General features: G+C 63.9%; 105 protein-coding genes, 2 tRNA genes, 1 CRISPR repeat array and 1 other annotated feature (1 of these 109 only partly in view). Of the genes, 64 read left to right on the forward strand and 43 right to left on the reverse strand.

Features of this window, described 5'->3' with window-relative positions; genetic code table 11:
• Positions 1 to 198: 198 nt before the first annotated feature.
• Entirely contained in the window at positions 199 to 1,314 is a 1,116-nt protein-coding gene (ald, locus tag Q8Q53_RS14690; protein ID WP_305702535.1) for an alanine dehydrogenase, read from the reverse strand.
• An 89-nt stretch (positions 1,315 to 1,403) separates the two neighbouring features.
• Here ald and Q8Q53_RS14695 point away from each other — a divergent pair, with 89 nt between their 5' ends.
• Genes Q8Q53_RS14695 through Q8Q53_RS14705 form a run of 3 tightly spaced genes read left to right on the forward strand, consistent with a single transcriptional unit; the run spans position 1,404 to position 3,927 of the window.
• Entirely contained in the window at positions 1,404 to 2,546 is a 1,143-nt protein-coding gene (locus Q8Q53_RS14695) for a DUF2157 domain-containing protein (protein WP_305702536.1), read from the forward strand.
• Positions 2,543 to 3,097, forward strand: coding sequence for a GDYXXLXY domain-containing protein (locus tag Q8Q53_RS14700; RefSeq protein ID WP_305702537.1), 555 nt, complete (start codon positions 2,543 to 2,545; stop codon positions 3,095 to 3,097). The genes Q8Q53_RS14695 and Q8Q53_RS14700 overlap by 4 nt, the downstream gene beginning before the upstream one ends.
• Positions 3,098 to 3,102: 5 nt before the next feature.
• Entirely contained in the window at positions 3,103 to 3,927 is an 825-nt protein-coding gene (locus Q8Q53_RS14705) for a kinase (RefSeq protein WP_305702538.1), read from the forward strand.
• 9 nt (positions 3,928 to 3,936) lie between these two features.
• Here the strand turns inward: Q8Q53_RS14705 and Q8Q53_RS14710 are convergent, their stop codons facing one another.
• Positions 3,937 to 6,294, reverse strand: a complete 2,358-nt coding sequence (locus Q8Q53_RS14710) for a DNA translocase FtsK 4TM domain-containing protein (RefSeq protein WP_305702539.1) — start codon at positions 6,292 to 6,294, stop codon at positions 3,937 to 3,939.
• A gap of 81 nt (positions 6,295 to 6,375) precedes the next feature.
• A complete protein-coding gene (locus Q8Q53_RS14715; protein WP_305702540.1) occupies positions 6,376 to 6,948 on the reverse strand; it encodes a thiamine phosphate synthase in 573 nt (190 codons plus the stop codon).
• On the opposite strand from Q8Q53_RS14715, the gene Q8Q53_RS14720 reads away from it, so the two are divergent.
• Positions 6,947 to 7,600: a YggS family pyridoxal phosphate-dependent enzyme gene (locus tag Q8Q53_RS14720; RefSeq protein WP_305702541.1), complete on the forward strand. Its 654-nt coding sequence runs from the start codon at positions 6,947 to 6,949 to the stop codon at positions 7,598 to 7,600. The two genes, Q8Q53_RS14715 and Q8Q53_RS14720, sit on opposite strands and share 2 nt — an antisense overlap.
• An 82-nt stretch (positions 7,601 to 7,682) precedes the next feature.
• On the opposite strand, the gene Q8Q53_RS14725 is transcribed toward Q8Q53_RS14720, so the two are convergent.
• The gene (locus Q8Q53_RS14725) at positions 7,683 to 9,980 is read right to left on the reverse strand and encodes a TonB-dependent receptor (RefSeq protein ID WP_305702542.1); all 2,298 of its coding nucleotides are present in this window, start codon (positions 9,978 to 9,980) and stop codon (positions 7,683 to 7,685) included.
• 459 nt (positions 9,981 to 10,439) lie between these two features.
• On the opposite strand from Q8Q53_RS14725, the gene Q8Q53_RS14730 reads away from it, so the two are divergent.
• Positions 10,440 to 10,952 (forward strand): nuclear transport factor 2 family protein, encoded by a 513-nt coding sequence (locus Q8Q53_RS14730; RefSeq protein WP_305702543.1) that lies wholly within the window; start codon positions 10,440 to 10,442, stop codon positions 10,950 to 10,952.
• A gap of 10 nt (positions 10,953 to 10,962) precedes the next feature.
• Here Q8Q53_RS14730 and pyk read toward each other — a convergent pair whose 3' ends face one another.
• A complete protein-coding gene (gene pyk / locus Q8Q53_RS14735; protein ID WP_305702787.1) occupies positions 10,963 to 12,426 on the reverse strand; it encodes a pyruvate kinase in 1,464 nt (487 codons plus the stop codon).
• 95 nt (positions 12,427 to 12,521) lie between these two features.
• Between pyk and Q8Q53_RS14740 the strand changes: the two genes are divergently transcribed.
• The 6 genes from Q8Q53_RS14740 (at position 12,522) to ruvC (ending at position 15,209) form a co-directional block, all read left to right on the forward strand.
• Positions 12,522 to 12,851 (forward strand): DUF1244 domain-containing protein, encoded by a 330-nt coding sequence (locus tag Q8Q53_RS14740; RefSeq protein ID WP_305702544.1) that lies wholly within the window; start codon positions 12,522 to 12,524, stop codon positions 12,849 to 12,851.
• 112 nt (positions 12,852 to 12,963) lie between these two features.
• Entirely contained in the window at positions 12,964 to 13,200 is a 237-nt protein-coding gene (locus Q8Q53_RS14745; protein ID WP_305702545.1) for a DUF2312 domain-containing protein, read from the forward strand.
• Positions 13,201 to 13,271: 71 nt separating this feature from the next.
• Entirely contained in the window at positions 13,272 to 13,589 is a 318-nt protein-coding gene (locus Q8Q53_RS14750) for a heavy metal-binding domain-containing protein (protein ID WP_305702546.1), read from the forward strand.
• A gap of 55 nt (positions 13,590 to 13,644) precedes the next feature.
• On the forward strand, positions 13,645 to 14,388 hold the full coding sequence (locus Q8Q53_RS14755) for a YebC/PmpR family DNA-binding transcriptional regulator (RefSeq protein ID WP_305702547.1): 744 nt from the start codon (positions 13,645 to 13,647) through the stop codon (positions 14,386 to 14,388).
• Between the two features lies 1 nt (position 14,389).
• Positions 14,390 to 14,740, forward strand: a complete 351-nt coding sequence (locus Q8Q53_RS14760; protein ID WP_305702548.1) for a DUF3147 family protein — start codon at positions 14,390 to 14,392, stop codon at positions 14,738 to 14,740.
• 1 nt (position 14,741) lies between these two features.
• Positions 14,742 to 15,209, forward strand: coding sequence for a crossover junction endodeoxyribonuclease RuvC (ruvC, locus tag Q8Q53_RS14765; protein ID WP_305702549.1), 468 nt, complete (start codon positions 14,742 to 14,744; stop codon positions 15,207 to 15,209).
• Here the strand turns inward: ruvC and Q8Q53_RS14770 are convergent.
• Positions 15,206 to 16,720 (reverse strand): AMP-binding protein, encoded by a 1,515-nt coding sequence (locus tag Q8Q53_RS14770; protein ID WP_305702550.1) that lies wholly within the window; start codon positions 16,718 to 16,720, stop codon positions 15,206 to 15,208. The two genes, ruvC and Q8Q53_RS14770, sit on opposite strands and share 4 nt — an antisense overlap.
• A gap of 129 nt (positions 16,721 to 16,849) precedes the next feature.
• Positions 16,850 to 16,903 (forward strand) — a sequence feature (sul1 is cis-regulatory element that is thought to sense ions involved in sulfur or methionine metabolism; They are found in Alphaproteobacteria).
• A gap of 91 nt (positions 16,904 to 16,994) precedes the next feature.
• Here Q8Q53_RS14770 and Q8Q53_RS14775 point away from each other — a divergent pair.
• From Q8Q53_RS14775 to Q8Q53_RS14785, 3 genes are read left to right on the forward strand one after another with little or no spacing between them, the layout of a single operon-like run.
• The gene (locus Q8Q53_RS14775; protein WP_305702551.1) at positions 16,995 to 18,479 is read left to right on the forward strand and encodes a SulP family inorganic anion transporter; all 1,485 of its coding nucleotides are present in this window, start codon (positions 16,995 to 16,997) and stop codon (positions 18,477 to 18,479) included.
• Positions 18,466 to 19,344 (forward strand): universal stress protein, encoded by an 879-nt coding sequence (locus Q8Q53_RS14780; RefSeq protein ID WP_305702552.1) that lies wholly within the window; start codon positions 18,466 to 18,468, stop codon positions 19,342 to 19,344. The genes Q8Q53_RS14775 and Q8Q53_RS14780 overlap by 14 nt, the downstream gene beginning before the upstream one ends.
• Before the next feature lies 1 nt (position 19,345).
• Entirely contained in the window at positions 19,346 to 19,684 is a 339-nt protein-coding gene (locus tag Q8Q53_RS14785) for a TraR/DksA C4-type zinc finger protein (protein ID WP_305702553.1), read from the forward strand.
• A gap of 49 nt (positions 19,685 to 19,733) precedes the next feature.
• Here Q8Q53_RS14785 and Q8Q53_RS14790 read toward each other — a convergent pair whose 3' ends face one another.
• Positions 19,734 to 20,849 (reverse strand): hypothetical protein, encoded by a 1,116-nt coding sequence (locus Q8Q53_RS14790; protein ID WP_305702554.1) that lies wholly within the window; start codon positions 20,847 to 20,849, stop codon positions 19,734 to 19,736.
• Positions 20,850 to 20,930: 81 nt separating this feature from the next.
• Positions 20,931 to 21,329, reverse strand: coding sequence for a hypothetical protein (locus Q8Q53_RS14795; protein WP_305702555.1), 399 nt, complete (start codon positions 21,327 to 21,329; stop codon positions 20,931 to 20,933).
• A gap of 179 nt (positions 21,330 to 21,508) precedes the next feature.
• On the opposite strand from Q8Q53_RS14795, the gene Q8Q53_RS14800 reads away from it, so the two are divergent.
• The 4 genes from Q8Q53_RS14800 (at position 21,509) to Q8Q53_RS14815 (ending at position 25,324) form a co-directional block, all read left to right on the forward strand.
• Positions 21,509 to 22,414 (forward strand): RHS repeat-associated core domain-containing protein, encoded by a 906-nt coding sequence (locus Q8Q53_RS14800; protein ID WP_305702556.1) that lies wholly within the window; start codon positions 21,509 to 21,511, stop codon positions 22,412 to 22,414.
• Between the two features lie 869 nt (positions 22,415 to 23,283).
• Positions 23,284 to 23,622, forward strand: coding sequence for a transposase (locus Q8Q53_RS14805; RefSeq protein ID WP_305702557.1), 339 nt, complete (start codon positions 23,284 to 23,286; stop codon positions 23,620 to 23,622).
• Positions 23,604 to 24,932 carry an RHS repeat-associated core domain-containing protein gene (locus tag Q8Q53_RS14810; RefSeq protein ID WP_305702558.1) on the forward strand — a complete coding sequence of 443 codons (1,329 nt, stop codon included), beginning with the start codon at positions 23,604 to 23,606 and terminating at the stop codon, positions 24,930 to 24,932. Before Q8Q53_RS14805 ends, Q8Q53_RS14810 begins: the two co-directional genes overlap by 19 nt.
• Positions 24,929 to 25,324 carry a hypothetical protein gene (locus tag Q8Q53_RS14815; protein WP_305702559.1) on the forward strand — a complete coding sequence of 132 codons (396 nt, stop codon included), beginning with the start codon at positions 24,929 to 24,931 and terminating at the stop codon, positions 25,322 to 25,324. The genes Q8Q53_RS14810 and Q8Q53_RS14815 overlap by 4 nt, the downstream gene beginning before the upstream one ends.
• A 281-nt stretch (positions 25,325 to 25,605) precedes the next feature.
• Here the strand turns inward: Q8Q53_RS14815 and Q8Q53_RS14820 are convergent.
• Positions 25,606 to 25,692 (reverse strand) — tRNA-Leu (locus tag Q8Q53_RS14820).
• A gap of 187 nt (positions 25,693 to 25,879) precedes the next feature.
• On the opposite strand from Q8Q53_RS14820, the gene Q8Q53_RS14825 reads away from it, so the two are divergent.
• Positions 25,880 to 26,104: a hypothetical protein gene (locus tag Q8Q53_RS14825; RefSeq protein ID WP_305702560.1), complete on the forward strand. Its 225-nt coding sequence runs from the start codon at positions 25,880 to 25,882 to the stop codon at positions 26,102 to 26,104.
• Between the two features lie 9 nt (positions 26,105 to 26,113).
• On the opposite strand, the gene Q8Q53_RS14830 is transcribed toward Q8Q53_RS14825, so the two are convergent.
• Positions 26,114 to 26,965, reverse strand: a complete 852-nt coding sequence (locus Q8Q53_RS14830) for a zinc-ribbon domain-containing protein (RefSeq protein ID WP_305702561.1) — start codon at positions 26,963 to 26,965, stop codon at positions 26,114 to 26,116.
• A 158-nt stretch (positions 26,966 to 27,123) separates the two neighbouring features.
• Here Q8Q53_RS14830 and ftsE point away from each other — a divergent pair, with 158 nt between their 5' ends.
• From ftsE to Q8Q53_RS14855, 5 genes are read left to right on the forward strand one after another with little or no spacing between them, the layout of a single operon-like run.
• Positions 27,124 to 27,864: a cell division ATP-binding protein FtsE gene (gene ftsE, locus Q8Q53_RS14835; RefSeq protein WP_305702562.1), complete on the forward strand. Its 741-nt coding sequence runs from the start codon at positions 27,124 to 27,126 to the stop codon at positions 27,862 to 27,864.
• Between the two features lie 4 nt (positions 27,865 to 27,868).
• Positions 27,869 to 28,810, forward strand: a complete 942-nt coding sequence (locus Q8Q53_RS14840) for an ABC transporter permease (RefSeq protein ID WP_305702563.1) — start codon at positions 27,869 to 27,871, stop codon at positions 28,808 to 28,810.
• Positions 28,810 to 29,340, forward strand: coding sequence for a YdcF family protein (locus tag Q8Q53_RS14845; protein WP_305702564.1), 531 nt, complete (start codon positions 28,810 to 28,812; stop codon positions 29,338 to 29,340). Before Q8Q53_RS14840 ends, Q8Q53_RS14845 begins: the two co-directional genes overlap by 1 nt.
• Positions 29,341 to 29,343: 3 nt before the next feature.
• Positions 29,344 to 30,048 (forward strand): 1-acyl-sn-glycerol-3-phosphate acyltransferase, encoded by a 705-nt coding sequence (locus tag Q8Q53_RS14850; RefSeq protein WP_305702565.1) that lies wholly within the window; start codon positions 29,344 to 29,346, stop codon positions 30,046 to 30,048.
• Positions 30,045 to 31,304, forward strand: coding sequence for an NRAMP family divalent metal transporter (locus Q8Q53_RS14855; protein ID WP_305702566.1), 1,260 nt, complete (start codon positions 30,045 to 30,047; stop codon positions 31,302 to 31,304). The genes Q8Q53_RS14850 and Q8Q53_RS14855 overlap by 4 nt, the downstream gene beginning before the upstream one ends.
• Here Q8Q53_RS14855 and Q8Q53_RS14860 read toward each other — a convergent pair.
• Positions 31,301 to 32,215: a prephenate/arogenate dehydrogenase family protein gene (locus Q8Q53_RS14860; protein ID WP_305702567.1), complete on the reverse strand. Its 915-nt coding sequence runs from the start codon at positions 32,213 to 32,215 to the stop codon at positions 31,301 to 31,303. The two genes, Q8Q53_RS14855 and Q8Q53_RS14860, sit on opposite strands and share 4 nt — an antisense overlap.
• Positions 32,212 to 33,306, reverse strand: coding sequence for a histidinol-phosphate transaminase (gene hisC / locus Q8Q53_RS14865; RefSeq protein WP_305702568.1), 1,095 nt, complete (start codon positions 33,304 to 33,306; stop codon positions 32,212 to 32,214). Before hisC ends, Q8Q53_RS14860 begins: the two co-directional genes overlap by 4 nt.
• Positions 33,307 to 33,373: 67 nt before the next feature.
• Between hisC and Q8Q53_RS14870 the strand changes: the two genes are divergently transcribed.
• On the forward strand, positions 33,374 to 34,483 hold the full coding sequence (locus Q8Q53_RS14870) for a homoserine O-acetyltransferase (RefSeq protein ID WP_305702569.1): 1,110 nt from the start codon (positions 33,374 to 33,376) through the stop codon (positions 34,481 to 34,483).
• Positions 34,480 to 35,070 (forward strand): methionine biosynthesis protein MetW, encoded by a 591-nt coding sequence (gene metW / locus Q8Q53_RS14875; protein ID WP_305702570.1) that lies wholly within the window; start codon positions 34,480 to 34,482, stop codon positions 35,068 to 35,070. The genes Q8Q53_RS14870 and metW overlap by 4 nt, the downstream gene beginning before the upstream one ends.
• On the opposite strand, the gene fdhD is transcribed toward metW, so the two are convergent.
• The 4 genes from fdhD to Q8Q53_RS14895 all read right to left on the reverse strand — a co-directional run bounded on the left by fdhD (position 35,062) and on the right by Q8Q53_RS14895 (position 38,060).
• Positions 35,062 to 35,775: a formate dehydrogenase accessory sulfurtransferase FdhD gene (gene fdhD / locus Q8Q53_RS14880; protein ID WP_305702571.1), complete on the reverse strand. Its 714-nt coding sequence runs from the start codon at positions 35,773 to 35,775 to the stop codon at positions 35,062 to 35,064. The two genes, metW and fdhD, sit on opposite strands and share 9 nt — an antisense overlap.
• 50 nt (positions 35,776 to 35,825) lie before the next feature.
• Positions 35,826 to 36,203, reverse strand: a complete 378-nt coding sequence (locus Q8Q53_RS14885) for a VOC family protein (protein ID WP_305702572.1) — start codon at positions 36,201 to 36,203, stop codon at positions 35,826 to 35,828.
• Positions 36,204 to 36,264: 61 nt separating this feature from the next.
• Positions 36,265 to 37,566: an MFS transporter gene (locus Q8Q53_RS14890; RefSeq protein WP_305702573.1), complete on the reverse strand. Its 1,302-nt coding sequence runs from the start codon at positions 37,564 to 37,566 to the stop codon at positions 36,265 to 36,267.
• Positions 37,567 to 37,616: 50 nt separating this feature from the next.
• Positions 37,617 to 38,060, reverse strand: coding sequence for a MarR family winged helix-turn-helix transcriptional regulator (locus Q8Q53_RS14895; RefSeq protein ID WP_305702788.1), 444 nt, complete (start codon positions 38,058 to 38,060; stop codon positions 37,617 to 37,619).
• Positions 38,061 to 38,144: 84 nt separating this feature from the next.
• On the opposite strand from Q8Q53_RS14895, the gene Q8Q53_RS14900 reads away from it, so the two are divergent.
• Positions 38,145 to 39,614 (forward strand): carotenoid oxygenase family protein, encoded by a 1,470-nt coding sequence (locus Q8Q53_RS14900; protein ID WP_305702574.1) that lies wholly within the window; start codon positions 38,145 to 38,147, stop codon positions 39,612 to 39,614.
• Positions 39,611 to 40,072, forward strand: coding sequence for a DUF3237 domain-containing protein (locus tag Q8Q53_RS14905; RefSeq protein WP_305702575.1), 462 nt, complete (start codon positions 39,611 to 39,613; stop codon positions 40,070 to 40,072). The genes Q8Q53_RS14900 and Q8Q53_RS14905 overlap by 4 nt, the downstream gene beginning before the upstream one ends.
• Here the strand turns inward: Q8Q53_RS14905 and mdlC are convergent, their stop codons facing one another.
• The 6 genes from mdlC to Q8Q53_RS14935 all read right to left on the reverse strand — a co-directional run bounded on the left by mdlC (position 40,073) and on the right by Q8Q53_RS14935 (position 48,310).
• Complete coding sequence (mdlC, locus tag Q8Q53_RS14910) at positions 40,073 to 41,620, reverse strand: benzoylformate decarboxylase (RefSeq protein ID WP_305702576.1); 1,548 nt, start codon at positions 41,618 to 41,620, stop codon at positions 40,073 to 40,075.
• Positions 41,620 to 43,215 carry an MFS transporter gene (locus tag Q8Q53_RS14915; protein WP_305702577.1) on the reverse strand — a complete coding sequence of 532 codons (1,596 nt, stop codon included), beginning with the start codon at positions 43,213 to 43,215 and terminating at the stop codon, positions 41,620 to 41,622. The genes mdlC and Q8Q53_RS14915 overlap by 1 nt, the downstream gene beginning before the upstream one ends.
• A gap of 138 nt (positions 43,216 to 43,353) precedes the next feature.
• Complete coding sequence (locus Q8Q53_RS14920; protein ID WP_305702578.1) at positions 43,354 to 44,409, reverse strand: amidohydrolase family protein; 1,056 nt, start codon at positions 44,407 to 44,409, stop codon at positions 43,354 to 43,356.
• A 138-nt stretch (positions 44,410 to 44,547) separates the two neighbouring features.
• Positions 44,548 to 45,993, reverse strand: a complete 1,446-nt coding sequence (locus tag Q8Q53_RS14925) for an NAD-dependent succinate-semialdehyde dehydrogenase (RefSeq protein ID WP_305702579.1) — start codon at positions 45,991 to 45,993, stop codon at positions 44,548 to 44,550.
• Positions 45,994 to 46,105: 112 nt separating this feature from the next.
• Entirely contained in the window at positions 46,106 to 46,846 is a 741-nt protein-coding gene (locus Q8Q53_RS14930; protein ID WP_305702580.1) for a nuclear transport factor 2 family protein, read from the reverse strand.
• A gap of 57 nt (positions 46,847 to 46,903) precedes the next feature.
• Positions 46,904 to 48,310 (reverse strand): MFS transporter, encoded by a 1,407-nt coding sequence (locus Q8Q53_RS14935; RefSeq protein ID WP_305702581.1) that lies wholly within the window; start codon positions 48,308 to 48,310, stop codon positions 46,904 to 46,906.
• Positions 48,311 to 48,437: 127 nt separating this feature from the next.
• On the opposite strand from Q8Q53_RS14935, the gene Q8Q53_RS14940 reads away from it, so the two are divergent.
• From Q8Q53_RS14940 to Q8Q53_RS14960, 5 genes are all read left to right on the forward strand, one after another.
• A complete protein-coding gene (locus Q8Q53_RS14940) occupies positions 48,438 to 49,355 on the forward strand; it encodes an SDR family NAD(P)-dependent oxidoreductase (RefSeq protein ID WP_305702582.1) in 918 nt (305 codons plus the stop codon).
• 161 nt (positions 49,356 to 49,516) lie between these two features.
• Complete coding sequence (locus Q8Q53_RS14945; protein WP_305702583.1) at positions 49,517 to 50,434, forward strand: SDR family NAD(P)-dependent oxidoreductase; 918 nt, start codon at positions 49,517 to 49,519, stop codon at positions 50,432 to 50,434.
• A gap of 44 nt (positions 50,435 to 50,478) precedes the next feature.
• Entirely contained in the window at positions 50,479 to 50,895 is a 417-nt protein-coding gene (locus Q8Q53_RS14950) for a hypothetical protein (protein ID WP_305702584.1), read from the forward strand.
• Between the two features lie 112 nt (positions 50,896 to 51,007).
• Positions 51,008 to 51,748, forward strand: a complete 741-nt coding sequence (locus Q8Q53_RS14955) for a ParA family protein (protein ID WP_305702585.1) — start codon at positions 51,008 to 51,010, stop codon at positions 51,746 to 51,748.
• An 80-nt stretch (positions 51,749 to 51,828) separates the two neighbouring features.
• A complete protein-coding gene (locus tag Q8Q53_RS14960; protein WP_305702586.1) occupies positions 51,829 to 52,500 on the forward strand; it encodes a glutathione S-transferase family protein in 672 nt (223 codons plus the stop codon).
• A gap of 9 nt (positions 52,501 to 52,509) precedes the next feature.
• Here Q8Q53_RS14960 and Q8Q53_RS14965 read toward each other — a convergent pair whose 3' ends face one another.
• The gene (locus Q8Q53_RS14965) at positions 52,510 to 53,463 is read right to left on the reverse strand and encodes a complex I NDUFA9 subunit family protein (RefSeq protein WP_305702587.1); all 954 of its coding nucleotides are present in this window, start codon (positions 53,461 to 53,463) and stop codon (positions 52,510 to 52,512) included.
• A gap of 190 nt (positions 53,464 to 53,653) precedes the next feature.
• On the opposite strand from Q8Q53_RS14965, the gene Q8Q53_RS14970 reads away from it, so the two are divergent.
• Positions 53,654 to 53,740, forward strand: a tRNA-Leu gene (locus Q8Q53_RS14970).
• Positions 53,741 to 53,890: 150 nt separating this feature from the next.
• On the opposite strand, the gene Q8Q53_RS14975 is transcribed toward Q8Q53_RS14970, so the two are convergent.
• Together Q8Q53_RS14975 and traA are read right to left on the reverse strand one after the other, a co-directional pair.
• Complete coding sequence (locus Q8Q53_RS14975) at positions 53,891 to 54,658, reverse strand: DUF6118 family protein (RefSeq protein ID WP_305702588.1); 768 nt, start codon at positions 54,656 to 54,658, stop codon at positions 53,891 to 53,893.
• 10 nt (positions 54,659 to 54,668) lie between these two features.
• A complete protein-coding gene (gene traA, locus Q8Q53_RS14980; protein ID WP_305702589.1) occupies positions 54,669 to 57,554 on the reverse strand; it encodes a Ti-type conjugative transfer relaxase TraA in 2,886 nt (961 codons plus the stop codon).
• Between the two features lie 172 nt (positions 57,555 to 57,726).
• On the opposite strand from traA, the gene Q8Q53_RS14985 reads away from it, so the two are divergent.
• The 10 genes from Q8Q53_RS14985 (at position 57,727) to Q8Q53_RS15030 (ending at position 68,552) form a co-directional block, all read left to right on the forward strand.
• Positions 57,727 to 58,032 carry a conjugal transfer protein TraD gene (locus Q8Q53_RS14985; protein ID WP_305702590.1) on the forward strand — a complete coding sequence of 102 codons (306 nt, stop codon included), beginning with the start codon at positions 57,727 to 57,729 and terminating at the stop codon, positions 58,030 to 58,032.
• Positions 58,033 to 58,054: 22 nt separating this feature from the next.
• Positions 58,055 to 58,321: a conjugal transfer protein TraD gene (locus Q8Q53_RS14990; protein WP_305702789.1), complete on the forward strand. Its 267-nt coding sequence runs from the start codon at positions 58,055 to 58,057 to the stop codon at positions 58,319 to 58,321.
• A gap of 202 nt (positions 58,322 to 58,523) precedes the next feature.
• Positions 58,524 to 59,753 carry a DNA (cytosine-5-)-methyltransferase gene (dcm, locus tag Q8Q53_RS14995; protein WP_305702591.1) on the forward strand — a complete coding sequence of 410 codons (1,230 nt, stop codon included), beginning with the start codon at positions 58,524 to 58,526 and terminating at the stop codon, positions 59,751 to 59,753.
• Between the two features lie 41 nt (positions 59,754 to 59,794).
• Positions 59,795 to 60,208, forward strand: a complete 414-nt coding sequence (locus Q8Q53_RS15000; protein WP_305702592.1) for a very short patch repair endonuclease — start codon at positions 59,795 to 59,797, stop codon at positions 60,206 to 60,208.
• A gap of 1 nt (position 60,209) precedes the next feature.
• The gene (locus Q8Q53_RS15005; RefSeq protein ID WP_305702593.1) at positions 60,210 to 61,529 is read left to right on the forward strand and encodes an MvaI/BcnI family restriction endonuclease; all 1,320 of its coding nucleotides are present in this window, start codon (positions 60,210 to 60,212) and stop codon (positions 61,527 to 61,529) included.
• A gap of 210 nt (positions 61,530 to 61,739) precedes the next feature.
• Positions 61,740 to 65,021: a type II CRISPR RNA-guided endonuclease Cas9 gene (gene cas9, locus Q8Q53_RS15010; protein WP_305702594.1), complete on the forward strand. Its 3,282-nt coding sequence runs from the start codon at positions 61,740 to 61,742 to the stop codon at positions 65,019 to 65,021.
• 48 nt (positions 65,022 to 65,069) lie between these two features.
• Positions 65,070 to 66,002: a type II CRISPR-associated endonuclease Cas1 gene (cas1, locus tag Q8Q53_RS15015; RefSeq protein ID WP_305702595.1), complete on the forward strand. Its 933-nt coding sequence runs from the start codon at positions 65,070 to 65,072 to the stop codon at positions 66,000 to 66,002.
• Positions 65,999 to 66,328 (forward strand): CRISPR-associated endonuclease Cas2, encoded by a 330-nt coding sequence (gene cas2, locus Q8Q53_RS15020; RefSeq protein WP_212742192.1) that lies wholly within the window; start codon positions 65,999 to 66,001, stop codon positions 66,326 to 66,328. Before cas1 ends, cas2 begins: the two co-directional genes overlap by 4 nt.
• Positions 66,329 to 66,400: 72 nt before the next feature.
• A CRISPR array of direct repeats spans positions 66,401 to 67,824; the repeat unit is 36 nt; unit sequence GTCATAGCATTTCAGAAATCGCGGTCCAGCTGCAAC.
• A gap of 330 nt (positions 67,825 to 68,154) precedes the next feature.
• The gene (locus tag Q8Q53_RS15025) at positions 68,155 to 68,361 is read left to right on the forward strand and encodes an AlpA family transcriptional regulator (RefSeq protein WP_305702790.1); all 207 of its coding nucleotides are present in this window, start codon (positions 68,155 to 68,157) and stop codon (positions 68,359 to 68,361) included.
• A complete protein-coding gene (locus tag Q8Q53_RS15030) occupies positions 68,358 to 68,552 on the forward strand; it encodes a helix-turn-helix domain-containing protein (protein WP_371136573.1) in 195 nt (64 codons plus the stop codon). The genes Q8Q53_RS15025 and Q8Q53_RS15030 overlap by 4 nt, the downstream gene beginning before the upstream one ends.
• On the opposite strand, the gene Q8Q53_RS15035 is transcribed toward Q8Q53_RS15030, so the two are convergent.
• From Q8Q53_RS15035 to Q8Q53_RS15050, 4 genes are all read right to left on the reverse strand, one after another.
• On the reverse strand, positions 68,527 to 69,723 hold the full coding sequence (locus Q8Q53_RS15035; protein ID WP_305702596.1) for a site-specific integrase: 1,197 nt from the start codon (positions 69,721 to 69,723) through the stop codon (positions 68,527 to 68,529). The genes Q8Q53_RS15030 and Q8Q53_RS15035 overlap by 26 nt on opposite strands.
• Positions 69,724 to 70,229: 506 nt before the next feature.
• Positions 70,230 to 71,270, reverse strand: coding sequence for a 4-hydroxy-2-oxovalerate aldolase (dmpG, locus tag Q8Q53_RS15040; protein WP_305702597.1), 1,041 nt, complete (start codon positions 71,268 to 71,270; stop codon positions 70,230 to 70,232).
• Positions 71,267 to 72,208, reverse strand: coding sequence for an acetaldehyde dehydrogenase (acetylating) (locus Q8Q53_RS15045; RefSeq protein WP_305702598.1), 942 nt, complete (start codon positions 72,206 to 72,208; stop codon positions 71,267 to 71,269). The genes dmpG and Q8Q53_RS15045 overlap by 4 nt, the downstream gene beginning before the upstream one ends.
• 1 nt (position 72,209) lies before the next feature.
• Positions 72,210 to 72,992, reverse strand: a complete 783-nt coding sequence (locus Q8Q53_RS15050; protein WP_305702599.1) for a 2-keto-4-pentenoate hydratase — start codon at positions 72,990 to 72,992, stop codon at positions 72,210 to 72,212.
• Between the two features lie 81 nt (positions 72,993 to 73,073).
• Here Q8Q53_RS15050 and Q8Q53_RS15055 point away from each other — a divergent pair, with 81 nt between their 5' ends.
• From Q8Q53_RS15055 to Q8Q53_RS15075, 5 genes are all read left to right on the forward strand, one after another.
• Entirely contained in the window at positions 73,074 to 73,838 is a 765-nt protein-coding gene (locus Q8Q53_RS15055) for an IclR family transcriptional regulator (RefSeq protein ID WP_305702600.1), read from the forward strand.
• 365 nt (positions 73,839 to 74,203) lie between these two features.
• Complete coding sequence (locus Q8Q53_RS15060; protein WP_305702601.1) at positions 74,204 to 75,217, forward strand: AraC family transcriptional regulator; 1,014 nt, start codon at positions 74,204 to 74,206, stop codon at positions 75,215 to 75,217.
• Between the two features lie 118 nt (positions 75,218 to 75,335).
• Complete coding sequence (locus tag Q8Q53_RS15065) at positions 75,336 to 76,583, forward strand: styrene monooxygenase/indole monooxygenase family protein (protein WP_305702602.1); 1,248 nt, start codon at positions 75,336 to 75,338, stop codon at positions 76,581 to 76,583.
• A gap of 83 nt (positions 76,584 to 76,666) precedes the next feature.
• Positions 76,667 to 79,045, forward strand: a complete 2,379-nt coding sequence (locus Q8Q53_RS15070) for a TonB-dependent receptor (protein ID WP_305702603.1) — start codon at positions 76,667 to 76,669, stop codon at positions 79,043 to 79,045.
• 167 nt (positions 79,046 to 79,212) lie between these two features.
• The gene (locus tag Q8Q53_RS15075; protein WP_305702604.1) at positions 79,213 to 80,718 is read left to right on the forward strand and encodes an AMP-binding protein; all 1,506 of its coding nucleotides are present in this window, start codon (positions 79,213 to 79,215) and stop codon (positions 80,716 to 80,718) included.
• Between the two features lie 37 nt (positions 80,719 to 80,755).
• On the opposite strand, the gene Q8Q53_RS15080 is transcribed toward Q8Q53_RS15075, so the two are convergent.
• Entirely contained in the window at positions 80,756 to 81,520 is a 765-nt protein-coding gene (locus Q8Q53_RS15080; protein WP_305702605.1) for an aspartate/glutamate racemase family protein, read from the reverse strand.
• Between the two features lie 30 nt (positions 81,521 to 81,550).
• Positions 81,551 to 82,333: an IclR family transcriptional regulator gene (locus Q8Q53_RS15085; protein ID WP_305702606.1), complete on the reverse strand. Its 783-nt coding sequence runs from the start codon at positions 82,331 to 82,333 to the stop codon at positions 81,551 to 81,553.
• Positions 82,334 to 82,637: 304 nt separating this feature from the next.
• On the opposite strand from Q8Q53_RS15085, the gene Q8Q53_RS15090 reads away from it, so the two are divergent.
• The 7 genes from Q8Q53_RS15090 to Q8Q53_RS15120 all read left to right on the forward strand — a co-directional run bounded on the left by Q8Q53_RS15090 (position 82,638) and on the right by Q8Q53_RS15120 (position 91,865).
• A complete protein-coding gene (locus Q8Q53_RS15090) occupies positions 82,638 to 85,034 on the forward strand; it encodes a TonB-dependent receptor (RefSeq protein WP_305702607.1) in 2,397 nt (798 codons plus the stop codon).
• Positions 85,035 to 85,160: 126 nt separating this feature from the next.
• Positions 85,161 to 86,513, forward strand: a complete 1,353-nt coding sequence (locus Q8Q53_RS15095; RefSeq protein ID WP_305702608.1) for a Rieske 2Fe-2S domain-containing protein — start codon at positions 85,161 to 85,163, stop codon at positions 86,511 to 86,513.
• On the forward strand, positions 86,497 to 87,522 hold the full coding sequence (locus tag Q8Q53_RS15100) for a 2Fe-2S iron-sulfur cluster binding domain-containing protein (protein ID WP_305702609.1): 1,026 nt from the start codon (positions 86,497 to 86,499) through the stop codon (positions 87,520 to 87,522). The genes Q8Q53_RS15095 and Q8Q53_RS15100 overlap by 17 nt, the downstream gene beginning before the upstream one ends.
• Before the next feature lie 55 nt (positions 87,523 to 87,577).
• On the forward strand, positions 87,578 to 88,450 hold the full coding sequence (locus Q8Q53_RS15105; RefSeq protein ID WP_305702610.1) for a VOC family protein: 873 nt from the start codon (positions 87,578 to 87,580) through the stop codon (positions 88,448 to 88,450).
• A 4-nt stretch (positions 88,451 to 88,454) separates the two neighbouring features.
• Positions 88,455 to 89,636: an amidase gene (locus Q8Q53_RS15110; RefSeq protein WP_305702611.1), complete on the forward strand. Its 1,182-nt coding sequence runs from the start codon at positions 88,455 to 88,457 to the stop codon at positions 89,634 to 89,636.
• A gap of 2 nt (positions 89,637 to 89,638) precedes the next feature.
• Positions 89,639 to 90,976 (forward strand): M20 family metallopeptidase, encoded by a 1,338-nt coding sequence (locus tag Q8Q53_RS15115; protein ID WP_305702612.1) that lies wholly within the window; start codon positions 89,639 to 89,641, stop codon positions 90,974 to 90,976.
• 55 nt (positions 90,977 to 91,031) lie between these two features.
• Positions 91,032 to 91,865, forward strand: coding sequence for an alpha/beta fold hydrolase (locus tag Q8Q53_RS15120; RefSeq protein WP_305702613.1), 834 nt, complete (start codon positions 91,032 to 91,034; stop codon positions 91,863 to 91,865).
• 216 nt (positions 91,866 to 92,081) lie between these two features.
• Here Q8Q53_RS15120 and Q8Q53_RS15125 read toward each other — a convergent pair whose 3' ends face one another.
• Both Q8Q53_RS15125 and Q8Q53_RS15130 read right to left on the reverse strand, forming a co-directional pair.
• The gene (locus Q8Q53_RS15125; RefSeq protein WP_305702614.1) at positions 92,082 to 92,666 is read right to left on the reverse strand and encodes a winged helix DNA-binding protein; all 585 of its coding nucleotides are present in this window, start codon (positions 92,664 to 92,666) and stop codon (positions 92,082 to 92,084) included.
• A 125-nt stretch (positions 92,667 to 92,791) separates the two neighbouring features.
• Positions 92,792 to 93,583 (reverse strand): Asp/Glu racemase, encoded by a 792-nt coding sequence (locus Q8Q53_RS15130; RefSeq protein WP_305702615.1) that lies wholly within the window; start codon positions 93,581 to 93,583, stop codon positions 92,792 to 92,794.
• Between the two features lie 182 nt (positions 93,584 to 93,765).
• Between Q8Q53_RS15130 and Q8Q53_RS15135 the strand changes: the two genes are divergently transcribed.
• Positions 93,766 to 94,038, forward strand: a complete 273-nt coding sequence (locus Q8Q53_RS15135) for a hypothetical protein (RefSeq protein WP_305702616.1) — start codon at positions 93,766 to 93,768, stop codon at positions 94,036 to 94,038.
• Between the two features lie 70 nt (positions 94,039 to 94,108).
• On the opposite strand, the gene Q8Q53_RS15140 is transcribed toward Q8Q53_RS15135, so the two are convergent.
• Positions 94,109 to 95,134 (reverse strand): peptidylprolyl isomerase, encoded by a 1,026-nt coding sequence (locus Q8Q53_RS15140; protein WP_305702617.1) that lies wholly within the window; start codon positions 95,132 to 95,134, stop codon positions 94,109 to 94,111.
• A gap of 168 nt (positions 95,135 to 95,302) precedes the next feature.
• A complete protein-coding gene (locus tag Q8Q53_RS15145; RefSeq protein ID WP_305702618.1) occupies positions 95,303 to 95,896 on the reverse strand; it encodes an amidohydrolase family protein in 594 nt (197 codons plus the stop codon).
• On the opposite strand from Q8Q53_RS15145, the gene Q8Q53_RS15150 reads away from it, so the two are divergent.
• Both Q8Q53_RS15150 and Q8Q53_RS15155 read left to right on the forward strand, forming a co-directional pair.
• Positions 95,877 to 96,911: a 4-hydroxyphenylacetate 3-hydroxylase C-terminal domain-containing protein gene (locus Q8Q53_RS15150; protein ID WP_305702619.1), complete on the forward strand. Its 1,035-nt coding sequence runs from the start codon at positions 95,877 to 95,879 to the stop codon at positions 96,909 to 96,911. The genes Q8Q53_RS15145 and Q8Q53_RS15150 overlap by 20 nt on opposite strands.
• 18 nt (positions 96,912 to 96,929) lie before the next feature.
• Positions 96,930 to 98,312: an MFS transporter gene (locus Q8Q53_RS15155; protein ID WP_305702620.1), complete on the forward strand. Its 1,383-nt coding sequence runs from the start codon at positions 96,930 to 96,932 to the stop codon at positions 98,310 to 98,312.
• Positions 98,313 to 98,701: 389 nt separating this feature from the next.
• Here Q8Q53_RS15155 and Q8Q53_RS15160 read toward each other — a convergent pair whose 3' ends face one another.
• Positions 98,702 to 99,031 carry a hypothetical protein gene (locus tag Q8Q53_RS15160; protein WP_305702621.1) on the reverse strand — a complete coding sequence of 110 codons (330 nt, stop codon included), beginning with the start codon at positions 99,029 to 99,031 and terminating at the stop codon, positions 98,702 to 98,704.
• Positions 99,032 to 99,242: 211 nt separating this feature from the next.
• On the opposite strand from Q8Q53_RS15160, the gene Q8Q53_RS15165 reads away from it, so the two are divergent.
• From Q8Q53_RS15165 to ppsA, 4 genes are read left to right on the forward strand one after another with little or no spacing between them, the layout of a single operon-like run.
• Positions 99,243 to 100,529 carry a nodulation protein NfeD gene (locus tag Q8Q53_RS15165; RefSeq protein WP_305702622.1) on the forward strand — a complete coding sequence of 429 codons (1,287 nt, stop codon included), beginning with the start codon at positions 99,243 to 99,245 and terminating at the stop codon, positions 100,527 to 100,529.
• Between the two features lie 4 nt (positions 100,530 to 100,533).
• On the forward strand, positions 100,534 to 101,301 hold the full coding sequence (locus tag Q8Q53_RS15170; RefSeq protein WP_305702623.1) for a slipin family protein: 768 nt from the start codon (positions 100,534 to 100,536) through the stop codon (positions 101,299 to 101,301).
• A gap of 7 nt (positions 101,302 to 101,308) precedes the next feature.
• Positions 101,309 to 101,863 (forward strand): hypothetical protein, encoded by a 555-nt coding sequence (locus Q8Q53_RS15175; RefSeq protein WP_305702624.1) that lies wholly within the window; start codon positions 101,309 to 101,311, stop codon positions 101,861 to 101,863.
• A 60-nt stretch (positions 101,864 to 101,923) separates the two neighbouring features.
• Positions 101,924 to 104,320, forward strand: a complete 2,397-nt coding sequence (gene ppsA / locus Q8Q53_RS15180) for a phosphoenolpyruvate synthase (RefSeq protein WP_305702625.1) — start codon at positions 101,924 to 101,926, stop codon at positions 104,318 to 104,320.
• A 1-nt stretch (position 104,321) separates the two neighbouring features.
• Here the strand turns inward: ppsA and Q8Q53_RS15185 are convergent, their stop codons facing one another.
• The 3 genes from Q8Q53_RS15185 to Q8Q53_RS15195 are packed head-to-tail and all read right to left on the reverse strand — an operon-like array spanning position 104,322 to position 107,773.
• Positions 104,322 to 105,806, reverse strand: coding sequence for an L-lactate permease (locus Q8Q53_RS15185; protein WP_305702626.1), 1,485 nt, complete (start codon positions 105,804 to 105,806; stop codon positions 104,322 to 104,324).
• Positions 105,807 to 105,809: 3 nt separating this feature from the next.
• The gene (locus Q8Q53_RS15190) at positions 105,810 to 106,820 is read right to left on the reverse strand and encodes a 2-hydroxyacid dehydrogenase (RefSeq protein WP_305702627.1); all 1,011 of its coding nucleotides are present in this window, start codon (positions 106,818 to 106,820) and stop codon (positions 105,810 to 105,812) included.
• Entirely contained in the window at positions 106,817 to 107,773 is a 957-nt protein-coding gene (locus tag Q8Q53_RS15195; protein WP_305702628.1) for a 1-phosphofructokinase family hexose kinase, read from the reverse strand. The genes Q8Q53_RS15190 and Q8Q53_RS15195 overlap by 4 nt, the downstream gene beginning before the upstream one ends.
• Positions 107,774 to 107,984: 211 nt before the next feature.
• Here Q8Q53_RS15195 and Q8Q53_RS15200 point away from each other — a divergent pair, with 211 nt between their 5' ends.
• Entirely contained in the window at positions 107,985 to 109,028 is a 1,044-nt protein-coding gene (locus Q8Q53_RS15200; protein WP_305702629.1) for a calcium/sodium antiporter, read from the forward strand.
• A 190-nt stretch (positions 109,029 to 109,218) separates the two neighbouring features.
• Here the strand turns inward: Q8Q53_RS15200 and Q8Q53_RS15205 are convergent, their stop codons facing one another.
• The 4 genes in view from Q8Q53_RS15205 to Q8Q53_RS15220 are tightly spaced (at most 12 nt apart) and all read right to left on the reverse strand, a layout consistent with a single transcriptional unit that may run on beyond the window.
• Positions 109,219 to 109,908, reverse strand: coding sequence for an SDR family NAD(P)-dependent oxidoreductase (locus tag Q8Q53_RS15205; protein WP_305702630.1), 690 nt, complete (start codon positions 109,906 to 109,908; stop codon positions 109,219 to 109,221).
• Positions 109,905 to 111,509 carry a GMC family oxidoreductase gene (locus tag Q8Q53_RS15210; RefSeq protein WP_305702631.1) on the reverse strand — a complete coding sequence of 535 codons (1,605 nt, stop codon included), beginning with the start codon at positions 111,507 to 111,509 and terminating at the stop codon, positions 109,905 to 109,907. Before Q8Q53_RS15210 ends, Q8Q53_RS15205 begins: the two co-directional genes overlap by 4 nt.
• Positions 111,510 to 111,521: 12 nt before the next feature.
• The gene (locus tag Q8Q53_RS15215) at positions 111,522 to 113,015 is read right to left on the reverse strand and encodes an aldehyde dehydrogenase (RefSeq protein WP_305702632.1); all 1,494 of its coding nucleotides are present in this window, start codon (positions 113,013 to 113,015) and stop codon (positions 111,522 to 111,524) included.
• Positions 112,975 to 113,160, reverse strand: partial view of an SDR family NAD(P)-dependent oxidoreductase gene (locus tag Q8Q53_RS15220; RefSeq protein ID WP_305702633.1) — the final stretch only. 657 nt of this gene lie beyond the right edge of the window; the window shows 186 of its 843 coding nt (coding positions 658-843); its start codon lies off the right edge, out of view; its stop codon occupies positions 112,975 to 112,977. Before Q8Q53_RS15220 ends, Q8Q53_RS15215 begins: the two co-directional genes overlap by 41 nt.

Consider the following 113,160-nt stretch of genomic DNA (forward strand, 5'->3'; position numbering starts at 1 on the left):
TAAAGTCTAAACCGTCATGCTGAACTTGTTTCAGCATCCATTTCTCGGCCCGCACTGTCCGTGCAGGAGGAGAGATGGACCCTGAAACAAGTTCAGGGTGACGCATGTGGTGGGAACGTATGTAAACGGGATAAACACCAAACAAGTTCAGGGTGACGGTTTTTTGGGGGGCTGAGGCAGGGGCCGCGCGAAAACCGCTTACCCCAACACCTCAGCTACCGGCACGTAAGCATAGCCCAGCTCGCGCGCCACGGCCTCATACGTGACCTTCCCCGCATGGACGTTCAGCCCGTTCGCCAGATGCGGGTTGGCCTTCAGCGCGGCCTTCCAGCCGAGGTCCGCGATGCGCAGCGCGTGGGGCAGGGTGACGTTGTTGAGCGCATACGTGCTGGTCCGCGCGACGCCGCCGGGCATGTTGGCGACGCAGTAATGCACCACGCCGTCCACCACGTAAGTCGGGTCGGCATGGGTGGTGGCGTGGCTGGTTTCAAAGCAGCCGCCCTGATCAATCGCGACATCGACCAGCACCGCGCCCGGCTTCATGCATTTCAGCATGTCGCGCGTGACCAGCTTGGGCGCGGCGGCGCCGGGGATCAGCACTGCGCCGATCACCAGTTCGGCCTCGCAGATCATCTGTTCGATGTTGGCGCGGTTGGAGAAGCGGGTCTTGGCGCGGCTTTCGAAATGGGTGCCCAGCCGCTCCAGCACTTCGGGATCGCGGTCCAGAATGGTGACGTCCGCGCCCAGGCCGACGGCCATCTGCGCCGCGTTGAAGCCCACCACACCGCCGCCGATAACCAGCACCCGGCCCGGCAGCACGCCCGGCACGCCGCCCAGCAGCACACCGCGCCCGCCATGCGCCTTTTCCAGCGCGGTCGCCCCGGCCTGAATGCTCATCCGGCCGGCCACCTGGCTCATCGGCTTGAGCAGGGGCAGAGTGTTGCCGGGTCCGGTGACGGTTTCATAGGCGATGGCGGTGACGCCCGACTTCACCAGATCGGCGGTCTGCTCCGGATCGGGGGCAAGGTGGAGGTAGGTGTAAAGGATCTGCCCTTCGCGCAGCATCGCCCGCTCGGCGGCTTGCGGTTCCTTGACCTTCACGATCATTTCGCAGCCCGCGAAGACATCGGCCGCCGCGCCCTTGATCACGGCACCTGCGGTTTCGTAATCCCGGTCGGTCGCGCCGATGCCCAGACCGGCCCCGGTTTCGACCCAGACTTCATGCCCGCTGGCCACCAGTTCGCGCGCGCTTTCCGGCGTCAGGCCGACGCGGTATTCGTGGTTCTTCACTTCCCTGACGGTGCCGACGCGCATGAAACGATCTCCTTTGGAGAATATCGTTACAACTGCAACCGGTTGGATGCAAGGTTGCTGGACACGGCTTACGGCGATAGGCTGACGCCATGAGCGAGCGCAAGCTGACCGCCTGGCAGGCCGCCGGGCTGATCGATGCCGATACGGCAGCGCGCATCCGCGCCTATGAAGCGCAACACAGCCGCCCGCTGGCGCTGTGGGCGGTGATCGGCATCGCGGCGCTGGCAATCGGGCTGGGCGTGGTGCTGGTGGTCGCGGCCAACTGGGATGCAATTCCGGGGCTGGTCCGGCTGGGCATTCACTTTGCGCTGATGGCCGCGCTGGCCGGGTATCTGTGGCGCGCGGGCGATGAGCTGGCGGGCCGGCAGCCGTGGCTGCACGAAGGCGCGCTGTTCGTGCTGGCGCTGCTGGGCATGGCGTTTCTGGGTCATCTGGGCCAGGTTTATCAGACCAGTTCGCCGCTGTGGCAGCCGCTCGCGCTGTGGCTGGTGCTGTTCGCGCCCGTGCTGCTGGCGCGCGGGCAAAGCTGGCTGATCGCCGCGCTGGTGTTCGTGGTGGCCACATATACCGCGTGGGATTTCGCGCGGACTTTCTGGGACGACGTTTCGACTGCGGACGCTTTGCTCATCGCGCTGGTCACCGCGCTGACAGTGCTGTTCGCGCCGCTGGGCGCGTGGCAGCGCGGACGCTCGGCCCGCCCGGATTTCTGGCGACGGCTGGAGCAGCTGGCAGTCGTCTATGCGCTGGGCGGGGCCAGTTACGCGGCGATCTATGCCGGGGTTGAGTCGTTCCGGGGATCGGGCAACGAGCTGGTCGCCATCGCCCCGCAAGCGGTGCGCGCCGCAGTGGCGATTGGGGCGGGCGTGGTGGTCGCGCTGGTCCGCCCAACCGCATCGGGCCGCGCGGCGGGCGCCATGCTGGGCGGAACCGGGCTGCTCATGCTGCTGGCCTATCCGCTGTCGGGTAACCAGGTGGTCGGCGCGCTGCTGTTCATGGCGCTGTGGACCGGGGTGGCTGCCGCCAGCCTGCAAGGCGGCTGGCGCGGGGCGTTCCAGTTCGCCGTTGCGGTGATCGCGCTGCGGCTGATCGTGCTGAGTTTCGAGCTGGAGGATGATCTGCTGACCAGCGGCGCGGGCCTGATTTTCAGCGGCGTGCTGATCCTGGGCGTGGCGTGGATCGCCTTGCGCGTGGCCCGCCGGTTTGCGCCGCCCAGGGAAGGAGCATCAGCATGACCCGGACCGGCTTGCTGCGTTCGCTGCTGCTGGCCCTGCCGCTGGCGGGCCTGGCCGGGCTGTGGGGGTGGAGCGACCACCAGAGCAGGCAGGGCACCGATTGGGACATCCCGGTGCAGGGCTATGATCCGCGCGATCTGCTGCGCGGGCATTATGTGCAGTTCCGCTATGACTGGCCGGGGATCGAAACCGTAGCTGATGAAGATCCGATGGCGTGGAATGGCGGGCGAGGCGTGTGTCTTGAAGGGCGCGCGCCCGTGCTGACCCGTGCGTCGATCTATCCGCCGCCAGTGGAAGCCGCAGCCTTGCCGTCTGATTTGCCGCTGCCTGAATGCCCGCAGCTGGCCCGCGCCGAAGCGCCGCTGCCGGGCCAGCCGACCGGCACCGAAGGCGGGCGGCTCTATATCCCGCAAGCCGCTGCCGACCGGCTGAATGCCCAGTTGGCCGATCCAAAGCTGCAAGGGATCGTCCGGGTGCGGCTGCGGCCGGATGGTCACCTTACCCCGCTCGGGCTGACGTTCCGCCCACGTCCGGTTCAGCCTGCCGAATAGGGGCGATGCTGGCCGCTCCCGATCCGCGATTGCTGGCGGCGCTGCTGGCGCTGGTTCGGCAGCAGGCCGGGGCCGGGCTGACGGTGATCGGCCTGTGCGGCGCGCAAGGGGCGGGTAAATCGACGCTGGTTGCGGCGCTGGCCGGGGCGCTGGAGGATGGCGGTCTGCCCACGGCGGTGTTGTCGCTCGACGATCTTTACCGGACCCGCCGCGAACGGCAGCGGCTGGCGGCGCAGGTTCATCCGCTGCTTTTGACGCGCGGCGTGCCGGGCACGCACGATATCGCGCTGGGGCTGGCAGTGGTCGCGGCGCTGGAGCGGGGGGAAGCGGCCGCGCTCCCCCGGTTCGACAAGGCCGCTGACGATCGCGCGGCCGAGCGCGACTGGCCCGCTGCCGCCGCGGACACGCGGGTGCTGCTGCTGGAAGGCTGGTGCCTGGGCGCGCGCCCGCAAGCCGCAGCGGCGCTGGTCGATCCGGTCAACCCGCTTGAAGCGCAGGAGGATCCCGGCGGGATCTGGCGCGGTTATGCCAACGCTGCGCTCGCCGGGGAATACCAGCTGTTGTTTGCCCGGCTGGACGCGCTGGTGCTGCTCGCCGCGCCGGGGTGGGACGTGGTGGCCCGCTGGCGCGAACAGCAGGAGGCCGAACTGCGCGCGCGATCAGGCCCGGCTGCGGCGGGCGTGATGACGCCCGATCAGGTCACCCGGTTCATTGCCCACTATGAACGGCTGACCCGCCACATCCTGGCCGAAATGCCGCCCCGCGCCGATCTGCTGGTGCGGCTGGGCGCCGCGCGTGAGGTGCTGGCGCTGACCCGCCGGAACGGTTGACGCAGCGGTCTACAGCGGGTTGCCATCACGGTCGCGGTAGATGTCGCGGCGGCCGACATGGTTGGCCGGGCCGACAAAGCCGTCCGCTTCCATCCGTTCCACCCATTTCGCCGCCGTGTTATAGCCCACGCCCAGTTGCCGCTGCAGCCAGCTGGCCGAGGCTTTCTGGCTTTCGAACACGATCTGGCAGGCCTGCCGATACTTGCGCTCATCCGGGTTGTCGGATGCGGTCGCATCCAGATCATCGAAGCCAAAGCTGCCATCCTCCGGCTCTTCGGTGACGCTGTCGACGTATTCCGGGCTGCCCTGACCGCGCCAGTAATCGGCGATCCGTTCCACTTCCTCGTCCGATACGAACGGCCCGTGGACGCGGCGGACGGGATCGGTGTTGGGTTTGTAAAGCATGTCGCCCTTGCCCAGCAGCTGTTCGGCACCCTGCTCACCCAGAATGGTGCGGCTGTCGATCCGGCTGGTGACGGCAAAGCTGATCCGGGTCGGCAGGTTGGCCTTGATCACGCCGGTGATGACATCGACCGAGGGGCGCTGGGTCGCCATGATCAGGTGGATGCCCGCCGCCCGGCTTTTCTGGCTGAGCCGCTGGATCAGGACTTCGATTTCCTTGCCGACCGTGACCATCAGGTCGGCCAGTTCGTCGACGATCACCACGATCTGCGGCAGCGGCTGGTAATCGAGCTGCTGTTCCTCGAACAGTTCCTCGCCGGTATCGGGGTCGAACCCGATCTGGATGCGGCGGCCCAGCGGCTTGCCCTTGGCGGCGGCACTGCGGACCTTTTCGTTGAAACCGGCCAGGTTGCGCACCGACAACTCGCTCATCTGGCGATAGCGGCGTTCCATTTCCTCGACCGCCCATTTCAGCGCGCGCACCGCCTTGGCTGGTTCTGTGACCACGGGGGAAAGCAGATGCGGAATGTTGTCATACGACTTCAGTTCCAGCACTTTGGGATCGACCAGGATCATCCGGCACTGCGCCGGGGTCAGCCGGTAGAGCAGCGACAGCAGGATGCAGTTGAGGCCCACCGATTTGCCCGATCCGGTGGTCCCGGCCACCAGCAGGTGCGGCATCGCGGCAAGATCGGCCACCACCGGCTCCCCGGCGATATCCTTGCCCAGGATGATCGGCAGCATCGCCTTGGACGCGGCGAACTGTTCGCACGCGATCAGCTCCTTGAAGCCCACCATCTGGCGGTCGGCATTGGGCAGTTCGATGCCCATGACGGTGCGGCCGGGGATCGAGGAGACGCGCGCGGAAATCGCGCTCATGTTGCGGGCAATATCGTCGGCCAGCCCAACCACGCGGCTGGCCTTGATGCCAGGAGCCGGTTCCAGTTCATACATGGTCACGACCGGGCCGGTGCGCACGGCGGTAATCTCGCCCTTTACGTTGAAATCGTCGAGCACGGTTTCCAGCAGGCGGGCGTTGCGTTCCAGCGCCAGCTTGTCGATCTTCTGGTGCGAATTGGGCGGGGCATCGTCCAGCAGGTCCAGCCCCGGCAACTCATAGCTGTCGAACAGATCGCCCTGCCGCGCGGATGAACCCAGCTGGGCGGGCTTGATCGGGCGGGTGGGATCGGTGATTTCGGGCGCGCGGCGCGGCGCGGCGGCCAGTTCGGGGCGCGGGGCGGCGCGCTCCTCACGCGGTTGCTTGTCCCGGGCAACCGGGATGGCCGCGCCGCCCGACGCCGGAACGGCCCGGCGGCGCTGGAGTGCGCGCGGCAGGGTGAACAGGCTGCCCCAGTCCACCGCAAACACCCGCCCGGCCAGCACTGCACCGCCGCCCAGACAGGCGATGGCGACCGCCAGGATCGACCAGCCGCGCGCCGCTTCGGGCAGGAATGTGGCCAGCGCGCGGATCGCGCTTGCCCCTAGCAGGCCAGCGATGCCGCCAAGCCCGGCGGGCAGCGAACCGCGCGCCTGATCGAACGCCAGCGTCAGCACGGTGGCCAGCAGGGCCATCGCAAACAGCAGCACGCCAATCGGCCGCCACCACGCATGGTCGGCGTGGGGGACGCCTTCGTCATCTTCTTCGACCAGCCGCCACAGCTTGCGCGAAAAGACATAGAGCAGCGGCAGGAACAACGCGGACACCGGCCCGAACAGGAATAGCGCGCGTTCCGCCGCCCATGCCCCGGCAAGGCCCATCCAGTTGGCCACCCCGCCGCCCGCCGCGGTCGAAGTGCTGGGATCGGTCTGGTGATAGCTGACCAATGCGAGCGCCAGAAACACCATCCCGCCGAGCAGGGCGAGCGAGCCGGCGATTTCCGCACTGCGCCGGACACTGCGCCTGAGCGCCGCGCGCCAATCGACGCGCGCGCCGCGCTGTCCTGCCGAACTGGGCCGTGTTGCCATGATGCTCCCCTGTGCTGGACCGGTGTTATGCGCCTGTGGGTGACTCCGCGTCAAGAATCCACGGGATTCCGGCGAGTCGGTTCACCGCAAATGCCCATCGATCGCGGCCCAGCGCGGCCACCGCAGCCGCCGCGCGGCGTGCGGGTTGAGGCCGCCCAGTGCGATTGCGGGCACGCCTGTGCGGCCGGCCAGCAACCGGAACCGCAGCGGTCCAAGCACTTTTCCGCCGGGGTGCGAGCGGGTCGGGAACACGGGCGACAACAGCACCGCAGCGGCGCGGCGGGCGCGGCGCAGTTCATGCAGCGAATGGACCGTGACCAGCCGCAGCGTGGCAGGGCCGCGTGCCAGCAGGTGCGGCGCACCGTAAGCGCCGTCAGCCCCCCAGCGCCGGGCCTGTGACGCGCTGCCCGACAGGATCATCAAGTGGCCGCGCTGCCCGGCCAGCCGTTTCAACGCATCGAACCGCGCGCGGCGCTCAGGCGCAGGCAGGTGATAGTGCCGGAACACCAGCCCGCTTCCGCGCGGCAGGCGGCGCAGGATGGTTTCCAGCGCGGCATCGTTGCGCGCATCGGTCAGCAGCCAGATGTCAGGGAGGGGGTGGATGATCGGGAAGGGCTGGCGCGGCGGCATCGCCCCGCTATAGCAGCGCGCCATGGAACAGGCACTCGAAGAAGTTCGCACCCGCATCGTCCACGCCGCCCGGATCGCGCGCCGCGAACCCGGCGAAGTCACGCTGATCGCGGTCAGCAAGACCCATCCGGCCGAGGCAATTGCTCCGCTGATCGCGGCGGGCCAGCGTGTGTTCGGCGAAAACCGGGTGCAGGAAACGGCAGAAAAGTGGCCCGCCTTGCGCGCCGCGCATCCGGATATCGAAGTGCATCTGGTCGGCCAGCTGCAATCGAACAAGGCCGATGAAGCGGTTGCGCTGTTCGATTGCATCCACTCGGTCGACCGGCCTTCGCTGGTTACCGCGCTGGGCAAGGCGATGGACAAGGCCGGGCGGCGGGTGCCGTGCTTCGTGCAGGTCAACATCGGCGCGGAAGAGCAGAAGGGTGGCTGTGCCATGGCAGATCTGCCCGCGCTGCTGGATCAGGCCCGCGCGGCGGACCTGCCCGTCATTGGCCTGATGTGCGTGCCGCCTGCGGGGATTGAGGCCGCGCCGTTTTTCGCCCTGCTCGACAAGCTGGCGCGCGACCATGGTCTGGCGGGGCGCAGCATGGGGATGAGCGACGATTTCGAAACGGCGATCATGCTGGGCGCAACCCACGTGCGGGTCGGCTCCGCGCTGTTCGGCGCGCGGGGGTAGCGTTACCGCAGGCAGCATCGGCCCAACGAAAAGGGGCGGCTGGTTGCCCGGCCGCCCCTTTCCTGTTGCGTTACCGCAAGGCTCAGAAATCGTAGCCGATTTCGATGCCCAGCACGCGGCCCTTGTTGAGCGGCGAGAACGAGCCGGTCTTCGGGTTCTGCCCGAACGGCACGTCAACCCCGGTCGACAGCGGTCCGCCGAAGATCGCGGCCTGCGTCGCGGTGCCCAACTGGGTGTCGCCGCCATGCTGCACTTCGTCCAGCAGGTTCTTGGCATAGATCGACACGGTCAGCCCGGTGCCGCTCTTCCACGCCAGGTTGGCTTCCAGGTTGTCGGATGCCGTGATCCAGCCAAAGTTGCTGTCGGTATAGGCGTAGCGATCACGGTGCTGCCACGAAACGCGGCCGGTCAGTGCACTGCCATCGCCCAACGGGAAGTCAGCAATAACACCCGCGCCATAAGTCCACTTGGGCGTGCGCGGCAGTTGCAGGACGAGGTCGGCAGCGTTCACCACGTTGTCGCCGGTCAGGTCGAACTTCACCGTCTTGTAGCGCGCGTTGACGTAGCCAACGTTCCCCGTGAACAGGAAGTTGCTGCTGGCGGCAAAGCGGAGTTCGCCTTCGAAGCCTTCGATCTTGGCATCGGCCGTGTTGTAGATCGACTGCGAAACGCCCGAAGCCGAGGCCTGGTTGATTTCGCGCTGCATGTTGCCGACATCGGTGCGGAAGGCCGCAACGTTGATGGTCAGCTTGCGATCATCGGTCTGATACTTCGCACCGATTTCGTAGCTGTCGACCTGTTCCTCGTCGAACGACAGGCCGCGGGTGGCTGCGACCAGTTCGAACGCGTTGGCGTTGGTCACGCGGAAGTTATAGCCGCCCGAACGGAAGCCGCGGGTCCAGTTGGCATAGACCTGCGCGCGGTTGCTGAACTTGTACTGCGCACCCAGCTTGGGGCTCCAGCTTTCCCAGGTCTTCTTGTCCGAGAAGCCGTTGTTCTCGGTCGGGATCAGCGGGTTCGTGCCGGTCTGCGGGCAGGTGGCAGCAACCATCGAGCACGCCGGGCGCGGACGGATGTAGGTGATGTCCACATCCTTGGTTTCCTTCGACCAGCGCACGCCGGCGGTCAGGGTCAGCGCATCGGTGACGTCGAAATCACCCGAAGCGAACAGGCCCAGCACATCGTGGTCCTGCGCGCCGCCGCCATACTGGCTGGTCGGGCTGATGAAGGTCGGGAAGAAGCGCAGTTCATCATAGCGCAGCTTCTGGGTGAACCAGAACGCACCGGTGGTCAGGTCGAACGCGCCGAACCGCTGGTTGAAGCGCAGTTCGTCAGAGAACTGCTCCTGCTCGAAGCGGGTGTTCGAATGGAAGATGAAGCGCGGCGTGGAATCGATGTCGCCGCCGGTCGATGCACTGTAATTGCGCCAGCCGAAGATGTTGGTCAGCTTGCCGTCACCGATGTCGATTTCGGTCTTGTGGCTGCCGAACAGGGTTTCGTTTTCATAGAAGCCCGGATTGTCGATCGAGAAATCGAACGTGTCGCGCTTGTAGATCCCGTGGTTCTGGGCCGACGGACCATCGCCCTTCGAATGGAAGTATTCCAGCTTGCCGACCATGCGGACGGTTTCGGCCGGCAGGAACTCCAGTGCGCCGCGCACGATTTCCGTGCTGGCCTTGCCGTGGTTCGTGCCGTCGAACAGGTTCTTGAAGTACCCGCCGTCGTTGTTGAAATAGGCGCCGAACTTGAAGTTCAGCTTGTCGGTCACGATCGGGCCGGACACGACGCCCGACACCGAGAAGTTCGGGCCGCCGCGGCCGCCATCAATCGGGCCGTCAACCGACATCTTGACCTTGCCGCGGTAATCCGGGGTCGGATCGCCGGTGTTGATGATCACCGCGCCACCGGTTGTGTTGCGGCCGAACAGGATGCCCTGCGGACCGCGTGCGATTTCGACCGAACCCAGGTCGAACATGTCGAACACCAGGCCGTTGTTGACGCCCATGTAAATGCCGTCGACGAATACGCCGACCGTCGGGTCGATCGACGGGATCGAGCTGTTCACGCCCAGGCCGCGGATCGAGAAGTTGGCGGTCCCGCGCGAAGTGCCGACCTGATCGAGCGACACGTTCGGGGTGCTGTAGGACAGCGATTGCAGGTCGCGGACCTTGATCGCATCCAGAGTGCTCTGGCTGAACGCGGTGACCGCGAGCGGCACGGACTGAACGTTCTCCACGTCCTTCTTCTTGGTCGCGGTGACGACGATGTCGGCGGTCAGCGCGTCGATCGCGCTGCCTTCTTCCTGCGCGAAGGCAGGGGTGGAAATGGCCAGCAGGCTGGCACTGGCGAGCAACAGCTTCGCCGGATTGTTCTTGGTCATATCAACTCCCTGAAAGACCCATGCTTATAAATAGCGAGGCGCCACTTAGGGCGTTGCTGGCCGTTTGCAACGGGGTAGCTGTAACAGTGTTGCGCGGCGGATTATCGGCCGCGCGGCGCTGTCGGGGGTGGAACCCGCGACAAAATCGTTACGGAAACCGGTGCTTTATGACATCATCGTCCGTCGCACGCGCCACGTGCCGCGCGGACAACCGCCGCGCTCGTCCTGCCGCATTTTTGCTGACCGTTGCAGGGATGTCGCACTTTTCAGCGCTTCGAAGCGGGCCTGCTCAATCCGGGGCCTGACTGGAACGGCGGCTGAGCGCATCCCCGCTCAGCATGACGACATGCAGCAGGTTTTGCGACAAAACGCTCAAAGTCAGCACGTTTCCGGTTGTGCGCGGCGGGCAATGTGAGTTAGTGATGTAAATCACCAATCCACTTCACCCGGATGACCGCCATGCCGCTTTTCCCGATCCTGCTGCTTGCCGCGCAGCCCGCCATGCCGACCCCGGCGCCGCCTCCGGTGCAGGCCGAAATGCCCCCTGCCGTCCTGACCGACCAGGTTGCGGCGGCCGATGCGCGCTTCTTTGCGGCCTTTTTCGATGCCAGGTGCAACCCCGCAGAAGTCCGCGCGATGATCGCCGACGATTTCGAGATGTACCACGACAAGGGGGGCGTGATCGCGACCTCGGCCGATCAATTCATGGCGCTTTATGCCAGCCAGTGCGCCGAACGCGCCAAGCCGGATGCCTGGCGCAGTCGGCGCGAACTGGTGCCGGGCAGTCTGCTGGTCGATCCCGTGCCCGGTTTCGGTGCGATCGAGGAAGGCGACCACCGCTTTTACGAACGGCAGGGCGAAGGGGCCGAAACCCTGGCCGGATCGGCCCATTTCGCCCACCTATGGGAAAAGACGCCGCAGGGCTGGAAGCTGAAGCGCGTGCTCAGCTATTCGCACCGCAAGGCGCCCTGACCGCAGACGCCTACCCCTCTTCGCGCGCCAGTTCCCCCTCTTCGCGCGCCAGTTCCTTGCCCGACAGGGTCACCACGTGGAGCAGATTGGTCGATCCGGGCGTGCCGAACGGCACCCCGGCCAGCGCCACCAGCTTGGACCCGGCCACGCCGAACCCGTGGCGCAGGGCCATGCGCTTGCCCTTGGCGATCATTTCTTCAAAGCTGCCGATATCCCTGGTGGTCACCGCGTGCGCGCCCCACAACAGCGCCAGCCGCCGCGCGATCTTTTGCGACGGGGTCAGCACCAGCATCGGCGCGGCGGGGCGTTCACGGGCCACGCGGCGGGCGGTGGAGCCCGATCCGGTGAACACGATCACGCCCGAAATCGCCACCGTCTGGATGATCGAGGCGCAGGCTGCCGCCAGCGCATCGGCGGTGGTCGGATCGGGCAGAACCTGCGCAAAGCTGACCTGCTGGCGATAGCCGGGATCACGCTCCACCTGCCCCGCAATCCGGTCCATGATCGTCACCGCCTCGACCGGCCAGGCACCGCTGGCGGTTTCGGCGGACAGCATCACCGCGTCGGCGCCGTCATAGACCGCGTTGGCCACGTCCGACACTTCGGCGCGGGTCGGGGCGGGGCTTTCGATCATCGATTCCAGCATCTGCGTGGCGACCACCACCGGCTTGCCCGACCGGCGGGTCACGGCGACGATGTGCTTTTGCAGCGGGGGCACTTCCTCGGGGTTCAGTTCCACCCCCAGATCGCCGCGCGCGACCATGATCCCGTCGGCCAGTTCGATGATCTCCTCCAGCCGGTCAATCGCGGCGGGCTTTTCGATCTTGGCCATCAGCGCGCCGTACCCGCCCATCAGGCGGCGGGCTTCGGCCACGTCTTCGGGCCGCTGGACGAACGACAGCGCAATCCAGTCCGCGCCGTGCTGAACGGCAAAGGCCAGATCGCGGCGGTCCTTTTCGGTCATCGCGGGCACCGGCACTACCGCATCGGGCACGTTCACGCCCTTGCGGTCGGAAATCACGCCGCCCACTTCGGCCGAGCACAGGATCGCGTCCTCGCCCGCGCGGATCACGGTCAGCCGCAGCTTGCCGTCGTCGATCAGCAGGCGCTGGCCCTTCTGGAGCACACCGAACAGTTCCGGGTGCGGCAGGCAGACGCGGGTGTCGTCACCCGGTTCGGGGTTGCGGTCCAGTGTGAAGTGGCTGCCGTGGCGGATCACCGCCCGGCCGCCCGCGAACTGGCCGACGCGCAGCTTCGGCCCCTGCAAATCGCACAGGATGCCGATCGGGCGGCCAATTGCCTTTTCCACGACGCGGATCGCGGCGATGGTTTCGGCGTGGGTTTCGTGATCGCCGTGGCTCATGTTCACGCGGAACGCATCGGCTCCGGCGCGCAGCAGTTTCTCGATCATTTCGGGCGAGCGGCTGGCCGGGCCGAGCGTCGCCAGGATCTTGACCTTGCGCCCGCGCGTCATGACCTTTGTCTGATCGTTCCTGGCCACTGTGCTTCCCCCTGTATAGACGCCTGCCCCTATGGCAAAGCGCGGCTGAAAACCCAAGGACCTACCCCATGAGCTGTTCCGAAAATACGAATGCGGCCCCCGCAGATCCCCTGGATGCACTCGATGACGCGGTTGCCGCCGCCGCGTTTCGCCGTCTTGTGCGCCATTTAAGGCAGCGCCATGACGCGCAGAACATCGATCTGATGGGCCTGTCGGGCTTTTGCCGCAACTGTCTGGCCGACTGGATCGTCGATGCCGGCGCGCCGCTGGACAAGGCCGGCGCGCGCGCCGTGATCCACGGCATGGCGTTCGATGAATGGAAGGAACGGTTCCAGACCCAGGCCACGCCGGAGCAACTCGCACGGATGGAAGCCAGCCTGAAACTGAACGATCATTGATTTTGGCACTGATCCCGGATTTCCACAGCCCTCGCTTTGCCCGAATCCCCGCCCCCGGCTAGAGGGCCTGCAACCGATTCATCCTGCTGCTTTTTTCCCGGAGAATTTCCCGATGGCCGAAAACACCGACGACCGCCTGCGCCTGCTGATCGAACGCGTTGAGCGTCTGGAAGAGGAAAAGAAGGGCATTCAGGACGACATCAAGGACGTCTACGGCGAAGCCAAGGCGGTCGGCTATGACGCCAAGATCATGCGCCAGATTGTCCGGCTGCGGAAGATGAAGCCCGACGACCGCCGCGAAATGGACATGATCCTCGACACTTACAAAGCCGCGCTGGGCATCGACTGACAATTACCGCTGGAAATACGCCGGGCGGCTCCTAATCTTGGGGAACTGATCCACCAGAGGAGCCGCCTGCGATGATTTCCACCACCACCAACGCGATCGAGGGCCGCCCGGTCCAGCAGTATTACGGCATCGTCACCGGCGAAGTGATCGTCGGCGCGAACATTTTCCGCGATCTGTTCGCCAGCGTGCGCGACATCGTCGGCGGGCGTTCGGGCAGCTATGAAGACGTGCTGGCCCGCGCCCGCAAGCAGGCGCTCGAAGAAATGGAAGCCCAGGCCACCGCGCTGGGCGGCAATGCCGTGATCGGCGTCGATATCGATTACGAAGTGCTCGGCGCCAACGGCTCGATGCTGATGGTCAGCTGTTCGGGCACTGCCGTGGTTGTCTGATCGCGTCTAACCGGCTAGGGGCGGGCCAAATCCACCCCTAGCTGACGGCGTTTCCATGGCAGGCCATTCCAAATTCAAGAACATCATGCACCGCAAGGGTGCGCAGGATAAGAAGCGCTCGGCGCAGTTTTCCAAGCTCAGCCGCGAAATCACCGTCGCTGCCAAGATGGGCATGCCCGATCCGGACATGAACCCGCGCCTGCGCGCCGCCGTCAACGCGGCCAAGGCGCAGTCGATGCCCAAGGACAACATCCAGCGCGCCATCGACAAGGCGAGCAAGGGCGACGCGGAAAATTACGAAGAAGTGCGCTATGAAGGCTATGGCCCCGGCGGCGTCGCGCTGATCGTCGAGGCGCTGACCGACAACCGCAACCGCACCGCCACCAACGTCCGCACCGCCTTTGCCAAGAACGGCGGGAACCTGGGCGCGTCCGGCGCGGTCAGCCACGGGTTCGACCGGCTGGGCCTGATCGAGTATCCCGGCAAGGCTGGCGACGAGGACAAGGTGCTGGAAGCCGCGATCGAAGCCGGCGCGGACGACGTTGAAAGCGACGATGACAGCCACGCGATCTGGGTCGCGATCGAAAACCTCCACCCCGTCGCGCGCGAACTGGAAAAGGCGCTGGGCGAAGCGGAAGGCGTGAAGCTGGCGTGGAAGCCCGGCCTCAAGGTCGAAGTCGATGAAGACACCGCCCGGACCCTGCTCAAGCTGATCGACGTGCTCGACGATGACGATGACGTTCAGGCCGTGTGGGGGAACTATGAAATCCCCGACGCGGTGATGGAGCAGCTGGGCTGACATGCTCGGCCTGATCGCCAAGGCGCTGCTGTCTGGCGCGCTGATTGTTGCGATCGCCGAAATCGGCAAGCGGCTGCCCACGCTGGGCGCGCTGGTGGCGTCGTTGCCGCTGGTGGCGGTGCTGGGCATGATACTGCTGTGGCAGCAGCGCCCGGATGCCGAAAACATGGCGGCCTATTCCGAAGCGACGTTCTGGTATGTGCTGCCCTCGCTGCCGATGTTCCTGGTGATCCCGGCCCTGCTGCGGGGCGGCGTTTCCTTCTGGATCGCGCTGGCCGCCGGGTGCGCGCTGACCATCGCGCTGTATCTGCTGATGATGCAGGTCGGCCCGCGGCTGGGGCTGCGGCTGTGACATGCTGATCATCGGCCTCGACCCGTCACTGACCTGCACTGGCTGGGGCATCGTGGCGAAAGTGGGCACCCGGCTGAGCCATATTGCCAACGGTCAGGTCAAGACCGACAGCAGCATGTCATTGCCGGACCGGCTGGTCACGCTGGACCGGGAACTGACCGATGTGATCCTGCACTACCGGCCCGATACCAGCGCGGTCGAGGAAGTGTTCATGAACAAGAATCCGCAGTCTACGCTCAAACTTGGGCAGGCGCGCGGGGTGTGCCTGCTCACGCTCGCGCGGGCCGGACTGCCCGTCGCCGAGTATGCCACGCGGCTGATCAAGAAGGCCGTGGTCGGGACCGGCGGGGCCGAAAAGGCGCAAGTTCAGGCGATGCTGAAAGTGCTGCTGCCGGGGGTCAAACTGGCCGGGGCCGACGCGGCGGACGCGCTGGCTGTGGCAATCACCCACGCGCACATGGTGCGCTAGGCGGCGGGGACATATTCCGCGCGTTCGGCCAGGAACCGCTCGCGCAGGGCGGCCTTGCGCAGCTTGCCCGATGCATCGCGCTCCAGCGCCGCAACAATCACGATTTCGCGCGGAACCTTGTATCCGGCAATCCGCTCTTTCAGTTGCTCGCGCAGGGTCCGGGGATCAAGCGCCGTGCCGCTGACCAGCGCGACCAGACGCTCGCCGTACTCGCTATCCGGCACGCCGATGACCGCGCAATCGTCCACGCCTTCCAGTCCGAACAGCGCCCCTTCGACTTCGGCGGGGTAGATGTTGACGCCGCCCGATACGACCATGTCGCGCACCCGGTCGTACAGATACAGGAAGCCGTCGGCATCCTGATAGCCGACGTCGCCCAGCGTCACGAGGTCGCCCAGCGCGACTTCGGCGCGCTTGGCCGGATCGCCGCGATAGATGAAATCGGGGTAGTGGCGCAGGCGGCCAAAGATCTCGCCCGGCGCTCCGCGCGGCACATCCAGCCCGTCCGGGCCGATGATCCGCAGTTCCGCGCCGTCGACCGGCTTGCCGCAGGTGCCCGGATGGGCCAGCCACTGCGCACTGTCGCACAGCGTCAGCGGGCCGGATTCCGTGCCGCCATAGTATTCGGCAATCACCGGCCCCCACCAGTCGATCATCGCGCGCTTGACGTCTGCCGCGCACGGTCCGCCGGCATGGATCGCCCAGCGCAGCGATGACAGGTCATAGGCGCGGCGGGTTGCGGCTGGGAGGCGCAGCAGCCGCACGAACATGATCGGGGCCAGACCGACCGAGGTGATCCGCTCGCGCTCGATCAGCGCCAGGAACGCTTCCGGGTCGAACCGGGGCATGATTTCAACATGCTGCGCGGTCATTGCCGCGTACAGCGCCAGCTGATTGGGGAACGCATGATAGAGCGGGCCGGGGATCGCAACCCGGCTGTCCGGGGTGAGCTGATACATCGCGGCCCGCAGCGCCTGCATCCGGTCCTGCTGGTCGGGTGTGGCGGGAACGCGCTGCACCCCCTTGGGCCGGCCGGTGGTGCCGGACGTATAGACAATGCTGCCCGGCGCGACCTGCCGGGGGAGGGCGCACGGCGCGAAACTGTCACGCCATGTCGCATAATCAGGCAGGGCATGATCAGGTTGGGCCTGCGCCTGCTCCGGCTCCGCAACTGCGAACACCGGCACCCGGCCTTGCCAGCTGCCGGGCAGCGATGTCGCCAGCGTATCGGCCACGAACAGCGCTCGCGGGGTGCTGTCATCCAGCAGGTATTCGATCTCGCCCGGCTTGAAGTGCCAGTTGATCGGCACGACGAACGCGCCGATGCGCCCCGCCGCCAGCGTGATTTCCACAAATGCAAGGCAGTTCGGCAGGATCAGCGCCACCCGCTCGCCCGGCGTTACCCCCACCGCGATCAGCCCTGCCGCAGTGCGCTCAACCCGCGCCAGCAGTTCGGCGCGGGTGATCGGCAATCCGCCCGCGCGGATTGTGTCTGTGTGTGTGTCCGTCATGCCCCAGCCCTGCGCCAGCCCTGCGGCCAGATCAATATTCAATTGAGCCGGAGTCAGGCCGCCGCCGCGCGCAGCCGCGCGGTTCGCGCTTGCTGCCCGCGCGGGTATGATCTACCCGCTGCCCAATTCACCGGACCCGGCCCTGCCGGGTGGCTCGGCCCGGCGCCTATCCCCGGGATAACCTTTCCCTTTCCGCTGCGCACACCGAACCCGTCCTGCTGGCAGGCCCGGCGTTACGGAAGCTGCGTCACAGCGGTATCGCACAAGGTCACTCATGCCCAATTTTGCAACCATCAAGCACGAATGGTCCTCCAATCCGCGCGGGGATATCCTGGCCGGGATCGTCGTTGCGCTGGCGCTTATTCCCGAAGCGATCGGCTTTTCGATCATTGCCGGGGTCGATCCGCGCGTCGGGCTGTATGCCTCGTTCTCGATTGCGGTGATCATCGCGCTGGTCGGCGGACGGCCGGGGATGATCTCGGCGGCCACGGCGGCTGTGGCCGTGCTGGTTGTGCCACTCGTCCGCGACCACGGCATCGATTACCTGTTCGCAGCGACGGTGCTGATGGGGGTGATCCAGGTCATCGCTGGCTTCCTGCGGCTGAACCTGCTGATGCAGTATGTCTCGCGCTCGGTCATCACCGGGTTCGTCAATGCACTGGCCATCCTGATTTTCCTGGCGCAGTTGCCGGAACTGATGAACGTGCCGTTGCTGACGTATGCGCTGGTCGCGGGCGGTCTGGCGATCATCTACCTGTTCCCCTATCTGACCCGCGCCGTGCCATCACCATTGGTGGCCATCGCGGTGCTGACCGGGCTGGTCTATTATACCGGGTTCGATGTCCGCACGGTGGGTGACATGGGCGAATTGCCGTCATCGCTGCCCGTATGGCTGATCCCCAACGTGCCGTTCACGCTGGAAACCTTGCAGATCATCCTGCCGTTTTCGCTGACCATGGCGGCGGTCGGGCTGCTGGAATCGATGATGACCTCCCAGATCGTCGATGATCTGACCGACACCCCGTCGGACAAGCAGCGCGAGATGAAGGGGCAGGGGATTGCCAACTTCTTCACCGGCTTCCTGGGCGGGATGGGCGGCTGCGCGATGATCGGCCAGTCGGTGATCAACGTGAAGTCGGGCGGTCTGACCCGGCTGTCGACCTTCGTGGCCGGATCGTTCCTGCTGTTCCTGATCCTGGTTCTGGGATCGCTGGTGGCGATCATTCCGATGGCGGCGCTGGTGGCCGTGATGATCATGGTGTCGATCGGCACATTCTCATGGCAGTCGATCCGCGACATTCGCCGCCATCCCTGGCAGTCGTCGGTGGTGATGGTGGTGACCGTGGTGATCGTGGTCTGGACGCACGATCTGGCGCAGGGCGTGCTGGCGGGCGTGGTTCTGTCGGGGCTGTTCTTTGCCAGCAAGGTCAAGCGGATCTTCACCGTGGAATCGCAGCTTTCGGCCGATGGCCTGACCCGCCACTATCAGGTGTCGGGCCAGGTCTTCTTCGCCTCGACAGACAGCTTCGTCGAAGCGTTTGACTTCAAGGAAGTGCTGGACCGGGTCGTGATCGACGTGTCACGCGCCCATTTCTGGGATATCTCGGCCGTGGGGACGCTCGACAAGGCGATCCTGAAGTTCCGCCGCGAAGGGACCGAGGTGGACGTTATCGGGCTGAACGCAGCCAGCGCCGCGATGGTCAGTCGCTTTGCAATTCACGACAAGCCGGGTGCCGAAGCCGGGCTTGGCACACACTGAGAGGGTCACGCTCATGGAACACGTCCTCGCCTGTATCGATGCGTCCAGCTATGCCGACAGCGTCTGCGATCTGGCCGCCTGGGCTTCGCAGCGGCTGGCCATGCCGGTTGAACTGCTACACGTGGTGCAGCGCAGCGATGCGGTGACCGCGCGCGGTGATCTGTCCGGGGCGATCGGCCTGGGCGTGAAAACCAGCCTGATGGAAGAACTGGTCAATCTGGAAGCCGCCGATGCCAGGCTCAAGGTCGAACGCGGCCGGGTGCTGCTCGCCGCCGGGGAACAGCGGCTGCGCGCAGGCGGCGCATTCGATGTGCGCACGCTGCATCGCCACGGCGGGATCGTGGAAACCATCCTGGAACGCGAAGAGGGCGCGCGGGTGGTGATTATCGGCAAGCGCGGCGCATCCCACGAATTTGCCAGCGGCCACATCGGGTCCAAGCTGGAACGGGTCGTGCGGGCCAGCACCAAACCCGTGCTGGTCGCCTCACGCACGTATGTCGAGCCGCGCAGCATCGTGTTCGCCTATGACGCCAGCCCGGCGGCCGGGCGCGCGCTGGGGCGTCTGGCCGAATCCACCTTGTTCACGGGGTTGCCGATCAACATCGTGATGGCCGATACCGATAATGACGCGCATCGCCGCGCGCTGAACGATGCTGCGGCGCGGCTGGGCGCGGACCGGGCGATCATGACCACGATCGAGCGCGGCAAGCCCGAAGCCGTGATCGCCGGGGTGGTCGAACAGACACCGGGCGCGATGCTGGTGATGGGCGCCTATGGGCACTCGCCGATCCGCACGCTGATCGTCGGCAGCACCACGACGACGATGATCCGCACTGTTCACGTGCCGGTTTTGTTGGTTCGGTAACATGACCGTCGATCTTGTCCGCTTTCGCCAGACGCTCTCGTCGCGGCGCGACGAACTGCGCGAAGAGGACCGGATTTCAGCGGCTGATCGTGCGCCGGTTACGCTCGATCAGGAGAGTGTCGGGCGGCTGTCGCGGATCGACGCGATGCAGGTTCAGGCGATGGCGCTGGCGCAGGCCCGGCGGCGGCAGTCCGAACAGGCGGCGATCGAAGCCGCGCTGCGCCGGATCGATGCCGATGAGTTCGGCTCTTGCCTGAAATGCGGTGAGCCAATCGCGCGGGCCCGGCTGGAGCATAACCCCTCGGTTGCCACCTGTATCGATTGCGCCAGAGCGGATTGATACTCCCCGCAGGAGGGGCGGCCCCATCGGGCGGGGCCGCATCCGGTAGTCAGAGTTTGTAACGCAGCACAGCCGCAAGCGCCGCACCCGCTGGCAGATCGGTACCGCGCACACCCATGACGCGGGCACCCGTGGCCAGCGCCCGGCCCGCCAGTTCGTCGATCAGGTCATAGCTGGCGGCGCCAGCGTCGGCCACGGTGATGTTGCCATCATCGTCCATGGTGCCGGGCTGGTTGGCGTCGATATCGACCAGCAGCAATTCGATTGCGCCCTGCGCGGCGGCGCGGGCAGCATGGGCCAGATCGGTGGTGGCGCGGCCTTCACCCGCACGCTGGGCGTGCAGATCAAGCGCCGCAGCAATATCGGCGGCATAGTGTGCATCCAGGATCGGGCGGCTGACTTCGGCCAGTTCAGCGTCGGTCAGCCGGTCGGGACTGGCAGAAATGCCCTCCGCGATCAGGCCCGGCGCACTGGCCAGCCCGCGAAAGATCGCGGCCAGCGGATCGGCCGCCGCCAGAATAAGCGGGGTATCACGCCCGGACAGGACGGGTCGCAGGGCGGCGTCCACCTTACGGGCGAACGCGCGCAGGAGGAACGTCTGGCCTTCCGCATTGGCAATCCGGGTGTTCTGGGTAAGGTTGTTGATCGACGCCTTGCCAGCCGCCGCAGCGGCGCTGGTGGGCAGGCCGGCAACCTTGATCACCACCGGCGGCGCATCAGCAAAGATTTCGATCAGGCGCACCGCGTTCTCGGACAGCGCCAGCACATAGGCGTGCTGGGAAAAGGCGACCGCGCGCAGCAGCGGGGTCAGGTGGTAGCGATCCGATACGGCGGCCAGTTCATGCACGCTGGTCGCCAGGCGGAACGTGCGGACCGTGTCGGGCGTCGCCAGGATCGCCAGCGAGTGCGCTTGCATCTGCCAGAAATCGTCGTCCTCGCGCAGCGCCTGGACGTGCTCTTCCAGCGTGGCGCGCCGCCGCTTGTCGAACTCTTCGGCGTCGAGCTGCGCGAGTGCATCTTTCAGCAGGTTGCCCAGCAGGATCCGGCTGGCATCGGAATGCTGGCCGTGCGGGGTGGTCGGAAGATAGATCGAAACCGCAGCATCGGCCCGGACTGCGATCAGGGTGCGCAATTCGCTAAGCGAGGGAACATCGACGTGGAGCATGGTTGGTATCCTGTTGCGCTCTGGCAGAGCGGCGGGAAGGTCTGGTCCGCCACGGTTCGGGTGCGTGGCGGCGGGCAGGCATCAGTTGCGGGGATCGGTGCCCACTGCCGGCGGCCCGACCCGGACCGCGGTGTAGGCGGATTCAGCCTGCTGCATCTGCGCCGTGCCGTCCGCGATCAGGCGTTCGCCCTCGGCTTTTGCCACTTGGGCCTTGCGCAGCTGTTCTTCAGCCTTGATCATGTCGGCGCGCGCCCGGGCCAGTTGTTTCTCGGCATTGATGGAACTGCTGCTGCCCTTGTCGATCAGCCGCTGGCCCTGCTTGACGTCCCGCTGGCCGTCCGACCACGCCGCGCCATAACTGCCGATCGTGCTGCCACGCTCTGAAATGCGCTGACCCACGTCCATCGACGACGACCCGGTGCTGGAACACGCACCAAGCACCAACGGAGCGGCCATCGCCATAATGATGTAATTTTTCATGATAAATTCCTTGAATAGCAGCAGGACCGGCGCATCAGAAGGTGTTCGAGCGCCAAAAAATAAATAATATCAACGGTTTTCATTATTAAAATCGCAGAACGATATTATTTCCCCTACAAATTCAGATATAGGAATTATGTGAATAATTACAATACACGGGCTTGTGATTATCCCGGTACGTGGAAGCTTTAAGTGTCGGAAAGGACGTTGCCGGACTGCGATATGATCCGCTGGAGGGCAGCGCGTTCAGCGACAGTGCCGAGCGGCTGCTGCGCAGCGACTGGCAGGGCAGCACAGTGCTGGCGGTCAACCGCTATGACGAATACGGCATCCCGCAAGGCACCAACGCCGGGCGGTTCCAGTACACCGGCCAGGCCTGGTTGCCAGAGCTGGGCATGTACCACTATAAAGCCCGCATGCACTCGCCCACCCTCGGTCGGTTCATGCAAACCGATCCCATCGGGTACGGGGATGGGATGAACTGGTATAATTATGTACGCGGCGATCCGGTGAATTTTGCCGATCCGACGGGTTTGTGGACCGTTCCGGGCACTTGCAAAAATGGTTCGCAGCCCGTTCCCGACTCACGTCGCCGTGAAGGATATCGCTGCGATCCGCATCCTACGTACATTGCCCCTGATGAGATTACAGAAAACTCAGCTGGTGGAGGTGATGGCGGCGGCCTGCCGGGGGATATATTGGTTGTGGCGCCGCAAAAGGAGCAAACGCCTGAGTGTAAGTATCTATCCGATCGCTCTGCCGCTGCGAAACGCAATTTGCCTTCCTATGTAGGATCGCCTGCAGTTTGGAATGATGCCGCTGCGCTCCAAGGCTACCAGAACATGTACGCCAGCGATGCGCGGTGGTTTGCTGCTACGGGCGATTTGCTGGGCGCCTCAGGTGTCGCTGCTGCTGCAAAGCCTCAAACGCTATTTGGGAGGTTGGTGGGCGGATCCGTTGGTGCAGCTGCATCCCTAGTGGTGGGCAAAGGTGCATCAATCCAGCAGGCCAGATACGAGCAATGGGTTCGAGACATTCAGGTCAGAATCGATGACCTCAGAGTACAATCTCGGGGAGGATGTTGAAATGAGGAATATTGTCTCATCCAAAAAATCAATAGCTTTGATTTATTCATTCATAATTTTGATCACGTTTCTGTATAGGCAAGTCACATATTGTGGATCTTCGTATCCTAATATGAGCATGCCACAGATTGCATGGGGTGCTGCGCACAGCATTCCTGATCTTCTGGCAGTGTCATTCGTCTTATTATGTGCAGACTTGTCCGCTGGCGAATTTTTCCCCCATAATCGCTGGATAAAGCTTACTGCTGTTTTCTTATTTGTTGCATTTTTGGCGTCTTTAATATATTATTTATATAACAATCTCAATCTTCCGGCGTATTGCCATGGAAGTAACTTCCAAAAATAATAAGGTCGCCGCAAAAGGGATTGTCAGAGCGTATTATAGATACTTTTTGCGGGATCGGAAATGTTGGTGCGGGCGTTGGCGGTGATCTCTATCCCGCTGGTGGTGGAGGTTCGCTAAGTGGCCGAATAACTATTGACCCCGCGCGAGGCCGCATTGCGATTGGTGGTACAGGCGGCGTCGACCCGGCGTAGGCGGAGGAGCGGGGCCGCTTATCACGAGATCAACTCCATATTCCTCTGGTGCCGGAGTGCTCCAAGTTAGCGCTGGCGCTTGCGTCGGGGGCGCCTTTGTGGTCGCAGCGGTCTTGTCAGGTTAGTCTCACCGCACGAGATACGCCCCATCAGGCAGGATTTAGGCGCACGCCCCGGACGCAGCGCTCCATTCGGCAAATGCTGCCGCGCGAAAGATGCGCATGGTCTTACGGGAAACGAGGTGACGCTGGATTGCGAAGGTGTTGTAGATTGTAATTCCGGGGACACTATACTAAATTGACGCAACACCTCTCGGCGGGCAATGTATCGGGATGGCCCGGCTTGCCCGCATCGTGATTCCCGGGGTTGCGCACCACGTCACCCAGCGTGGCAACCGCCGGTTGCCAGTGTTCTTCGGTGACGATGATCGGCGGGCCTACCTTGCGCTGATTGCCGAAGCTTGCGCTGGTCAGGGCACGCGCTGCCTGGCCTGGTGCCTGAAGGATAACCATGTTCACCTGATCCTCGTGCCTGCCAGCGCGACGGCCTGCGGGCGACCCTTGCCGAAGCACATCGGCGCTACAGTCGGCGGATCAACTTTCGCGAGGGATGGCGCGGCTATCTGTTCCAGGGGCGCTTTGCCAGCTATCCGATGGACGACGCCCACCTGATGAAGGCGGTGCGCTATGTCGAAAAGGATCTGGCCGGAACAGCCAATGATCTGACGATCAATGGTCCTGCGCCAGGCGCCCAAATCGCCTACATTCCCTCTGGCCAGATCAAGACTCTGACCCGCAGCAACGACAGCTATGCCTGGACAGCGCATTATAACGTCAATCGCAATTATGGCGTCAATGGCCTCAACCAGCTGACCACAGCCGGGGCGACGGCGCTGGGTTATGATTTGCGCGGCAATCTGACCAGTTCCGGCAGTAGCCTCTACGCTTACACCAGCGAGAACCGGCTTGCGACCGCCCCCGGCGGAGTAATGCTGTATTACGATCCGACCGGACGCCTCTCGCGGATAACCCAGGGCGCAAATACCACCAGGTTCGAGCATATCGGACCACGCCTGGTGATCGAGCGCAACGCTGCGGGAACCATCCTGCGCCGCTATGTCCATGGTCCGGGCGATGATGAACCCGTGGTCTGGTACGAGGGCTCAACCCTCACCACCAAACGCTGGCTCCACGCGGACGAGCGGGGCAGTGTGATCGCCCTAAGCGACGCCAGCGGCACCTCAATTGCGACCAACCGTTATGACGAGTATGGAATCCCGCAGAGCGCAAACAGCGGGCGGTTCCAGTACACTGGCCAGGCTTGGATCGCAGAACTCGGGCTCTATTACTACAAGGCCCGGTTCTACTCGCCCACCCTCGGCCGGTTCATGCAAACCGATCCCATCGGATATGACGATGGCATCAACTGGTATGCCTATGTCCGGAATGATCCGGTTAATGGAATCGATCCGACGGGGATGGAGAAAGATCTGTTGGATCGACTCGGAGAGACAGCCGAGAAGGTCCGCGCCTCAATCAGTGACACAAAGGATAAGGTTGTTGGCTCGCTCAGCGATACTAAGGGCAAGTTAGTCGAATCTCTCGGAAACACGAAAGACGCAGTTGTCGATTCCTTGGTCGTCACGGTGAATGAAACGGTGGCCATATTGCCTGGGAGCGGGGTTTCAAATGTGGACGGAAATCCTGGCGTAACTGGGCCAGCTAACGAAACACTCCGAGGTGAAACTTCATCTAAAAGCTACGATGCTAATGGTAATGTGACGAGAGAAACCAATCGAGGTCATGGAGGCGGTCAACCTCGGATCGAGCAGAAAACTCACGGACATGACTGGCAATCGCCCGCGCCAGATCAGAAGCCGACGCATCAGGATCGAGACACTGGACGACGGCCCCAGCTTGACGATCCTCCAAAGCCACGGGGTCCAAGTCTGATATCGAGAATTAGGAGTTGGTTGAATTGAGTTCCGAATTTAACGATCTTCATGATTACACGCTCGCGGCATGGTCAGTCGATCACGCCTCTTGGACTATGGTCTTCGATATCTATCAGCCTGAGCAATCGGTTCATCAGACTTTCGAAGGCGTGCGAAATTGGTATGTAAACGCCGTTCGCAGTCCTGTAGGCGTGTTGGAGTTGAGAGCTTGGGAGATCAATCCCACTCTGCTGGATGACCATATGGCCCTTCAGTCTTGGACCCGGCTGTTCGGCTACGAATGTAGTTCGGATAAGATACGGGCCTACGCCATCCCGATAATTGAAGAAAACCTTGGCAACCAGCTGGTTATGATCGAGACCGTTGACGGAGGCACGGTTGATTTGATTTGCGAACGATTGGGGCAACGTTCGCTTTAAGTCTACGACTCTATTTTCCTCGTCGAATTCCGGGGACACCGAATTCCGGGGACACTATACTAAATTGACGCAACACCTCTCGGCGGGCAATGTGTCGGGATGGTCCGGCTTGCCCGCATCGTGATTCCCGTGCTCGCCGTTATGGCGCACGGGCCGATGAGCCATGGAATCCGTGCGGACCCACCGACAGGCTACCAGGATCGCGCTCGCGCTGACGCAGCCGCAGGTTGCTACCCGCTGCCGCCTGGGCGTCCCTTCAGGGAAAGTCATTCCGGACTGATTGGTGCGGTCGAGAAGACTCGAACTTCCACGGGCTTTCGCCCACAACGACCTCAACGTTGCGCGTCTACCAATTCCGCCACGACCGCTAAATCATCGGAGCGCCAGCGCGGCTCCGGGGGGGGTAGGAGCGCGCCCTTAGCAAAGGGTATGGGGCGCTGCAAGCGCTGTTGCCGGTAAACATGGCGGTAAGCTGTATGCGCGGCACTGTTCCGTGCGGGGACACTGCGGAATCCGGCATTGTGCGGATGGTGAATGCGGCGTTCACCATTGGGCATGTCCTTCGCGCTGCTCCTGTCCGTGCTTGCCGCAAGCGTTTCCGCGCCGGGCGCAATTCCGGGTGCCGTGGGCCGCGCACCGGTCGGCATATCGGCAACCGTGACTGTCAGCGCCGAGATCCTGCGGTTTGAAACCGCCACCCCGCTGACCGGGCCTGAGCGTCAGGTTCGCAAGGTGCGCCCGCGCGCTGATAGCCGGATCATCATGGTGGAGTTCGAATAGCGCGGCGGATCAGCCGGGCTTCCAGCCGAACTGCGCCTTCACGGCCGACTTTTCGACCGGGACCAGCGCTTCGTTGACCGAAACGCTTTCACCCGGCGCCAGGATGCGCTTGGCCGGACGGATTTCGGCGGTGCGGACGATCTGCCCGCGCGGGCCGCGCAGCACCACCAGGATGGTGGGCACACTGCGCGATTTTTCCGAGATGTTGGTCACTTTGCCGTTTACGCCGAAATACCAGGTGCCGTTCGGCAGCTGGCGGCGGTCTTGCTGCTTGGCCGGGAAATCGAGCTTCAGGCCCGGCTGGGCTTCGGCAAAGGTCGGCCGGGCGAACGGCATCCAGTCTGGCAGGCCATACCAGGCGGTGGCCCCCACCGCGCCCAGCGCAACCACGGCGAACAGCGCGGCTGCCAGCGTCCACATCCGGGCCGGATTGCGCCGGGGACGGAACGGCGGTTCGTAATCGAAGCTGGACCGGCTATCGTCAAAGTCCGAGGCATAGGCCGGATCGGCGAAGACCGGCCGGGCGGGCGCATCATCGTCCCGGCGCAGCGGCGGGGGCGGCGGCAGCGGTTCTGCCTCCGGCTCAGGCTCCGGCTCAGCCGGATCGGCAGCGAACGCGGCGGGCATCGCGCGGGCTGGGGCGGGTTCAGGTTCTGCCGCCGGAACTGGCGCAGGCGCAGGCGGAGCGGCCGGGGCAGGCGCTGCCACCGGTTCCGGGCGGGCGACGGGAGGTGTCAGGTCTGGCCCGTCCTGAAACCAGCTGTGGCGGCATTTGGCGCAGCGCACGGTGCGACCTTCCGCGCCCACGGCACTGTCGGGGACGACATAGCGGGTTGAGCAGGCGGGGCAGGAAATAATCATGGCGTCACCGTTAAGCATGTAACGCGGCGCGGCAAGCGCTACGCTGCAAATGTTGCGCGGCTAATCCCTTTTTTCCACATGGATTGGTCGCTATAGCCGCTCAACGCATCGGCGCGCCGACGCGCCCCGCAACTTCGCACCGGACCGGTCCCAGATTGATGAACAGCACCGCCACCGGGGAAATCGTCCAGTTCGACAACGTCGGCTTGCGCTATGGCTCGGACCGCGAGGTGTTGAGCGACGTGTCGTTCACGCTCTATCCCGGCACATTCTATTTCATGACCGGGGCGAGCGGCGCGGGCAAGACGTCGCTGCTGAAGCTGCTGTATCTGGCGCAGCGCCCGTCACGCGGGATGATCCGGCTGTTCGGGACCGATGCGATTACCCTGCCGCGTGAGCGTTTGCCGGGCTTCCGGCGGCGGCTGGGCGTGGTGTTCCAGGATTTCCGGCTGGTTCCGCACTTCTCCGCGTTCGACAACGTCGCGCTGCCGCTGCGCGTGGCCGGGGTGCCGGACCGCGAACTGACCAAGCCGGTTGCCGACATGCTGGAATGGGTTGGCCTCGCCGACCGGATGCACGCCCAGCCCGCGCAGCTGTCCGGCGGGGAGCAACAGCGCGTGGCGATTGCCCGCGCGGTGATCGGGCGGCCGGAACTGCTGGTTGCCGACGAGCCGACCGGCAACGTCGATCCCGACATGGCGATCAAGCTGCTGCGCCTGTTCGAGGCGCTGAACCGGCTGGGGACGACCGTGGTGGTCGCCACCCACGATGTCCACCTGCTGCGCAAGGTCCCGGATTCGCTGATCATGCGGCTGGACAAGGGGCGGCTGTCCGATCCGACCGGCGCGCTGCGCTATCCCCCGCGCCCGCACGCCGCCGCGCGGCCACGGGAGGATTGAGGCGATGGCGCTGCAACTTCCCGCCGGCGTGCACGCGGCAATGGCGCAGGGCTGGCGCTCGGTGTCCGGCACCGGGCAGAGCGAACTGATCCCGCAGACACGGCTGTCCGGGCCGATGCCGTGGGTGATCGCGATCATGGTGGCGCTGACGGTGATCGCGGCGGCAGCGGGGCTGTCGTTCAGCAACACCGCGCGCAATGCGGCGGACGAGCTGTCGGGCGGGGTGACGGTCCAGATCGTCAACGCCAACCCGGTCGAGCGTGACCGGCAGGCGGTGGCGGCGGTCGGGCGGCTGCGCCAGATTCCCGGTGTGGCCGATGCCAACATGGTCTCGCAGGCCGAGGTTGAGCGCCTGATCGAGCCGTGGCTGGGCACCCGCGCGGCCGGGGATGAGGCGATTCCCGTGCCCGCGCTGGTCGATGCGCGGCTGCGCGATCCGCTGACCGCCGAAACGCTGGGCGCGCTGCGCCGCGCGGTCCGCGAGGTCGCGCCCGATGGCCGGGTCGATGGGCAATCGAGCTGGTTGAAGCCGGTGTTCAGTGCAATCGATTCGCTGCAATGGCTGTCACTCGCGCTGGTCGGCCTGCTGGCCTTCGCCACATCGGCGGCGGTGCTGCTGGCGGTGCGCAGCGCGCTGGGATCGAACCGCGAAACGATCGAGATCGTCCACCTGCTGGGCGGCACCGATGCGCAGATCGCGCGCGTGTTCCAGCGCTCGGTCGGGTTCGACGCGGCGGGCGGCGGCGCGGTCGGGCTGGCGCTGGGGCTGGTCGTGGTGCTGTTTCTGGGGCAGCGGTTTGCCGAACTGGGGGCCGGACTGGTCAGCAGCGGCGCACTGGGCTGGCTCGACTGGGTGCTGCTGGCGCTGGTTCCGGCCGGCTTTGTGCTGCTCGCCATGGTCACCGCGCGGATCACCGTGATCCGCACATTGAAGCGGATGCTGTGATGCTGGCCCGCGCACTTTCGCTGGCCCTTATCGGCTGGATCCTGGGGTTCCTGTGGTTCGCGGTGGCGCTGCCGCAACCGGTCGGGGCGGGCCGGGCGGACGGCGTGGTCGTGCTGACCGGCGGCAGCGGGCGCGTGGCGCGCGGGCTGGAAGTGCTGGAACGTGGCTGGGCGGAACGAATGTTTGTGTCCGGCGTTGACCGCGATGTGAAACCGCATGAATTCGCCATCGAATACAAGGTCAACTCGGCCCGGATGGCGTGCTGCGTCACGCTCGGCTTTCAGGCGACCGATACGATGAGCAATGCCGATGAAACGGCAGCCTGGGTCAAGGGCCAGCGAATCCGCACGCTGCGGGTGGTGACCAATGACTGGCACATGCGCCGCGCGCTGCTCGAACTGGGGCAGACGCTGCCCCCGGACGTGGCGCTGATCGCCGATGCCGTGCCGACCCGGCCGTCGCTGCGCACGCTGTTCACCGAATATCACAAGCTGCTGGCGCGGCTGCTGACGCGCGGCTGGAGGGGTTGAGTGATGGCCGTCGTGCGCAGCCTGCTGTTCTATTTCGTGTTCTATCTGGGCAGCATCTATCACGTGGCCGGATCGGCCGCGCTGATCATGCTGGGATCGCGCAACACGTTCCGCCGCGTGGTGGAAGACTGGGCGCGCTGGCACCGCTGGTGCGCGCGGGTGTTGCTGGGGATTCAGCAACGGATCGAGGGGACGATTCCATCGGGCCAGGTGCTGGTCGCGTTGAAGCATGAAAGCTTTTACGAAGCGATCGACCTGCCCGCGATGTTCGAACGTCCGTCGGTGTTCGCCAAGGCGGAACTGATGCGGATCCCGATGTGGGGATTTGCAGCGGATCGCTATGGGCTGGTCGGGGTTGAGCGGGAACACGGGGCGAAGGCCCTGCGCGCGATGCTGACGGCGGCGAAAAAGTATAGCGCCGATGGCCGTCCGCTGCTGATCTTCCCGGAAGGAACCCGCATTCCGCACGGCCAGCGCGCCGAATTGCAATCGGGGTTTGCCGGACTCTACAAGCTGCTGGGCCTGCCGGTGGTGGCCTGCGCGATCGATTCCGGGCCGCTGTATCATCGCCGCTGGAAACGGGCCGGGACGATCACGTTCCGCTTTTCCGATCCGATCCCGGCCGGTCTGCCGCGCGCCGAGATCGAGGCGCGCGTGCAGGATGCGATCAACGCACTCAATCCATCAGACCCGCCAGTTCCGGCATGACCCAGCCGGAACAGCCGCGCTCGGCATTCGAAGTGCTGGGGCCGGGGCTGGTCACGGGTGCGGCGGATGATGATCCCAGCGGGATCGGAACCTACAGCCAGGTCGGTGCGCAGTTCGGTTATGGCATGGCATGGACCATGTTCTTCGGCTTTCCGCTACTCGCCTCGATCCAGGCGATCTGCGCGCGGATCGGCGCGACCACGGGCAAGGGGATCGCCCGGAACCTGCGCCAGCATTATCCGCTTGCGGTGCTGCGGGTGGTGGTCGTGTTGCTGCTGATTGCCAATGTCATCAATCTGGGGGCCGATCTGGGCGCAATGGGGGCGGCGCTGGCGCTACTGCTGCCGGGGCCGGTGCTGGGCTATACCGCTGCCTTCGGGGTGGTCAGCGTGCTGCTGGAAGTGTTCGTCAGCTATAACCGCTATGCCAGCATCCTGAAATGGGCAACGCTCTCACTGTTTGCTTATGTTGGCGTCGTCTTTGTGGCCGATGTGCCGGTGGGTGAGGCGCTGCGCGCGCTGGTGATGCCCAGCTTCACGTTCGACCGCGAACACGCCATGGCGCTGGTTGCGGTGTTCGGCACCACGATCAGCCCCTACCTGTTTTTCTGGCAGGCCGGGCAGGAAGTTGAGGAGCAGCATCGCCGCCATATCAAGCCGTTGCACGTTTCCCCGCGCAGCAAGGCGGTGGCGGAATTGAAGCGGATCCGGACGGATACGCTGGTGGGCATGGGGATTTCGCACCTCGTCGCGTTGTTCATCATCGTGGCCACGGCCGCCACGCTTCACGCGAACGGCGTGCGCGACATCACCAGCGCGGCGCAGGCGGCCGAGGCGCTGCGCCCGATCGCAGGGGATCTGGCGTTCGCGCTGTTCGCCATCGGGATCATCGGCACCGGGCTGCTGGCTGTCCCGATCCTGGCGGGCAGCGCGGCCTATGCAGTCAGCGAGACGTTCGGCTGGGCCGAGGGACTGGACCGCAAACCACGCGAGGCCAAGGCATTTTACGGGGTGATCGCTTTCGCTACGGCGGGCGGGGTGGCGCTGAACTTCATCGGGATCGACCCGATGAAGGCGCTCTACTGGGCTGCGGTGGTCAACGGGTTGCTCGCCCCGCCGCTGATGGTGGTGACGATGCTGATCGCGCAGAACCGCAAGGTCATGGGCAAACTGGTGATCTCCCGCGCGCTCGCCTTCGGTGGCTGGCTTTCGACAGCGGTGATGTGGATCGTCGCGGGCGTGTTCCTGCTGTCCTAATCGCGTCCGTGATCGCTGCGGCCAAAGTCGGGCCGGGCGTCGTCCTGCCCTTCCTCGATGATCGAGCGGCGAATGTCGCGGGTCCGGGCAAACTGGTCGAACAATGCCTGCCCGTCGCCCACCCGGATCGAGCGTTGCAGTGCGGTCAGGTCTTCGGTGAAGCGCTGGAGCATTTCCAGCACGGCGTCCTTGTTCGACAGGAACACATCGCGCCACATCGTCGGGTCGGATGCGGCAATCCGGGTAAAGTCGCGGAAGCCCCCGGCGGAATACTTGATGACTTCGCTTTGGGTCACGCCTTCCAGATCATCGGCGGTGCCGACGATCGTATAGGCGATCAGGTGCGGCAGGTGGCTGGTCACGGCCAGCACCAGATCGTGGTGCTGCGCGTCCATCAGTTCGACCTTGGCGCCCAGTGCTTCCCAGAACCGGCTGAGCGCGGCGACTTGGCGCGTGTCGGCGTCGGCGGGGGGGGTGATGATGCACCAGCGCTGCTGGAACAGGTTGGCAAAGCCCGCGTCCGGCCCGGACCGTTCCGTCCCGGCGACCGGGTGTGCGGGGATCACAGCGACGCCGGGCAGCGCTTCGGCCAGCGCCCTGGCGACGAACTGCTTGGACGATCCGACATCGCTGACCACCACGTCGCCGCGCAGCGCCGGGGCAATCGCGGCGGCGGCTTCGCCCATCGCGCCTACGGGCACGCACAGGATCACCAGATCGGCATCGCGCACTGCGTCCTCAGCCGTTTCGCACACGGTGTGGACCAGCCCGCGCGTCGCGGCGCGGGCGCGGGTGGCGGGGTCGGCGTCCCAGCCGGTGGTCTGCACATCGGGCAGGAAGGCCTGCACCGCCAGCCCGGTCGAGCCGCCCAGCAGGCCAAGGCCGATGATCGCGACGCTGCGGAAACTCACTTCGCGGTCTCCGCCATTTCGCGCAGCGCGGCGGCGATTTCGTCCATCTGCGGCGCGGTGCCGATGGTGATGCGCAGCGCCTGACCGAGGCCCTGACCCGGCAGCCAGCGCACGATATAGCCGCGCTCGGCCAGCCCGTTGTAGGCGGTTTCCGCGCTCAGCGCGCCGCCGAACAGGATCAGCACAAAGTTTGCCTCGCTCGGCAGCGGGCGCAGGCCGTGGTTGCCGAGGGCTTCGAGCGCCGCGACAAAGCGCGCGCGCTCTGCCCGGTTGTGGTCGCGCGCGTGGGTGACGAAGGCCTGATCGGCCACCGCCGCCAGCGCCATCGCCTGCCCGGTGTTGGACACGTTGAACGGTCCGCGGATCCGGTTGAGGGTCGCGATCAGGTCCGGCGCGCCGGTGGCCCAGCCGATCCGCTCGCCCGCCAGCCCGTAAATCTTGGAAAACGTGCGCGTTACCAGCACGTTGCCATGCGCCTCGGCCAGCGCCAGCGCGCCGTCATCATCCGCCGCGGCCAGATATTCGGCATAGGCCTGATCGACCACCAGCAGGACATCGGCGGGCAGCGCGGCGTGGAGCCGGGCGATATCCCCCTTGGGCAGGAAACTGCCGGTGGGGTTGTTGGGATTGGCGATGAACACCACGCGGGTCCGCTCGCTCACCAGCGCCAGCAGTGCATCGACATCGGCGCCGAAATCGGCATCGGGGGCGACCACCGGAACCGCCCCGCAGCGCCGCGCGGCAATGTCGTAGACCGAGAAGCTGAAGCGCGAGAACAGCACCTCATCGCCCACGCCCGCATAGCCCTGCGCGGCCAGGTTGAGCAATTCGTCCGAGCCGGTGCCCATCACCACCCGCGCCGGGTCCAGCCCATGCACGGCGGCGATGGCGGTGCGCAGCGCGGTGCTGTCCGGATCGGGATAGCGCTCCGGTGCGGCCGCGCGGGCGGCCAGCGCGTGCGCGCTGCACCCCAGCGGGTTCTCGTTGGCAGAGAGCTTGATCAGCGGACGACCGTCCGCGCCGGTGCTCTTGCCGGGGACATAGGCATGGATCGCTTCGATCCAGGGCTTCGGAGTGGGTGCTTCAGCCATGATGGCGCGCCTTTAGCAGTCTTCAGCCCGATTGACAGCCCGCTTGGCGTCCCCCAAGTCGGCGATTATGGCGACTGCCGCGATCCTGACTTCCAGCCACGTGCTTGAACTGGCCCATCCGCTGCCCCTTGATGGCGGGCAGAGCCTTGCTGGCGTGCGGATTTCCTATGAAACCTACGGCGAACTCAACGCCGACAAATCCAACGCGATCCTGATCTGCCATGCGCTGACCGGCGATCAGCACGTGGCCAGCCCGCACCCGATTACCGGGAAACCGGGCTGGTGGCTGCGGATGGTCGGACCGGGCAAGCCGATCGACACTGACCGGTTCTTCGTGATCTGTGCCAACGTGCTGGGCAGTTGCATGGGCAGCACCGGCCCGGCCAGCGCGGCGGCGGACGGGCAGCCTTATGCGATGCGCTTTCCGGTGATTACCATCCGAGACATGGTGCGCGGCCATGTCGCGCTGCTCGATGCGCTGGGCATTGTCACGCTGCACGCGGTGGTTGGCGGATCGATGGGTGGGATGCAGGCGCTCAGCCTTGCGGCGAACTGGCCGCAACGCAGCCGCGCGGTGCTGGTGATCGCCTCCACCGCGCGCCATTCGGCCCAGAACATCGCGTTTCACGAAGTTGGGCGGCAGGCGATCATGGCCGATCCAAAATGGCAGGGCGGCGATTATTATCGCACCGGCAAAGGGCCGGAGGCGGGTCTGGCGGTGGCGCGGATGGCGGCGCACATCACCTATCTGTCCGAAGAAGGGATGCACGAAAAGTTCGGGCGGCGGTTGCAGAACCGCACCGCCAAGACGTTCGGGTTCGATGCCGATTTCCAGATCGAAAGCTATCTGCGCCATCAGGGCCTCAGCTTTACCGACCGGTTCGATGCCAACAGCTATCTCTACATCACCCGCGCGATGGATTATTTCGATCTGGCTGAGGAACATGGTGGACGATTGGCCGCTGCGTTCGCGGGCAGCAGCGCGCGGTTCTGTCTGGTCAGCTTCGATACCGACTGGCTCTATCCCACGGCGGAAAGCCGCACGATTGCCCATGCGCTGAACGCAGCCGGTGCGCCGGTCAGCTTTGTCGAACTGTCCGCGCCGTTCGGGCATGACAGCTTCCTGCTGGACGTGCCCGCGCTGGACCGCGTGATTGGCGGGTTCCTGGGGCAATGAACGGTTTGCGCCCTGATCTGGCGGTGATCGCCGCCAATATCGTTCCCGGCAGCCGGGTGCTGGATATCGGCTGCGGCGACGGCGCGCTGATGGCGGCGCTGCGCGATGCCCGCGCGGTCGATGCGCGCGGGATGGAACTGGATTCGCACAACGTGGCCGAATGCGTCGCGCGCGGGCTTTCGGTGATTCAGGGCGATGCCGACGTCGATCTGGAATTCTACACCGATGGCGGGTTCGATTACGCAATCCTCAGCCAGACGCTGCAAACCACCAAGCGGCCCGATCTGGTGCTGGATGAACTGCTGCGGGTCGGGCGCAAGGCGTTCGTCAGCTTTCCCAACTTTGCGCACTGGCGGGTGCGGGCCAGCCTGCTGTGGCATGGCCGGATGCCGGTGACGCGACTGCTGCCGGTGGCGTGGTATGAAACGCCCAACATCCACCACGTGACCGTGCGCGATTTCCGCGAACTGGTATCGGCCAAGGGGCTGACGGTGGAAGGTTCGTGGTTCCTGTCCGGCGATCACGGGATCAGCGATGCGGCGGCCAACTGGCGGGCCGAACACGCGGTGTTCCTGCTGTCACGCTGATCCGTCGTTCACCAGCAGCACGCTGTCAGCGCGGGCCAGCGCCCACAGGCTGAGGCCAGCCGCACGCGCGCGTTCGGCCGCCATGGAGGTCGGCAGGGATACGCAGACCAGCGTGGTCACGCCCCCGCGCACCGCCTTTTCGACGATTTCATAGCTGCACCGCGCGGTCGACAGCACGAAGCCGGGGGAGAGTGGCTGGCCGCTGCGCGCGCAGGCGCCGACCAGTTTGTCGAACGCGCTGTGCCGCCCCACATCTTCGCGCACGCAACCGATTGCGCCATCCGGGCTGACCAGCGCGGCGGCATGGGCGGCCCCGGTCGCGCGGGTCAGCGGCTGGAAATCGCGCAAGCTGCCGAGCGCGCGGAAGATCGCCGCCGGGTCGATCCGGTCATGCGCGGCGACTGGCGGCAGGGCGACATTGATCGCCGCAAGGTTTTCGATCCCGCACAGCCCGCAGCTTGATTCGGCGACACGCGTGCGGACCCGTTCGGTCAGCTTGTCGATGCCCAGACCGGCCAGTGTGGCGCGGACGATCCAGCCTGCGTCGACTTCGGCAATCGCAATGTCGGTGCAATCGGCGGCGCGGCTGATCAGCGCTTCGGCCATGGCAAAGCCGATGGCGAAATCTTCCAGATCCTGCGGTGTGGCCATCATCACCGCATAGGCCAGGCCGTTGAATTCCAGCGCGACCGGAACCTCCGGCACCCAGCTGCGCGAAACCGCGCGCCGGGTGCCGTCGGGCCGATATTCGAGCGTTACATCCGGTGCAGCGCGCAGAGCTTGTTCCCGTCAGGATCACGCAGATAGGCCAGATACAGGCTGCCGAAACCGCCTGCGCGCACGCCCGGCGGATCTTCGATCGCCGTGCCGCCCGCAGCGACGCCGGCCGCGTGCCAGGCGTCGGCCTGTTCCGGGCCGGTCATGGCAAAACCGATCGTGCAGCCGTTGCCCGACGTCGCCGGTTCGCCGTCAATCGGCGGGGTTACCAGGAACAGCCCGTCGTTGTGCATATAGATCAGGCGGCCCTTGTCGTCCTGAATGGCCGGGTTGCCGCCCACGGCGGTGAACAGCGCGTCATAGAACGTCTTCGAGCGGGCAATATCATTGCTGCCCACCATATTGTGTGAATACACGGTGCATCCTCCTTCAGGTTTCGGTTTCGATGCGCAACTTCTAACGCAGGTCAGCGCTGCGTCAATCGTTCCGGAACTTGAGCAGGCCCAGCATCAGCGCCGCCAGCACCGAGCCTGTCGCCATGATGATCGACACGCCCAGCAGGCTCATCCCGCCCTGTTGAAACAGCACGCCGGTCAGGATCGGAGAGCCCGCTGCGCCGATCCGGCCCGCGCCGATGGCAAAGCCGGTGCCGGTCGCGCGGACGTGGGCCGGGAAGCCTTTGGCAAAGGCGGAATAGAAACCCACAATCGCCGCATTGGTGGCAAAACCGGTGCAGAATACGGCCAGTCGCCAGCCTTCCAGCGTGTCGCTGCCCAGCCCGAATACCGCGACCGCCGCTGAACCCAGCAGCAGCATGACGATCGTCGGCGCCTTGATCCCGAACCGGTGCATCAGGAACCCGAACAGCGCGCCGCCGGTTGCTCCGCCGATGTTGGCCCAGACCAGCACGCTCGCCGCTTCGGGCTGCGAATAGCCAAAGTCGGCCACGATCTTGGGCGACCATTTGAGGATGTAATAGAACGTGACCGCGTGGAACGAATAGCCCAGCGTCAGCAGCATGGTGGTGCGCAGCAGGCCGGGCTTCAGGATGTCGAACACGCTGGGCTTTTCGGCTTGCGGCGCGACCGGGGGCAGGCTGTCCACGGCTGGCAGGCGCAAGGTGGCGAGCGATTTGTTGATCCGCGCCAGCGCATCGGCAGGCCGCCGGGTCAGATAGTAATCGGGCGTTTCGGGCACCAGCATCCACACCAGCGGGATGAACGCCAGGGTTGCGATCGCGCCAAATTCGAACACCAGCCGCCAGTCGCCGCTTTTCAGCAGCATCCCCGCAATGATCCCGCCGATGGTCGCACCCAGCGGATAGCCGATCACCATCAGCGACATGGCGGTGCTGCGCCCTTTCAGGCTGGACAGTTCCGCCGTCACCGCGTTGATCGCGGCCAGCATTCCGCCGATGCCAAGGCCGGTGATGAAGCGCCAGATCCCCAGTTCGGTCAGGTTACCCGCCGTCGTGGCCAGATACATGCCCGCGCTCATCACCGTCAGACAGCCCAGGATGGTTACCCGGCGGCCAAACCGGTCCGCTGCCCCGCCCAGCAGGATCGAGCCAAAGCCCATGCCGACCAGTTCCATCGCCAGCACCACGCCCAGCGCATCACGACCGATGCCCCATTCCTTGGCAATGCCGGGGGCTGCGAAGGCAATCGACAGCACGTCGAACCCGTCCAGCGCATTGAGCGCAATCATCAGCGTTACCGCGATCCATTGCCGGGAGGTCATCACGGTGTGGTCGATCAAGGCGCGTGGATCGTTGGTCATGCCTGCTTCCCCAAAACTCTCTGTGCCGATTGGTATTCGCCCGTCGGTCGTTATTCGTGAATCCGCGCCAGCAGTTCCACCAGCGTTTTTACTTCCGCTTCGGTGAACCGGCTTTTGACCCAGTTTTCATGCTCGCGGATGGCCAGCTTGGCTTCGGCCAGCACGGCCTCACCCTCGGCGGTCTGGTAGAGCGCCTGCTTGCGGCCATCGGTCGGCGATTTTTCGCGGCGGAGATAATGGCGGGCCTGCAACCGATTGATGATCGTCATCGTGGTCGCGCGGTCCATCCGCAGGCGCTGGCCCAGGTCGATCTGCGAAATGCCGGGATGATCGGCCACCAGCCACATTACCGACACCTGCTTTTGCGTCAGCTCCAGCTCGGTAAAGGTTTCGGTGAAATGGCGATAGCACGCACCGTGGGCCAACCGGATGTGGAAGCCGACAATATCCTTGATCTCACCGATGTCGCCATCGTCGTGCTCGATTGGCGTCACCGCATCCAAATCATCATCCCTTACCCGCATATCGCTTGCCTATTTGTTAGCATTGCATACAATCCTGTCAAAAGCGAGGATGCAATGGCTCATTTCCCGGATACCCCCAGCTTCACCGGCTTCAACACGCCTTCGCGGATTGAAGCAGACATCGCCGACCTGGTCCACACCGGGGAAATCCCCCGTGAACTGAACGGAGCCTTCTACCGGGTTCAGCCCGATCCGCAATTCCCCCCCCGGCTGGGCGATGACATCAGCTTCAATGGCGACGGGATGATCACGCGGTTCCATTTCCACGCTGGCCAGTGCGATTTCCGCCAGCGCTGGGCCAAGACCGACAAGTGGAAGCTGGAGCATGAGGCGGGCAAGGCGCTGTTCGGCGCCTATCGCAACCCGCTGACCGATGATGACAGCGTGAAGGGCCAGATCCGCTCCACCGCCAACACCAACGCCTTCATCTTCGGCGGGCGGCTGTGGGCGATGAAGGAGGACAGCCCGGCGCTGGTGATGGACCCGGCGACGATGGAAACGTTCGGGTTTGAAAAGTTCGGCGGCAAGATGACCGGCGAAACCTTTACCGCGCACCCCAAGATCGATCCGAAGACCGGCAACATGATCGCCATCGGTTATGCCGCCAGCGGGCTGTGCACCGACGACGTCACATACATGGAGATCGCCCCCAGCGGTGAACTGCTCCGCGAGGTGTGGTTCAAGGTGCCCTATTACTGCATGATGCACGATTTCGGGGTGACCGAGGATTACCTGATCGTCCACATCGTACCCTCGATCGGCAGCTGGGAACGGCTGGAGCAGGGCAAGCCGCACTTTGGCTTTGACACGACCATGCCGGTCTATCTGGGCGTGATCCCGCGCCGCGATGCCGTGACGGCGGATGACATCCGCTGGTTCAAGCGCGACAACTGCTTCGCCAGCCACGTGATGAACGCCTGGCAGGAGGGCACGAAGATCCACTTCGACATTCCGGAGGCGAAGAACAACATGTTCCCGTTCTTCCCGGACGTTCACGACGCGCCGTTCAACGGAATGGAAGCGATGAGCTATCTGACCCGCTGGACCGTCGATCTGGCGAGCAATTCGGACGATTTCGAAAGCGTCACCAAGCTGACCGAGACGGCGGGTGAATTCCCCCGGATCGATGACCGGTTCACCGGCCTGCCATACCGCTACGGCTGGATGCTGGAGATGGATTACAGGCGCCCGGTCGAACTGAAGGGCGGCAGCGCGGGCGGACTGCTGATGAACTGCCTGTGCCTGATCGATCACCAGACCGGCGCGGAACAGCACTGGTGGTGCGGCCCGGTCTCATCCTTGCAGGAACCCTGCTTCATCCCGCGCAGCGCCGACGCGCCGGAAGGCGATGGCTGGATCGTGCAGGTCTGCAACCGGCTGGAAGAACACCGCAGCGATCTGTTGCTGTTCGATGCGCTCGATATTGCCAAAGGCCCGATCGCGACGATCCAGGTGCCGATCCGCCTGCGGTTTGGCCTGCACGGCAATTTCGCCCCGGCGGATGCGATTGGCCTGGCGGCATGATCAAGCCGGGGCTTGAATTCGTCTATGAAGCGTCGGGTGATCTGGGCGCGCCGGTGCCCATCGGTGACACCACCGATGGCACGCGCCGGATCATCCCGATCTTTTCGGGCGGGCGGGTCGAAGGCCCGCTGATCAAGGGCCAGCTGATGGGCAACGCCGCCGACTGGCAGCTGACCCGGCCCGATGGCGTGACAGTGGCGGACGCGATCTATGCCCTGCAGACCGATGACGGCGTGATCATCCAGATCCGCAACAAGGGCCTGCGCCACGGCCCGCCCGAGGTGATGCAGCGGCTTGCCGCAGGGGAAGAGGTCGATCCGGCGGAATACTATTTCCGCACCGTGCCCGAATTCATCGCGCCCATCGGCAAGTATGACTGGATGAACCGCTCGATCTTCGTCTGCTCCGGCGCGCGGTATGCTACGGGCATCAAGCTGTGGGTCTGGCGGATAACCTGATTACTCCACCAGCAGTTCCACCAGCGTCGGCCCGGTTGCGGACAGACTCCATTCCAGCGCGGCGTCCAGATCGGCCACAGCCTCAACCCGCCGCGCGGCCACGCCCATGCCGCCTGCCAGCGACACGAAATCCAGCCCGCGAATGTCGGTGCCGGGCATCTGGTTCATGGCGAACACCTTGGCGAAGTGATCCAGCGCGGCATAGCGCCCGTTGTTGAGGATCAGGAAGCTGACGTTCGCGCCTTGCTCTGCCGCGCTCCACAGGCCCTGGATGGTGTACATCGCCGAGCCATCGCCCAGCAGCGCGATGACTTTGCGCCCTTCGCTGCCGCGCGCCACGCCGACGGCTGCGGGCAGGCCATAGCCCAGCCCGCCGCTGGCGCAGGTGAAGAACCCGGCCTCAGCCGTGATCGGCAAGTGATCGTGCATCGGTCCGCGCGCGGTGGGCGCTTCCTCGACCAACATGGCATCGGCGGGGCGCAACGCAGCGATCCGGCTGAGGACATAGGGCGTAGTCATCCCCGGCACCGGCGTGGGCGCGCGCGGGCAGGGAGGCAGGGCGGGGCGGGGATTGATCCAGCCGGTGATGCCGTTCAGCCCCGCGCCGACATCGCCCAGCACGCCAAACCCACCGGGCAGGAACGAGAGGTGCTGCGGGTCTTCGGTCAGCACGCCCAGCGCGGTGCCTTCGGGCCAAAACGGTCCGGTGCCCTCGGCATGATAGGTGAACACCGGCGCGCCCGCGACGAGCAGCGCGTCATAGGGCGCGAGCAGCCGGACGATCTGATCGCGGAACGCGGGCAGGAACCCGGCGAAGCGCGGGTGATCCTCCGGGAACACCTCACGCGCGGCGAACGGCGCAGCCCATACGTCGGCGCCCGCCGCTTCGGCCAGATCGATCGCAGCCTGCCATCCGCCGCAGCGGGCAACACCCGTGCCCAGCACCAGCGCGGGGCGGCTGGCGCTGTCCAGCATCATGCCCAGCCGCGCGATTCCGCCGGGATCGGGCAGGGTTTTCAGGCTGAGTGCGGGCAGTGCGGGCATTTCGCATTCCCGGTCCCAGTCATCGACCGGCACGGACACGAACACCGGCCCCATCGGCGGGGTCAGCGCGATGTGGAACGCGCGGACCAGCGCGGCGGGCACGTCCTCCCCCCGCAGCGGTTCCGCCGCCCATTTGACGTAGGGCCGGGGAAACTCGGTCGCGCGTTCGGCCCCCAGGAACGGGTCCATCAGCAGCATGGAGCGCGCCTGCTGGCCAGCCGTGACCACCAGCGGCGTGTTGTTGCGGAAACTGGTGTAAAGGTTGCCCAGCGCATTGCCGGTGCCCGCCGCGCTGTGCAGGTTGACCAGCGCGGGCCGCCCGCTGGCCTGGGCATAGCCATCGGCCATCGCCACCACGGCAGCCTCGTTCAGCCCCAGCACGTATTCGAACCCGTCGGGCATGGCGCGGAGCATCGGCAGCTCGGTCGAGCCGGGATTGCCGAACAGCGCATCGACGCCGAAATGGCGGAACACGGCAAAGGCGGCGTCGCGAACTGTGGGCATCAGGCGGCGCGCTCCATCAGCGCGTTCTCGTCGCGCTGTGCGCGGCGGGCGACCAGCAGCATCAGCACGATGATGGCAATCCCGACCACGTTGATCGTCAGCATCGAATTGCGCAGATTGCCGCTCGCGTCAGACAGCACGCCCACCACATAGGGGCCGATGCCCAGTCCCAGAATGGTCGAGACGAGCAGGTAAACGCTGGACGTGGTCCCGCGCATCCGGGGCAGGACTTGTTCGTACATGATCGCATAGAGCGGCGGCAGCCAGCCGGTCAGCACGATCGAATAGGCCACGAACCGCCAGTAGAACCCGGTCGCATCGGGGGCGTGATAGACCCAGAACGAGATCAGCGGTGACAGCCCCATGCAGAACAGCGCGACATAGGCCCGGCCCACGCCCGGAAAGCGCTTTTGCAGCCAGTCCGAGAACGGCCCCCAGAACAGCGGCCCGACAATCCCCATGCCCGCCGAGACAAGGCCGAATTGCAGCGCCGTATCCTTCAGCGACAGGCCATAGTATTTCATCAGGAAGCTGGGGTTGAAGCTCATCATCCCGTAATTCAGCACCGATTGCAGCGTGCCGACCGCCATGACCATCAGCAACGTGGGCGACCGGGTGATGACGCGGAACGCCTGTGCGTCGGTCACCGCCATGTTCTGCATCAGGTTGACGATCACGAACAGGCCGAACCCGATCACGCTCCATTGCAACACGTGCGGATTGAGGCTGACCGCGCCGAAATCCAGTGATGGGCGCGGCGACCAGGCGCTGGTCAGCGTGACCAGACCCCACATCGCCAGCACAATCGCCACCAGCATGATCAGGTTGAACCGCCAGTAGCCCGCCGATGCCCCGCGCCGCCCCAGCGCCAGCCAGTTGAACCCCGGCGTGACCGCTGCCAGCACATTCCAGCTCGCGCGGAACGGTGCGGGATCGGGCGGGGTCTGGATGCCGTCCATCACCCCGCGTTCCGGTTCGCGCAGCCGCCACATGAACAGCGCCAGCACGAACCCCGGCAAGGATGCGACGAGGAATGCGAACTGCCAGCCCTTGAGCCCGAACGGCGCGGTGCCGCTGGCAAAGGCGGCGTCCCAGTCCGCCGCCGCGACACCGCCCAGCACCAGCGATCCGCCCAAGCCCAGCGCGATGGCCGACGCCAGCACGGCCATCACGAACCCGCGCCGCTGCTTGGGCCAGTAGTCATAGATCAGCGAGGTTCCCGCCGGCTGCGCCGCTGCTTCGCCAATTCCCACGCCCAGCCGCGAAATCGCCAGCATGGCAAAGCCGTTCGCCATGCCGCCCAGCGCGGTCGCGGCGGACCAGAACGCGATGGACACGGCCAGCAGTCTTGACCGGACCCAACCATCTGCGAGCCGCCCCAGCGGGAGTGAGAACAGCGCATAGAACAAGGCGAACACGGTGCCGTAGAGCAGCCCCATCTCCGCATCGCCGATCTTCAGGTCCTGCTTGATCGCCGGGGCCAGGATCGCCAGGATCTGCCGGTCGAGCAGGCTGATCGCATTGGTCAGCGCAACCAGCACCAGCGCATATTTCGCGCCTTTGGGGATGATGGTGGGGATGTTGATTTCAGCCATGTTCAATTTCCCACCCTTGATCCAATCCGGCCCCCCGTTCGTGTCGAGCGAAGTCGAGACACGTCAGCGCCGCCATGTCTCGACTTCGCTCGACACGAACGGACAGGGTATGGTTGGTTTCAAAGTGGACGGAAAAGATCACAGGTTGAACCACCGCTCCGCATTGGTCTGAAAGAACTTCTGCTTCTGTGCATCCGCAATGGCCAGATTGTCCATCGCGCGCACTTCATCGGCGACGTATTCGTAGGGGTAGTCCATCGCATACATCACGCGGTCTTCGCCCATCACTTCGATCATCAGCTTGATCGCCGGTTCGAACGGCAGGCCCGAACAGGTGCCCAGGAAGTTGTGGCGCATGTAGTGGAACAGGTCATGCTTCAGCGGTTTCAGCCGTTCATAGCGCTGCGAGCGGATGCCCGCCTTGTGCATGTAATCGGTGCGATAGAGCCAGTATGGCAGCGCCTCGCAGCCGTGTCCGGCAATGACCTGCAAATCGGGATAGCGGTCGAACAGCCCGGTCGTGACCAGCCGCAGCAGGTGATAGCTTGTTTCCACCGCAAACCCGAACACCGCGCCGTCCAGCCCGGCGTCGATCATCCCGCCCATCATGTCATCGGGCAGCGTGGCGGGATGGATATAGAGCGGCTGGCCGGTATCGGCGAGCGCGCGGAAGATCGGATCGAACTGCGCTTCGTCGAGATAGTGCCCCTGGGTGTGGCTGTTGATCTGCACGCCCTTGAAGCCCAGCTCGCGCGCGCCGCGCCGGATTTCGGCGGCAGACCATTCCGGGTCCTGCGGGGCCACGGCGGTCATCCCGATGAACCGGTCAGGATAGGCGGCGCAGCGTTCGGCCAGGTAATCGTTGGCGCGGCCCGCGATGCCCCTGGCTTCGGCGGTGTCGAGCATCGGCTGCACGCCGGGGCTGGTCAGCGCCAGGATCGCCTTGTCGATGCCGGTTTCGTCCATGTGCTGGATGCGCTGCGGCCCCAGATCGAGCAGCCGGTCCATGATCTGCGTCGCGCGTTCCGACGGCGACTGGGCGTAGAACCCCCAGAGCGAGACCATGCCCTTGTCGGCGGTGCCATCGCGCACCATCCGCAGAAACACATCGACCTGCTCGCGCGTGGCGAAGGCTTCTTCGGTGGCGATGCGCAGATAGCCGCGGTCCCCGCCGGTCTTGAGTTCGTGGGTCATACTTCCTCCCCGGCACGGGGAGGGGGACCGCCAACGGCGGTGGAGGGGGCTGGCCCCATGCACCGCCACTGGCCGATGGCCCCCTCCACCATGCGTTGCATGGTCCCCCTCCCCGTACCGGGGAGGAAGCAGATTTGATCAGCCTTCATGGACGGCTTTCGTCACCATGCAGGCGAGCACGCCTTCGGGGCCGTCTTCGCTGCCGTGACCGGACCACTTTACCCCGCCAAACGGGGCGTCCGCGCCGCCGATCATCGTGGTGTTGATCCCGACCATCCCGGCTTCAAGCCCGCGCGACAGGCGCTGTTGGCGCTTGGCATCGGCGGTCCAGGCATAGGCGGCCAGACCATAGGGCAGGCGGTTCGCCTCGGCGATCATCGCGTCTTCATCGGCATAGGCGTTGAGGATGGCGACCGGGCCGAACGGTTCCTCGTTCATGATCGCGGCATCCAGCGGCACGTCCGACAGCACCGACGGGGCATAGAAATAGCCCTGATTGGAGCCTTGCAGAGATTTGGGCCGTTCCCCGCCGCAGAGCAGCTTCGCGCCGCGCTGCACGGCATCGCCGATCAGCTTGTCGATCGCTTCGGGTCGGCGCGGGTTGGCCATCGGTCCCATCTGGGTGCCGTCCTCCAGCCCGTCGCCAACCGTGATCGCCTGCGCGCGCTGCGCGAACCCGGCGCAGAAGCGTTCATATACGCTCTGCTGGACGATGAAGCGGGTCGGGCTGACGCAGACCTGCCCGGCGTTGCGATACTTGTGCGCGACCACGGTGTTCAGCACGTGTTCCAGATCGACATCGTCGAACACCAACACCGGGCCGTGTCCGCCCAGCTCCATCGTGGTGCGCTGCATGTTCTCGGTCGCCAGCCGCGCCAGATGCTTGCCCACCACCGTCGAGCCGGTGAACGACAGCTTGCGGATGATGGGCGAGCCGAGCAGGTGGCGGCTGACTTCATCCGGCACGCCGAACACCGCCTGCGCAACCTGCTTGGGCAGGCCCGCGTCGAGCAGGCATTGCAGCACCGCCAGCGCGGAAGCGGGGGCTTCCTCTGCCGATTTCAGGATCACCGAACACCCGGCGGCAATTGGCGCGCCCAGCTTGCGCCCCGGATTGCCGATCGGGAAGTTCCACGGCGCGAAGGCGGCGACCGGGCCAACCGGTTCGTGCGTGACGGTGGAGCGCATGCCGGTGGGGCGGACCAGCGTGCGGCCATAGAGCCGCTGCACTTCGCCCGCGTAGAAGTTGAACAGGCCGACGTTCATCAGCACTTCGATGCGGCTTTCGGCCAGCGGCTTGCCCTGTTCCAGCGTGGCGGTGCGGGCGATGTCCTCCTGCCGTTCCAGCATCAGCCGCGCCGCGCCTTGCAGCACGGCGGCGCGCTGTTGCGGGGTGGAATCGCGCCAGATGCGGAACCCCTCGGCCGCGACGGCCAGCGCGCGGTCGAGGTCGGCGGGGTCGGCCAGCGGCAGTTCGCCAATGGCCTCGCCCGTGGCCGGATTGACCACGGTATGGGTGCGGCGGCTGCCGCCGTCCACGCGCTCGCCGTCGATAATCATGTGGAGACTGGGATAGTCGGCCATCATTTCACTCCGTCACCCCGGACTTGATCCGGGGTCCCGCTGGTTCCCTCACTGTCCGCGCCAGAAAGCGGGACCCCGGGTCAAGCCCGGGGTGACGGTGAAGGGTTGGAACTTACGCCTTCGCCTTGGCCCGGTCGATGTCGCCCTGCCAGCGCTGGGCGACCATGTCTGCCCCGGTGATCGGGTGCTTCATGTGGAACGGCAGCAGCTTGTGGGTCGGCCACAGCCAGTGATCCTCGATCAGGGCGTCCGGGCCGCTGGGGTCTTCGGGGTAGAGCACCTTGGGGAAGGGCACATATTCCGCCGGGGTATGCGCCCAGCCGGTTTCGAAATCAGCGTGCCAGTGCGGGAAATAGTTCAGGCACTTGATCCGCCACTTGCCGTCCGCGCCCTTGACGTACGTGTTCTCATACAGGCCGCCTTCCCACCACTGGCGGGCCTTCAGGTGCGGTGCGTCGCCTTCATAATCCTTGTGGCGCCCGGCCTGCATGGTGGAGCGGCCGCGCAGGCGGGCGGTCTTGCCGTCAGCGTCGATGTCGATGATCGTCTGGATCTGTGGGTGGTCCAGCAGGAACCCGTCGATCGGGCCGTTGTTGCCATAGGTGAAGCGCTTCTGGAACCGTTCGACATAGAGCCGCCGCACGCCTTCCTTGCCCTTCCACACGCCGCCGAAGAAGCGCACTTCGCCATCGTCGGCGAACAGGTCGACCACCTCGTTATACATGCATTTGTCGATCAGGTAGCCATAGAGGTACTGGAGCTTCTTCACGTCCAGTTCGTCCTCGCGCACGGTCAGGCGGCGGTCCATTTCGGCGAGCTTCGCCTCAAGGGCGGCAATCCGGTCTTCCGACATTCGACTCTCCAATTTTTGTATGTATTGCTTACAGAATGCGTGGCGCGGGGCGACCTGTCAACGCCCCAGCGCTTCCAGCCGCTCCACTTCCTCGCGATAGGGGCGGATGGCCCGGAACATCAGCAGGCATGCCAGCGGCAGCAGCACGCCCGCAGTCATCACCAGCGCGTGTTGCAGCTTGGCCGGATCACCCACCACATATTGCGCCACCAGCCCGATCACGAAGCTGCCCATCGCGCCAAAGAAGGTGAACATGAACAGGTAGAACGCCGTCACCTGCCCGCGCATCGAATTGGGGGCGACCCGCTGGACCGCAGCGTTCTGCGGCACGGCCCCGGCCAGCCCGAACATCCCGGCAAAGCCAAATGCGATCATCGATCCCCAGCCGCTGGGGGACAGCAGCGCGGCCAGCGTCGCCACGGTGGTCCCCAGAAAGCAGATGAACGCTGCGCGGACGTTCGCGTCCTTGTGCCGCCGGGCGAGGAATTCGACCAGCAAGCCGCCCAGCAGCAGCCCCGCCAGCGATCCCACCAGCATCGTCAGCCCGATCGCCGCGCCGATCTCCGCCTCGTTCCAGCCGAACGTGCGGATCATGAACGGCACGCGCCAGAACGCCAGGCCGAAGCTTTCGGTCGCGGCCAGCGCCAATGCGCCGAACAGCGGGAAATAGACCTTGCGGTTGGCGTGGATGGCGCGGGCGGCATCGAACCCCATGAACGTCACGATCTGGCGGCCAAGACCCGCATCGGCGGGGGGTTGCTGGACATCGGCGACCGGGGCCTGCCGCTGCGGTTCCCGGATGGTCAGGAACAGCAGCGCGGCCAGCAAGGCCGGTGCGGCGATCCAGATCAGAATCCACTGCCAGCCCAGAATCCGCAATGGGCCGATCATGGTCGGCTCCCAGTTGGCGGTCATCATGATCAGCATCCCGCCGATCACCGGACCCAGCGTGGTCCCGCCGATGAACCCGAACTGCAACAACGCAAACGCACGGGTAATGATCCGGGGCGGAAAGGCATCGGCCAGCAGCGAATAGGAACTGGGCGCATGGGCCGATCCGCCCGCCGCCAGAAACACCCGGCTGCCGACGAACTGCCCGAAGGTCTGCGCGATGCCGCCCAGCGCAGTGACCAGCCCGACCACCGCGACCCCGCCCGCAAGCACGTATTTGCGCGGCCAGATATCGGCCAGACGGGCGAGCGGGATGCCCACGAACAAATAGCAGATGATGCTGGCCGGTCCCGCCAGAAAGCCCAGCTCTGCGTCGCTCAGGCCGAAGTCCGCCTTGATCCGTTCGGCCAGCATCCCGAACACCACCTGATCGAAGAACGTCACGAACGTGGCGAAGACGATCACCGTCAGCGCCCAGTAACGTGCGCCGGATGACGGCCATTCCTTCTCCGCCCCGGCAGCGGCGGGCGGCGGATCGTCGGCGGCAGGGGCCGCGGTGGGGCCGATGGCCATGCTTGCTTTGTCCTCTCCATGCGCGGACCTTCGCGGGCCCGTCGATTTGGCTTGGCAAATTGTAAGTAATGAATACAAAAAGGCGAGAAGAAAATTTGCCGGACGGAACGGCAACGAGGAGAGAGCCATGCAGAATCTGGAAGGCAAGACTGCCTTTGTCACCGGCGGCGCGTCCGGAATCGGACTGGGAATTGCCAAGGCGCTGCTCGGCGCGGGTATGCGGGTGGTGATCGCGGACATCCGCGACGATCATCTGGCTGCCGCGACTGACGAACTGGCGGGCGGTGAAAACGTGCTGGCGGTGAAGCTGGACGTGACCAACCGTGACCAGTTCGCCGCCGCCGCCGATGCGGCCGAGGCCGCGTTCGGCAAGATCCACCTGCTGGTCAACAACGCGGGCGTCGGACTGGTCGGGCCGACCGATCTGGCCACCTTCTCGGACTGGGACTGGGTCAACGGCGTGAACGTCGGCGGAGCGATTAACGGGGTGGTGACCATCCTGCCCCGCATTCTGGCGCACGGCGAGGGCGGGCACATCGTCTGCACCGCCTCGATGAGCGCGTTGGTGCCGGTCGGCGGGACCACGATCTATTCCGCCGGCAAGGCCTATGTCACCAGCATGATGGAATGCATGCGCCCAGAATTCGAAGGGCGCGGCGTGATCTGCTCCGCCTTCTGCCCCGGCGCGGTGCAATCGAACATTGCCGAATCCGGCAAGACCCGCCCGGCTGACCTGGCCGACACCGGCTATGCCGAAGCCGACAAGCGCCGCCAGTCCAGCGGCAGCCTGACCCACCTGTTCCAGACCAAGGAAGAAGTCGGCCAGCGCGTGTTGCAAGGCATCCTCAACGACGAGCTTTATATCCTTACCCACCACGAATTCCTGGACGGCGTGCGCGAACGCGGCGAGGCGACGACGCTGGCGGTGCAGGATCATCTGCCGGAAAACCCGGAATACAAGGCGACTTTCGCGATGCTGTTCCGGAACCCGGCGATCAGCGATGAAATCGCCCGCCAGAAAGCGCTGAAAGCGGCGCGGGGCTGAGCCCAGAGAAAGCCCCCTCCTCTTCAGAGGAGGGGGTTGGGGGTGGTGGCGCCAGCAGCACTGCGTCCGCCCGCCCGCACCACCCCGCTGCGACGAGGCGGCAAGCCGCCAAGTCTCACTGCCCCTCCTCTGAAGAGGAGGGGGGATCAGGAGGATACACGATGAAAGACTTCGCTGGCCGCACGGCCTTTGTCACCGGCGGCGCCAATGGCGTTGGGCTTGGAATTGCCCGCAACCTGCTGGAACGCGGCGCGAAAGTGGCGATTGCCGATATCCGGCAGGATGCCATTGACCGGGCGTTGGCCGCGCTCGACAACCGCGAGGTTATGGGCGTCCAGCTCGATGTCGCCAGCCGCGATGATTTCAAGGCGGCAGCCGATGCCGTGGAAGCCGCGTTCGGCCCCGTTTCCATCCTCGTCAACAACGCGGGCGTGAACCTGTTCCAGCCGATCGAGGAAAGCTCATACGACGATTGGGACTGGCTGCTGGGGGTGAACCTGCACGGGGTGATCAACGGCGTGCAGACTTTCGTGCCGCGCATGGTCGAACGGGTGAAGGCGGGCGAGCAGGTCGGCGGCCACGTGGTCAACACCGCGTCGATGGCGGCGTTTCTGGCGGGCGGGACGCCGGGGATCTACAACACCACCAAATACGCGGTGCGCGGCCTGTCGGAATCGCTGCGCTACAGCCTGCTGCAATACGGGATCGGCGTGTCGGTGCTCTGCCCCGGCCTGGTCAAAAGCTATATCTACGCCAGCGACGCGATCCGCCCCGATGCGCTGAAAGCCCAGATGAAGGCGGTGGACGCCACGGCGGTCGAGCGGCTGGCGGGCGTCCACGAATTCGGCATGGAACCCGACGTGATCGGCGCCCGCGTGATCGAGGCGATGGAAGCCAACCGGCTCTACATCTTCAGCCATCCCGACCATCAGGATGAACTGCGCGAAGTGTTCGACTACATCCTCGATCACTATCAGGACTATCCCAAGGACCCCGGTTTCGATCAGCGCGTGGCGTTTGAAAAGTTCCGCCGCGATGCCTTTGCCGCCGCCCGCGCAAAATCGCTGGCGGCGGGCTAGCCAGCGGTAGCTTGCGGTTCAGGTGCGGCGCGGTAGGAAGGGCCATGATCAAGCCCTTGCTCCCTGCCGCCCCGCTCCTGCTGCTGCTGGCCGTTCCCGCGAATTCTGCCGCCCCTGCTCCTGCTGTCGTCCCGCTGGCCGAGCTTTCGGCGGCGGTGCGCTGTTCGGCGCTGTTCGGGATCGTCGCGGGTGAACAGGCGCGCGGGGTTGCCGATGCGCAGCGGTTTCCCCCGCTGGCCGAGCGCGGGCGCGAATTCTTCGTCATCACCGGAGCGCGGCTGATGGATGCCGAAGGGCTGGACCGCGCCGCAATGCAGTCCCGGATGCAGGCCGAAGTGGCCCGGATCCAGGCCGAAAGCGCCGCTGCGCCGGATGCCCGGGGCTTTGTCGATGCCGCGATGCAGCCGTGCGTCGCGCTGCTGAATGCAACGATCCCTGCCCGCCTGCCGCCACCGCGTTAACATCCGACCCGCCCGCAGTCCCGGATCGGATCACCGCCTTCCATCCCGGTTGGCGAATCGCCCTGACTGCGGGTAGGCCCGGTCACTCAGGTGGGAACAGGGTCGAATCGCTGTGGCGATCATCGCGGTGTGCAGTGTCAAAGGGGGTGTCGGCAAGACGACACTGGCGGTTGATCTGGCGTGGCGATCGGCTGTCGCCGGCGGCCATAACACTTTGCTGTGGGATCTGGATTCGCAGGGCGGGGCCGGGTTCCTGCTGGGCCATGATGAACCGCGCGTCCCGCGCGCCGCCAGCATCTTCCAGCGCGATGGCAAACCCCGCCAGCTGATCGAGCCGACGGCCTATCCCGGCCTGTCGCTGCTGCCCGGTGACATCAGTCTGCGCAGCCTGCCGACCGTGCTGGCCCGGCTGGGACCAAAGCGGCTGGCCAACATGGCCGGTTACCTGCGCGGCGATTATGACCGGATCATTCTGGATTGTCCGGCTGGCTACAACGAAGTGTCGGAACAGGTCATTCTGGCGGCGGACCTGCTGATCGTGCCATTGCCGCCGTCGCCGCTGTCGGCTCGCTCGCTCGATATGATGCGGCGCGATCTGCTGCGGGTGCATCATCGCCACCCGCCGATCCTGCCGGTGCTGTCGATGTACAATTCCCGCCGGATGCTGCACCGCACGGTGAAGGACAGCGATGCGGCGGGCTGGCCGGTCGTGCCGTTTGCCAGCCTGATCGAGCAGACCGCAGTGCGCCGCGCGCCGCTTGGTGCGTTCGCCCCGAACGTGGATGCCGCCCGCGCGCTGGGCCGGTTGTGGCACGGGATCGAGGCAAAGCTGGCCGAACGACAGCAGGCCTGAAACGTTTTCACCTGAAATGATGCAGCGGCCATGGCCATGCGGGTGGACGCAGCCACCCCAGTTACGGCAAGGGTGGCCGGATGTGGCAGCTCTATCAGTTCCCCCTGTGCCCGTTCAGCCGCAAGGTTCGTCTGCTGCTGAGCGAAAAAGGCGTGCCTTACGAACTCTGGCGGGAAAACCCGTGGGAAGGGCGCGATGATTTCCTCGTGCTCAACCCCGCCGGGCGCACGCCGGTGCTGCACGATCCGGCCAAGGGGCTGACCCTGGTCGATAGCCGCGCAATCTGCGAATATTTCGAGGAAACCGTCGATCGCAGCCCGATGATCAACGGCACCGCCGCCAACCGCGCGGAAATCCGGCGGCTGGTCGCGCTGTTCGATGAAAACTTCTTCGGCGATGTGACCGCGCCGATGCTGCACGAACGGATGAAGAAGCGGCTGATCTATCGCCAGTCACCCGATTCGCGCGTGCTGCGCGAAGCGATGAAGCTGGCGCATGAGCATCTCTATTACATCGACCACCTGATCGATCACCGCCCCTGGCTGGCCGGCCCGACGATGAGCCTGGCCGATCTCGCCGCCGCTGCGCAGATTTCAGTGGCCGATTACCTCGGCGGGCTGGACTGGACCGGCCACGATCAGGCGCGTGACTGGTATGCCGTGTTCAAGAGCCGCCCCAGCTTTCGGCCGCTGCTGTCGGAACGGATGGAAGTGATCCAGCCGCCCAGCCACTACGCCGACGTCAACGCGTAACGCTCGCTGTCAGGCGCGGCTTTTGTCGCCGAAGCGGCCGTGCTTGCGATATCGCAGCAGCCAGCGATCCAGGAACAGCCCCAGCGGGCGCGCGGTCACGCCCAGCTCGGCGATGCCCGGATATTGCCCCGATGCCACGTTTCCGGCCTTCAGCAGCAGCCACTGCTGGCGGCTGAGCGGCGCGCCCGGCAACCAGCCGGTGAGCGTGGCGATTGCGGCGGACATCGCATCGGGCAGCTCCGCCAGCACCGGTGTGCGCCCGGCAGCGGCGGCGATGCGCTGGTTGAGTTCCAGCATCGTCACGGCTTCCGGCCCGCCGATCTCATAGGTCTTGCCGCCGTGGGCCGCCGGATTGGCCAGCGCATTGCCAACCGCTTCGGCCGCATCGTCGACGAACAGCGGCTGCAACTTTGCCCCCGGCGCGAACACCGGCAGCACGGGCAGGGCGGTCAGCGCGGCGAACATGTTCACAAACTTGTCGTCCGATCCAAACAGGACCGACGGGCGCAGCACGGTCGCCTGCGGAAATGCGGCCAGCACTGCGGCTTCACCCGCCGCCTTGCTCCGGCCATAGGCGGTCGCGCCTTCGGCATCGGCGCCAATCGCCGAAACATGCACGAACGCGCCCGCGCCCGCCGTTTTGGCGGCAGCGGCCAGCGCCCCGACGCCCGAACCCTGCACCGCATCCAGATCGCCCGCGAACGCGCCGACCAGGTTCACCACCGCATCGGCCCCGGCGACGACGCCGGCCAGCGATTCGGGGCGGGTGATATCGCAGCGCATCAGCCGCACGCTGCCCAGGTTGCCCAGCGGCTTGATCCGGAAGGCGCGTTCGGGATGGCGGCTCGCCACCCGCAGCCGCGCCCCGCGCGCCAGCAGCTCCTGCGCCAGATGCGCGCCAAAGAACCCGCTGCCGCCAACCACGGCAATCACCTTGCCTGCCAGATCCTGTGCCTTGCCCATCGCGAAAAGCCTTCGTGCTGCGAAACTTGCCCGGCCCCTTTGCACTTGCCAATCCAGCGGTGCAAGCACGGTAGGCAGCCGGAATCACAAAAACTTCGCAATCTGCAAATCGCAGCGTTGACAGCCCAGCCCCCCCCCGGTAGAGGCGCCCTCCTACCCCGCACCGTGGCGCTTTGGCGCGGTGCACCGTGCCCAGATGGCGGAATTGGTAGACGCACCAGCTTCAGGTGCTGGCGCTCGCAAGGGCGTGGAGGTTCGAGTCCTCTTCTGGGCACCAGTCAACCACTTTATCGTGTTGTTTTTACACGATAAAGTGGAGTTCCTGAAAATCTGATCCCACTTTAGTTCCCACATTTTGCATGGGCCGGATTGATCCTTTCGGGGTCAAGGCGGGACTATAATGCATGGTCTCTGATGGGCGAGTATATCACCGCTCAGCCTTGTTTTCTGCCGGAATCCTCACCGTGCAGCGGACGGACTGGCGGGAAGCTGAGGCGGACTTCCTGCAAGCCTCAATGGCTTCCCGGTTATCGCGCTGGATGTCGGCGGCGTGTAGTAGCGCGCTCCACGCCTGTGGATCACCTGCCTGCATCATCCGTGCGCCCGCGTCCCATAACGAGGATGCGCCAACCATCCGGGTCGCGATGTGCTCCGGCCAGTTCCAGCTATCCGGCATGGCGCGGGCGATGGTCCCGGGAAGGAATGACCAGAGGAATATCCCGGCGAGCACAGAGCCAGCTGTCACCTGAAAGAGCTGCTGACGCTGCTCGCCTGCTGTTTGAGCCTGAGCGGTAACAGCACGCATGTCCTGAGCCGCATGGTTCAGGTCAGTTCGCGCCTGCTTGATTCTGTCGTGGTCTGATCGCCGCGCCGATTCCGCCACGGCTTCGATGCGCGCGCCAAGGCTATCTGGCGTCAACTGCATAGCAGGGTGATCGGCGATGGTGGTGATGCCGCGCGAGATGGCCCCCAATCGCTTGGCCATGTCCGTCAGCGTCGTGCCATAATCCGGGATGACGATGTCGGCTCGCTCTGCGGCAAGGTGCTGCACGGCGCGGCGCATCAGGGCTAGCTCGCCTTCAAGGCGAGCGAACGCTTCGGCGGCGGGGTCGCTTGCGGCCTCCGGGGCGGGAGCATCGGGTTCCGGCTCAAGGTCCAATTCCAGTTCGACGTCATCGGCTTGCGCATTTTCCATTTCGTTTCTCCTAAAGGCCCATGCCGATTGACCGGCTCCGTTCCATCGACACGGAAGCGGCAAGGTCGCGGGCCAGATCGCGACCAAGTTCTGGTTTGATGCCAAGTTCGTGCGCCCGCCCGCGCACCAGAGATTCGACCTGCGCGTCGCGCTCCAGGCCCTTCGTCATGTCGACCATACGGCTGGAGACTTGGCGTGCTCCGTTCATGTCGCCGCGCTGCTGCATCGTTTCCCGAAGCCGCCCCAGCCGCTGCCAGTCATTTACGAACCGGTCGGCGCGCTGCGCCGGGTCGATGCGGATTTCGGCTTCAAGCTGCATGGCGCGCATTGCGCCCTGGGTGCGGCCATCGGCGGCCTCGCGCGCCAACTCCGGCTGGCGCTGCATGGCGCTGGCAAAATCGGCGGTGGCATGTGGCCGGATTGTGTCGAGAGCCTTCCCGGCCTTCTCCAGCGCGTCGCGCTGGTGTGGCAGGATTGGTAAATTCTGCTCGCGCATCTGGCCGATGTCGGCGGCGGCACGGGCGTAGCGTTCGACCGCTCGGCGCTGATCTGACAGCCCGGTCTGTTCGGTCGGCGAGACTTCGAGCTTCTGCGCTTGCGGACGGAAACTGGCGAAGATGGATTTCGCCCGCTCCGGCACGTGCCGTGCAATCTCGACGATGCGTTCGCGGAACGTGATCCCGCGCCGCTCAGCGAACTGGCGTTCGGGCTTGTAGTCGCTCGCCATGTCCTTGCCGCGCTCCCGGCTGAGCGTGCGGACGAGTTTTGACTGATCGGCGAAGTCATCGCGCCCATAGTGCAGGGCCACGCCGTCGCGGTGGCGTGAGAGGCCGACATAGGCCCCGTGGCTGTCCATCCCCGGCGTGGCGAGCACATGGGTGCGGTCCACCGTCATGCCCTGCGCCTTGTGGATCGTGGCGGCATAGCCATGATCAATGTGGGCATAGTTTTTGGTGTCAAAGGCGACGCTGCGGCCATCGTCGGTGCGCACGGCCATGCTTTGCGCGCTAATCCGCTCGACCGTGCCCAAGGTGCCGTTCTTGACGCCCAGCCCACGCTCATTGCGCAGGAACATGATGCGGTCGCCGCTGGCGAACTGGCGCTCGCCGCGATCTGCTTTGATCGACACGTCCATGCCCAGTTCGCCCGCATCACGCAGCCGCCCGCGCGCGGCGTCATTGAGCTCGCGCACTTCGTCGTTGGTATGGGTGAGGATGATGCGCGTATCGCCGGGGCTGGCCTGCCGGTCTCGATCCCAACGCTCGATCAGCTCGCCGCGTGCCGCTTTCCTCGTCTCGGCGGCATGCACCATATCGCGCTCGCCATAGGCCTGAATGGCAAGTCCGGTGCGCCCGGTGGCAAGGTGCCGCGTGGCGTCCTGCTGCCAGCCGTCATGCTGGCGGCGCACCTCGCTGATTTCGACGCCGCCGTGCCGTTCGTGGATCGCACGGAAGGCTGCTCCGGCTTCGATGGCTTGGAGCTGCTGCGGGTCCCCAGCCAGGACAACTTTCGCGCCCGCATCGGCGGCATGGGACAGCACGCGCTCCATCTGGCGCGTGCCGACCATGCCTGCTTCATCGATGACCAGCACGTCGCGCGACGTGAGCAATTCGCGGCCCTGGCCCCACTGATGCTCAAGGCTGGCGATGGTGCGCGACGCGATGCCGGAACCATGCTCCAGCCCCTCGGCTGCAATGCCGGACAGGGCGGCACCGCGAACGGTATAGCCAGCGCTTTCCCAGGCCTCGCGCGCCACGCCCAGCATCGCGCTTTTGCCGGTCCCGGCATAGCCGACGACAACGCTCAGGCCGCGCCCATCGGTCACATGCTCGAATGCTGCGCGCTGCTCGCCGGAGAGGATCAGGCCGCGTGTCTCGGCGCGCGCCAGCGCTCCTTCCCGGCCTTTCTGATCGACGCCATTCCGCTCGCGCTCCGCCATCAATTCCGATGCGCGCTGCAATCGCTGCTCGGTCTCAATCATTTGACGCGACGTGAACCGGTCTTCGCCGCGTCCGTCCTTGCCCAGCGCAATCAGGTCCGACGATCCGCGCACCGCGCTCATCGCCTGATCGAACTGCTCTTTTCCATCACTGTGCCGATGCACGAACATCGCCAGATCGCGGCCCGTGAAGGTGGCCTGGCTGTGCGTGATCGCGTCGAGCGCGACAGCGGGGTTGGCGATGATCCGCTCGCCATTTCGCTGCGCGACGGCGCGGTGTTCTTCGATCCGCTCTGCCTCAAGCCCGCGCACGCCCATGCGCGAAGCGGCGGGGCCGATCTTGTCCTGCGGCTCCAGCGCAATGCCCTGCGCCTCCAGGCTGCGGTGATCGATCCGCGCGTCGATATCGAGTTCGGCGAGGCGCTGATTGACGTGATCGGCCCACCGTTCGCGCCACTGCTCGACCAGCTCGGCCTTGTTCCAGTCGCGCACCTTCGCGCCGAACCCGTCTTTGCCAACCTCGCGCATGGTCAGCATGACATGAGCATGGGGCTTGGGCTGGCCGTCTGCGCCAATATCCCAGTGGACATTGAGGTCGGCGATCATGCCCTTTTCGACGAACTCGGCCTCGGCAAACTCCCGTGCCAGCTCGATGCCCTGTTCCTTGGTCAGTTCGCGCGGAATGGCGAATTCGACCTCGCGGGCAAGCTGCGCATCCTTGCGCTTTTCGGCGGCCTCGACGGCATTCCACAGTTTCTCGCGGTCGCCGAATTCCTCCGGCGCACCTTCCGGCAACATTATTTCGGAATGGACGACTCCGTCCTTGTTGGTGAAATCATGGTCGCGGTCGAGCCGGTCGTCGTGCAGTCGTTCGGCCCCGCGATAGGCCGCTGACGCCACAGCGCTGCGCCCGCTCGACCGGCTGATGACTTTAACGGAGAGGTGGAAGATCGCCATGACGGCATTCCATCTACGCCACCAAGCGCACGTCGGCACGACGTATAAGCGCGCCCTCCCATGATAAAATCCTGCTCGGGACTATCTCGTATCAAGCCGTCTCGACGACTCTACAGCATTGAACCCAATCCGATATTATCATCGGCGCATCACCTCTCGATGGAGACAGAAGATGCGCAAACCCCGTGACTTTGATTCGGAACTGAAGGCGCTCGCCGATAAGGCAAAGCAACTGAAGGAACGTCGCGTGCAGCAACTCGGCGAACTGGTGATTGCCACCGGGGCAGATGCTACCGACTCGGAAACGCTGGCCGGTGCGCTGCTCGTCATCGCCGATACCACTGACGCCGGAAAGAAGGAGGCGTGGCGCAAACGCGGCTCTGCATTCTTTCAAAGCAAGGCGCGCAAGCGTGGCGACGGAACTCAGGGCCAGCCGGACGGCACTCTCCCGCTTGACGGCGGCGCGGCATCGGCTTGAAGCAGCAATGGCCCGCACCGACATGCGCGAATGGCAAGTCCAGCGTCGTGAACGCACGCGGCAACTGATCGAGCTTGGCGGCCTGGTCGTAAAGGCCGGACTGGTCGAACTTACCGACGATGATCGCGCCACGCTCTATGGCGCGTTCCTCACCGTCGCGGCTAAACTGCGCAGCGAGGACCGCGAACAGGCGCTGGCGCTTTGGAAGCGCAAGGGGAAGCGGGCGTTTGAAATGGACACGGAAATCGATCGGAAGCGAATTTCGCTACCGCGCAAAATGGCAAAGTGAATGTTCTTCCTGGCGCCGTTCCGCCGGTGCTTGTGCCAGAGGTTTGTAAGATCGCCAAAACGCCAAGTCTCACTTAGCGTTTGCGTGGAAACGCAAACCGCCATAGGAACGTAACAAGTACATTTCTGCGCATTGCGGCCATTGAGCGCTTGCTATCTGGGTCATCTCGCGACACCATGTCAGAAATATTCCCAGAGGTGTCATGACAACCAACGAATTTTCAGCTCTCCGCGCTCAGGCTGGTGTCAGCATCGAGGACCTGTCGGCCCGGCTGGGATACAGCACCCGGCAGCTCTACCGCTGGGAGTCTGGTCAGGGATTACCGCGTGAAGCTGCGCTCACGTTCCTGCGCTCGGTCGTGGGGGATACATCTGGCGAAGCGGCGCATACCCGGTTCAATTTCATCGATCTGTTTGCAGGCATCGGCGGTTTGCGGAAAGGCTTCGACGCAATCGGGGGGCACTGCGTCTTCACCTCCGAATACAACAAGTTTTCGCAACAGACTTACATGGCCAATTTCCGCGACAATCATCCCATTTTCGGTGACATCACGGAACTGAAAGACGCGCACGAAGTGCCCGATCATGATGTGCTGCTGGCAGGATTTCCATGCCAGCCATTTTCCATCGCGGGCGTTTCTAAGAAAAATTCACTCGGTCGCAGCCATGGTTTTGCCTGTGAAGCACAAGGCACTCTGTTTTTCGATGTTGCGCGTATCCTTGATGCCAAACGCCCGGCGGCGTTCATGCTCGAAAACGTCAAGAATCTCACTAGTCATGATCGTGGACGCACGTTCGAGGTGATCTTGAAAACGCTTCGTGAAGAACTCGGCTATCACGTCTGGTATAAGGTGATCGACGCCGGGCATTTTGTGCCTCAGCATCGGGAGCGCATCGTCATCGTCGGTTTCCGAGATGAAGTGCCGTTCTCATGGGATCGCCTGCGGCTACCCGAAAAGGGGACGCGCCGTTTGCGTGATATTCTTCATCCGGCGGACGGATCGGAAATTCCGGAACACCCTTACACGCTAGGCGCAGATGCCATCGTGAATGAGAAATACACGCTGACGCCAAAACTGTGGGATTATCTGCAAAGCTATGCGGCCAAGCACAAAGCCAAGGGTAACGGGTTCGGATTCGGACTCGTGACGCCCGATGATGTCGCGCGGACGCTATCGGCACGATACTATAAAGACGGCTCTGAGATTTTGGTCAGCCGGGGCAAAGGCAAAAACCCAAGGCGCTTGACGCCGCGAGAATGTGCTCGGCTCATGGGATATCCGGACGATTTCCGTATCCCCGTGTCCGATACGCAGGCTTACAAGCAATTCGGCAATTCAGTGGCGGTTCCAGTCTTTCATGAGGTTGCGAGAATCATGCAGCCACACATTCAGGCGCTACTTGAAGGTTCGCAGCGCCGCAAAGCGGCCTGATTTTGGCCGACGTTCATGATGTTCCAACACGAAGCCGAAATATGGCTGCGATCAGGAGCGGCAATACCAAACCGGAACTGATCGTGCGCCAAGCCCTCCACGCCATGGGCTTGCGTTACCGCCTCCATGTCGCGAACCTGCCGGGCAAGCCTGATCTTGTGCTCGCTCGGCATCGTGCCGTCATTTTCGTGAATGGGTGTTTTTGGCATCATCATGACTGCCATCTGTTCAAGTGGCCCGCGACGCGGTCAGAGTTCTGGCACGCAAAGATTAGCCGGAATGTGGCCAATGACGCGCGGGCAATTTCAGATTTGCAGCAAGCCGGATGGCGCGTCGCGGTAATATGGGAATGCGCCTTGAAGGGCCGAACTAGGCTTGATGCTCGGCTGGCTATGCAAGAAGTCGCTGACTGGATAAAATCATCAAAAGCAACATTGTCGATCAGGGGCGAATGATTTGTCTGCATCGTTATCACAACTGCTGAAACTGATGCGTGATCACGGCGCGGACAGAATCTATGCCAAGAAACTGTCACCGAACGACAATTCAAAAAATCAGGTCTATTTGGGTGGCGGGTTTGGTGCTCTCAACATCATCCCGCACGGCGAGATTATCACCGATACGCGTTCGATGGCGGGGAGCAAACAGGACCGCCCCAAAGCCAGAGTGAATTTCTTTTGGCTCGACGCCGACGGACGACATCCGGCCCCGGATGCCCAGCTCATTCTGTATCCCGATTATCCCGAGGTGCGAATGTCGGGATTTTTGAAAGGCTGCAAGTCAGCGCCATCAAATCTTATGACGGTGCGTGACCCGGGCCGTGTCCTGTTTTTCGGCATCACGCAGCAAGGCGACGTGCTTGGCTTCGCTACCGGGCCGGAAGATCCCATAACCGCTGAACTTAACGCCACACTATGGGAAACGATTGGTGTTTTCCATGAGTTGCCAATGGACCTGGCGCAGAAAACGAGCACGAAAGACATTTTGCTCGCCGAACTTCGCCGCATTTATGGTCTTCACTGGATCGCCTCGCAGAAGTTGGCAAGGGACGGCCAGAAGCTGCCATATTCCGCGAGGAACGGCGGCGGCTACACGCTGGAAGCTGAACTGGGCATCACCCCCAACGGCTATTCCGAACCTGACTTCATGGGCTGGGAGGTCAAGCAATACGGCGTCGGCGATTTCAGGAAATTTCTGCCTAAAACTCCGGTCACGCTGATGACTCCCGAACCAACGGGGGGCATTTACAAAACGGAAGGCCCGGCTGAATTCCTGCGTCGTTACGGCTACCCCGACAAGAGCGGAAAGCCGGACAGGTATAACTTCGGCGGCGTCTATACCTGTGGCAAAGAGTACCACGCGGACACGGGGCTGCGGATTACCGTAGACGGCTATGATCCGGCCAGCGGAAAGATCACTGACCTGAACGGCGGCATTTCACTTTACAACCGGGAAAACGAAGTTGCGGCGGTCTGGTCATTCACGGGCATGATGCAACACTGGAACCGGAAACACGCACAGGCAGCATATGTGCCTTCGCTTTTCCGGACGCCTCCACCGGAATACGCTTACGGCCCGCGCGTTCTGCTATGCGAGCAAACTGACTTTCTCTTGTTTTTGAGAGCTTTCACTGCGGGCATCGTCTACTACGATCCCGGCATAAAGATCGAAAAGGCCTCAACGCCAAAGCCAGAAATCAAGCGGCGCAGCCAGTTTCGGGTTAAGCACAACCTGATTACCCAGATGTACCATCACAGCGAAATTGTTGAGCTTTAGCTTGGGGGCCGCTGACCGACAGGATCATGCACGGTTGTGGCATAATCGGATGCTGATTTGGGACGCTGCAAAATGAAGGCGGGGGCCGCAGCCCCCGCCTCGATTTGGTGCAATTCAGATTGCTTGTTAACAACCAGACCTGCGATTTCTGAGCGCCTAGAATAGCATTGCCGTGATTGACGTCAACCCGTCAGGCTGCGATCAATTACATTGATCTTGCTAAATAATCGAATGGGCGGCTGCATGACGACACGACTGGGCCTCGACATCGGCACCAACAGCATCGGCTGGTGCTTGTATGATGGCGACAGTATCAGGGCCATCGGTTCGCGCATCTTCTCGGATGGGCGCGAGCCGTCCAAACTCCCCATTCCCGGATCAGGCACATCGCTGGCTGTGAAGCGGCGTGAGGCACGCGGAATGCGACGGCGGCGGGACCGTTACCTCGGGCGTAGAGACGCGATGCTTCGGGAACTGCGCAAACACGGACTGCTCCCCTTAGATGATCTGGCGGGAAAGGCGCTGGCAGTTGAAGACCCGTATGACTTGCGGGTTAGGGCGCTTTCTGAAGAGATTTCGCCATACCAACTTGGCCGTGCCCTGTTTCACCTCAACCAGCGGCGTGGCTTCAAATCCAACCGGAAGGCAGAGCGCAAATCGACGGACGATAAGGATGCAGGCAAAATTGCTAGCGCAACCAAATTGCTAGACGCCGAGATGCAGCGGCTTGGCGCGCAAACTCTGGGACAGTTTCTGGTCATGCGCGATCAGGAAGCAGATGGCACCAAAGGCAAACGTGTGCGGATGCGGCCCGATGCAGACGGCTATGATTTCTATCCTGACCGTCGGCATGTCTTGGACGAATTCCGCGCGATTTGGGATGCGCAGAAGGCATATCATCCGGCCTTGCTAACTGATGCCGCCTGGCATGACATATTTCGCATCATTGAATTTCAGCGCGATTTGAAACCGGCTGTAGTGGGCCTCTGCACCTTTGCCGGAATGAACGGAGTGCCGGACGACGAACTGCGCCTGCCCAAGGCACATCCCCTGTTTCAGCAGCGTCGCTTGTATGAAGAGGTAAACCAGCTTGCTGTTGTCGCCGCTGGTGCTGCCAGCCGTCCACTAAGTCAGCAAGATCGCGATACTCTGATCCTGAAATTGCGAGACAAGAAGAAGGTCAGCTTTGAAACTCTGGGCAAAGCGATCAAGTTGAAGGACGGCGAACGCTTCAACAAAGAAAGCGAAAACCGCAAGGAATTGGCCGGGGACGAAGTTCGCGCGGAACTTTCCGGCAAAAAGTTGTTCGGCACGCGCTGGCCGCATTTCAGCGGCGATGAACAATGTGAAATCATCGACAGGCTGCTCGAAGAGGAAAACTCTCAGACATTGATTGGCTGGCTAAAGGCTCGTTACGGGCTGGATGATACAGCTGCGGAAGCCATCGGCAATGCCAGATTGCCGGAAGGTTATGGCCGCTTCGGTCTGACCGCTACCAAGGCGTTGCTCGAACAGTTGAGGGCCGATGATGTCCCTACCTATGCTCAGGCGGCTGAACGGGCAGGTTTTCACCACAGCGACCACCGGACAGGCGAGGATTTCGACGAGTTGCCCTATTATGGAGAGGTTCTTACTCGTGAGATTGCGCCGGGTAAGGATGATTATGGCGACGCCGAGGAACGCCGGTTCGGCAAGATTACCAACCCCACCGTGCATATCGGTCTGCGCCAGCTGGGCCGGCTGGTGAACGCTATCATCCGCGCCTACGGCAAGCCGGATTTTATCTTTGTCGAACTCGCCCGCGAACTGAAGATGAACGAGAAGGAGAAAATCGCCTACAGCAAGCAGATCAAGGTCAACACTGATGCCGCGAGAGGACGAAGCGACAAGCTCGGCACGATGGCTATGCGCGACAGCGGTCGAAACCGACTCATCCTGCGGCTATGGAGCGATCTCAATCCCGGCAACGTGCTCGACCGTCGTTGTCCCTATTGCGGCGAAATGATCAGTCAGGGAATGATCCGCAACGGCGAGGTCGATATTGACCACATCATTCCCTATTCGCAGTGCTTTGACGATAGCATCGGCAATAAGGTGCTGGCGCATGGCCATTGCAACAAGGCCAAGGGCAACGATACGCCATGGGGACGATGGGGCCGCGATCCTGTCCGCTGGGCAAAAATTCAGGACCAGGTATCAAGGTTGCATAAGTCAAAGCAGTGGCGCTTCGGCCCGGATGCCATCGCGCGCTACCAGGCACAAGAAGGCAGCTTTTTACCCCGGCAGCTGACTGACACCCAATATCTTACCCGTATCGCCGCCAAATATCTGGCCTGCCTCTATCCCGTGCGCGGCGAACGCCATGTCTTTGCGGTGCATGGCTCGATGACGGCGATGCTCCGGCGGCTGTGGGGTCTCAATGACATTCTGCCAGACCATAACTGGGTGGAAAACGAGCATAGCAACGCCCCTAAGAACCGGCTCGATCATCGTCATCACGCCATCGATGCGGCAGTGGTCGGCGTGATGACCCCGGCACTGATCGCCGAGATTGCGAAAGCCGCTGCGCGGGCGGAGGACAAAAAGCTGGATAGGCTGTTCGATGGCCTGCCGATGCCATGGGCGCGACATGAAAGCGATTATCGTTTTCGGGAGGAATTGCGCGAGAAAGTGCTCGCCGCAACCGTCAGCCACAAAGCGGATCACGGACGCGCTGGAAAGCCAGTCAAGGGGCGCGACGTGACGACCGGAAAACTGCACAAAGAAACTGCCTATGGCCTGACCGGGCTGACGAGCGACAGCGGGTTGCCCGTAGTTGTCCATCGTGTTCCCCTGGCTAGCCTCACGCCTGCTGACCTGACTGACCCGCTTCGCATTCCCGATTCTGCGCTGCAACGCGCCTTGTACGAGGCAACCGAAGGGCTCTCGGGCAAGGACTTTGAACGCGCAGTGCTGGAGTTTTCTCGGAAGCATCCAATTTTCAAAGGCATCCGCCGTTTGCGAGTACGGGAAGGCCTGACCGTGATTCCTATCAAGGACAAGACCGGTCGCGCCTTTAAGGGCTACATGGGCGGTGCCAACGCGCTTTATACAATCTGGCAGATGCCTGATGGCAAATGGATAACCCACTGGAAGGACCGGAACGGTAACCTAAAATCGGGTATCATTTCATCCTTCGACCATCATCAGCGTGACTACCAGGAAGAGCGCCCCCATCCCGCCGCGAAGAAAGTCATGGCACTGCGCCAAAATGATATGGTCGCTTTAGAAAAGGACGGCTCGCGAAAAATCTATCGTGTGCAGAAATTTGGCCAGAACGGCCAGATTTTCTTGATAGAACATGCGCAAGCGGGCAACATGGTTGAACGCAATAAAAGTGGAAATGACCCTTTCACTTTCTGGGGACCATCCGCTTCAGCATTACAAAAGGTCAAGGCCCGCCAGATTCGTATCGACGAACTTGGTCGTATCTTTGATCCGGGACCGCGTTAACCAGTCATTATCCATGATGTGCCAGCTTTCAACCCCGAAAGGCTGGCCATGGACCGCATTGTTGATATTGCCACGGATGATCTTCACCTGTCCGCGTATCGCGGATTTCTGGTTGTCAGCCTTGATCGTCAGGAACAGGGACGGGTGGCGCTCGACGATATTCAAGCCATCATCGTTCATGCCCATGGCGTAACCTGGACGACAAGTTTGGTTGTCGCGCTCGCCGAACGCGGGGCGATTATGGTGATGTGCGCGGCCAATCATTCTCCGGTGGCCATCATTTCTCCCATTGACGGTCACCACGCACAGGCAGCCCGGATGCGAGCGCAATGGGAGGCCCCGCGCCCCATGTTCAAGCAACTCTGGCAGAAAATCATCGTGGGCAAGATCACGATGCAAGCATCGCTGTTAGCCGTGCAAGGCAAAGCGGAAGCCAATGCGCTGATGCTTATGTCCCGGCGCGTCCGCTCCGGCGATCCGGACAATCTTGAAGCTCAGGCCGCGCGCAAATACTGGCCCGCCCTCATGGGAAAAGAATTTCGCCGCGATCAGAACGCTGACGGCGCCAACGCCCTGCTGAATTATGGCTATACCGTCATGCGATCATGCGTTGCACGGTCGATCATCGGGGCAGGACTGCACCCTGCAATCGGGCTGCACCATCACAACCGGCTTAACGGATTCGCGCTGGCGGACGATCTCGTGGAACCGTTTCGTCCTCTGGTTGACGGACTGGTCCGGCGAATGATCGACGAAGGCATAGAAACCGTCACTCCCGAAGCAAAACAGCGTCTGGCTCGGTTGATCGGGCATGATTTGCGTCTGGGCGGGGCTATTTCGCCCGTGTCTGTGGCGACCCAGCGGCTCGCTCAATCGCTCGCCAAGAGCTTCGAAGAACGCAAATCGGCACTGGCCCTGTTTGATCCACCTGATGCTCTTGACTGGGCGTCGCTTGGGCAGCCGGTGGGGATTGAAGCATGAACCTGAGTGGATACCGGCTGATGTGGATATTCGTCATGTTTGACCTACCCGTGGACACCAAGGAACACGCGAGGGAAGCAACCAAATTTCGTGAGTTTTTACTCGATGAAGGCTTTGAAATGAGCCAGTTTTCGATCTATGCTCGATTTTGTAATGGCAAAGAGCACTACGAGACTTACCTTCGGCGAATCGAGGCGCATCTTCCTGAACGTGGGGAGATTCATGTGCTCAATTTTACCGACAAGCAGTATGAAAACATCATCCGGTTTTCGAGTCAGAGCCGCCAACGGCAACGAAAAAATCCGGATCAGCTCGCCATGTTCTGACGATTCATCGCATTTTTGCGGTGACAGATGGGGCTTTTTCCAGTCTCAATTCAACTGGTTAGGCACCCATCTGTCATAGCATTTCAGAAATCGCGGTCCAGCTGCAACACGGATGTGCGCATAACGGAAACTTTATATGTCATAGCATTTCAGAAATCGCGGTCCAGCTGCAACAGATCGTGATCACGGACGACGAAGTCATGGGTCATAGCATTTCAGAAATCGCGGTCCAGCTGCAACCATGAAAGGTTCGCCAAATCGCCCGCCAAGGTCATAGCATTTCAGAAATCGCGGTCCAGCTGCAACAAGCGCTGCTGCAAGCAGTTGAACGTATCGGTCATAGCATTTCAGAAATCGCGGTCCAGCTGCAACCATCCGGGCACGGGCCAGACGCTGGCGACAGTCATAGCATTTCAGAAATCGCGGTCCAGCTGCAACCACCCTGACGATCAAGGTCAGCGGCAAGACGTCATAGCATTTCAGAAATCGCGGTCCAGCTGCAACCAATCACGCGCATGATGCCGCCCGCGAACAGTCATAGCATTTCAGAAATCGCGGTCCAGCTGCAACAACCTGCTGGTCGTCCCTCCGGCGCTCGAAGTCATAGCATTTCAGAAATCGCGGTCCAGCTGCAACGCGGGTGCGCTGGTGGCGCTGTTCCCACCAGTCATAGCATTTCAGAAATCGCGGTCCAGCTGCAACAAGAACCTGTTCATCCACGTCCCGAACGGGGTCATAGCATTTCAGAAATCGCGGTCCAGCTGCAACGCACGGATACGCGCGATCGCGCGGTCCCGTTGTCATAGCATTTCAGAAATCGCGGTCCAGCTGCAACCAGTGCGGGCAGCGGATCAGGCCGCGCGGGGTCATAGCATTTCAGAAATCGCGGTCCAGCTGCAACGTGGGGCTTCTCTGCTGCTGCTGCGGCGAGGTCATAGCATTTCAGAAATCGCGGTCCAGCTGCAACCCCGTGCATCGACGGCCAGCAGGGCGTCCAGTCATAGCATTTCAGAAATCGCGGTCCAGCTGCAACAAGCGCTGCTGCAAGCAGTTGAACGTATCGGTCATAGCATTTCAGAAATCGCGGTCCAGCTGCAACATGCCGGGTACCGCGATCGGCACGTTCCGCGTCATAGCATTTCAGAAATCGCGGTCCAGCTGCAACCCGAGCCGCGTGGCGCAGTTCAAGCCGAGCAGTCATAGCATTTCAGAAATCGCGGTCCAGCTGCAACCACGCTGGCGAACTGCTGGCATCTGAATTCGTCATAGCATTTCAGAAATCGCGGTCCAGCTGCAACGGTTCGCCCGAAGTCACCAGCGGCAAGCTGGTCATAGCATTTCAGAAATCGCGGTCCAGCTGCAACCACCTTGACGCGGCCTGTTGCGCGTTCGCGGTCATAGCATTTCAGAAATCGCGGTCCAGCTGCAACGCATTGGGCATTGGTCACATCCTTGTTAAGGTCATAGCATTTCAGAAATCGCCCCCCCCCCCCCCCGCAAAGGGGCGACTGCTTGGCGGATTGAGTGATTCGCGCCCAAATTTGACCGCACACGGCGCGATTCTCCGTCAGTTACGGCGGCGATTGCGGTAACCCCGCTTCAGTCGCAGAAAAATGGGAAAATAATTCGCCGCAATAGATCGCCCGGTGTTGGCGTGCGTATCCCTCTCTATGCTTCCATAGCCGTCTCTATCCTTATCGCGGTCAATGTATCCCTCAATACGCTGGGGTTAGCAGGCCAAAAAATGCGCTTGCAACGCTCATTCTGTTTGCCAATTGTTCTTCCAAGGGGGTGCCAACGACTGCCAGAGAATGGAAGAAAATCCCATGTCGAACCTTGAAAGAATCATCCGGCTGAAAACCGTATTGGCCCGCACCGGGCTGTCCCGCTCCACTGTGTATCGCAAAATCGCCGAGGGCACTTTTCCCCACCAGGTCAAAATCAGCGTTCATGGCACCGGCTGGCGGGAGTCCGCTGTGAACCGCTGGATCGATGATCCGGTTGCATTCCGTGACGAAGGCGTGACGCGGTGACAACGTCACCGCCGGTTGAACCAATATGCGTCAGGATCAACGACGCCGCTCGCATGATCGGCGTCGGTCGCACCAAGCTCTACGAACTGATCGCGAGTGGTGAGGTCGAGACGGTGAAGCTGGGCAAATCCACCCGTGTCATCACCGCCAGCCTTCACCGTCTCATCATGCGGCAGCGCGGGCCGGAATAGGCTCGCCTGCTGCTTCGGCGGTATGATGGGCTATACCATCCAAATGCCGTGCCCACCGCGCCATCAGATCACGGCGCTTTTCGAGGAAATCCGTCCGACGGTAGGCAGCCTCGACCTGATTGGTCAATTTGTGCGCAAGTGCCTTGTCTGCAACTTCTTTCGGGAAATCGGTTTTCTCGGCAGCCCAATCGGTGAAGGCGGAACGGAAGCCGTGAACGGTCACTCCCTTGATACCGCCATCACGCAACAGTTTGGTCATGGTCATATCACTCATGGCCTTTTCGCCATCGGCGGAAAAGACCAGTCCGGTATCGTTCGCCCGTTCATTCCAGCGCCTGCGGAGCAATGCTACTGCCGGTGCGGACAATGGCACGATATGGGTTTCCTTTGCCTTCATCCGCTCGCCGGGAATAGTCCAAATGGCTTTGTCCAGATCAAACTCGGTCCAGACCGCAAAGCGAGTCTCGTTTGATCGCACAGCGTTGTAGATGGTGAAGCGCAGTGCATCACGGCCAGTCGTCGGTGATGCAGCCGCCAGCGCTTCCATAAGCGCGGGCACGTCAGCATAGGGCATGGCTTCCAGATGTACGCTCTTGCCCGTCTGGCGCGGCAAGCCCTTGCGAACTGAACGCAACGACGCCTCTTCTTCCCGCCAGCCCTTGATATGCGCAAAGTCCAGCACAGAGCCAATGCGCTGAAGAAGGCGGCGGGCCGTTTCAGGAATTTCGAGCCAGATGGGCGACAACACCTCGACCACGCACACGCTGTCCACTTGATCGACCGGCTTGGTCCCGATCAGCGGAAAGACATGGTTTTCAAAACTGGAAATCCAGTTGGCATAGCGCCGATTCTTCCAGCCCTCCTTAAGTGCATCATAGCAGTCGCGAGCAGCGGTCTCGAAGCTCGGCATAACTTTGCGCGCCTTGCGCCGTTCGGCGACTGGATCGGTCCCCTCGCGCACCTGACGGCGCAATGCCGCTGCCGCATCGCGGGCCTCTGCGAGCGATACTTCCAACGCTGATCCCAGGCCGTAGTCGCGCCGCCTGCCATTGCGCTGCATTCGCAGCACCCAGGTTCGCGCGCCGCTGTCTTTCACAAGCAAGCACAAGCCCCGACCATCGACGTGGCGACCGGGTTTTGCATTTTTCACCTTCAACGTCGTAAGTGCCATTGGTTCGAGTCCCTGTCAGGGAATTTCAGGCGTCTGTTCCCGCATTCTGACGCCTGAAACGGTCCCACATTCGTTCCCACATTTCGGTGGGATTTCAGGCAAATGAGGGCGGCCGACCGCGAACACCTTACAAGACAAATCGCTGATTTTACAGGGTAGGTAGAGCCGCCCCGGCATTGCCTGGGACGAAAGTTCTACGCCTCTTCTGGGCACCATTTGTTCTTCCGGGGTGATCCCCGGAAGCTACCAGAACCACCGTTTTCCGCTAGAAATGACGCGTTCGGTCGGGGCGCGGTTGTGGCTGTAGGTATGTTGATTTCGGCATGCGGCGCCTCAGGCGAAGCCGTTATTTTTCCGGTTTGGGACGCCCCACGCGGGGTGTCAGGCTGTTCGGAACGGGGTTCCGGCGGCCTTGGGCACGGTTGCCCGCATGCGGCTCCGGCCATCAGCTTTAGCCGCCCGGCCAGTGCGGCCGGGCGGCGAAGCTTGCAGGTCTGGCGGGTTGATCAGCCGGCTGCTGCGTCGCGCTGCTTGACGAGGTCGAGCGCGATGTCGACGATCATGTCTTCCTGCCCGCCAACCATCTTGCGGCGGCCCACTTCGGCCAGGATCGTGCGGGTATCGATGCCGTAATCGTTCGCGGCCTTTTCGGCGTGGCGCAGGAACGAGCTGTAGACACCGGCATAACCGAGGGTGAGCGTTTCGCGGTCAACCCGGACCGGGCGGTCCTGCAACGGCCGGACGAGGTCTTCGGCAGCGTCCATCAGCGCGAACAGGTCGCAGCCGTGGTTCCAGCCCATCCGATCCGCTGCCGCAATGAACACTTCGAGCGGGGCATTGCCCGCGCCCGCGCCCATCCCGGCCAGGCTTGCGTCAACGCGGATCGCGCCGTTTTCGACCGCGACCAGCGAGTTGGCGACGCCGAGGCTGAGGTTGTGGTGGGCGTGGACCCCGCGCTGGGTTTCGGGCTTCAGCACGCGGTCATAGGCCTGCAGCCGCGCGGCATATTCGCCCATGTTCATCGCCCCGCCGCTGTCAGTGACATAGACGCACTGCGCGCCGTAATCTTCCATCAGCTTGGCCTGTCCGGCCAGCGCTTCGGGGCTGGTCATGTGGCTCATCATCAGGAAGCCGGACACGTCCATGCCCAGCTTGCGGGCGGCTTCGATGTGCTGCTTCGATACGTCCGCTTCGGTGCAGTGGGTGGCGATGCGGACCGATTTCACGCCCATTTCGCAGGCGTGCTTCAGGTCATGCACGGTGCCGATGCCGGGCAGCAGCAGCGTGGTCAGGATGCTGTGTTCCAGCACTTCGGCAACCGCGCCGATCCAGTCCCAATCGGTATAGGCGCCAAAGCCATAGTTGAAGCTGGAGCCTTGAAGGCCGTCGCCGTGGGCCACTTCGATCGCGTCGACTTTGGCCCGGTCCAGCGCGCGGGCAATCGCCTGCACGTGGTCAAGGCCATACTGGTGGCGGATCGCGTGCATCCCGTCGCGCAGGGTGACGTCCTGGATGTAAAGCTTGGTCTGGGTCGGATCGAAGTTCATGCTGCTGCTCCCGCGAAGTGGCGCTGGGCGATCTTTTCAGCCGTCTTGAGCGCGGCCGAAGTCATGATGTCGAGGTTGCCGGCGTAGGCAGGCAGGTAATGCGCCGCGCCTTCGACCTCGAGGAACACCGACACCTTGAGGCCGGTGTATTCGGCGTCCATTTCCGGAATGCGCAGCGGGCGGTTGGAGCCGATATGCTCAAACTGCACGTCCTGCTTCAGGCGGTAGCCGGGGACATACGTCTGCACGTCGGCAACCATGTCGAGGATCGACTGGCGGATGGCGTCCTGATCGCCGTCCTCGCACAGGCAATAGACCGTATCGCGCATGATCAGCGGCGGTTCGGCCGGGTTGAGCACGATGATCGCCTTGCCGCGCGTCGCGCCGCCGACGTCCATGATCGCCTGACTGGTGGTTTCGGTAAATTCGTCGATGTTGGCGCGGGTGCCGGGACCGGCGCTCCTGGACGAGATCGAGGCGACGATCTCACCGTAGTGGACTTTGGCCACGCGGTTGACCGCCGCAACGATCGGGATCGTCGCCTGCCCGCCGCAGGTCACCATGTTGACGTTCAGCGCATCGAGGTTGGCATCGCCGTTGACCGGGGGGACGGTGAAGGGACCGATGGCCGCCGGGGTCAGGTCGATCATCCGCTTGCCCGCCGCCAGCACCAGTTCGCTGTTGCGCTTGTGCGCATAGGCGCTGGTTGCGTCGAACACGATGCCGATGTCGGCGAATTCGGGCATCTTGAGCAGCCCGTCGATCCCTTCGGCGGTGATCGGCACGCCCATCCGCGCGGCGCGCTTCAGTCCGTCGGATTCCGGGTCGATCCCCACGAAGGCACCCATTTCCAGCACGGACGACAGCCGCATGATCTTGATCATCAGGTCGGTGCCGATGTTGCCCGATCCGATGATCGCCACTTTCGTCTTGGTCATGTCATGCCTTCCCGTAAGTAAAGCTGCATTCGCCGATCCCGGCGATTTTTGTGCAAACCCGGTTGCCCGGCTGGAGCGTAACCATCGGCCCCAGCGCGCCGGCCAGCAGGACATCGCCCGCCTTGAGCGGTTCGCCGCGCGCGGCCAGCGTGCGGGCCAGCCAGGCAGCGGCGTTGAGCGGATTGCCGAGCGCAGCCGCACCGATCCCGGTGGAGACGACCGCGCCGTCGAACGTCATTTCCATGCCTGCGCCTTCGAGGTCGAGCCCCGCCAGCGGCAGGCCCTGCCCGGCCAGCACGAAGAACGCGCTACTGCCGTTGTCGGCCACCGTATCGGCAAAGGTGATCTTCCAGTCGGCAATGCGGCTGTCGACGATCTCGATCGCGGCGTGGACGCTCGCCACGGCAGCGGCGACGTCTTCGGGCGTGGTGTCGGGCGAGGGCAGGTCGGCGGACAGGACGAAGGCGATTTCCGCTTCGGCCTTGGGCTGGATGCACCTGGCGGCGTCCAGCGTCCCGCCATCGGCGACGCGCATGTCATCGAACAGCACGCCGAAGTCCGGCTGGTCCACGCCCAGCTGCTCCTGCACGGCCTTGGCGGTCAGCCCGGCCTTGCGGCCGACGATGCGGCGGCCCTGCGCTTCCCAGAAGCGGGTGTTGATGGTCTGGACGGCATAGGCGCCCACGACGTCGACCGGGTCCAGCCCGTCGCGCATCGGGGGAACCACCCCGTCGGTATAGGCCGCGCGCAACCGGCGGGCGAGATCGTCGTGGCTGATGGTCATGCGAGTCCTCTCTCTGTCCCGTTCCGAATAGGCCGGGCTTCTGGCTTGCGCCAGACGGGGACCGGGCTATCATCTCACATGATGAGACGCGGCACCCCCACCCTGACTTCGCTGTCCCGCTCGCTGGCGATGCTGGAAGCGGTGATTGCCGATGGCGGCGCGCGCAGCGTGGCCGCGCTGGCGCGCGAACTGGGCGTTCCGGCCGCGACCGCGCACCGCCAGATCCATTCGCTGGTCGAGCAAGGCTATCTCGCCCGCCACGGGGGCGGGGGGCACGTCGCCGGGCCGCGGCTGCTCGCCCTGCTGGGGCAGCTGGATGAAAAACAGGTGATCGCCAATGCCGCCGCGCCGGTGCTCCACCAGCTCGCCGCTGATCTGGGCTGCGTGGTCCAGCTGGGCACGCTGGACGGGGACATGGTGACATACCGGATCAAGACCGGGCAGGGCGCGGGCAACCTGTTCACCCGCGTCGGCATGCAGCATGAGGCCTATTGTTCGGGGATCGGCAAAGTGCTGCTGGCGCATCTCCCCGAGGATCAGCAGCAGACTTATCTGGCCGGCGGGCCATTCCCGGCGCTGACCGCGCGGACGATTACCGATGCCCGCGCGCTGGCTGCCGAACTGCACAAGGTCAGCGAACAGGGCCATGCCATCGACGATGGTGAGGTGGCCGATGGCCTGATCTGTGTGGCGGTGCCGGTCCACCAGCCCGATGGCCGCGTTCTGGCCGCTGTTTCGATCTCCCAATCCGGCGCGGCAGTGCATCCACCGGCCGTGCTGATGCCGCGCCTTCAGGCCGTGGCGGCAGAGATCGAGCGCGCCGCATTCGGCCGGACGTTCCGGTAAATGCGTGCTGCAACCGCACCTCCGACGCACCGCAGATTAATTCATAGCATTCCCATAGCATCGAGTATCAGCACCTAGTTTACAGGGGCGTGCCGGGTCGTCGTGAGTTTGGTGGCAGTTTTTGGGGCAGCGCTGGCGGTTGTGTCGGTCGATGCGCGGGGCAATCCGGCCGCGTCGCTCCCGCTGCCGGATTGCCCCGCGTTCGAACGATGTGAGAACCCGGCGCACCAGCCGGGCGTGGCAGCTGGCTTTCCGGAGCCCGCGCCGGGGCGGACCAGTTGACCGCGGCGCGGAAATGTGTCGAGATTGCGGTCCGGAAAGGGCAGCCAGGTGGGGGCTGGTCCGGCAACGGGATAGTGACGCACATGGAGCCTTCGGGAATCTTGCCCGGTCAGCCATCCGGCCTGCCCGTTGCGCTGGCCACAACGACCTTTCGGTCGCGCGATATCGACGAAGTGCGCGCGCACGTTGGCCGGATGTATTGCGACCACACGTTGCAGCTGGTCAACCGCCGCAGCGATCTGGATACCCGGACCAGCCGGCTGGAATGCCGCGCGCTGACAGTCGCCGAGGTGACCTATGGCGCGGACGTTCTGGTTACGCCCGGCAGCTTTGATCGGTTCTATCTTGTGCAGGTGCCCACCGCAGGCCGCGCGTGGGTTACGGTTGGGGGGGAGCAGCATGCCTGCCTGCCCGGTCGGGCTACGGTCCAGAACCCCGAACAGCCAGTGGAAATGTTCTGGAGCGCGGATTGCCGCAAGACCGTGCTGCGGTATGAGCGCGCCAGTTTTGAGCGGTTTGCCGAGCTGGCCGGCGGCGCGCCGGTCAAGCGGGCCCTGGCGATGGAGCCATCGGTCGCCCTGACCGAGACTGCGGGAGTGGCGCTTGCGTCCATTCTGCGCAGCCTGTCGGACTTGTCGCAGGTTGCCCGCGATGGCCTGCCGCCGATCCTGAAGGCGCACCTGGAAACGTGCTTCATGTCAGCCTTGCTGATGCTGCAGGACCGCGCGGCGCTGGACCGGTTCCAGCAGGCAGACCGCCACGCGCCTTCGCCGGCCGTGGGCAAGGTGCGCGATTATCTGCACGCCCATGCGCATGAACCGATTGGCCTGGCCGAGCTGTGCGCGGTGGGCGGCGTGCCGCTGCGGACGCTGCATCACCAGTTCCGGTGCTGCCTTGGGGTCACACCGCTGCAACTGCTCCGCGATATCCGGCTGGAACGGGTGCGGGCCGATCTGCTGCGCGGCGGGCCGGGAATCAGCGTCACGGGGGTGGCGCTCAACTGGGGGTTCGATCACTTCGGGCGATTCGCGGCGCATTATCGCCAGCGGTTTGGCGAGGCCCCGCGTGAGACGTTGCACCGCACGCAGTCGCACTGACTGGTGACAGACCGCCACTGCGGCCTGGCCATCTTGCGATGACTGGATAGTCGTTGCGCCCGGCGGATTGAGCCAATCCTGCACTGCCATAGCCTGCACGTCATGAAACAATCATGACATGAGGGAAGTGATGGCGAAGATTGCGATTGTGGGCGCGGGTCAGGCCGGGCTCCATCTGGGGATCGGGCTGTTGCTGTCCGGACATCAGGTGACGATGCTGTCCAACCGCACGGGTGAGCAGATCGCGGCGGGCACGGTCATTTCCAGCCAGTCGATGTACGGCATGGCGCTGGGGCTGGAACGCGAACTGGGCATCGATTACTGGCAGGACAGCGCGCCGCAATATGCCGGGGCGCAGATGCGCGTGGCGGACAGCGACGGCAACGTCATGCTGTTCTGGCAGGGCGCGATGGATGAACCCGGCCAGTCGATCGACCAGCGCGTCAAGATGCCGGTCTGGATCGACCGGTTCATCGAACTGGGCGGCGATTTCCGGCTGGTCGATGCCGGGATTGCGGAGCTGGAGGAGCTGGCCGGATCGCACGACCTGACCGTGATCGCATCGGGCAAGGGCGAGATCGGGCAGCTGTTCACCCGCAACCCGGACCGGTCCCCCTTTACCCAGCCGCAGCGGGTGCTGGCGCTGACCTACGTCAACCGGTTCCGCCCGCGTCCCGGTATTCCGGCGATCTGCATCAACATCAATCCCGGCATCGGTGAATTCGTCTCGTTTCCGGGGCTGACGCTGAGCGGAGCCTGCGAAATCTTCACCATCGAAGCCGTCCCCGGCGGCCCGATGGACGTGTGGGACGACGTGAAGACGCCCGAAGAACACCTGAAAGTCAGCGAACACCTGCTGCGCACGTTCTTTCCGCTGGAAGCGGAGCGGATCGATGGCCACCTGGAACTGACCGACGACAAGGCGGTACTGCGCGGGCGGATCACGCCGACCACCAAGTATCCGGTCGCGACCCTGCCCAGCGGCGCGCAAGTGTTCGGGCTGGCCGACGTCGTGTGCCTCAACGATCCGCTGACGGGCCAGGGCTCCAACAATGCCTCGAAGGGCGCGAAGATCTATCTCGATGCGATCAACGCGCGCGGCGATGCGCCGTTTGACGAAGCGTGGATGAACGCCGTGTTCGAGGAATACTGGGACTATGCCCGCTATCCGGTGGCCTACACCAACCAGACGCTGGGCCAGCCGCCCGAACACATGCTGCGGATCCTGAAGACCGCCGAATCCGATGCCGGGCTGGCGCACCTGATGGCCAACAGCTTCAACGATCCGAAGTCGATCGCGCCCTGGTATTACGATGCCGCGGCAGCTCACGAATTCCTGGACGGGCGCACGCCAGTGGCGGCCTGATTTCCAGCCTGAATCCTGCCCGCCGGACCACCTGAAGAAACCGGGTCCGGCCGGGCAGTCATACGCGAATGGGGAGAATACACATGGTGGCACTACAAACTGTCCGCGCCTTGCGCGGGCTGAGGGGATCGTTTTTGCTTGGCACGGCGGCGCTGTTCGTCGCGACGCCTGCGTGGGGGCAAGCCGCAGAGGAGCAGCAGGCCGAATCCGGCTCCGCGCTGGATGAAGTCATCACGGTGACGGCGCGCAAACGCGCGGAATCGCTGCAGGATACGCCGATCTCGATCACGGCGTTTTCCGACCGGGCGCTGGAAGCGCGCGGAGTCCAGAGCACCGATGCGCTGGCGCAGCTGACCCCGAACATGACGCTTCAGAACAACCCCTCGTTCAGCGGGGCCAGCAACAGCGCGTCGATCTATATCCGCGGCGTCGGCCAGCAGGATTTCGTGCCAACCGTGGAACCGGGCGTGGGCGTGTATGTGGACGGCGTCTATGTCGCCCGCTCGGTCGGTGCGATCCTGGATCTGGTCGATTTCGAACGGATCGAAGTGCTGCGCGGGCCGCAGGGCACGCTGTTTGGCCGCAACACCATCGGCGGGGCGATTTCGATCACCACCAGGGCCCCGGACGATCAGCTGTCGTTCAGCGGTTCGGCGACCTATGGCACCGACAACCTGACCGTGTTCAAGGGCACGGTGAACCTGCCGCTGTCGGATGCGGCCGCGCTGCGGGTGACGGGGGGATACTTCGGGCAGGACGGCTATGTCACGCGCACGTTCGATGGCAAGCAGCTGGGCAATTCCAACCGCTTTGCCGGACGCGCCGCGCTGCGCCTGAAGCCGCAGGACGGCTGGACCGTGGACATCGGCTTCGATGGCACCACCGCGCGCGAAAACGGTCCGGCGATGTCGCTGATCGGCATCAATTACGGCACGACTACCGATCCGGCGACCCCGCCCTTCGCCGACATTTCCAACATCATCGCCAACGTCATGGCGGGCGGCGGCATGGTCCCGTGCGCCACCCCGGTCAGCCCGCTGAACCTGTCGGTCGCGGGGTGCTATGACAACCGCTATGTGCTGGGGCCGGATGCCAACGCGGGCACCGCGCCGTCCTATTCCAATTCCGATATCTGGGGCGCCAGCATGGTCCACGCGATCGAGCTGGGCGATGACCTCGACCTCAAGAGCATCACCGCCTATCGCCGGTTGACCGGCACCTTCGCGCGCGACGGCGATGGCTCGCCCGTCACCATCGCGCAGTTCTATGACCGGATCGAGCAGAAGCAGTTCAGTCAGGAATTGCAGCTGCTGGGCAAGAGCTTCGACGGCAAGCTCGACTGGATTCTGGGCGGCTATTACTTCAAGGAATCGGGTATCAACGTGAACCGGCTGCTGTTCACGATTTCCGAATTCCAGTCGGGCGGGGCGTTTCGCAACGAAAGCTTTGCCGCGTTCGGGCAGGGCACGCTGGCGCTGGGCGACATGGTCAAGCTGACGGCGGGGCTGCGCTATACCCATGACCGCAAGGCGTTCCACCCCGATCAGGTGATCCTGGCCAACCGCGCCGCGTTTCTGGGCGCGCCGTTCAATTCGCCGATCTTTGACGCAGGCACGCGGGTGCTGCCGAATGTGGAAGCGAAGGTCAGCTTCAGCGAAGTGACGCCGATGGTGAACCTGGCGTTCCAGCCCACGTCCTCGCTGATGACGTATGTTACCTGGTCGCGCGGGTTCAAATCGGGCGGGTTCAGCCAGCGGGTGTTCCCGCCGATCATTCCGGGGGTGACCACGCCGATCACCGATCCGGTCGCCGCAATCCCCTCGTTCGCGCCGGAACGGGTCGACGTCTATGAAGGCGGGGTCAAGTTCCAGACGCCCGACCGGCTGGTGACGCTGAACCTTGCGGCGTATTATACCGACTACAAGGACTTGCAGGTGCAGGTCTTCACCAGCGTCGCGCCGGTGTTCCGCAACGCCGCCAGCGCAACGATCAAGGGCTTCGAAGCCGAGGGCCAGCTGCGCCCGCTGCCGGGCCTGCTGATCGAAGGCACGCTGGGGCTGACCGATGCGTCGTACAAGGGGATCGATCAGGCGACGACTTACATCAACCCGGCCAACATGTTCGAACGCGTGTCGAAGTGGACCGCATCGGCGGCGGTGACGTACGAGATCGAACTGCCGGGCGGATCGACCCTGCGGCCCCATGCCGACTGGTCATGGCGCAGCAAGTTCTACAACAACACCTTCAACACTGCGCGGATCGCGCAGCCGGGCTATCACCTGTTCAACGCCAGCCTGGGCTGGTCGTCGGCGGATGAAAAGTTCGGGCTGGCCGCGACGGTCAAGAACATCGGCAACGAACGCTTCCTGCTGTCGGGCATTCTGGTCGATGCAATCCAGGCGTTCGAAGGCGTCTACAATCGCGGGCGCGAATGGTCGGTGACGGCTTCGGTCAAGTTCTGACCGACTGGTCCGTGTGAAGCGGCGCAGGCTGTCCGGGGGCCGGGCAGCCTGCGCTGTTTGTTGCGCCGCACTTGCGAATAGTGAGAGTGCGGTTTTGGATTGGCGGGCCGACCCGGCTATGGGCAGCCTGCACGCGCCGCGCGATCAGCGGCGAGAGGGACCGGATCATGTCTGACAACATCGTTGATACCTTCTACGCCCGCCAGCAGGCCCACGGCGCCAAGCCGGCGATCGTCTGGAACGGCGCTGTCGTCTGCACGTTTGCCGAACTGCCGGACCATGTCGGGCGTTACCGTGCGGCGCTGGCGCAGCTGGGCGTGACGCGCGGCGAGCGGGTCATGGTCAAGACCGAGAATTCGCCCGCGTTCGTGTTCACCTATCTGGCGGTGCTGGCCAGCGGCGCGATCTTCGTGCCGATGAACGCGGCCTACACCGCTGCCGAAGTTGAACTGCTGGTCGAGGACGCGGACCCGGTGCTGCTGATCCACGCGGACAAGACCGCCGTCCCGCCCGCCGGAACCGACCGCACCGCGCGCGCAACGCTGAACGGCGATGGCAGCGGATCACTGACCGATCTGGCCACCAGCCTCAGCCCTGATCTGGCGGTCGAGCCGATGGCGGCAAACGATCTGGCCGCGATCCTGTTCACCTCTGGCACCACCGGGCGGCCCAAGGGGGCGATGCTGACCCATGGCAACCTGGGCAGCAATGTCGCCGCGCTGTTCGAAACCTGGCAGTTCTCCAGCGACGATGTGATCCTGCATTGCCTGCCACTGTTCCACGCCCACGGGTTGTTCGTTGCGCTGCATCTGGGCCTGTTCAGCGCTGCAACGCTGCGGATGTTGCCCAAGTTCGATGCCGCCAAGGTGATTGCCCAGCTGGGCGAGGCGAGCGTGTTCATGGGCGTGCCGACGTTCTACACGCGGTTGCTGGAAAGCGCGGACTTCACGCGCGACGCCACAGCGGGCATCCGCCTGTTCATCAGCGGCTCCGCGCCGCTGCTGCCGTCCGTCTTCGCTGCGTTCGAGGCGCGGACCGGGCACCGCATTCTGGAACGGTACGGCATGACCGAAACGGTGATGATTACCTCCAACCCCTATGCGCAGGCCGGGCGCATTCCGGGCTCGGTCGGCTATCCGCTGCCGGGCGTGAGCGTGCGGATCGTCGGCGCGGACCGCTCGGAACTGCCGGCGGGCGAAGTCGGCGAGATCGAGATGCAGGGGCCGAACCTGTGCGCCGGATACTGGCGCCGGGCCGAGGCGACGGCGGAAAGCTTTTACCCGGACGGATTCTTCCGCACCGGCGACACCGGCTTCAAGGATGAAACCGGGCGCGTCACCATCGCCGGACGGTCCAAGGACCTGATCATTTCTGGCGGCTACAACGTCTATCCGGCCGAAATCGAGATGCTGCTGGCCGAAGTGCCGGGGGTGCAGGACGTCGCCGTGTTCGGCGTGCCGCATCCCGACTTTGGCGAAGCGGTGATGGCCGCAATCACGACCGAAGGCACCGCGTTCGAGATGGCCGCGATGGACGCGCTGATCGCTGAGAAGCTGGCGCGCTTCAAGCAGCCCAAGACGGTTCACGTGCTGGACGAGTTCCCGCGCAACGCGATGGGCAAGATCCTGAAGAACGTGCTGCGCGATACCTACAAGGGCAGCTTCGCGAAATGACGGCCGGTGGCGGCGGGTTGACCCGCCGCCCCGGCGTTCAGAACACCGCCGCCACGCTGGCCAGCACATCCGACGGGTTTTCGGGCGTGTGATAGGTCAGCTTGGAATGGCTCAGCCCCAGGTCGAGCAGCGTTTCGCACTGCTTGAACGCGACCAGCCCCGGATTGAGCACCGGCACTTCCAGCCGCTCGCTGAGGAACTGGTGCGACTGGTGCATCGTGGTCGATCCCAGGATGATCGCGTGGGCGCCGTCCTCGTCGATGCACTTGCGGCACGCGGCCAGCAGGGCATCGAACACGATCTCTTCCTTGCCCGCCAGCAGTTCCTGCGTATCCGGGCGCACGCCGATGTCGCGGATCGAGGCGAGGCGTTTTTCCAGCCCGGTTTCCAGCGCCAGCTTTTCGTAAATCCAGTGCCACTGCGGCCACATCGTCACGACCGAGAACCGCTTGGCGAGGTCGGCGGCCAGGAAGAACGAGCTGCGGCCCGGTCCGGTGACCGGGATCGACAGGCGTGAGCGCAGCGCGGAAAGGCCGGAATCGCTCATCGTGTTGATGCAGACGGCGGCATAGCCTTCGTCTTCGGCGCGCATCCCGGCTTCAAGGCAAAAGGCATCGGCCATGGTCGCTTCATAGAGCGAATCGAGCGAGCTGGTGCCATTGCGCACGCCGGTGAATTCGACTTCGATCCCCGGCCGGACCAGTCCGGGCGGCATCTGCGCGGCAAAGCCCGCCAACGCTTCGGGCGGCAAGGGCACCGGAACGATCATCTTGATGCGCTGACTGATGATGGGGCTGGTCATGATGCGTTGGCCTTGATGAAGGGGCAGGGGTCAGTGCGCCGCGCGCGGGGCGGACCCGCGCCGGAACAGCTTGGTTGAAATGGCTGCGGCATGGCCGGTCAGCTGGGTGACAAGCTCCTGGATCTGCGCGCGGGACAGTTCCGTGCTGTCCTGCGACGCAGACAGCGCGGCGATCACGCGCCCGTCCGGGTGGAGGATCGGCACGGCCACGCAGCGCAAGTTATCGAACATCTCGCAATCGTCGACCGCGAAGCGGCGGTCACGGATGGCGGCGAGTTCACGGTCGAGCGCTTCGGGGGTGATAATGGTCCGGGCGGTTAGCGGCGGAAACGGCCCGTCGGCCAGATAGGTGTCCCGGTCATCGGTGGACAGGTCAGCCAGCAGCACTTTGCCCAGCCCGGAACAGTAAGCCTCCAGCTTGATCCCCGGCGTGGTTGGAATGCGGTTTGCCCGGTTGGCGCTGCGCGCGATGTAGGTGACCATCCGTTCGCTATCCAGCACCGCCACGTGCGCGGTCGATCCGGTGGTGCGGGTGATCCGGCTGAGGATCGGCATCGTGGCCGAGGCCAGCAGCGTTTCAAAGCTGGAGCGGCGGGTCAGGTCCAGCATCCGCAGTCCGATGGCATATTGACCGGGTCCGGTGTGAACCACCGCGCCCAGCGCTTCCAGCGTGGCCAGCAACCGGTGCGCGGTCGCCACGGACAGGCCGCAGCGTTTTGCCATGGAAGGCAGGCTGACGCAGTCATCCTCTGCGGCCAGACAATCGAGCAGGGCAAACGCCTTGCCGACGGATTTGATTTCCGGAGTCGCCATCGATTTCTCCCTCAGACGTCGGACCGATTCGCGCACTTTTGGGCGTCGAAATCGTTTCGAAGTGATTTCGAATGCATTTTGTATAGAAAATCAATAGAACGTCAATCCGAGTGGAATCGGGCCTTTCAGGAACGGTTCGAAACGCTGATCTCATAATCCGAGAACGCAGAGGGGGCGGGCTTTTGACAGACGCGATTCGGAGGTCGCAATCTGCATTCCACGCCATGGGGGCGATCGAACGAGCCGCCGGTCATTCAGGCGACCGGCACCGGCTCGTAAAAAAAGACACAGGGAGTTACCGGGTATGCGAGCACGAATTCTTTTGGCGAGTGCCGCCCTGGCCGGACTGGCCATGGCAGATGTGGCTTACGCACAGGACGCGGCGGATGAGGCCGTGGCCGATAATGGCGACGCGATTGTCGTAACCGCGCAGCGCCGCGCCCAGTCCAAGCAGGACGTCGGGATCGCGATTGCCGCTTATGGCGGCGATGAACTGCGCTCGATGAACGTCTCGTCCAGCACCGATGTCGCACGGCTGACCCCCGGCGTGCATATTTCGGGCAATGTCGGCGGGCAGATGAGCCAGTTCACCATTCGCGGCGTCACCCAGAACGATTTCAACGACGCGGTCGAAGCCCCGGTCGCGGTCTATGTCGATGACAGCTATATCCCCAACATGCAGGGCCAGACCTTTGGCCTGTTCGATCTGGAACGGGTCGAAGTGCTGAAAGGCCCGCAGGGCACGCTGTTCGGCCGCAACGCCACGGGCGGGCTGGTGCATTACGTGGTCAACAAGCCGACTGACGAACTGGGCGCGCGCATCGACGGCACGTACGGCCGGTTCGATACGGTCAAGCTGGAAGGCGCGATCAATCTGCCGCTGGGCGAAAAGGTCGCGCTGCGCGTGTCCGGCCTGTATGACCGCCACGATCCGTACTGGAAGAACGTCTATCCGCAGGGCGCAGCTGGCGGCGTGCCGGTCAATCTGGGCGGCGTGACCACCCCGTGCTGCCAGAACGAATCCAACAACGATACGCTGGCGGGCCGCATCCAGTTGCAGTTCAAGCCGACCGAAGACTTGACCATTCGCCTCGTTGGCGCCGCATCGCGCCAGCATTTGTCGACCGGTCCCTACACCCAGTCGGCCACAGTCGCGGTGGTGGACTCGCTCGGCCGCGTGGTGAACTCGATCTACGCCAGCCCGACCGAAACCCGCACCGCGATCGACCAGAACGGCAACAACTACACCAACTTCGCCGGGGCTCCGGCGTCGCGCCTGCCGGGTGCGGACTGGTTTGGTTTCAAGGTGCCGGACCCCAAGAAGCTGGAACTGTCGAAAGACTTTGCGGTCGCCGACCTCAACCGCACCGAGACCTGGAACGGCGCGCTGCACATCGATTACGATTTTGGCGACGTTTCGCTGGTGTCGGTCACAAACTACATGAAGTTCAAGAAGAACTTCGCGATGGACGTTGATGGATCGGCCACCAACCTGGTCAACTACGGCACCATCGGCGATACCGACAGCTTCTCGCAGGAACTGCGCATCGCCGGTTCGGGCGAAGGGTTGGAGTGGACGGCCGGCGTCTATTACCTGAACGTCAATGCGAAGTCGTCGAACGGGTTCCTGGCCCCGGCGTACTCGATCTTCTCCAGCCTGTTTGGCGCGACGACCACGGGCATCGACCTGGTCAACTCGTTCCGCCTGAAGACGGAATCCGCCTCGATCTTTGGTCAGGTGGAATATGAAGTTGCCCCGGCCGTCAAGCTGATCGTCGGCGGCCGCCTGATCCGCGAGCATCAGGAATACAACTTCGTCTCCAACGCGATGAGCGACAACGATCCGCTGCGGATCGATGCGAACAGCACCGTGCTGTTCCCGCTGCAACCCAGCTTTGCGCACAAGCGCACCGATACGCTGTGGGCGGGCAAGGCCCAGCTGGAATACCGCCCCAACCGCGACCTGCTGCTGTATTTCGGCATCAACCGCGGGGTGAAGGGCGGCAGCTACAACGCCAAGCTGCCCGACGGCACGCCGCCGCTGGCGAATAACCAGATCCCGTATCTGCCGGAAGAGATCATGTCCTATGAAGGTGGCTTCAAGGCCACGTTCCTGGACGGCAAGGCGACCTTCAACGCCGCCGGGTTCTATTACGACTACTCGAACTATCAGGCGTTCACGTTCGCCAACGTGTCGGGCTATGTCCAGAACCGCCCGGCCCGCACGTACGGCGCCGAAGTGGAACTGAGCTTGCGGCCGATGGACGGGTTGCAGCTGGGCGCGGGGGCATCGTTCTTCAACGCGCGGGTCAAGGGGCTGGAAGTGGCACCGGGCGTCGTGCGCGATGTCCGCCCGGCCTTTGCCCCCGAAACCCAGCTCTCGGGCCGGATCAGCTATAGCCCGCCGGTCTCGGTCGCGGGCGGCAAGCTGACGTTTGGCGCGGATGCCAGCTATACGGCCGGGTTCTACCACAACCTGCGCAACTTCGATGCCAACTGGCTGAACGGCTATGCGCTGTTCAACGCCCGGATCGGCTGGGAAGACGAAGCCGAGCGGTTCCGCCTGGCATTCTTCGTCAACAACATCGGCGACAAGCGGCACAAGACGGTCGGCTACGACCTCTCGACGCTCTGCGGCTGCACCGAGGAATCCTATGGCCGCCCGCGCTGGTGGGGCGTGACCGCCGGTTTCACCCTGTGATCTGAACTACCCTGCCTGGGGGCCCTGCGCAGGCAGGGCCCCTCTTTTCCGGCAGATCCAGCCATCAACCCGAAGAGAGCCGAACGCCGGATCCAGGGGAGAGACTATGAGAAGGAAGGTACAGCCATGAACGATGCAACTCCTGTCCGCCGCCGCACACTGGTCCGCAAGAACGAGATCAGCGCCGACCGGATGAACGACGAAAAGACCCAGAGCCAGTATCAGCCCTACAAGGACGCCGCCTGGGGGTTCATCAACCACTGGTATCCCGCCCTGTTCAGCGAGGAACTGCCCGAACAGGCGGTCGAAGGCATCCAGATCGCGGGCGTGCCGATCCTGCTGCGCCGCGCGGCGGGCAAGCTCTATGCGATCAAGGACCAATGCGTGCACCGCGGCGTGCGGCTGTCGGCCAAGCCGATGTGCTTCAACGACACCTCGATCGCCTGCTGGTATCACGGCTTCAACTTCGACCTCGCCACCGGCGTGCTGAACAACATCGTCGCCAACCCGGACAGCAAGCTGATCGGCAAGACCGGCGTGACCACGTATCCGGTCCACGAGGTCGCGGGCATGATCTTCGTGTTCGTGCGCGAAGACGATTTCCCCGATGAGGACGTGCCGCCGCTGGCGCACGACCTGCCGGTCCGCTTCCCGCAGAGCAGCGAGGAATACCCGCACCCGTTGTGGCCTGCGGCCCCCGGCATCCTCGATGAAAACGCGGTTGCGCTGGGGATGCACCGCACCGGCCAGAGCAACTGGCGGATCGCCTGCGAAAACGGTTTCGACAACGCCCACATCCTGGTTCACGCCGACAACGCGATTGTCCATGCGATGGACTGGGTGCTGCCGCTGGGCATCCTGCCCGCCACCGACGACGCGATCACCCTGATCGAGGAAGAGGATGGCCCCAAGGGGCAGATGCAGTGGCTGTTCACCGATCGCTGGACCCCGGTGCTGGAAAACCCGGCCCTCGGCCTCAAGGTCGAAAACCTCAAGGGCCGGTTCTATCGCACCTCGGTGGTGCTGCCGGGCGTGCTGATGGTCGAAAACTGGCCGGAAGAACATGTCGTCCAGTACGAATGGTACGTGCCGATCACCGACGACCTGTACGAATACTGGGAAGTCATGGTCCGCATCTGCACCACGGACGAGGAACGCAAGAAATTCCAGTATCGCTTCGACAACCTCTACATGCCGCTGTGCATCCGGGGCTTCAACGACTGCGACCTCTACGCCCGCGAGGCGATGGAGGAATTCTATGCCGACGGTACCGGCTGGGATAACGAGCAGCTGGTTGAAACCGACATCTCGCCGATCACCTGGCGCAAGCTGGCATCGCGGCACGCCCGCGGGATCGCCAAGCCCGGCAAGGGCGTGACCAACGCGACCAAGACCTCCAGCATCCGCATGCGCCGCCTCGCCCAGGGCAAGGCACCGGGGTACAAGGTCGAGAAAATCGAAAATGTTAACTCCTACTAAGACGACGATCGCGTTCAGCGACGGCATCGAACACGAACTGACGGTTGAACCCGGCCAGAGCGTGCTCGACGCCGCGCTGGCGGCGCAGGCGCCGGTGTTGTTCCAATGCGGCACCGGCAGCTGCGGCAGCTGCCTTGCGCATCTGGACGAGGGCGAGGCGGAACACCGCGCGGGATCGAGCAGTTCACTGCTCCCGTCCGAGCGCGAGCAGGGCTATCGCCTGCTCTGCCTGACCGAGGCGAGGGGCGCGTGCAAATTCTCGGTTGGCTATGACAGCGCCGCCGGGGCCGGACGGCCGATCGAGGGCAAGTGCTTCGTCAACGCGGTCGAACGGATCGCCACCGACGTGGTCCGGCTGGAGCTGGAACTGGCCGAAGGATGCTGGATGGATTTCCGGCCCGGCCAGTTCATCCAGGTCAAGGTGCCCGGCACCGACGCGGTGCGCAGCTATTCGATGGCAACCACGGTCGCCGATCTGCCGAAGATCGAACTGCTCATCCGGATCCTGCCCGGCGGGGTGATGTCGGACTGGCTGGTAAACCGCGCAGCCGTGGACGATGTGGTCGAAGTCAGCGGGCCGTACGGGCAGTTCTTCCTGAAGGACAAGGTCCGCGCGCCGCATGTGATGATCGCGGGCGGCACGGGCCTTGCCCCGATGCTGGCGATGATCGACGCGCTGCGGGTCGCGCCGGGGCGCAAGCCCAAAGTTCTGCTCAGCTTTGGCTGCCAGACGCCGGACGGGCTGTTCAGCCTGGAGCCGATTGAACTGCGCCAGCACTGGATGCCGACACTGGACGCGCGAATTTCGGTCGATCGGGGCGAACCGGCAGACGGCATTCGGGTGGGCAATCCGGTGGCCGCGATCACGGCTGAGGACGGCCTGACGACTGACAGCGTGGCTTACCTCTGCGGGCCGCCCGCGATGATCGAAGCCGCGCGCAAGCACCTGGAGCACCTGGGGCTCGCCCCGGAAAACATCTTCGCCGAGCAGTTCGTCGCCAGCAATTGAGCTGTGCCGCCGAACCTTGGCAACCAACTGAAAAACTACGGCAAGGAGTATGGAGATGGGCGTCGACAGTCTGGGCTATGTGGCCTTCAACGTTGCCGATTTTGACCGCTGGCGCACGATCCTGACGCAAGTGTTCGGCATGGAGCCGCGCGCCCGCGACGGCAGCGACGCGCTCGATTTCCGGATCGACGAAAACCACCATCGCATCACCCTTTACCCCACCGGCGAAGACAGTGTGGCCGTGGTCGGCTGGGAAGTCGGCAGCATCGCCCGGCTGGAGGAACTGGCTGCCGAGCTGCGCTCGCGCGGTGTGGAGCTGACCGCAGGCACCCCGGCGCAGTGCAAGGCCCGCAAGGTCAGGCAGCTGTACCATTACACCTGCCCGGTGATCGGCTGCCCGACCGACATCTATTACGGCCCGCTGGTGTCCCACACGCCGTTCGCGCCCAGTCGGGGCGTGGCGGGTTACAAGACCGGCGAACTGGGGCTGGGTCACATCGCGTTCTGGGTGAAAGACCTCAAGGCCACGCTGGCGTTCTATCAGGAGGTCATGGGCTTCGCGATTTCCGACTACATCGCCTGGGACGATAACGACGCGGTGTTCCTGCACTGCAATGCGCGCCACCACACCCTGGCGCTGATGGCCGAGGCCGAAGGGCGTCCTGGCGGCAAGTTCCAGCACCTGATGGTCGAATCCACCTCGCTCGACGATGTCGGCTATGGCTATGACATCGTGCGCGATCTGGGCGTTCCGGTGGCGATCGAGCCGGGCAAGCATTCCAACGACCACATGCAGAGCTTCTACCTCAAGTCGCCGTCCGGCTTCTGGGTCGAATACGGCTATGGCGGGCGCGAGATCGGTCCGGACTGGGAGGTCAAGAACTACGACCAGCCGATGCTCTGGGGCCACCGGATGGTCGGGAACTAAGGCCATGGGCGTTGCCGAATGTCTTAGCCGGATCCATGCCCGCGACGGTGCCGTGCGCGCCTGGGCTTATGTTGACCGCAGCGCCACCGGCGGCGAAGGGCCGCTGGCCGGGGTCGTGCTGGGGGTCAAGGACGTGATCGACGTGGCGGGCATGCCCACCACGCACGGCTCGCCGATCTATGCTGATAACATCGCGGCGCAGGATGCCGCCGCCGTGGCGCTGCTGCGCGCGGCGGGCGCGGCCGTGCTGGGCAAGACGGTGACGGCGGAATTCGCCACCTATCACCCTGGCCCCACGGTCAATCCGCGCAAGGTCGGCCATACCCCCGGCGGGTCGTCGAGCGGCTCGGCGGCGGCGGTGGCGGACGGGCAGGCCGATATCGCGCTCGGCACGCAGACGGCGGGATCGATGATCCGCCCCGGCAGCTTTTGCGGGACGCTGGCGTTCAAACCGACCATCGGGCGCTATCCGGTGGCCGGTGTGCTCGATACGGCCCCCAGCCTCGACACGCTGGGGCTGTTCGCGCGCAATCTGGATGTGCTGGTCGCGGCGGATGCGGTGCTGGGCGGAACGGCAGACTGTCCCGCGCCGCGTGCGCCGCTGCGCATCGGGCTGTGCCGGATGCCGACCTGGGATCAGGCGAGCGCCGAAATGCAGGATGCGCTGATCGACTTTGCGGCGCAGCTGCACGAGGGCGGCTGTGTGCTCAGCGAAGTGACACTGCCCGAACCGTTCGCACGGTTGCAGGATGCGCAGATGCTGATCCATCGCACCGAAGCGGCGCAAGTGCTGGGTGCGATCCGGCACGAGCATCCCGGCGACGTCAGCGAAGAGTTCCGCGCGATGATCGACGCGGGCACGGCGACGGACCCGGCGGACTACGCCGCAGCGCGCGCCGTGCAGGACGAGTGCAAGCGTCTGCTCCCCGCCGTGTTCGCCGCCAGCGATCTGCTGCTCGCCCCCGGTGCGCCGGGGGCTGCACCGGAAGGCATCGGCGCAACCGGCGATCCGTTGTTCCAGCGCATCTGGACCGCCGTGGGCGCGCCGTGCCTGGGCTTTCCCGCTGCGTGGCGCAGCGACGGCCTGCCGCTGGGACTGCAAGTGATCGGCCTGCCCGGCACCGACCGCCAGCTGCTGGCCGATGCCCAGACAATCATCGCCCATGCCGCGCTGAAGGAGGCCTGAGAATGGAACCGAACGAGATTCCGACAGCCGCAATGCCGTTCACGCCGGAAATGGAAGCGGCCTATGCCAAGGCGCGCGCGCGGCTGGATGCGGGGCGGCTCAAGCAGTTGCTGTTCGAGATCACCGATATCCATTCCCCCACCGGCGCGACCCGCAGCGTGGCGGAATTCGTGGCGCAGCGGATGCAGGCGGTAGGCCTGAAGCCCACGCTCGATCCAATGGGCGATATCTCGGCGAACGTGCTGGGCGAAAAGCGCGGGTCGGGCGGCGGCGCGACGCTGCTGCTCTACGCGCCGATCGACACGCACCTTGAAGGCAATGACAGCGATTTTCCCTGGGCCGGGCCGGAACAGTTTGCGGACTTGCGCCCCAGCGCGAAGATGGTGGGCGACTGGGTCTACGGCCTCGGTTCGTCCAATCCCAAAGCAATGGTTGCCGGGATCATGGAAGTGGCGACCGCGCTGATTGAGGCGGACGTGCCGCTGCAAGGCACGCTCAACGTCGGGTTTGCCGATGGCGGGATGCCGGTGACGATCCCGCAGCGCAACAACGCCGGGATGAGCCACGGCGTTCACCACCTGCTCAATCGCGGGATGGCGCCGGACTTTGCGATCATCATGAAGCCGTGGAACTGGGTCTATTACGAAGAACCCGGCATGGGCTGGTTCAAGATCGCGGTGAAGGGCACGCTGGGCTATGCCGGGGTGCCGCGCGGGCTGGATGCGTTCCGTTCGTCGGTGGTGCCCGCCGCCACGGTGATCCTGGAACTGGAACAGTGGCTGATCGACTATGCCGAGCGCAACAAGTCGGGCGATATCTATCCGCACGGCTGGATCGCGGGCGTGCGCGGCGGCTGGATTGAACGGCCCGCATTTCCGAGCGCGGTGACCGAAATCTTCTTCGATGTGCGGATCAGCCCGCGCACCACGCCGGGCGAGGTGAAGAGCCAGTTCGAAGCCTTCATGGCCGACCTTGCGGCGCGCTTCCCCGACATCGACTGCGATTGGGAAATGTACGGATCGGCCCCCGGTGGCACCACCGATCCCAATAACTGGATCATCCAGTCGGCCCGGCGCGGGTGGGAGGAGATCGAGGGCAGGGCCTATCCCAGGCCCGAACCGCTGGGCGGGCAGACCGATGGCGCGGCGCTGCGCCGGCTGGGCGTGCCGACCGCGCGGATCGGCTGGCCCTGGCCGGCGGATGGATCGCCCGAACCGATCGCCGAAGGGCTGGGCGGCATGGGCGCGACCTATGTCCCCGACCTGATGCCGTGCCTGGAGAAGATCCTTTACGCCTGCATCGACACCCTGATGCGGCCCCGCGCCGACCTGGGCCTGTGATTATTGGGCCTTTGACTTCTGCGTCCGACTGGACGGCACCCGAATGGAGCAAAAAATGACTGACAATCCTGAAATCGGCAAAACGCTCGCGACCTGCGGCTACACGACCAATTACCATGATGAAGGGCAGGGCGAGGCCGTGCTGCTGCTGCATGGTTCTGGCGCTGGGGTTTCGGCCTGGGCGAACTGGCGCGGGCTGATCCCCGGCCTGTCGGAGCGCTACCGCGTGGTCGCGCCCGATCTGGTCGGGTTTGGCTATACCTCGGTGGCCGATGACTATGAGTTCAAGTTCATGGACAGCTGGATCGATCAGCAGTTGGCCGTGATGGACGGCCTCGGCATCGAAAAGGCGCACATCGTCGGCAACAGCTTTGGCGGCGCGGTGGCGCTGTGGATGGCCTGGCGCGCACCGGAGCGCACCGGGCGGCTGGTGCTGATGGGCGCGGGCGGGGTGCCGATCGTGGTCGGCCCGGAACTCGCCGCGCTGTGGGGCTACAAGCCTTCGCCCGAAGCCATGCGCAACGCGATGAGCGTGATGGCCTATAACCAGGCGCTGATCACCGATGAGCTGGTGGAAATGCGCTACCGCGCCACCATGCGCCCCGGCGCGCAGGAGGTGTTCGAACGCGTCTTCCCGCTGCCGCACCAGCGCTGGCTGGATGCCGAGGCGCTGCCGATCCACGGGCTGCAAGCCATCGAGAATGAAGTGCTGCTGATCCATGGCCGGGAAGACCGGGTGGTGCCGCCCGAAGCATCGCTGACGATGCACCAGCTGCTGAAGAACTCGCAGCTCCACTCCATCGGCAAGTGTGGTCACTGGACGATGGTCGAACACGCCGTCCGGTTCCGCCAGCTGGTCGAGAACTTCCTCGACGAAGCCAGCGCCTGAACTCTCCAGCGCCCCGGCGTCCCACGTGGGCGCCGGGGTTGGGGCGAGCAGGGCGACCTCCCCGCTTGGCCCGTCCGTGCTGAGCTTGTCGAAGCATTGTCCTGTGCTTCGCGCATCAGGCACCGCCCCGCGCAAGCGAAGAGCAGCCCTTCGACAAGCTCAGGGCGGTCGGGTGCTGTGGGGCGTTACGGGGTTATCACCCGGTGCGCGGGCGGCCTAATACTGCGCGTTATAAGTGGTCGAACTGCGCGCCATTTCCTCATAGATGCCGGTCAGTACGCTGATCAGCTTGGTCATCTCGGACATGCGTTCGTCCACGTTGGAGATGGTGCCGATCGCCTTGATCAGCAGGTCGCTGCGGATCGCGGCATAGCCATCGGTGATCTGCTTGCCCTGTTCGGTGACGACATAGGCAAAGCTCTTGCCGGTCTTGTCCTTGGACTTGCTGATCAGGCCCGCGGCTTCCAGCTTGCGCAGGCTGTATTGCAGGTTGGCCAGATCATCGCGGTTCATCATCCGGGCAATGGTGATGCTGTTCTTGGGCCGGTTGTGCATCCGGATGATGTGCAGGATCATGTGTTCGGCGAACTTGATATCCTCGTCCACCAGCAGCGAACTGCACGTCGAAACCCAGCGCGCAAACGCCTCGTGCAGGCGGATCAGCCCCCACTCGAATTCGGTCACCAGAACCTCGGTCCCGGAATTGGCGAGATGCCAGTTCTGATAGTACTTCGGTTCCATTCGCTTCCCTGATTGCGCCGTCCGGATCGGTTCGAGCTTGGTCACTCGCGAAGTAGTCATGGATTCAACCCTTTTTCAATCCCGGCTGACCGGCTGCCCCCGGACTTGCGTGGGCCGGGCCGATCCGGCCCCGGCCAGCAGGCACCCACAGTCGGGGCCGCGCGCGGGCAGTTCATTGTTCAAAATCAATCGGCTGGGTTGGCGCTGCCGCCCGGATGCAGCGGGCGGAACTGGTCCGACAGGGCAAAGCCCGCGCCAGTGCTGACCGGCTCAAGCGCCAGTTTTTGCAGCATGACCCGCGCGGTGCTGGTCGCGGCGGTGATGACCGGCAGGCCCAGCTTGTCCTGAACCGCCTCGATCGCGCTGAGCGAGGGCATCTGGACGCAGGCCGACAGCACGACCGCATCGACCCCGCTCAGGTCCAGCCGGTCAACATCGCCGATCAGCGCCAGCGGATCGCGGCGGCCCACGGCCAGGTTGTCGGGGATTTCGAGTGCAATCGAATCCTGCACCGGGATCCCCTCGTGCGCGATGTAATCGACCACCAGATCGGTCAGGGCGCGCATATAGGGCGTGACGATCGAAACCTTGCGGCAGCGCATCTCATGCAGCACCTGCACCAGCGCCCCGGCGCTGGTGACAATCGGGCAGGCATGCCCCGCAGCGGCCACGGCCTCGCCCAGCCGGACCTCGCTGACGCAGTGATAGCCGCGCCCGGCCGACATGATGGCGACCAGACAGGCATAGCCGATCACGTCCACTTCGGCGTCGGCCAGCTGCCCTGCGCAGCCCACGCTTTGCGCGTCCATTCGGGCCAGTTCTTCCTTGGTGACGTGCTTCATCGCCATGCGCGCGGAGTGGAACGTGAACTGTTCCGGCCGGATCGCCTGCCGCGCGATCAGCATGCGCGGGATTTCGGTTTCCATCGTGGTGTTGGAACTCGGCACGATCTGGCCGATCCGGTAGGTCTTCGACATCGCTCAATCCCGCTTTTTCGCCAATCGCTGTGCCTGCCTCTTAAAGGCCCCGGTATGTCAGGCAACGCGGCCACCGCGCGCGTTTCTCACTTGGTGAGAGGTGCTTATGGGATTGACGGACGTGTCCGTGTTCCGGCAGGCGCCAGACAGCAGCACCGCCAGTCGGAACGAAAGAGCAAGCCATGACCGCGCCATTCACAATGCAGGATCTGCGAGACCACTTCGCCCACTGTGTCCAGGTGTTTGGCGGGGTGACGCCGTCCTCGCGGCGGCTGGGCATCGACGAACGCGCCATCCGGCGGTTCATCAACGGCGAGCTGCCGCTCAGCACCGCGCTCCTGCACGACACCGCAGCCGCACTGCGCGTCCTGATCGCTGAGGCGGCGGCGGCGGAAACGCACATCGCCGCAACGTTCGGCGCGCAGCCAGCCGACCGGCAAACCCCGCCGGGCTAACGCCGAGTTCGCGTTCCAGGCAGGCCTCTACACTGCCGTAATCCCGGTCGATCGCTTCAAGGAACCGACTTCAGGGAACCCGCCGCACCGGCACCGGAATGTTGCAGATATCCGCGCCGCCGGCCGGACGGATGAAGAATGCATCGCGCCGGTTGCCGCGGGCGTCGGCATAGCGGGCAAAGCTGGCGCTTTCGGTGGAGAGGTATTCATAGCCGGGCAGGTCCGCGCGTTCGGTGCCGAGCCGGACGGCGGTAATCGCGGTGCGCTCCTCAGCCGTTTCATAGAACCCCAGCGGCCCGGTCCCGCGCGGCAGGCTGGACAGGTGCTCGATCCCCTCGATCACCCGGCCGACCAGCGCAATGTTGCGATCCAGATGACGCGGGGCGTGGCCGATCACGGTGTAAAGCTCCGCGCCGGTGCCGGTATCGGGCGACATGTTCCGCCCGGCGCCGACCATGCCATAGCAGTGGACCGGCCAGAGCCCGACATCGGCATCGGCTGCCACAGGCCAGCCTTGGGTGAAGCCGGTGGCTTTTGCATAATTATCACCCTTGCCAAGCTCACTAGCGATAAAGCTTTTCCGTTCGCGGCGCAGCTTGGCAGGGCTTTTGACCACAGGAGTGCATTCCGGGCACTCCTTCTTGAAGCGGGCAGTTTCTGCGGCATACTCCTTGTCGCTGCCGCTGACGTATTCGCTCTCCGGCATCACCGCCAAACCTTCGGGCAGTTTGCGCGCCTTCGCCTTGTCCTCCGCATCGGGATCGCCCCACTGCGTGACGTAATTGTCCTGCACGCGGACCACGGCGGTGCCGTCCCAGAACCGCGCCGCCGCCAGCTTGCGGATGTTGCCGGTCCACCCTTGCGAAAATGGCGCGGGCAGCAGCTGGATCACCACCCGGCGCGCCTTGCCGGCGGCGGTGGGGGCCAGCTCCATCACCAGCAGGTCGGCGGGCGCGATCCGCACCCAGTCCGCCGCAGGCGCGGCGGCGACGATCTCGGGCGGGGAGAGGCCAGCGGGGGGAAGGGCAGGCTGGTCCGCGGCCAGCGCCGGGGCGGCGGTCAGGATCGCGATGATGGGAAGCAGGTTCTTGCGCATCGCCCGATCATGCCACCATGCGGCGCGCAGGAAAAGGCGGGGCGGATTTTCCTACTTGCGCAAAACCTGTCAGAACCGGGGGGCGCTCCTTGCAACCGCCGTTTCGCCCCCGCCCGCAATTGCGCGGCGTGGATGACTTTCATCAACTAACTGCCAGTCGGCCCCGAATCAGTCTGTCTGGATCCCAAACAGGGCCTGCGCATTTCCGCCCATGATCGCGGCCCGGTCTGCCGGGGCAAGCGGCATCTGGTCAAGATGTTCGGATCCCAGGTCGATAAAGGGATAATCCGTTCCGAACATGATCTTTTCGGTCCCCGCAAACGTCCGCACCATTTCGATGAACGGAGGGAAAAACGAACAGCTGTCATACCAGAAATTGCGCGCAAACTCGCTCGGCAGCCGGGTGATGTACTGCTGGCAATCGGCATAGTTGCGAAAGCCGTTGTCCAGCCGTTCGATCATGTCAACGAACGCGGCCCCGGTATGGGCCACGACGAACGGGAAATTCGGGTTCCGTTCGAATACACCGGCATAGATCATCCGGGCGATGGCAAGGCTGGTGTCGAACAGGAAGCCGACCCTGACACCCAGCGCATATTCATCCATCGCATCGACAAACGTCGGCACCATCGGATGCTGAATTACAGGCATCCGCAACTGATCGAGCCGCTGCCACAACGGTTCGAGCGACGGGTCGCTGAGCGCTACCCCGTTGAGATTGGAGCCGAGCGCGATCCCGACGATGCCCGGTGCCGATCGCACCCGCTCCAGCTCTGCCAGCGCGGCTTCGACATCGGGCAGCGACAAGGCGCACGGCGGCGTCGAAGGCATGAATGCCGATCTGGCCCTGCGGGTGGTGCGCCGGACGCCTTCCAGCATCATCGTGAGCGGGGCGAAAGTCCTGGCGACCTATGGGCCGTTTGCCGACGAAATGTTCGTCTATCCCGGTGGTGAGGCGCTGCCCGAACACGCCCGCGACTATGCGCTGATGTTCTCCATCCCCGTCAACACCAAGGGGCTGATCCAGGTGTGCCGGGACCACTATGGCATCCCCAGGTCACGCGAAGACGCGCCGTTCTCCTCACGGTTTGACGAACAGGACACATTCCTGATCTTCGACGAGGTGGAGGTGCCGCTGGAGCGCGTGTTCATCGACGGCGATGTGAAAACGCACAACAGCCTGGTGCGCAGCGGATGGGCTGCAAACATCCAGCATCAGACGACCACCCGCGCAGCCGTGAAGCTGGAGTTCGCCTATCAACTCGGCGCGGCGATGGCGAATGCCATGAACATTTCCAAGCGTCCGGATACTGCCGCGATGCTGGGCGAAATCCTGACCTTCGCGCGGCTGACTCGCGCCGCAACCAAGGCGGCCGAGACGAACGCGCGCGACTTCGGCAACGGGGCGTTTTTCCCGGACGAAAAGCCGACCAACGCAATCCGCTGTTCGATGGCACCGTGGATGGTGCGGACGCAGGAAATCCTGATCCAGATCGGCTCGCACAACCTTCTGGCCACGCCCTCGCTCGCTGCGTTCCGCAATCCGGAGATGGCTGACTTGCTGGATCGCTATCTACCCGGCGCCAATGGCGTGACCGCGCAGGAGCGGAGCCGTCTGTTCCGGACTGCATGGGATTTCGCAGGCTCGGCGCTGGCTGGCCGCAACACCCTTTACGAGCGTTTCTACCTCGGCAGTCGCCCGCGCGCGCTGTCAGGTGATCATGCTCGCGAAATGGTGACCAAGTCGTTCGACCATCTGGAATCTTTCCTGGGCTGAGCCCGTCAGGATGACCGATTGAAACAACAATCGGCCCAGCAGTCCAAAGGTGTCGAAGTCATGCAATCAATCCAGAATCTGGATCAGTTTTTCGAACTGAAAAGACCCAAGGCGTTCTCGAACAGAGTGGTTCTGGTTTGCGGCCTGATGGCCGCAATCGAGGCGATGGACGTCTATGTCCTGGGGGTCATCATTTCCCCGATGGCGAAGCATTTTGATGTGTCGCTGGCCTATTTTGCAATCGTCTTCACGTTTCAGGCGGTCGGTCAGATCATCGGCACTTATGTCATTGCGCCGTTGGCTGACAGCCATGGCAGGCGCCCGGTGATCCTGTTCTGTACGGTCGCATTCGGCATCCTCACGCTGACCAGCGCCTTATCTCCGACCTTGCCGATCTTCATCGCCCAGCGTGCAATCGCATTCATCTTTATCGGCGGGGCGATCCCCAATATCTTTGCCATCGCTTCGGAATATGCAGCAGGGCAGGCACGGCACCGCAATTCCCTGATAATCGGCAGCTTCCACGGGATCGGTGCAGGTATGGCGGCCCTGGCGGGCGGGTTTTTGTTGTCCTACGGCTGGCAAGCCCCGCTGATTGCTTGCGGCATACTCACGCTGCTGTCTGCCGTTCTGGCGTATATTTACGTGCCGGAATCGCTGCGGTTCCTGGCCGCATCGGCGGACCGGTCAGACGCGTTGAAAAGCGTCGTAAGAAGGATCGACCCGTCGCTGAATCAGGTGCGACTGGATCTTGCCCCGCCGCCTGCGACTGCGCCGAAAATGCGCGTCGCGGAATTGTTTACACCGGAACTGCGCAGGGCAACGCTGTTGCTGTGGGTCATCGGGGCAATCACCCTGTCGCTGCTCAGTTCGATCGCCCAATGGCTGCCGACGTTCATCCACACCTATGGCATGGTGGACCTCAAACAGGCCGCTTACATGACATCGCTCAACGGGCCGGCTGGCGTTCTCTGGCCACTGGCGTTGATCTGGCTGATGCGCAGATTGGGAATATCGCGGGGCATGACCCTGAACTACACTCTGGCTGCGATCGCTTTCAGCTGCTTTGCCCTTCTTCCGCTTTACGCAAATATTGGCTGGGTTCTGGCCATTGGCCTCGGGGCGTTTCTGGGCGGCGCGACGAGCGGCTTCTATGCACTGTGCAACATGGTTTATCCGACGCGGGTTCGCGCGACGGGAACAAGTTTCGCGGTGGGCACCGGGCGCGTCTTTTCGCTGTTTGTGCCGGTTTTGGGAGGAATTGCCGTTTCTTCCAACATCAGTGTTACGGTTGTCGCCTCGGCGATTGTTGTTCCTCTGCTGATTGCCGCCGCCGCTGCCTATCTGATTGGCCGAAACGCCGATGCTGCCCCGGACGAAATGCCGACTGGGCAGCGTTAAAGCGGCATCCGCGTGGGAGAACAAGGCGCACCGCAGCACACTGAGCGTTAGGCCGCACAGCATGCCAATCTGCTTGCCCAGCGTCTTGAGAGTGCCCTGAATGCTGGTCGGATGCCGGGCCCCGTCGAATGAAGTTATCTCATTCCATCGATCGGCAAGCGTTTCAGCAGTGATCGTCCCGGGCTCGAACATCGCACCCTTGGCCTGTTTCCAGGGGAGCTTTGCCAGCCAGCCGCCGCCTGCTTCGAAAATGCTGCCGTTCTCCTGCGAGTGTGGTGACAGAGCAGCGCTGCCAGATTCGCAATCGCCGTCCCTGGCGGCAGACCTTGAGCGTGTGTCGGTCGACATGATCCCGAAGCAGGGCCGGGTGCAACAGGTGCAAAGCGAATTCACGCATGACGGCGCGGAGACACTGTAAGCGCACGCCAGGCCGTAAACTCATAGACGGCGACATCGAGGTTTGAGCCAAAATGGCTCAGTGCAAGGAAGGAAAGCGCAGGAATATGTCGATATTTCATGATTTCCTGACGCGGAAATGGGCCATTTTGGGCAAATCCCTGCGGGACGCTGGAATGGCTTCCAGCTCGAACAAACCCGCCCTTGGAAAGGCTCCCAGCCTTCCCTGCGTGCAGCTTCGCCCGACCTGTTCGCCATTCCAGCGCCTCGAAGACGCCGTTTATGAGTTTACGGCCTAATACATCCAGCTTCATCCTGCGCATTCTGCTCGCGTCCAGGCCCTGGATATGGCAAGCTCCCGAAGACGGAAAATCTGGTTCGTTCGATGATGGGCGGCCATAGGGAAAGGAGTTTCCCATGGGCAGATCAAGCCGCATTTCACCTTTGCGATGGCTCCTCCTGCTTTGCCTGCTGTTTGGAGTTTCGCTGCCCTTCGCCCGCGCCGAACGACCGGCACCGGGCCGCGAAGTTCCCGTGCTTTCGATCGAAGGGGCGATCGGCCCTGCTACGGCTGACTATGTCGCGGGCGGGATTGCTTCAGCTGCTGAAGCAGGGGTGCCAATGGTCGTGATCCGCATGGATACGCCCGGAGGCCTGGATACCTCGATGCGCGAGATCATCCGTGCGATCGTCAATGCCCCGATACCGATCGTCACCTACGTCAGCCCCAGCGGCGGGCGTGCGGCGAGCGCCGGTGCGTTCATCCTGACCGCCAGTCACGTCGCGGCCATGGCGCCGGGTACCAATGTCGGCGCCGCCACCCCGGTCCAGTTGGGCGCACCTGCCGCCCCTGATCCGCAGCCGCCAGCCGAGGACCCGAACCAGGCCGGGGCTGACAAGCCCACCGGAACGACCGCCGGAAACGCAAGCGAGGCCAAGGCCCGCAATGACGCCATCGCCTATATCCGGTCGCTGGCGGAAATGCGGGGGCGCAACGCGGACTGGGCCGAGGCGGCAGTTCGCGACGCGGCAAGCCTCTCGGCGCAGGCTGCTCTGGCGCAAAACGTGATCGATATCGTCGCCCGCGACAACCAGGACCTGCTCGTCCAACTGAATGGCCGCAGCGTCAAGGTGGGCGGCGGCGATGTGCGTCTCGACACGGGCAACATGGTGCTCAGCGAGGTCGGACCCAATTGGCGTACCCGGCTGCTGAGCGTGGTCACCAACCCCAACATCGCACTGATCCTGATGATGATCGGGGCCTATGGTCTGCTGTTCGAGTTCATGAATCCGGGTGCGCTCTATCCGGGCACCATCGGTGCGATCTGCCTGCTGGTCGGGCTTTACGCGCTCTCGGTACTGCCGGTGAACTATGCCGGGATCGCGCTGATCCTCCTTGGCATGGCGCTCATGGCGGCGGAGGCCTTTGCACCATCCTTCGGCATCCTCGGCATTGGCGGCGGGATTGCCCTCGCGCTGGGTGCCGCAATCCTGTTCGACACCGACGTCGCGGAATTCCGCATTGCGCTGCCCGTGCTGGGCGCGGTCGCCGTTGCGAGTTTGGGGGCAACTTTGCTGACGACGAGGCTGGCGTTGAAATCGCGTCATGCCAAGGTTGTCAGCGGCCGCGAAGAGATGATCGGTGCATCGGGCCGGATCGTGGACTGGGATGGGTCCAGTGGTCACGTCCACGTTCACGGCGAACGCTGGCGCGCCTGCGGTGCGGGTGAACTGCACACTGGCCAGCTTGTCCGAGTGGTCGCGATCGACGGCCTGACCTTGTCGTTGGAACCGGCGGATTATCGCCACAACAGGAGCTAGTGCCATGGAAATTCTCAGCGGCTTCGCCTTCTACATACCACTGGTTTTGATCGCGCTGATCTTTCTGATGGCGGCGATCAAGATCCTGCGTGAATATGAGCGCGGCGTGGTGTTCACGCTCGGCCGGTTTACAGGGGTCAAGGGGCCGGGGTTGATCATCTTGATCCCGTTCGTCCAGCAGATGGTGCGGATAGACCTGCGCACCATCGTGCTTGATGTACCGACCCAGGACGTGATCTCGCGGGACAACGTTTCGGTCAAAGTCAATGCGGTGCTCTATTTCCGGGTAATCGCGCCGGAACTGGCAACCATTCAGGTCGAGAACTTCATGCAGGCGACCAGCGAACTCGCCCAGACCACGCTGCGTTCCGTACTGGGCAAGCATGAACTCGATGAAATGCTGTCCGAGCGTGACAAGCTCAATTCCGACATCCAGGAAATCCTCGATGCCCAGACCGATGCCTGGGGCATCAAGGTTGCCAATGTCGAGATCAAGCATGTCGATATCGATGAATCGATGGTCCGGGCCATTGCCAAGCAGGCCGAGGCGGAGCGCGAACGTCGCGCCAAGGTGATCAATGCCGAAGGCGAGCAGCAGGCAGCGCAGAAGCTGCTGGAAGCGGCCGAGATCCTTGGTCAGCGGCCGGAAGCGATGCAGTTGCGCTATCTCTCGACTCTCAACGTCATTGCAAACGAGCGCAGCTCCACCATCGTCTTTCCCTTTCCGATCGATTTCATGGACCTGCTGAAATCCACCAAACCGCAGGAATGAGGCGCAGATGCCAGTTCCGGAAAAGCAGCGCGGCATCATTGATCTCAGGGTCCGGACTCCCGGCGACATGTTCCATGCGTTCGACCCGTCACCGATGGTCAGCCGGGACCTTGATAACGAAGTGGAGGCCTACATCGTCGAGAGTGCGCTGGAATTGCCAGAGCGGGTCTACCGCCTGGTGATTCATGTCGCCGAGCCAGAAGTGGACAGGGACAGCAAGGAAACCATTGCCGCCGCCATCCGGTCCTATTTCGCCTATCGGAGCGATGTGCAGGCCCGCCGCCTCAGACTGTTGCTGCGCGAGGGTCGGCAAGCACTGGTCATGGGGCTGGGCTTCCTTGCGCTGTGCTGGGGGCTTGGCTTTTGGGCGACCGAGGCAGTCCCCGTGCCCTTTGGCGAATTTCTGAGCGAAGGCCTGCTCATCATCGGCTGGGTGGCCAACTGGCGCCCGGCTCAAATCTTCCTCTATGATTGGCGTCCGATGCAACAGCAGCGCAACATTCTCGACGAACTTGCCAAAATGGACATTCACTTTCGCATTGATCAGCCGAGCCCGCATTGATCCGGTTTTACCTGCCCTTGATCTGGCTTCCGGGATCAGGGCGTAATGGAGCGACGAGACATGGCAACGCAGCACAACCGGACGGCCATCCTGTGGTTCGAACAGATCGCGATCGGCGATATTCCGTCCGTTGGCGGCAAGAATGCTTCGCTCGGCGAGTTGCTGCGCGAACTTGGCAAGGCTGGCGTTCGCGTCCCGAACGGTTTTGCGACAACCGCGCAGGCCTATCGCGATTTCATCGATGCCAGCGCCATCGAGCCAGCGATGCGCGCGCAGATCGAGCTTTACAGGTCCGGTGACAAGACGCTTCAGGATGCCGGGCATGCGATCCGGGAACTTGTGCTGGCGAGCGGGCTGCCCGACGATTTCGCCGATCAGATCCGCGCCGCCTATCGCTTGCTTGCCACCACCACCCGGACCGTGGACCCGGCGGTGGCGGTGCGCAGCAGTGCGACCGCTGAAGATCTGCCCGACGCAAGCTTTGCCGGCCAACACGAGACGTTCCTGAACATTCGCGGGGAACAGGCCCTGCTCGATGCCTGCCTGCGCTGTTTCGCCTCGCTTTTCACCGACCGTGCCATCAGTTACCGCGAAACGAAGGGCTTTGATCATTTTGCCATCGCGCTTTCGGTGGGCGTTCAGCAGATGGTTCGTTCGGACCTTGCAGGATCGGGCGTGATGTTCACTATCGACACCGAATCCGGCTTTCCCGGCATCGCCACCATCAGCGCGGCATGGGGCCTTGGCGAAACCATCGTTCAGGGCGCAGTGAACCCCGATCGCTACGTGGTTTTCAAGCCGCTGCTGGACACCCCCGGCGCGCGCCCGATCATCGAGAAGGCCCTGGGCGACAAGGCGATCCGCATGATCTACGCCGAAGCAGGCGGCACACAGACCCGGATCGTGCCTTCCACCCCGGCAGAGCGCGAGTCCTTCGTGCTGGACGATGACGAAATCCTTGAACTTGGCCGCTGGGCGGTTGTTGTGGAGCAGCATTACGGTCGGCCGATGGACCTTGAATGGGCCAAGGACGGCAGCAACGGGCTGCTCTATCTGGTGCAGGCGCGGCCGGAAACCATTCACGGCGGCGGCAGTCAGTCCAGCTTCCGCCGCTACAGCCTGAAGACCGATGCCAGCCCGGTCCTGTCCGGCGTGGCCATCGGCAGCGCGATCGCCAACGGCAAGGTCTGTCTGATCCACGACGCTGCTGACATCGCCCATTTTCAGGACGGTGCAATCCTGGTGACGGGCAACACGGACCCTGACTGGGTGCCGATCATGAAGCGCGCCGCAGGCATCGTCACCGATCGCGGCGGCAGCACCAGTCATGCCGCCATCGTCAGCCGGGAGCTTGGCGTTCCGGCCGTGGTCGGCACCGGCACGGCAACAGCGATCCTGCGCGATGGCCAGGAGATCACGCTGTCCTGCGCCAGCGGCGAAAAGGGGATGATCTTTGATGGCCTGCTTGAGTATGCCGCCGAGGACATCGATCTGTCGGCAATTCCGCAAACCCGGACCGAGGTCATGCTCAACATCGCTGACCCGGCGGCCTCGTTCCAGTGGTGGCGGCTGCCGGCCCGGGGCGTGGGCCTTGCGCGGATGGAATTCATCATCAACAACCTGATCAAGGTCCACCCGATGGCGCTGTTGCATCCGGACCGGGTTTCCGCATCCGACAACCGCCATATTCAGAAGCTGGTGAAAGGGCACGCAAGCCCGGCCGATTACTTCGTGGAAACGCTGGCGCGCGGAATTGGCCGTCTGGCCGCGCCGTTCTTTCCCCACCCGGCGATCGTCCGGCTGAGCGATTTCAAGACCAACGAGTATGCGCACCTTGTGGGCGGTGCTGCCTTTGAGCCGAAGGAAGAAAACCCGATGCTCGGCTTCCGGGGGGCTTCGCGCTACTACGACGAACGCTACCGCGATGGCTTCGCGCTGGAATGCCGGGCGCTGCGCAAGGTGCGCGAGGAGATGGGCTTTGCCAATATCATCGTGATGGTGCCGTTCTGCCGGACACCAGCCGAGGCCGACCGCGTGCTTGCGGTCATGGCCGAGAACGGCCTGGGCCGGGGTGAAAACGGGCTGCAGGTCTACATGATGTGCGAGATACCCTCGAATGTCATTCTGGCGGAGGAGTTTGCGCAGCGCTTCGATGGCTTCTCGATTGGCTCGAACGACCTCACCCAGTTGCTGCTCGGGGTCGACCGCGATTCCGAACTGCTTGCCGCCATGTTCGACGAACGCGATCCGGCGGTGATGCATATGATTGCCGAGGCCATTCGCAAGGCCCACGCCGCTGGCATCAAGATCGGCATCTGCGGTCAGGCACCAAGCAATTACCCTGATTTTGCCGAATTTCTGGTCCGCGAAGGGATCGATTCGATCTCGCTCAATCCCGACAGCTTCGTGAAGACCTGTGCCGTGATCGCGGCTGCTGAAGGCGCTGGCGCCGGATGAATTACCAGACTGCCGCCAGGGCAAGCAGCAACAGGCCGCCCGCCGTGGCATAGGCAAGGCAAACCGGCAGCGTCGCTTTCAGGATGGCGCCTTCGCGGCCGACCAGACCGACCGTTGCCGCTCCCGCCACGATGTTATGGGGCGCAATGACATTGCCGATCGCTGCGCCGAAGCCCTGGCCTGCCAGGCCCAACAGGGGCGCTAGCCCCGATGCATCCGCTGCGGCAACCTGAAACCCGCCGAACAGGATGTTGGAGGTCGTGGCGGACCCGGTGATGAAGGACCCGAGCGCCCCGACCAGCGGAACGGCCGCTGGCCAGGCTGGCCCGAGCAGCGCTGCTGAAGCGCTGGCCAGCGTGTCGATCATGCCGCTGTGAACCATGATCCGGGAAAGCAGCAGGACAGCGACCAGCGCGAGCGTCACCGCAGGCAGGCGGCGGGCCGCAGTGGCCAGTGATGGCCCGATCACAGCCCGGCTCTCCGGCCGCACGATGACCGCGCCGGCAAGCGCCAGCAGCAGCAGGGTGCCGGGATGGTAGAGCGGCATCACCGCGCCGGTGAAACGGCCCGCCAGATCCCATTCCAGCACGACTGCCTGCATGGCCTCAGCCATCGGCGTGAATGTGCGGCTTGCCAGAATCGCCGCAAGAACCAGCCCGTAAGGCAGGACTGCGGACAGCACGCCATCCCCGGCCCGGGCGCCATCAGGCTGGGCCGTCGGCCACTTCCACTTCACCAGTGAAATGAACACCGCGCCGCCGATCAAAGCGCCGCCCAGCGTGGGCAGCTCGGGGCCGCTCAGCCAGGCCAGCGCCAGTGCGGGCAGCAGGAACAGGAAGCCGGCCAGCGGTGCCAGCACCCAGTTCCCGGCGCGGCCCTCGGTCATGGCAAGCCGAAACACCAGCGCTGCAAGCGTCCAGCCCAACGCCGCGTGCAGCAGCATGATGATCAGCGACAGTTCACCGGGATCGACCGGCCCGGCCTCCAGAAGCGGCAGTATCGGCGTGCCCACCGCTCCGAAGGATACGCCCGCAGCGTGCCCGATCAGGGCCAGAACAAGCGAGCGCTGGGGCGAAAAGCCGATCGCCACCAGCATCGGCGCAACCAGAGCCACCGGCGTGCCGAACCCGGCGGCACCTTCCAGCAGCAGGGCGAAAAACCATGCCAGGATCAAAACGAGGATTGCGGGCCGGTCCGAAACCGAGGTCAGCCATGAGCCAATGCGCTCCGAAGCCCCCGACCGTGTCTGCACCTCGTGCAGCGCGAGGGCCGGAAAGACAATCCACAGGATCGTCGCGGTCGTGAAACCCGCTTCAAGCATCGGGCCGACAAGGCCGACGGCGTCAGTGCCGTAATCGAACGCGAGAATCGCCAGCCCGGCAGCCGCAATCGCGCCGATCATGCCCGATCTGGCCGCGGACCAGCCCAGCGCCGTCATGCAGAGCAACAGCAGCAGGATGGGCAGCAGGGCGAGCCACTCCGCCATGCTTCAGGCCAGCATTTCCACGGAAACGGGATGGGTGGGCTGCCCGGTGCGCTCAAACTGCGAGATGTTCCCGATCGTCGTCCCGGCGATCGCGGTCAGCGCGTCGCTGGTGAAGAAGGCCTGGTGGCCGGTGATCAGGACATTGGGAAAGGTCAGCAGGCGGGCGAAAACATCGTCCTGAATGATCTGTTCGGACAGATCTTCGAAGAACAGGTCGCTCTCTTCCTCGTAGACATCAAGTCCGACATGGCCGATCCGGCCGCTCTTCAGGCCCTTGATCAGCGCCCGTGTCTCGACCAGCGCGCCCCGGCCGGTGTTGATGATCATCACACCCGGCTTCATCGCGTCAATCGCCTTGGCATTGATGAGGTGATGGGTCTGCGGTGTCAGCGGGCAGTGCAGCGTGACGATGTCGGACGCGGACAGCAGCTCGTCCAGATCGATGTAGCAGCCGCCGATCTGCGTGAATTCAGGATCGTGCCGGATATCGAAGCCGAGCACCCGGCAGCCGAAGCCGACCATGATCCGCGCCACGCAGATGCCGATCCTGCCGGTGCCGACAATGCCGATCGTGCGGCCCTTGAGGTCGAAGCCGAGCAGACCGTCGAGCGCGAAGTTCCCTTCGCGGACCCGGGCATAGGCCCGGTGGATATTGCGGTTGAGCGACAGGATCAGGGCGACCGTGTGTTCGGCCACGGCCTCGGGAGAATAGGCCGGTACCCGCGCTACGGCGATGCCGAGTTCCCGCGCGGCGGCAAGGTCGACATTGTTGAAGCCGGCGCAGCGCAGTGCCACCAGTTTCGTGCCGCCGGCGCCCAGCAACTCCAGCACCGGCCGGTCGAGGACATCGTTGACGAAGGCGCAGACCGCGGCTGCGTCATGCGCAAGCGCGGCGGTCTCGATGCCCAGCCGCGGCTCAAGAAACCGCAGTTGATGCGCGTCGCCTGCCGCCAGGTTGGCTTGCGCAAGAAACTCGCGGTCATAAGGCTTGGTGCTGAATACGGCGACTTTCACGTGATCTGCCCTCCTTCACCCAGCCCACTGACGCCAATGGTCGCCGCGAGCCGCTCGACATCGGCGCGATGACACAGGTCCGTACCGGGCGTGAGCACGGCGGCCGTTCCAGCCGCTATGCCCAGACGAAAGGCCCGCCCGCTGTCCCATCCCGCAGCCAGGCCAAAGGTCATTGCCGCGACGAAGCTGTCTCCCGCACCGACGGCACTGCGCACCTCGACCGGGATGGCAGGCAATACGAGAACCTGTCCGGCTTCGACCAGCAACGCCCCCCTGTGACCCATGCTGACCGCGACAAGCTCTGCGCCGCCTGATGCCACCACGGCTTGCGCGGCGGCGATGATCTGGTCCTGATCCTGCAGCGGATGACCGGCAAACTGTTCCATCTCGCCAAGGCTGGGTTTGACCAGCCGCACCCCGCCGTGCGCCAGCGTGGTTTTCAGTGCCATGCCCGAGGTGTCGAGCACGACCGCAATCTGCCGGGCGCGGGCAAGCTCCACGATGCGGGAATAGAAATCATCGGGCACGCCGGACGGCAAGGATCCGCTCAGCACCAGCCATGAACAGTCCAGCTTGCCGATCATGTCGAGGCAGTGTCGGCATTCCGCTTCGCTGACGCGCGGTCCCTGCGGCACAAAACGGTATTCCTTGCCGCTTTGCCGCTCATGAACGGCCAGACTGACCCTGGTATCTCCGGCGATCGGAATCGCCCGATGGACCAGTCCTGCCCGGTCGAGCAGCCCGCCCAGCACCGGCCCCGTCACGCCCCCGGCCAGATAGACGGCTTCGACCTCGCCCCCCAGCCGCGTCAGCACCCGCGCCACATTGATCCCGCCCCCGCCCGGATCGAAGCGGTCATTGGTCGTGCGAACCTTATGGGTATGCTGAACCGTTTGGGCTTCGCTCGATCCGTCAATCGTCGGGTTAAGGGTCAGGGTCGCGATACGGGTCATGAAACACTCCAGTCAGCGCCGGCAGCTTCCCATTCCGGGGGGGTGTTGACAAGCGATGCCGGGTATTATCACGCCGTCGCGATCAGCTTCACAGCCCCGCACCTTCTTTGAGCGCGCGTGCGGCGGGCATCGGCATCCCTCTCCGGATTGACCGCCAACCCCCAGAAGCCCGGGATTGTTGACTGCCGCCCCGGCACATTCCCGATGACAGGTGCCCGACTTCAAACTAACGGTCGGCTGCCGATTTCCGGATGAAGGTAGCTGCTACACCATGATGGCTGATATATTGTTCCTGCTGCTGGGCCTTGTGCTGCTGATTGCAGGCGGCGACCTGCTGGTGCGCGGGGCCGTGCGGATTGCCGAACGGCTGAGTCTTTCGCCAATGCTGATCGGGCTGACAGTGGTAGGCATGGGCACTTCGATGCCGGAACTTGCGGCCAGTGTGCAAGCCAGCCTCGCTGGATCTCCGGGCATCGCCATCGGCAACATCGTGGGATCGAACATCGCCAATGCACTGCTGATCCTCGGAGCGGCGGCTCTGATCGCACCCATCGCGGTAAGCACCCGTGCCCTGTGGCGCGATGGCGGCGTCGGCACCATGGCCGTTCTGGCACTGCTTGCAGCCGGGGCGACCGTTGGCCTTTCGCGCGGGGTTGGCATCGCCTTTCTGATCGCGATGGCGGGCTACATTTACTACGCCTATCGCCAGGAACGCGCGGGAGGCCCCCACAGCGCGGCGTTTGATCGCGCTGTGGCGATGGAGGAACTCGATCCGGCCCTCGTTCCGCAGGAGCAACCCGGGGGCAGGCTGTCGGTTGCAATTCTGCTGTTCCTGGCCGGCCTTGCGCTGATCGTCAGCGGCGGCACGCTCCTGGTGAATGCCGCCATCGAGATGGCAGAACAGCTTGGGGTGAGCGACGCCGTCATCGGGCTGACGATCGTGGCCGTTGGCACGTCCTTCCCGGAACTGGTCACGTCTGCCGTTGCGGCCTATCGCAAGGAAGGGGACATTGCGCTGGGCAATGTGCTGGGTTCGAACATTTACAACATCCTGTTCATTGGCGGCATCACGGGGGTGGCTGCTCCCACCGGCGTGCCCGCCAGCATCATGGCCTTCGACCTTTGGCTGCTGGTGGCGGCATCGTTGATTGTCATGCTGTTTGCCTTCTCCGGCGGCCGGTTGAGCCGAAAGGAAGGCGCCGTGCTCGTCGCATCCTATGGCGCCTACACGGCATACACCGTCGGCCTGTTTTGACGGTCAGCGTAACGGCGCAAAGAATCTGGTCGCAGCGATCGGACGTGTCGGCCTGATGCGAGACGTTCCCTGCCGGCCAGATACTCCCTTGCCCGTGCTGCAACGCGGGCCATGAGACTTTGCCACCGGGCAGGGCGCTGCAAGGCTTTGCGCAATCCCCTTGTTGCTGTCCGGATAAAGCTTCCGGCGCTCAGGAAATCAGAAAACCGCCGTCCAGCACAAGCGCTTGCCCCGTCATGAAGCGGGAGGCTGGTGACGCCAGATAGAGGATTCCCGCAGCCACATCTTCGCAGCTTCCCATGCCCAGCATCAGCCTGCCGGGCTCCATCGCTGGCCCGCCAAGCCGGACAGTATCGGCGTCCGGGTCTCCGACCGGAACCGCGCCGGGCATAATGATGTTGGCGCGGATGCCATTGGCATGTTCGTCCAGAGCTACAGCCCGGATCAGGGCGTTGAGGCCAGCCTTGCTGGATCCATAGGCGGCATTGCCCTGCAAGACAGGATGGACCGCACCCATGGTCGATACCCCGACGATCACCCCGCCGTCATGATCGCGCATATGCCTGACAGCCTGACGAATGGCGACAAATGCGCCGCGCAGATTGTGATTATGCAGCCGGTCCCATTGTTCCAGCGTGAGATTGGCGAGCGGAAAGGTGCCGGTAAGCGTGGCGGCGTACACCAGAATGTCGATCCCCCGGTGTTGCGCCGCGAACTCGTCCACTGCTCCGGCGACAGCATCAGGATCAGATTGGGGATCAACGAGCACACAGGTCGCGCCTGCTTCAGCAAACAGCGCCTGTGTCGCGTGCCCGATGGGCGTGCCGCCGATAATCAGCGCGCGCTTGGCTTCCAGCCCGAACAGGCGAGCAATGGTCATGCTATTCCCCTGATGAACTCGGCAGCGCGCTCTGCGATCATGATCGTAGGGGCATTGGTGTTGGCGGAGACCGGCTCAGGCATGACCGACGCATCAATGACGCGCAATCCGGCAACACCGCGCACTCTGAGCTCGGGGTCAAGAACCGCCAGCGGATCGCCGTCAGGACCCATCCGGCAGGTGCCAATGCTGTGATAACCGATGCCCCCAGCCTGGCGTACATAGGCCTCAAGCTCCGCGTCAGATTCGGGGAAGGGCGATGGCTTGAGGATTCCGGTCACAATCGATGCAAGGGCCGGAGCGCGGGAAGCCCGTTCAACAATTCGCAGCCCCTTGACCAACTTGGCGACGTCGCCGGGATCGCTCAGCAGGCGATGATCGATGACCGGTTTGTCGTGCGGATCGGCACTGCGCAATCTGATCTGGCCGCGGCTCTGTGGACGCGCAACATGGAAGCCAAAGCTGAATGAAGCGCGCGGTTCGACAATGGCATCGCCCTTGTCATTGAAGGTGACAGCAACCGGCAGCATCGACAGTATGAGATCGGGATCCACCAGATCAGGATCACTTTTGAGCGCGGCCATGACCTGCACGGCTGGCGTGGTGAGCAGGCCTTTGCTGCGCACCAGATAATTGAACAGATGGCCAATCATACGCAAGGGGCCGAGCTGCGCGCTCATCGTCGGGATGGAAACCAGCTGTGCCACGCTGATAGTGTTATGCTCGCGCAGGTTCTGGCCGACGCCTGGCAAATCTGCCGCGACGGCGATGCCATGATCCTGCAAATGTGCGGCAGGACCAATTCCGGACCGCATCAGGATCGCGGGCGAATGAACGGTTCCGGCTGACACCAGCACCTCGCGCTGTGCCCGGATGTGAACTGTCTTTTTATGGTCGCGGAAGAGGACGCCGGTTGCGCGGCCATTTTCGATGACAATCCGGTCGACATGCGCTCCGGTGATCACCGTAAGGTTCGGGCGGGCGCGGACGGGATCAAGATAGGCATTGGCCGCCGAACACCGCCGGCCATCCTTCTGGGTGGCGTAAACGCGGTAGACGCCGAACTGGCTGCCATCGCAATAGTCATCGTTCAGCGGCACGCCGATCTGCCCGAAAGCGTCGATGACGTGCTGGCCGATGGGCTCTGGCTCGCGAACCGGTGAAACGCTGAGCGGGCCATGGTTGCCATGGGATTGCGACGGCGAGTGGTGGAGTGTTTCCGATTTCAGGAAATAAGGGAAAACCGAACTCCAGTTCCAGCCAGTGCAGCCCAGCTTTTCCCAGTTGTCATAGTCCGAACGCTCGCCGCGCATGTAAACCTGGCCGTTGATGGAGGAACTGCCCCCCAGCACTTTGCCTGCCGACCACGGTATCGCGCGTCCGCCGATGGTCGGATCAGCTTGCGTGGGAAGGCACCAGTCATAGACTTCATGTCCCATCAGCTTGGCCGTGCCAGCGGGCATGTTGACGAGAAAGGCGTCATGCTCTCCGCCTGCTTCCAGCAGCACGACCCTGGTGTCGGCATCTTCGGTCAGGCGTGCAGCAAGGACGCATCCGGCGCTGCCGCCGCCGATGATGATATAGTCAGCGGAACGGTTCATCGTGGCATCCCATCAGGGCAGGTGAAGCATGACCTGCTTGATCTGCATGAATTCCTCGAGGCCGGGGCGTCCACCTTCGCGTCCGAACCCCGATTGCTTGTAGCCGCCGAAGGGCAGGTTTGGCGCTATCGGCAACATCCCGTTGACCGCCACGCAGCCTGCTTCCAGTTGTGCGGCAACTGTGTGGGCGCGCGCCAGATCGCGCGTGTGCAGATAAGCGCCAAGACCAAACCGGGAATCATTGGCCATTGCCACCGCCTGTGCATCATCCGAGAAGCGGATGACCGACAGGACCGGGCCAAACACCTCCTCCCGGGCAAGATGGCTGTCATGCGCCACCCCGGCAAAAACGGTCGGTTCGACATAGGCACCGGCCGCAAGATCGCCAGCGCCGCGGTTGCCACCGGCAACCAGTTGGCCGCCGGATTCTGCTTTGGCGCGCTCGATCACCCCCATGATCCGCTGCGCTGCCGCTTCGTGAATGACCGGGCCGATGAGGGTCGATGGCGACAGCGGATCGCCCATGGCAAATGCCTTGGCCTGCGCTGCAATCCGTTCGACCAGCTCATCAAAGATCGCCGCATGGGCATAGACCCGCGTCGGCAGGACGCAGCCCTGGCCTGATATCGGAATCAAGGAACACGTGGCGGCCATCCCGGCGGCCGTGTCCAGATCGGCATCGGCGAAGACCAGATTTGCGGACTTTCCGCCAAGTTCGAGCGCCACCGGTTTCAAGTGCTCGGCGGCGGTCCGCATCACCGATTTTGCAACGATTTCTCCGCCGGTAAAGCTCACTTTCCCGACAGCCGGATGGGCAACAAGCGCGTCGCCTGCTGCCGCGTCGCCCTGAACCACGTTCAGCGCGCCTGCCGGAATTCCGGCTTCCAGCGCCAGTTCCCCGAAACGGATTGCGACAAATGGAGTCTGGGTCGGCGGCTTGAGGACCACGGCATTGCCAGCGGCGAGCGCCAGGATGGCCGTCATGCAGATGGCCACCAAAGGGCCGTTCCAAGGAATGATGACACCGATGACGCCGATCGGCTCGTGCTTGGCATAAGCGAGGCCGCGCGCGCCGATCGGTTCGGTAATCGAGCCTTCAATCTTGTCGGCCCAGCCTGCGTAATAACGGATCCACGACACGGCCAGTTTGCCCGCGCTGGTTGAAACCGGTGTACCCACCTCAAGCGCGGCCAGCCGGCTGAACTCCTCTTCATGGTGTTCGACACGATCGGCGAGGCGGAACAAGGCATCGCGGCGACCGGCTGGTCCCAGATCGCGCCATGCTTTCTGGCCGGCCACCGCCGCCTGGACGGCGGCATCGATCTCGGGCTTTCCGCAGATCGGAATGACCGCCTGCACCAGCCCGGTTGCCGGGTTCACATGCTCTCTGGTGCCCAGGCTGGTTGTCGCCGGGCGATCACTGCCGATGAGCGGGCGATTGTTGAGAAGGAGGTCATTCATGCGATCAACCCTTGGTAAAGCCGGCGTCGACCAGAAGTTCGGCACCCGTGATGTAACTGGCCGCATCGCTGGCGAGGAACAGCACGGCGCGAGCCATTTCAATCGGCTGGGCGACGCGGCCAAGGATGTTTCGCCCCGGAATGAGCGCTGGCCCCTCGATCTTGGGTCCGCCTTGCGCTTCCATGGCGCG

It is taken from the genome of Novosphingobium sp. (assembly GCF_030699305.1).
Taxonomy (GTDB): Bacteria; Pseudomonadota; Alphaproteobacteria; order Sphingomonadales; family Sphingomonadaceae; genus Novosphingobium.

Coding starts and splice junctions, on each gene's coding strand:
- ald (WP_305702535.1), bottom strand. CDS start 1,314: ATGCGCGTCGGCACCGTCAGGGAAGTGAAGAACCACGAATACCGCGTC.
- Q8Q53_RS14695 (WP_305702536.1), top strand. CDS start 1,404: ATGAGCGAGCGCAAGCTGACCGCCTGGCAGGCCGCCGGGCTGATCGAT.
- Q8Q53_RS14700 (WP_305702537.1), top strand. CDS start 2,543: ATGACCCGGACCGGCTTGCTGCGTTCGCTGCTGCTGGCCCTGCCGCTG.
- Q8Q53_RS14705 (WP_305702538.1), top strand. CDS start 3,103: ATGCTGGCCGCTCCCGATCCGCGATTGCTGGCGGCGCTGCTGGCGCTG.
- Q8Q53_RS14710 (WP_305702539.1), bottom strand. CDS start 6,294: ATGGCAACACGGCCCAGTTCGGCAGGACAGCGCGGCGCGCGCGTCGAT.
- Q8Q53_RS14720 (WP_305702541.1), top strand. CDS start 6,947: ATGGAACAGGCACTCGAAGAAGTTCGCACCCGCATCGTCCACGCCGCC.
- Q8Q53_RS14715 (WP_305702540.1), bottom strand. CDS start 6,948: ATGGCGCGCTGCTATAGCGGGGCGATGCCGCCGCGCCAGCCCTTCCCG.
- Q8Q53_RS14725 (WP_305702542.1), bottom strand. CDS start 9,980: ATGACCAAGAACAATCCGGCGAAGCTGTTGCTCGCCAGTGCCAGCCTG.
- Q8Q53_RS14730 (WP_305702543.1), top strand. CDS start 10,440: ATGCCGCTTTTCCCGATCCTGCTGCTTGCCGCGCAGCCCGCCATGCCG.
- pyk (WP_305702787.1), bottom strand. CDS start 12,426: ATGACGCGCGGGCGCAAGGTCAAGATCCTGGCGACGCTCGGCCCGGCC.
- Q8Q53_RS14740 (WP_305702544.1), top strand. CDS start 12,522: ATGAGCTGTTCCGAAAATACGAATGCGGCCCCCGCAGATCCCCTGGAT.
- Q8Q53_RS14745 (WP_305702545.1), top strand. CDS start 12,964: ATGGCCGAAAACACCGACGACCGCCTGCGCCTGCTGATCGAACGCGTT.
- Q8Q53_RS14750 (WP_305702546.1), top strand. CDS start 13,272: ATGATTTCCACCACCACCAACGCGATCGAGGGCCGCCCGGTCCAGCAG.
- Q8Q53_RS14755 (WP_305702547.1), top strand. CDS start 13,645: ATGGCAGGCCATTCCAAATTCAAGAACATCATGCACCGCAAGGGTGCG.
- Q8Q53_RS14760 (WP_305702548.1), top strand. CDS start 14,390: ATGCTCGGCCTGATCGCCAAGGCGCTGCTGTCTGGCGCGCTGATTGTT.
- ruvC (WP_305702549.1), top strand. CDS start 14,742: ATGCTGATCATCGGCCTCGACCCGTCACTGACCTGCACTGGCTGGGGC.
- Q8Q53_RS14770 (WP_305702550.1), bottom strand. CDS start 16,720: ATGACGGACACACACACAGACACAATCCGCGCGGGCGGATTGCCGATC.
- Q8Q53_RS14775 (WP_305702551.1), top strand. CDS start 16,995: ATGCCCAATTTTGCAACCATCAAGCACGAATGGTCCTCCAATCCGCGC.
- Q8Q53_RS14785 (WP_305702553.1), top strand. CDS start 19,346: ATGACCGTCGATCTTGTCCGCTTTCGCCAGACGCTCTCGTCGCGGCGC.
- Q8Q53_RS14790 (WP_305702554.1), bottom strand. CDS start 20,849: ATGCTCCACGTCGATGTTCCCTCGCTTAGCGAATTGCGCACCCTGATC.
- Q8Q53_RS14795 (WP_305702555.1), bottom strand. CDS start 21,329: ATGAAAAATTACATCATTATGGCGATGGCCGCTCCGTTGGTGCTTGGT.
- Q8Q53_RS14805 (WP_305702557.1), top strand. CDS start 23,284: ATGGCCCGGCTTGCCCGCATCGTGATTCCCGGGGTTGCGCACCACGTC.
- Q8Q53_RS14810 (WP_305702558.1), top strand. CDS start 23,604: ATGGACGACGCCCACCTGATGAAGGCGGTGCGCTATGTCGAAAAGGAT.
- Q8Q53_RS14825 (WP_305702560.1), top strand. CDS start 25,880: ATGTCCTTCGCGCTGCTCCTGTCCGTGCTTGCCGCAAGCGTTTCCGCG.
- Q8Q53_RS14830 (WP_305702561.1), bottom strand. CDS start 26,965: ATGATTATTTCCTGCCCCGCCTGCTCAACCCGCTATGTCGTCCCCGAC.
- ftsE (WP_305702562.1), top strand. CDS start 27,124: ATGAACAGCACCGCCACCGGGGAAATCGTCCAGTTCGACAACGTCGGC.
- Q8Q53_RS14840 (WP_305702563.1), top strand. CDS start 27,869: ATGGCGCTGCAACTTCCCGCCGGCGTGCACGCGGCAATGGCGCAGGGC.
- Q8Q53_RS14845 (WP_305702564.1), top strand. CDS start 28,810: ATGCTGGCCCGCGCACTTTCGCTGGCCCTTATCGGCTGGATCCTGGGG.
- Q8Q53_RS14850 (WP_305702565.1), top strand. CDS start 29,344: ATGGCCGTCGTGCGCAGCCTGCTGTTCTATTTCGTGTTCTATCTGGGC.
- Q8Q53_RS14855 (WP_305702566.1), top strand. CDS start 30,045: ATGACCCAGCCGGAACAGCCGCGCTCGGCATTCGAAGTGCTGGGGCCG.
- hisC (WP_305702568.1), bottom strand. CDS start 33,306: ATGGCTGAAGCACCCACTCCGAAGCCCTGGATCGAAGCGATCCATGCC.
- Q8Q53_RS14870 (WP_305702569.1), top strand. CDS start 33,374: ATGGCGACTGCCGCGATCCTGACTTCCAGCCACGTGCTTGAACTGGCC.
- metW (WP_305702570.1), top strand. CDS start 34,480: ATGAACGGTTTGCGCCCTGATCTGGCGGTGATCGCCGCCAATATCGTT.
- Q8Q53_RS14890 (WP_305702573.1), bottom strand. CDS start 37,566: ATGACCAACGATCCACGCGCCTTGATCGACCACACCGTGATGACCTCC.
- Q8Q53_RS14900 (WP_305702574.1), top strand. CDS start 38,145: ATGGCTCATTTCCCGGATACCCCCAGCTTCACCGGCTTCAACACGCCT.
- Q8Q53_RS14905 (WP_305702575.1), top strand. CDS start 39,611: ATGATCAAGCCGGGGCTTGAATTCGTCTATGAAGCGTCGGGTGATCTG.
- mdlC (WP_305702576.1), bottom strand. CDS start 41,620: ATGCCCACAGTTCGCGACGCCGCCTTTGCCGTGTTCCGCCATTTCGGC.
- Q8Q53_RS14915 (WP_305702577.1), bottom strand. CDS start 43,215: ATGGCTGAAATCAACATCCCCACCATCATCCCCAAAGGCGCGAAATAT.
- Q8Q53_RS14920 (WP_305702578.1), bottom strand. CDS start 44,409: ATGACCCACGAACTCAAGACCGGCGGGGACCGCGGCTATCTGCGCATC.
- Q8Q53_RS14925 (WP_305702579.1), bottom strand. CDS start 45,993: ATGGCCGACTATCCCAGTCTCCACATGATTATCGACGGCGAGCGCGTG.
- Q8Q53_RS14930 (WP_305702580.1), bottom strand. CDS start 46,846: ATGTCGGAAGACCGGATTGCCGCCCTTGAGGCGAAGCTCGCCGAAATG.
- Q8Q53_RS14935 (WP_305702581.1), bottom strand. CDS start 48,310: ATGGCCATCGGCCCCACCGCGGCCCCTGCCGCCGACGATCCGCCGCCC.
- Q8Q53_RS14940 (WP_305702582.1), top strand. CDS start 48,438: ATGCAGAATCTGGAAGGCAAGACTGCCTTTGTCACCGGCGGCGCGTCC.
- Q8Q53_RS14945 (WP_305702583.1), top strand. CDS start 49,517: ATGAAAGACTTCGCTGGCCGCACGGCCTTTGTCACCGGCGGCGCCAAT.
- Q8Q53_RS14950 (WP_305702584.1), top strand. CDS start 50,479: ATGATCAAGCCCTTGCTCCCTGCCGCCCCGCTCCTGCTGCTGCTGGCC.
- Q8Q53_RS14960 (WP_305702586.1), top strand. CDS start 51,829: ATGTGGCAGCTCTATCAGTTCCCCCTGTGCCCGTTCAGCCGCAAGGTT.
- Q8Q53_RS14965 (WP_305702587.1), bottom strand. CDS start 53,463: ATGGGCAAGGCACAGGATCTGGCAGGCAAGGTGATTGCCGTGGTTGGC.
- Q8Q53_RS14975 (WP_305702588.1), bottom strand. CDS start 54,658: ATGGAAAATGCGCAAGCCGATGACGTCGAACTGGAATTGGACCTTGAG.
- traA (WP_305702589.1), bottom strand. CDS start 57,554: ATGGCGATCTTCCACCTCTCCGTTAAAGTCATCAGCCGGTCGAGCGGG.
- Q8Q53_RS14985 (WP_305702590.1), top strand. CDS start 57,727: ATGCGCAAACCCCGTGACTTTGATTCGGAACTGAAGGCGCTCGCCGAT.
- Q8Q53_RS14990 (WP_305702789.1), top strand. CDS start 58,055: ATGCGCGAATGGCAAGTCCAGCGTCGTGAACGCACGCGGCAACTGATC.
- dcm (WP_305702591.1), top strand. CDS start 58,524: ATGACAACCAACGAATTTTCAGCTCTCCGCGCTCAGGCTGGTGTCAGC.
- Q8Q53_RS15000 (WP_305702592.1), top strand. CDS start 59,795: ATGGCTGCGATCAGGAGCGGCAATACCAAACCGGAACTGATCGTGCGC.
- cas1 (WP_305702595.1), top strand. CDS start 65,070: ATGGACCGCATTGTTGATATTGCCACGGATGATCTTCACCTGTCCGCG.
- cas2 (WP_212742192.1), top strand. CDS start 65,999: ATGAACCTGAGTGGATACCGGCTGATGTGGATATTCGTCATGTTTGAC.
- Q8Q53_RS15025 (WP_305702790.1), top strand. CDS start 68,155: ATGTCGAACCTTGAAAGAATCATCCGGCTGAAAACCGTATTGGCCCGC.
- Q8Q53_RS15035 (WP_305702596.1), bottom strand. CDS start 69,723: ATGGCACTTACGACGTTGAAGGTGAAAAATGCAAAACCCGGTCGCCAC.
- dmpG (WP_305702597.1), bottom strand. CDS start 71,270: ATGAACTTCGATCCGACCCAGACCAAGCTTTACATCCAGGACGTCACC.
- Q8Q53_RS15045 (WP_305702598.1), bottom strand. CDS start 72,208: ATGACCAAGACGAAAGTGGCGATCATCGGATCGGGCAACATCGGCACC.
- Q8Q53_RS15050 (WP_305702599.1), bottom strand. CDS start 72,992: ATGACCATCAGCCACGACGATCTCGCCCGCCGGTTGCGCGCGGCCTAT.
- Q8Q53_RS15055 (WP_305702600.1), top strand. CDS start 73,074: ATGAGACGCGGCACCCCCACCCTGACTTCGCTGTCCCGCTCGCTGGCG.
- Q8Q53_RS15060 (WP_305702601.1), top strand. CDS start 74,204: ATGGAGCCTTCGGGAATCTTGCCCGGTCAGCCATCCGGCCTGCCCGTT.
- Q8Q53_RS15065 (WP_305702602.1), top strand. CDS start 75,336: ATGAGGGAAGTGATGGCGAAGATTGCGATTGTGGGCGCGGGTCAGGCC.
- Q8Q53_RS15070 (WP_305702603.1), top strand. CDS start 76,667: ATGGTGGCACTACAAACTGTCCGCGCCTTGCGCGGGCTGAGGGGATCG.
- Q8Q53_RS15075 (WP_305702604.1), top strand. CDS start 79,213: ATGTCTGACAACATCGTTGATACCTTCTACGCCCGCCAGCAGGCCCAC.
- Q8Q53_RS15080 (WP_305702605.1), bottom strand. CDS start 81,520: ATGACCAGCCCCATCATCAGTCAGCGCATCAAGATGATCGTTCCGGTG.
- Q8Q53_RS15085 (WP_305702606.1), bottom strand. CDS start 82,333: ATGGCGACTCCGGAAATCAAATCCGTCGGCAAGGCGTTTGCCCTGCTC.
- Q8Q53_RS15090 (WP_305702607.1), top strand. CDS start 82,638: ATGCGAGCACGAATTCTTTTGGCGAGTGCCGCCCTGGCCGGACTGGCC.
- Q8Q53_RS15095 (WP_305702608.1), top strand. CDS start 85,161: ATGAACGATGCAACTCCTGTCCGCCGCCGCACACTGGTCCGCAAGAAC.
- Q8Q53_RS15100 (WP_305702609.1), top strand. CDS start 86,497: ATGTTAACTCCTACTAAGACGACGATCGCGTTCAGCGACGGCATCGAA.
- Q8Q53_RS15105 (WP_305702610.1), top strand. CDS start 87,578: ATGGGCGTCGACAGTCTGGGCTATGTGGCCTTCAACGTTGCCGATTTT.
- Q8Q53_RS15110 (WP_305702611.1), top strand. CDS start 88,455: ATGGGCGTTGCCGAATGTCTTAGCCGGATCCATGCCCGCGACGGTGCC.
- Q8Q53_RS15115 (WP_305702612.1), top strand. CDS start 89,639: ATGGAACCGAACGAGATTCCGACAGCCGCAATGCCGTTCACGCCGGAA.
- Q8Q53_RS15120 (WP_305702613.1), top strand. CDS start 91,032: ATGACTGACAATCCTGAAATCGGCAAAACGCTCGCGACCTGCGGCTAC.
- Q8Q53_RS15125 (WP_305702614.1), bottom strand. CDS start 92,666: ATGACTACTTCGCGAGTGACCAAGCTCGAACCGATCCGGACGGCGCAA.
- Q8Q53_RS15130 (WP_305702615.1), bottom strand. CDS start 93,583: ATGTCGAAGACCTACCGGATCGGCCAGATCGTGCCGAGTTCCAACACC.
- Q8Q53_RS15135 (WP_305702616.1), top strand. CDS start 93,766: ATGACCGCGCCATTCACAATGCAGGATCTGCGAGACCACTTCGCCCAC.
- Q8Q53_RS15140 (WP_305702617.1), bottom strand. CDS start 95,134: ATGCGCAAGAACCTGCTTCCCATCATCGCGATCCTGACCGCCGCCCCG.
- Q8Q53_RS15150 (WP_305702619.1), top strand. CDS start 95,877: ATGCCCGGTGCCGATCGCACCCGCTCCAGCTCTGCCAGCGCGGCTTCG.
- Q8Q53_RS15160 (WP_305702621.1), bottom strand. CDS start 99,031: ATGCGCAGGATGAAGCTGGATGTATTAGGCCGTAAACTCATAAACGGC.
- Q8Q53_RS15170 (WP_305702623.1), top strand. CDS start 100,534: ATGGAAATTCTCAGCGGCTTCGCCTTCTACATACCACTGGTTTTGATC.
- Q8Q53_RS15175 (WP_305702624.1), top strand. CDS start 101,309: ATGCCAGTTCCGGAAAAGCAGCGCGGCATCATTGATCTCAGGGTCCGG.
- ppsA (WP_305702625.1), top strand. CDS start 101,924: ATGGCAACGCAGCACAACCGGACGGCCATCCTGTGGTTCGAACAGATC.
- Q8Q53_RS15185 (WP_305702626.1), bottom strand. CDS start 105,806: ATGGCGGAGTGGCTCGCCCTGCTGCCCATCCTGCTGCTGTTGCTCTGC.
- Q8Q53_RS15195 (WP_305702628.1), bottom strand. CDS start 107,773: ATGACCCGTATCGCGACCCTGACCCTTAACCCGACGATTGACGGATCG.
- Q8Q53_RS15205 (WP_305702630.1), bottom strand. CDS start 109,908: ATGACCATTGCTCGCCTGTTCGGGCTGGAAGCCAAGCGCGCGCTGATT.
- Q8Q53_RS15210 (WP_305702631.1), bottom strand. CDS start 111,509: ATGAACCGTTCCGCTGACTATATCATCATCGGCGGCGGCAGCGCCGGA.